The 115,343-nt window shown below is 50.8% G+C and carries 92 protein-coding genes and 4 tRNA genes (1 of these 96 running past the window's edge); 51 read left to right on the top strand and 45 right to left on the bottom strand.

Annotated features, from left to right (window positions below; genetic code table 11):
• Window positions 1-2,407: the 5' portion of a M14 family zinc carboxypeptidase gene (locus AB1757_17180; GenBank protein MEW6128773.1), read on the bottom strand. It extends 590 nt beyond the left edge of the window; 2,407 of the gene's 2,997 nt are visible here — the first part of the coding sequence; the start codon lies at window positions 2,405-2,407; the stop codon falls past the left edge of the window.
• A gap of 366 nt (window positions 2,408-2,773) precedes the next feature.
• Here AB1757_17180 and AB1757_17175 point away from each other — a divergent pair, with 366 nt between their 5' ends.
• Complete coding sequence (locus tag AB1757_17175) at window positions 2,774-5,185, top strand: protein kinase (protein ID MEW6128772.1); 2,412 nt, start codon at window positions 2,774-2,776, stop codon at window positions 5,183-5,185.
• A 314-nt stretch (window positions 5,186-5,499) separates the two neighbouring features.
• Here AB1757_17175 and AB1757_17170 read toward each other — a convergent pair whose 3' ends face one another.
• Window positions 5,500-7,086, bottom strand: coding sequence for an ankyrin repeat domain-containing protein (locus tag AB1757_17170; protein MEW6128771.1), 1,587 nt, complete (start codon window positions 7,084-7,086; stop codon window positions 5,500-5,502).
• A gap of 202 nt (window positions 7,087-7,288) precedes the next feature.
• Between AB1757_17170 and AB1757_17165 the strand changes: the two genes are divergently transcribed.
• A tRNA-Pro gene (locus AB1757_17165) sits at window positions 7,289-7,362 on the top strand.
• A 57-nt stretch (window positions 7,363-7,419) separates the two neighbouring features.
• On the opposite strand, the gene AB1757_17160 is transcribed toward AB1757_17165, so the two are convergent.
• The 4 genes from AB1757_17160 to AB1757_17145 form a co-directional block, all read right to left on the bottom strand.
• Window positions 7,420-7,492: transfer RNA gene (locus tag AB1757_17160), tRNA-Arg, on the bottom strand.
• A gap of 248 nt (window positions 7,493-7,740) precedes the next feature.
• Window positions 7,741-8,262, bottom strand: a complete 522-nt coding sequence (locus AB1757_17155; GenBank protein ID MEW6128770.1) for an adenine phosphoribosyltransferase — start codon at window positions 8,260-8,262, stop codon at window positions 7,741-7,743.
• Between the two features lie 172 nt (window positions 8,263-8,434).
• A complete protein-coding gene (locus tag AB1757_17150) occupies window positions 8,435-8,749 on the bottom strand; it encodes an acylphosphatase (protein ID MEW6128769.1) in 315 nt (104 codons plus the stop codon).
• Window positions 8,750-8,783: 34 nt separating this feature from the next.
• Window positions 8,784-8,857 (bottom strand) — tRNA-Pro (locus AB1757_17145).
• Window positions 8,858-8,989: 132 nt separating this feature from the next.
• Here AB1757_17145 and rpsU point away from each other — a divergent pair.
• The gene (rpsU, locus tag AB1757_17140; protein MEW6128768.1) at window positions 8,990-9,193 is read left to right on the top strand and encodes a 30S ribosomal protein S21; all 204 of its coding nucleotides are present in this window, start codon (window positions 8,990-8,992) and stop codon (window positions 9,191-9,193) included.
• 67 nt (window positions 9,194-9,260) lie between these two features.
• On the opposite strand, the gene AB1757_17135 is transcribed toward rpsU, so the two are convergent.
• Window positions 9,261-10,040: a HEAT repeat domain-containing protein gene (locus tag AB1757_17135; GenBank protein MEW6128767.1), complete on the bottom strand. Its 780-nt coding sequence runs from the start codon at window positions 10,038-10,040 to the stop codon at window positions 9,261-9,263.
• Window positions 10,041-10,166: 126 nt separating this feature from the next.
• Here AB1757_17135 and AB1757_17130 point away from each other — a divergent pair, with 126 nt between their 5' ends.
• Window positions 10,167-12,623 (top strand): hypothetical protein, encoded by a 2,457-nt coding sequence (locus AB1757_17130; GenBank protein MEW6128766.1) that lies wholly within the window; start codon window positions 10,167-10,169, stop codon window positions 12,621-12,623.
• Between the two features lie 13 nt (window positions 12,624-12,636).
• On the opposite strand, the gene AB1757_17125 is transcribed toward AB1757_17130, so the two are convergent.
• The 4 genes from AB1757_17125 to aat form a co-directional block, all read right to left on the bottom strand.
• Window positions 12,637-12,709 (bottom strand) — tRNA-Arg (locus AB1757_17125).
• A 65-nt stretch (window positions 12,710-12,774) separates the two neighbouring features.
• Window positions 12,775-14,073: a DegT/DnrJ/EryC1/StrS family aminotransferase gene (locus AB1757_17120; GenBank protein ID MEW6128765.1), complete on the bottom strand. Its 1,299-nt coding sequence runs from the start codon at window positions 14,071-14,073 to the stop codon at window positions 12,775-12,777.
• A 198-nt stretch (window positions 14,074-14,271) separates the two neighbouring features.
• Window positions 14,272-15,642, bottom strand: coding sequence for an amino acid permease (locus tag AB1757_17115; protein ID MEW6128764.1), 1,371 nt, complete (start codon window positions 15,640-15,642; stop codon window positions 14,272-14,274).
• Window positions 15,643-16,026: 384 nt separating this feature from the next.
• Window positions 16,027-16,641: a leucyl/phenylalanyl-tRNA--protein transferase gene (gene aat, locus AB1757_17110; GenBank protein MEW6128763.1), complete on the bottom strand. Its 615-nt coding sequence runs from the start codon at window positions 16,639-16,641 to the stop codon at window positions 16,027-16,029.
• Between the two features lie 195 nt (window positions 16,642-16,836).
• On the opposite strand from aat, the gene AB1757_17105 reads away from it, so the two are divergent.
• The 6 genes from AB1757_17105 (at window position 16,837) to AB1757_17080 (ending at window position 24,342) form a co-directional block, all read left to right on the top strand.
• Window positions 16,837-19,140, top strand: a complete 2,304-nt coding sequence (locus AB1757_17105) for an oligopeptide transporter, OPT family (GenBank protein ID MEW6128762.1) — start codon at window positions 16,837-16,839, stop codon at window positions 19,138-19,140.
• A gap of 116 nt (window positions 19,141-19,256) precedes the next feature.
• On the top strand, window positions 19,257-19,913 hold the full coding sequence (locus tag AB1757_17100) for a zinc ribbon domain-containing protein (GenBank protein MEW6128761.1): 657 nt from the start codon (window positions 19,257-19,259) through the stop codon (window positions 19,911-19,913).
• Window positions 19,914-20,306: 393 nt separating this feature from the next.
• A complete protein-coding gene (locus tag AB1757_17095; protein MEW6128760.1) occupies window positions 20,307-20,666 on the top strand; it encodes a cytochrome c in 360 nt (119 codons plus the stop codon).
• A gap of 43 nt (window positions 20,667-20,709) precedes the next feature.
• Window positions 20,710-22,503 carry a DUF3373 family protein gene (locus tag AB1757_17090; GenBank protein MEW6128759.1) on the top strand — a complete coding sequence of 598 codons (1,794 nt, stop codon included), beginning with the start codon at window positions 20,710-20,712 and terminating at the stop codon, window positions 22,501-22,503.
• 11 nt (window positions 22,504-22,514) lie between these two features.
• Window positions 22,515-23,933, top strand: a complete 1,419-nt coding sequence (locus AB1757_17085) for a hypothetical protein (protein MEW6128758.1) — start codon at window positions 22,515-22,517, stop codon at window positions 23,931-23,933.
• Window positions 23,934-24,003: 70 nt separating this feature from the next.
• A complete protein-coding gene (locus AB1757_17080) occupies window positions 24,004-24,342 on the top strand; it encodes a metalloregulator ArsR/SmtB family transcription factor (GenBank protein ID MEW6128757.1) in 339 nt (112 codons plus the stop codon).
• 259 nt (window positions 24,343-24,601) lie between these two features.
• On the opposite strand, the gene AB1757_17075 is transcribed toward AB1757_17080, so the two are convergent.
• Window positions 24,602-24,802 (bottom strand): hypothetical protein, encoded by a 201-nt coding sequence (locus AB1757_17075; GenBank protein MEW6128756.1) that lies wholly within the window; start codon window positions 24,800-24,802, stop codon window positions 24,602-24,604.
• Between the two features lie 197 nt (window positions 24,803-24,999).
• Between AB1757_17075 and mtnA the strand changes: the two genes are divergently transcribed.
• The 26 genes from mtnA (at window position 25,000) to AB1757_16945 (ending at window position 52,252) form a co-directional block, all read left to right on the top strand.
• Window positions 25,000-26,073 carry an S-methyl-5-thioribose-1-phosphate isomerase gene (mtnA, locus tag AB1757_17070; GenBank protein ID MEW6128755.1) on the top strand — a complete coding sequence of 358 codons (1,074 nt, stop codon included), beginning with the start codon at window positions 25,000-25,002 and terminating at the stop codon, window positions 26,071-26,073.
• Between the two features lie 29 nt (window positions 26,074-26,102).
• The gene (gene nagZ / locus AB1757_17065) at window positions 26,103-27,182 is read left to right on the top strand and encodes a beta-N-acetylhexosaminidase (protein MEW6128754.1); all 1,080 of its coding nucleotides are present in this window, start codon (window positions 26,103-26,105) and stop codon (window positions 27,180-27,182) included.
• Between the two features lie 45 nt (window positions 27,183-27,227).
• Window positions 27,228-27,626 (top strand): energy transducer TonB, encoded by a 399-nt coding sequence (locus AB1757_17060; GenBank protein MEW6128753.1) that lies wholly within the window; start codon window positions 27,228-27,230, stop codon window positions 27,624-27,626.
• Window positions 27,623-29,437: an ABC transporter substrate-binding protein gene (locus tag AB1757_17055; GenBank protein ID MEW6128752.1), complete on the top strand. Its 1,815-nt coding sequence runs from the start codon at window positions 27,623-27,625 to the stop codon at window positions 29,435-29,437. The genes AB1757_17060 and AB1757_17055 overlap by 4 nt, the downstream gene beginning before the upstream one ends.
• A gap of 73 nt (window positions 29,438-29,510) precedes the next feature.
• Complete coding sequence (locus AB1757_17050) at window positions 29,511-30,239, top strand: Uma2 family endonuclease (protein ID MEW6128751.1); 729 nt, start codon at window positions 29,511-29,513, stop codon at window positions 30,237-30,239.
• 30 nt (window positions 30,240-30,269) lie between these two features.
• Window positions 30,270-31,496, top strand: coding sequence for an MFS transporter (locus AB1757_17045; protein MEW6128750.1), 1,227 nt, complete (start codon window positions 30,270-30,272; stop codon window positions 31,494-31,496).
• A gap of 15 nt (window positions 31,497-31,511) precedes the next feature.
• Window positions 31,512-31,763: a hypothetical protein gene (locus tag AB1757_17040; protein MEW6128749.1), complete on the top strand. Its 252-nt coding sequence runs from the start codon at window positions 31,512-31,514 to the stop codon at window positions 31,761-31,763.
• A 43-nt stretch (window positions 31,764-31,806) separates the two neighbouring features.
• Window positions 31,807-31,986, top strand: coding sequence for a hypothetical protein (locus AB1757_17035; GenBank protein ID MEW6128748.1), 180 nt, complete (start codon window positions 31,807-31,809; stop codon window positions 31,984-31,986).
• Window positions 31,987-32,086: 100 nt separating this feature from the next.
• A complete protein-coding gene (locus AB1757_17030) occupies window positions 32,087-33,697 on the top strand; it encodes a long-chain fatty acid--CoA ligase (protein ID MEW6128747.1) in 1,611 nt (536 codons plus the stop codon).
• Between the two features lie 48 nt (window positions 33,698-33,745).
• Window positions 33,746-34,312, top strand: a complete 567-nt coding sequence (locus tag AB1757_17025; GenBank protein MEW6128746.1) for a hypothetical protein — start codon at window positions 33,746-33,748, stop codon at window positions 34,310-34,312.
• Window positions 34,312-35,382: a DUF1028 domain-containing protein gene (locus AB1757_17020; protein MEW6128745.1), complete on the top strand. Its 1,071-nt coding sequence runs from the start codon at window positions 34,312-34,314 to the stop codon at window positions 35,380-35,382. Before AB1757_17025 ends, AB1757_17020 begins: the two co-directional genes overlap by 1 nt.
• Before the next feature lie 201 nt (window positions 35,383-35,583).
• Window positions 35,584-35,757: a hypothetical protein gene (locus tag AB1757_17015; GenBank protein ID MEW6128744.1), complete on the top strand. Its 174-nt coding sequence runs from the start codon at window positions 35,584-35,586 to the stop codon at window positions 35,755-35,757.
• A 238-nt stretch (window positions 35,758-35,995) separates the two neighbouring features.
• Window positions 35,996-36,469 (top strand): PASTA domain-containing protein, encoded by a 474-nt coding sequence (locus AB1757_17010; GenBank protein ID MEW6128743.1) that lies wholly within the window; start codon window positions 35,996-35,998, stop codon window positions 36,467-36,469.
• A 15-nt stretch (window positions 36,470-36,484) separates the two neighbouring features.
• Window positions 36,485-37,153 (top strand): ribulose-phosphate 3-epimerase, encoded by a 669-nt coding sequence (gene rpe / locus AB1757_17005; protein ID MEW6128742.1) that lies wholly within the window; start codon window positions 36,485-36,487, stop codon window positions 37,151-37,153.
• A gap of 124 nt (window positions 37,154-37,277) precedes the next feature.
• Window positions 37,278-38,477: an outer membrane protein assembly factor BamD gene (gene bamD / locus AB1757_17000; GenBank protein MEW6128741.1), complete on the top strand. Its 1,200-nt coding sequence runs from the start codon at window positions 37,278-37,280 to the stop codon at window positions 38,475-38,477.
• An 84-nt stretch (window positions 38,478-38,561) separates the two neighbouring features.
• Complete coding sequence (locus AB1757_16995) at window positions 38,562-39,611, top strand: NAD-dependent epimerase/dehydratase family protein (GenBank protein ID MEW6128740.1); 1,050 nt, start codon at window positions 38,562-38,564, stop codon at window positions 39,609-39,611.
• Window positions 39,612-39,854: 243 nt separating this feature from the next.
• Window positions 39,855-40,037 carry a hypothetical protein gene (locus AB1757_16990; protein ID MEW6128739.1) on the top strand — a complete coding sequence of 61 codons (183 nt, stop codon included), beginning with the start codon at window positions 39,855-39,857 and terminating at the stop codon, window positions 40,035-40,037.
• 46 nt (window positions 40,038-40,083) lie between these two features.
• Complete coding sequence (locus AB1757_16985; GenBank protein MEW6128738.1) at window positions 40,084-40,545, top strand: hemerythrin domain-containing protein; 462 nt, start codon at window positions 40,084-40,086, stop codon at window positions 40,543-40,545.
• Between the two features lie 63 nt (window positions 40,546-40,608).
• Window positions 40,609-40,818 (top strand): hypothetical protein, encoded by a 210-nt coding sequence (locus AB1757_16980; protein ID MEW6128737.1) that lies wholly within the window; start codon window positions 40,609-40,611, stop codon window positions 40,816-40,818.
• A 29-nt stretch (window positions 40,819-40,847) separates the two neighbouring features.
• Entirely contained in the window at window positions 40,848-41,348 is a 501-nt protein-coding gene (locus tag AB1757_16975) for a hypothetical protein (protein MEW6128736.1), read from the top strand.
• A gap of 303 nt (window positions 41,349-41,651) precedes the next feature.
• Window positions 41,652-42,074 carry a hypothetical protein gene (locus AB1757_16970; protein MEW6128735.1) on the top strand — a complete coding sequence of 141 codons (423 nt, stop codon included), beginning with the start codon at window positions 41,652-41,654 and terminating at the stop codon, window positions 42,072-42,074.
• 370 nt (window positions 42,075-42,444) lie between these two features.
• Window positions 42,445-42,996 (top strand): copper-binding protein, encoded by a 552-nt coding sequence (locus AB1757_16965; protein ID MEW6128734.1) that lies wholly within the window; start codon window positions 42,445-42,447, stop codon window positions 42,994-42,996.
• Window positions 42,997-43,012: 16 nt separating this feature from the next.
• Window positions 43,013-45,385, top strand: a complete 2,373-nt coding sequence (locus AB1757_16960) for an MbnH family di-heme enzyme (GenBank protein MEW6128733.1) — start codon at window positions 43,013-43,015, stop codon at window positions 45,383-45,385.
• Window positions 45,386-45,619: 234 nt separating this feature from the next.
• Window positions 45,620-48,118 carry an ABC transporter permease gene (locus tag AB1757_16955; protein MEW6128732.1) on the top strand — a complete coding sequence of 833 codons (2,499 nt, stop codon included), beginning with the start codon at window positions 45,620-45,622 and terminating at the stop codon, window positions 48,116-48,118.
• Between the two features lie 74 nt (window positions 48,119-48,192).
• Window positions 48,193-50,604 (top strand): ABC transporter permease, encoded by a 2,412-nt coding sequence (locus AB1757_16950; GenBank protein ID MEW6128731.1) that lies wholly within the window; start codon window positions 48,193-48,195, stop codon window positions 50,602-50,604.
• A gap of 10 nt (window positions 50,605-50,614) precedes the next feature.
• The gene (locus AB1757_16945; GenBank protein MEW6128730.1) at window positions 50,615-52,252 is read left to right on the top strand and encodes a PP2C family protein-serine/threonine phosphatase; all 1,638 of its coding nucleotides are present in this window, start codon (window positions 50,615-50,617) and stop codon (window positions 52,250-52,252) included.
• Between the two features lie 199 nt (window positions 52,253-52,451).
• On the opposite strand, the gene AB1757_16940 is transcribed toward AB1757_16945, so the two are convergent.
• From AB1757_16940 to AB1757_16900, 9 genes are all read right to left on the bottom strand, one after another.
• Window positions 52,452-52,907 carry a hypothetical protein gene (locus AB1757_16940; protein MEW6128729.1) on the bottom strand — a complete coding sequence of 152 codons (456 nt, stop codon included), beginning with the start codon at window positions 52,905-52,907 and terminating at the stop codon, window positions 52,452-52,454.
• A gap of 11 nt (window positions 52,908-52,918) precedes the next feature.
• Complete coding sequence (locus tag AB1757_16935) at window positions 52,919-53,407, bottom strand: hypothetical protein (GenBank protein ID MEW6128728.1); 489 nt, start codon at window positions 53,405-53,407, stop codon at window positions 52,919-52,921.
• Window positions 53,408-53,517: 110 nt separating this feature from the next.
• Window positions 53,518-54,306 (bottom strand): 6-phosphogluconolactonase, encoded by a 789-nt coding sequence (gene pgl, locus AB1757_16930; protein ID MEW6128727.1) that lies wholly within the window; start codon window positions 54,304-54,306, stop codon window positions 53,518-53,520.
• Window positions 54,307-54,519: 213 nt separating this feature from the next.
• A complete protein-coding gene (locus tag AB1757_16925; GenBank protein MEW6128726.1) occupies window positions 54,520-55,320 on the bottom strand; it encodes a Cof-type HAD-IIB family hydrolase in 801 nt (266 codons plus the stop codon).
• 71 nt (window positions 55,321-55,391) lie between these two features.
• Window positions 55,392-55,955, bottom strand: a complete 564-nt coding sequence (locus AB1757_16920; protein ID MEW6128725.1) for a hypothetical protein — start codon at window positions 55,953-55,955, stop codon at window positions 55,392-55,394.
• Window positions 55,956-56,017: 62 nt separating this feature from the next.
• A complete protein-coding gene (locus tag AB1757_16915; protein ID MEW6128724.1) occupies window positions 56,018-57,250 on the bottom strand; it encodes a PP2C family serine/threonine-protein phosphatase in 1,233 nt (410 codons plus the stop codon).
• 86 nt (window positions 57,251-57,336) lie between these two features.
• On the bottom strand, window positions 57,337-58,623 hold the full coding sequence (locus tag AB1757_16910; GenBank protein MEW6128723.1) for a zinc ribbon domain-containing protein: 1,287 nt from the start codon (window positions 58,621-58,623) through the stop codon (window positions 57,337-57,339).
• 666 nt (window positions 58,624-59,289) lie between these two features.
• Entirely contained in the window at window positions 59,290-59,610 is a 321-nt protein-coding gene (locus AB1757_16905) for a multidrug efflux SMR transporter (GenBank protein ID MEW6128722.1), read from the bottom strand.
• Between the two features lie 15 nt (window positions 59,611-59,625).
• Window positions 59,626-60,567, bottom strand: coding sequence for a TIGR03560 family F420-dependent LLM class oxidoreductase (locus AB1757_16900; protein ID MEW6128721.1), 942 nt, complete (start codon window positions 60,565-60,567; stop codon window positions 59,626-59,628).
• Between the two features lie 206 nt (window positions 60,568-60,773).
• On the opposite strand from AB1757_16900, the gene AB1757_16895 reads away from it, so the two are divergent.
• From AB1757_16895 to AB1757_16870, 6 genes are all read left to right on the top strand, one after another.
• On the top strand, window positions 60,774-61,985 hold the full coding sequence (locus AB1757_16895) for an MFS transporter (GenBank protein MEW6128720.1): 1,212 nt from the start codon (window positions 60,774-60,776) through the stop codon (window positions 61,983-61,985).
• A gap of 134 nt (window positions 61,986-62,119) precedes the next feature.
• Window positions 62,120-62,797, top strand: a complete 678-nt coding sequence (gene npdG, locus AB1757_16890; protein ID MEW6128719.1) for an NADPH-dependent F420 reductase — start codon at window positions 62,120-62,122, stop codon at window positions 62,795-62,797.
• Between the two features lie 57 nt (window positions 62,798-62,854).
• Entirely contained in the window at window positions 62,855-63,883 is a 1,029-nt protein-coding gene (gene cofD / locus AB1757_16885) for a 2-phospho-L-lactate transferase (GenBank protein MEW6128718.1), read from the top strand.
• Between the two features lie 27 nt (window positions 63,884-63,910).
• On the top strand, window positions 63,911-64,567 hold the full coding sequence (gene cofC / locus AB1757_16880) for a 2-phospho-L-lactate guanylyltransferase (GenBank protein MEW6128717.1): 657 nt from the start codon (window positions 63,911-63,913) through the stop codon (window positions 64,565-64,567).
• 298 nt (window positions 64,568-64,865) lie between these two features.
• Window positions 64,866-65,618 carry a coenzyme F420-0:L-glutamate ligase gene (gene cofE / locus AB1757_16875; protein MEW6128716.1) on the top strand — a complete coding sequence of 251 codons (753 nt, stop codon included), beginning with the start codon at window positions 64,866-64,868 and terminating at the stop codon, window positions 65,616-65,618.
• Window positions 65,615-65,848, top strand: a complete 234-nt coding sequence (locus AB1757_16870) for a hypothetical protein (GenBank protein ID MEW6128715.1) — start codon at window positions 65,615-65,617, stop codon at window positions 65,846-65,848. The genes cofE and AB1757_16870 overlap by 4 nt, the downstream gene beginning before the upstream one ends.
• Here the strand turns inward: AB1757_16870 and AB1757_16865 are convergent.
• On the bottom strand, window positions 65,823-66,677 hold the full coding sequence (locus AB1757_16865; protein ID MEW6128714.1) for a ribonuclease H-like domain-containing protein: 855 nt from the start codon (window positions 66,675-66,677) through the stop codon (window positions 65,823-65,825). The genes AB1757_16870 and AB1757_16865 overlap by 26 nt on opposite strands.
• Window positions 66,678-67,044: 367 nt before the next feature.
• On the opposite strand from AB1757_16865, the gene AB1757_16860 reads away from it, so the two are divergent.
• The 3 genes from AB1757_16860 (at window position 67,045) to thrC (ending at window position 69,432) form a co-directional block, all read left to right on the top strand.
• The gene (locus AB1757_16860; GenBank protein ID MEW6128713.1) at window positions 67,045-67,518 is read left to right on the top strand and encodes a PilZ domain-containing protein; all 474 of its coding nucleotides are present in this window, start codon (window positions 67,045-67,047) and stop codon (window positions 67,516-67,518) included.
• Between the two features lie 184 nt (window positions 67,519-67,702).
• Window positions 67,703-68,071: a hypothetical protein gene (locus AB1757_16855; GenBank protein ID MEW6128712.1), complete on the top strand. Its 369-nt coding sequence runs from the start codon at window positions 67,703-67,705 to the stop codon at window positions 68,069-68,071.
• 35 nt (window positions 68,072-68,106) lie between these two features.
• Entirely contained in the window at window positions 68,107-69,432 is a 1,326-nt protein-coding gene (gene thrC / locus AB1757_16850; protein ID MEW6128711.1) for a threonine synthase, read from the top strand.
• 287 nt (window positions 69,433-69,719) lie between these two features.
• On the opposite strand, the gene AB1757_16845 is transcribed toward thrC, so the two are convergent.
• The 14 genes from AB1757_16845 to pfp all read right to left on the bottom strand — a co-directional run bounded on the left by AB1757_16845 (window position 69,720) and on the right by pfp (window position 87,449).
• Complete coding sequence (locus tag AB1757_16845; protein MEW6128710.1) at window positions 69,720-70,061, bottom strand: copper-binding protein; 342 nt, start codon at window positions 70,059-70,061, stop codon at window positions 69,720-69,722.
• 176 nt (window positions 70,062-70,237) lie between these two features.
• The gene (locus AB1757_16840) at window positions 70,238-71,107 is read right to left on the bottom strand and encodes an SCO family protein (GenBank protein MEW6128709.1); all 870 of its coding nucleotides are present in this window, start codon (window positions 71,105-71,107) and stop codon (window positions 70,238-70,240) included.
• 39 nt (window positions 71,108-71,146) lie between these two features.
• Complete coding sequence (locus AB1757_16835) at window positions 71,147-72,151, bottom strand: WD40 repeat domain-containing protein (protein ID MEW6128708.1); 1,005 nt, start codon at window positions 72,149-72,151, stop codon at window positions 71,147-71,149.
• A 106-nt stretch (window positions 72,152-72,257) separates the two neighbouring features.
• Complete coding sequence (gene acnA, locus AB1757_16830; protein MEW6128707.1) at window positions 72,258-76,688, bottom strand: aconitate hydratase AcnA; 4,431 nt, start codon at window positions 76,686-76,688, stop codon at window positions 72,258-72,260.
• 353 nt (window positions 76,689-77,041) lie between these two features.
• On the bottom strand, window positions 77,042-77,671 hold the full coding sequence (locus AB1757_16825) for a cysteine peptidase family C39 domain-containing protein (protein ID MEW6128706.1): 630 nt from the start codon (window positions 77,669-77,671) through the stop codon (window positions 77,042-77,044).
• A 30-nt stretch (window positions 77,672-77,701) separates the two neighbouring features.
• Window positions 77,702-77,992 (bottom strand): hypothetical protein, encoded by a 291-nt coding sequence (locus tag AB1757_16820; GenBank protein ID MEW6128705.1) that lies wholly within the window; start codon window positions 77,990-77,992, stop codon window positions 77,702-77,704.
• Between the two features lie 91 nt (window positions 77,993-78,083).
• Entirely contained in the window at window positions 78,084-79,190 is a 1,107-nt protein-coding gene (locus tag AB1757_16815) for a DUF3500 domain-containing protein (GenBank protein MEW6128704.1), read from the bottom strand.
• A 223-nt stretch (window positions 79,191-79,413) separates the two neighbouring features.
• A complete protein-coding gene (locus AB1757_16810) occupies window positions 79,414-81,306 on the bottom strand; it encodes a hypothetical protein (GenBank protein ID MEW6128703.1) in 1,893 nt (630 codons plus the stop codon).
• A gap of 318 nt (window positions 81,307-81,624) precedes the next feature.
• Window positions 81,625-82,623 carry a mechanosensitive ion channel domain-containing protein gene (locus AB1757_16805; protein MEW6128702.1) on the bottom strand — a complete coding sequence of 333 codons (999 nt, stop codon included), beginning with the start codon at window positions 82,621-82,623 and terminating at the stop codon, window positions 81,625-81,627.
• Window positions 82,624-82,840: 217 nt separating this feature from the next.
• On the bottom strand, window positions 82,841-83,056 hold the full coding sequence (locus AB1757_16800; protein MEW6128701.1) for a type II toxin-antitoxin system HicB family antitoxin: 216 nt from the start codon (window positions 83,054-83,056) through the stop codon (window positions 82,841-82,843).
• Window positions 83,053-83,241, bottom strand: a complete 189-nt coding sequence (locus AB1757_16795) for a type II toxin-antitoxin system HicA family toxin (GenBank protein MEW6128700.1) — start codon at window positions 83,239-83,241, stop codon at window positions 83,053-83,055. Before AB1757_16795 ends, AB1757_16800 begins: the two co-directional genes overlap by 4 nt.
• A gap of 112 nt (window positions 83,242-83,353) precedes the next feature.
• Window positions 83,354-84,652: an aminotransferase class V-fold PLP-dependent enzyme gene (locus AB1757_16790; protein MEW6128699.1), complete on the bottom strand. Its 1,299-nt coding sequence runs from the start codon at window positions 84,650-84,652 to the stop codon at window positions 83,354-83,356.
• Window positions 84,653-84,863: 211 nt separating this feature from the next.
• Complete coding sequence (locus AB1757_16785; GenBank protein MEW6128698.1) at window positions 84,864-86,108, bottom strand: 6-phosphofructokinase; 1,245 nt, start codon at window positions 86,106-86,108, stop codon at window positions 84,864-84,866.
• Between the two features lie 93 nt (window positions 86,109-86,201).
• The gene (gene pfp, locus AB1757_16780; protein ID MEW6128697.1) at window positions 86,202-87,449 is read right to left on the bottom strand and encodes a diphosphate--fructose-6-phosphate 1-phosphotransferase; all 1,248 of its coding nucleotides are present in this window, start codon (window positions 87,447-87,449) and stop codon (window positions 86,202-86,204) included.
• 135 nt (window positions 87,450-87,584) lie between these two features.
• Here pfp and lpxB point away from each other — a divergent pair, with 135 nt between their 5' ends.
• Window positions 87,585-88,763 carry a lipid-A-disaccharide synthase gene (gene lpxB, locus AB1757_16775; protein MEW6128696.1) on the top strand — a complete coding sequence of 393 codons (1,179 nt, stop codon included), beginning with the start codon at window positions 87,585-87,587 and terminating at the stop codon, window positions 88,761-88,763.
• 4 nt (window positions 88,764-88,767) lie between these two features.
• Here the strand turns inward: lpxB and AB1757_16770 are convergent, their stop codons facing one another.
• From AB1757_16770 to AB1757_16730, 9 genes are all read right to left on the bottom strand, one after another.
• Window positions 88,768-89,565 (bottom strand): PadR family transcriptional regulator, encoded by a 798-nt coding sequence (locus AB1757_16770; protein ID MEW6128695.1) that lies wholly within the window; start codon window positions 89,563-89,565, stop codon window positions 88,768-88,770.
• A 161-nt stretch (window positions 89,566-89,726) separates the two neighbouring features.
• Complete coding sequence (locus tag AB1757_16765) at window positions 89,727-90,470, bottom strand: DUF2470 domain-containing protein (protein MEW6128694.1); 744 nt, start codon at window positions 90,468-90,470, stop codon at window positions 89,727-89,729.
• 139 nt (window positions 90,471-90,609) lie between these two features.
• Window positions 90,610-92,034, bottom strand: coding sequence for a M28 family metallopeptidase (locus tag AB1757_16760; protein ID MEW6128693.1), 1,425 nt, complete (start codon window positions 92,032-92,034; stop codon window positions 90,610-90,612).
• 216 nt (window positions 92,035-92,250) lie between these two features.
• Window positions 92,251-92,463, bottom strand: coding sequence for a hypothetical protein (locus AB1757_16755; protein MEW6128692.1), 213 nt, complete (start codon window positions 92,461-92,463; stop codon window positions 92,251-92,253).
• A gap of 381 nt (window positions 92,464-92,844) precedes the next feature.
• Window positions 92,845-101,646 (bottom strand): C25 family cysteine peptidase, encoded by an 8,802-nt coding sequence (locus AB1757_16750; GenBank protein ID MEW6128691.1) that lies wholly within the window; start codon window positions 101,644-101,646, stop codon window positions 92,845-92,847.
• A 326-nt stretch (window positions 101,647-101,972) separates the two neighbouring features.
• Complete coding sequence (locus AB1757_16745; protein ID MEW6128690.1) at window positions 101,973-102,212, bottom strand: hypothetical protein; 240 nt, start codon at window positions 102,210-102,212, stop codon at window positions 101,973-101,975.
• 47 nt (window positions 102,213-102,259) lie between these two features.
• A complete protein-coding gene (locus AB1757_16740; GenBank protein ID MEW6128689.1) occupies window positions 102,260-102,910 on the bottom strand; it encodes a hypothetical protein in 651 nt (216 codons plus the stop codon).
• 372 nt (window positions 102,911-103,282) lie between these two features.
• Window positions 103,283-105,097, bottom strand: coding sequence for a sigma-54-dependent Fis family transcriptional regulator (locus AB1757_16735; GenBank protein ID MEW6128688.1), 1,815 nt, complete (start codon window positions 105,095-105,097; stop codon window positions 103,283-103,285).
• Between the two features lie 21 nt (window positions 105,098-105,118).
• Complete coding sequence (locus AB1757_16730; GenBank protein MEW6128687.1) at window positions 105,119-109,375, bottom strand: protein kinase; 4,257 nt, start codon at window positions 109,373-109,375, stop codon at window positions 105,119-105,121.
• Between the two features lie 184 nt (window positions 109,376-109,559).
• On the opposite strand from AB1757_16730, the gene AB1757_16725 reads away from it, so the two are divergent.
• From AB1757_16725 to AB1757_16705, 5 genes are all read left to right on the top strand, one after another.
• Entirely contained in the window at window positions 109,560-111,572 is a 2,013-nt protein-coding gene (locus tag AB1757_16725) for an aconitase family protein (protein MEW6128686.1), read from the top strand.
• Between the two features lie 88 nt (window positions 111,573-111,660).
• On the top strand, window positions 111,661-112,227 hold the full coding sequence (locus AB1757_16720; GenBank protein MEW6128685.1) for a DUF5678 domain-containing protein: 567 nt from the start codon (window positions 111,661-111,663) through the stop codon (window positions 112,225-112,227).
• 2 nt (window positions 112,228-112,229) lie between these two features.
• A complete protein-coding gene (locus AB1757_16715; protein ID MEW6128684.1) occupies window positions 112,230-112,637 on the top strand; it encodes a hypothetical protein in 408 nt (135 codons plus the stop codon).
• 15 nt (window positions 112,638-112,652) lie between these two features.
• A complete protein-coding gene (locus tag AB1757_16710; GenBank protein MEW6128683.1) occupies window positions 112,653-114,770 on the top strand; it encodes a dehydrogenase E1 component subunit alpha/beta in 2,118 nt (705 codons plus the stop codon).
• A gap of 21 nt (window positions 114,771-114,791) precedes the next feature.
• The gene (locus AB1757_16705; GenBank protein MEW6128682.1) at window positions 114,792-115,178 is read left to right on the top strand and encodes a four helix bundle protein; all 387 of its coding nucleotides are present in this window, start codon (window positions 114,792-114,794) and stop codon (window positions 115,176-115,178) included.
• The last annotated feature ends 165 nt before the right edge of the window (window positions 115,179-115,343 follow it).

Genomic DNA, 115,343 nt, shown 5'->3' with positions numbered 1-115,343 from the left:
GCGCATTCAATTGCCGCGATTCCTGAATGCTGACGCCTGTGGTGATGCCGTAATCAATCGTCAGACTCGCGGTGTTGGTGATCGGCATAAACAAGCCGCCGTCTTCAATGAACTTCTGCAAGTTCGCCATACCTCGCAGTTCGATGCCGCCGCGCATATCCGCCGTCTGGTCGGGTGAATTGGCAAAATTCGGCGTAATGTCGGATTTCATCCAGGGGATTGGGTCGCCGCGTTTTGGCAGACCATTGACGATGGATTGCGCCGTGCCACCTACGGGCGGAAAGATAATCACATCATATTTGTCGCGCAGATTCAGAGTGTCGCGAATTTCATGCACGGAGATGTATTTGTAAGGAATGCCGAAGCGATCAAATTCGATGCGATACCAGCCATCATTTTGGGTGTTCGTCCAGGTGTGCAAAATCGCTATGCGCGGCACCGCGAGTTCATGGGTTTTGACTTCGGGAACTTTATCAACCGCCAGCGCATTTACGCCATATTCAGCGACGGCGCTTTCGAGTTGTTGCCGCAGATTTGCCGGATTGCCTTCGGATTTAATGATGAATGAACCGGCATTGAATTCCTGATTGCCGACTTTGAAGGCTTCTTCTGCTGCCTGCATCTTCACGTCTTTCAACTTGAAACGTAAAGAGGCAAGGGTGTTGTCGGTGTTGTGATTGATGACGTAGGCGGCGTTTGCTGAGCCAATCATTTTGCCGGTGATTTTGGCATCGCTTGTAAGCATCACCATCGGGGCGCTGAGCACGTTTTTATCGGTGACGCGAACCGTCTTGATGTTGCGCATCGCGCCAAGCGTCCACCCCGTATCGTCATAAGGTCGCGGGTCGTTGACGTTGTAATACTGCGTATCCATCATCATATCCGCCATGCGCGAATAGGGTTGATCCATGCGGATGATGTAGGAACCGGAGGGAAATTTCTGTCCTTTGGCTTCAAAGTCTTTGGTCGCGGTGTGGACTTCAATGCCCATCAAACGCAACAGGTTTACCATGTCTGCGGCTTCAACGGGTCGCGGCGTATCGCCGGGAATCACATAAGCCGCAGGCCCTTCATTCATCGCTTTGGCAATGGCGCGTTTGCTCTTGATATAAAAATTATTGAGAAACCGCTCTTTATCATTGGCAACTTTATTCATCGCCAGCAAGATAGCCGATTGCTGCATATTGTTGTTGTTGCGTATAGACCATTTGACATTGGGCCAGGGCGGATTCGGGCGAAACCAGTCGCGTTGCGATTGCGCGCCGACCACGCGGTCTTGGGTGTCCGCGCCGCCATTGCCGAAAGTTTCATAAAACCTGCCAATCGAGTTATGCCCGTTCGCCACATAAAACATATAATTCGGCGCCCAGCCATCATAAAATCCATGCGTCCACACGCCGGGTACGCCGCGTTTGGTCATCTCTTCGATTTCGTGATAGGCAAGCGCATGCCATTCATCAACCACCAACGGGTCAAGCCAGGCGTTATAAGGTCCTGTGCCTGTAGAGGTATACAAAAACGGCACCGATTCGTGCAGGTCGTGCAGCACCTGCGGGTGATATTCGAGAAAGATTTTCATTTGATTGCGCGACAGGGCAAGCGCCATGCCCAAGCCATCGCGGTTATTGTCATGGGCGACGTACTTGCCCCAGAAGAGCAGCGACGGCGCTTGTTTGCCGGGATTGGCTTTGCGCCAGTTGTACAAATCGACCATGCGGTCGCGCCCGTCAACTTCCAGCGCGGGGGTAATCATCACGATTAAATTTTTGCGAATCGCTTCGATGAACGGCGTCTCCTGCACCGCAAGGCGATAAGCCATCTCCATCAACATTTCAGGCGAGCCGGTTTCCGGCGAATGAATTGAACCCGATGCCCAGTAAAAGGCTTTGCCTTCACTCATTAAGGGTTTGGCTTCGGCATCGGTGAGTTTACGCGGGTCGGCAAGCTTGGCGGTGATTTCTTTGTAACGGTCGAGTTTGGCGAGATTGGCTTCATCGCTTACCAGAATCGTCAATTGTTCTCTGCCCTCTTCAGATTTTTCAGGAGCGACAAAAACCCTGACGCGCGGCGTGGCTTTTTCCAGTTCACGATAATACCGATAAAGGTCTTTGGTGTAAGTGAGTTTATTCGGGGTGCCGGCGATATAGCCGAGAACTTTTTCCGGCGTCGGCACTTTATCCGAAGCTGGCAAATGGTCTACAAATTCGGTTAGGAAGGCTGGATTGGTCGTATATTCTTTGATTTTTGCGGTGTACCCCTCATCAATTTTTTGAGCAGCAGGAGCGGTCGCCGCTTTGGTTTTCTCTTTTTTCTGCTGCGCGAATGTTGAAAAACTCGAAAGCGCCAGAAGTACGACAAGCCACAGCGCACACGCAGACTTGAGCGCAAGCAAGCGTTTAGGGTTCATAAATCCTCCGATGATTTTGGTGTATACAATGAGAACCGTCAGGAAAAGAGAAAAGGGCAGCCCCAGACAATAGGCGAATTCCCTTATTTCGCCCTTTGCTGCTTGCCTCTTGCCTTTTGCCTTAAATAAACGATGATGTTTCGGGAACGCTCGCATCCGCGCCAGTGGAAGCACGTCTACGAACGCGCCCGTCTTGTGCGTATAGACTGAAAAAACCTTTGCCCGGTTACAAAATATTTTTTTTATTGATAAATATTTTTTTCAGGCAGGCAAATCGTCGCAGCCGAAGCCGCTTTTTGCAAGCTCAATTGACAATCGCTTCGGTTCAGCCTTAGCGTATTGGACTCAGAAAATATTTAGGATTTTATGAATCTGAGTGCCGGCAAAAAGTTAGCCCATTACGAAATCATCGCGCCGCTCGGCGCAGGCGGCATGGGGGAAGTGTATCGCGCCGTTGATAAACGCCTGCACCGTGATGTGGCGATTAAAATTCTGCCGCAAAAATTTGTCGAAGACCGCGCTGCCATCGAACGCTTCACCAGAGAAGCGCGCGCCGCTTCAGCCCTGAATCACCCGAATATTTTAACCATTTATGATATTGGCATCATTCAAGGCTTGCATTACATCGCCACCGAATACATTGACGGACGAACGCTTCGCGAACAATTGAAACAGGCGCGATTCAATTTGACCGAGGTTCTCGACATCGGCATACAAATCGCAAATGCCCTCAGCGCGGCGCATCAAGCGGGACTGGTGCATCGCGACATCAAACCGGAAAACATTATGCTGAGAGGCGATGGTTATGTGAAGGTGCTGGATTTCGGCTTGGCGAAGTTGACCGAGCGCGATGCCCTCAATCTCGATGAAAATGTTGCTGCCATCACCGAAACCATGACCAATCCCGGTACGATCATCGGCACGGTGTTTTATATGTCACCGGAACAGGCGCGCGGCATTCAGGTCGATACCCGTAGCGACATTTTCAGTCTCGGTATCGTGCTTTATGAAATGCTCGCGGGCGCACATCCCTTTGCGGGGAAAACCATCAGCGATGTGCTGGCGGCGATTTTAACCGCCCAACCCGCGCCGCTCTCAACCGTTTTATCCGCTGTCCCATCCGAACTCGAATGGAGCATCGGGAAAGCTTTATCGAAAGACCGCGACGAGCGTTATCCGAGCATTAAAAATCTCCTGAATGATTTGAAACGCCTCAAACAACGGTTGGAATTTGAAGCGGAACTGAGGCGCGTCAACGATTCCGGCGCAAGCGCCACAGCCTTTTATCAAAGCAGTCAACTGACCGTACAATTGCCGACCGAAATGGTTTCAAAAACCCAATTGTTCCCGGCTCCTGCGCCACCAAAGCCGCGAACCCGTCGGGCAATTGATTCGCTTGCCATCCTGCCGCTCTTTAACGCTACGGATGATGTCAATGCAGAGTATCTTTCCGACGGCATCACCGAAAGCATCATCAATTCTTTATCGCAACTTCCGAAACTCAAAGTGGTGCCGCGCTCAACCGTCTTTCGTTATAAGTGTAAAGATGTTGACCCGCAGGAGGTCGGACGCGAACTCGGCGTGCGCGCAGTGCTTGCCGGGAGAGTTCTTGTGCGCGGCGATTTTTTAATCATCAAAACCGAACTCGTCGATATTGCCAAAGAGTCGCAACTGTGGGGCGAACAATACCGCCGCAAGATGACCAACATTTTCACCTTGCAGGAAGAGATTGCCGAAGACATCAGCGAAAAATTGCGTTTGAAACTCACCGGCGCAGAAAAGAAACGCCTGACCAAACGTTACACAAAAAATGCGGAGGCTTATCAGTGCTATTTAAAAGGGCGTTATTTCGTCACCAGCAAACGCACAGAGGAGTGGATCAAAAAAGGCATCGAAGCTTTTCAACAAGCGATTGACCTCGACCCCAACTATGCGCTCGCCTATGCGGGGCTTGCCGATGCCTACGCCTTTCTCGCCTCTTCGACCGGCGGCTGGGCGCCGCGCGAGGCTTACCCGAAAGCCAAGGCGGCGGTATTGAAAGCTTTGGAAATTGATGACGCACTCGGCGAAGCCCATACCGCGCTGGGATTTTCCTTTCTGCTTTACGATTGGAATTTAGCCGAAGCCAAACGCGAGTTCAAACGCGGCATCGAACTCAGCCCCAATTATGCCAATGGGCACGACGGGCTGGCGTTTTATTTCAAAGCTCTCGGGCGGCACGCCGATGCCATCAAAGAATGTCTGCAAGCGCAACGGCTTGACCTGCTCTCGCCCTTTGCCTACGTCAGTCTGGGCTGGGCGCACTATTTTGCGAAAGATTACGATTTGACGATTGAGCAATGCCGCAAGGCGCTCGAATTGGACGCCCATTTCACCTTCGCCTACTGGATTATGGGGCTGGCATTTTTACAGCAGAAAAAGATGCAGGAAGCCATCACTGCCTTGAGCAAAGCCTTTACTTTTTCAGGCGGCGGCCTGGCCTATGCGGCGCATCTCGGTTACGCCTACGCGCTACTGGGCAAACAGACCGAAGCCCTGGAAGTATTAAACGAGATGGAAGAGTTGGCGCGCGAGAAATATGTATCGGCATACTATTTCGCGATTATCTATCTGGGGCTTGGCGATAAAAATCTCACCTTTGAATGGTTGGAAAAAGCTTATGAAGAACGGTCAGGATTTTTAGTCTTTCTCAATGTCGAACCGATGTTCGATAGTCTGCGCGACGATGAACGCTTCATCGATTTAATCGACCGCATCGGCATTCCCGCTGGAAAATAAGATTGCAACCTTAACCCGAACGAGTTTAAAAATCCGTCAGCGTAAACAGCTAAGAGCCGATGACGGTTTCAATCATCGTCTCTTGAGCATGGGTTCACAAGCGATTGCCAATGATTACGATCTTCCTTGATTGCTGGCACCGCGTTTACCGCCTTGCTGTAAACCTTCGCGGTTTTCACGGTCGGTTACGGGACTGGCAACGCCCGAAACCGGCGACACAGACGACGACCTCTGAACAGCAGGCTCTACTTTTACTCAATCAATTACTCAACCAAACTAATGAAATAATCCCTTTTTCATCAAATGCTTTCCTTTCACTGATCGATTTTTTTCGCCAGTTCACTCGCAGCATAACCATAGATATAGGCAAGCTTGGCATCCTGAGTTTGCGATTGCAAGGTCTGCAAAATTTCCAGTTGCGCCAAAGCAGATTTTTTATCGCCAACCTCTAGATAGAGTTGCCCCAATTTTAATATCATGAGTGCATCATTACCCAACTCGGTGACGGCTTGCTGGCGAGCAGCAATCGCTTCATGGTTCAGTCCGAGTTTAAGCGCCAACCTGGTGAGCATTTCAAATCCCTGTTCTTTCAGTATCCGTTGCTCGCGGGGGTTCGGCTTCCGGATAGCTGCAACGTATGCCTTGCAAGCGTCAATAGATTCCTGTCCAGCACCGCGCTTGATTAATGCCTCAATTTTAATGAACTGATGCTCCATTACTGCCAGCATCAAGGTGGTCTTCCCTTCATTGTTTTTTAACTTAAAATCCGCACCAGCATTCAATAAAATTTCTACCACTTCGTTGAAATCCCCCGCGAGCATTAACGCAGTGCTGCCGTCTTTATCCCTGGCATCTACCTGCGTGCCATTGTCGAGAAAGAACTGAACGAGTTTTGGGTAGCCCGCCAGCGCTGCAACCATTAAAGCCGATTCGCCATAGCGATTTCGTTCATCAATGTTTGCCCCACGCCGGACAAGCGTGCGAACCGCCGCGTCATAGCCTTTCATCGTTGCCATAATCAGCGGCGTGTCGGCGTTCGTATATTTGCCGTCATCATTGTGCTCATCAATGTTTGCTCCGGCGTCGAGCAACAGTTCAATCATTTCGCTGTCACCCTTTCCGGCTGCACTCATCAAGGAAGTTTCGCCCTCGGTGATATTGACATTCAGGCGATAGTTTACCTTGGCTCCGGCTTTTAACAGCGTTTTTACGATTTCGGTTTGTCCTCTGGATACAGCCATCATCAGAGGGGGCGCACCATACTTGCTGTTCCTATTTACATCCGCACCGGATTCGATAACCGCTTTTACTTTTTCGAGGTCGTTATATTCGATTGCCAGAAGCAAATCGGCTGTTGGTTCACCATTATAGTTTGCAACAGGTTGTTTAAGATTAACGGTGCGAGTAATTCCCTTATTCGGGTCAAGGTTATAGGTAAAGGTTTCGCGCTCATCTAGTCGGTAATACTCAGCCCAACGAAAGCCTTGGCGCGGCGGTTCGGTTCTGAGATACCAGTTTCGTTCTACACGTTTATCAATAAAGAGAATGCAGGAACCGGATTCCTGATAACTGCGCGAATTTTTTAAGGCATCTTTATCACTGTAAACGTAAATCCAAAGTGAAAACGGCACAGGGTATTTTGTGGCAAAACCGCTGAAAACTTTTTTGAGATTTGCTTCGCTAAAATGTTGAGGTGGAATGGAGAGGTAAAGGCGTCGGTCATTGGGTGGATTAACTACCCGATTGGCAGCAACCCACACTTCAACCCCGAAGGTGTCATCAAGTTGCCAGTCATCCGGTTGACGTGGGTCTGTTTGCTGAACCTGCGCAGGAACCCGAATGCCAATCAAAAGCATCAAGACAATGGAACTCAGAAAGTAAATCGCTGTGTGGTGTTTCATAGATTACCTTTCCTCAACAGAGATTAATCGAGCTGAATACTCATAACAGGCTCAGAGGAGACATTACTCAATGAACGTGCGGCTTATGAAGCCGTAGCAAAAATTATTCTGCCTTTACGTTGACCTCTAAGAAACAACTCCATGGTTGGTTGAAAATAATTTTGACCGCCGTAAACCAGTTGTTTACAATGGAAGTTCTTTTCGGGGCGTGGCTCAGCCTGGTAGAGCGCTCGGTTTGGGACCGAGAGGTCGGAGGTTCGAATCCTCTCGCCCCGATTCCTCAAAATAAAAAGGGAGCATTTCAACTTGCTCCCTTTTTTATTTTTGTTTCAATGAGCCTGGTAGGACTTGAACCTACAACCTACGCTTTAGGAGAGCGTCGCTCTATCCCTTGAGCTACAGGCCCGCATCAGTCCTCGCGATTATCGCAAACTGAAACTGACAAAGGCAAGAAATGATTTTTCGCGCCGGTTCACTATCAGCAAAGCAAAAATGGTTTATCCGTTATTGATAAGTCAAGCCACGAACCAAGGTTAAGCGAATGACGCTGAGGTGACCGGCAATCGTGGTCTTTGACTGCTTCTTTAACTTCTCTATAAGTCCTGGTAAAAACCGTTCTGCAACAGCGGTCGGCAAAATCCGTTACACCTTGCGCTATTCGTCATATTGCAACAGCGAAGTGACTTTGTAACCTTTTAACTTTTCGCGACCATTCAGGAAATTTAATTCCACGACGAACGCCAGTCCCGCGACGATGCCACCGAGTTTTTCGACTAAATCGACTACGGCTTTTGCGGTGCCGCCGGTTGCCAGCAAATCATCGGCAATCAAGACGCGATGCCCGTTGCCGATGGCGTCTTTGTGAATCTCTAAAGTATCCGTCCCGTATTCCAAAGCATAAGAGACCGATTCGGTTTCAGCAGGTAATTTGCGCGGTTTGCGAACCGGCACGAATCCCGCCTTTAAACGATAAGCGAGCGCCGGGGCAAAAATAAACCCGCGCGCTTCCATTCCGATGACGACATCAATCTGGTTGTCGTGAATCAATTCGACGAGCCGGTCAATGGTTGTCCTGAGTCCATAAGGGTCTTTGAGCAACGTTGTAATGTCATAAAACTGAATCCCGGGTTTTGGAAAATCGGGAACCGTGCGTATCAATTCTTTTAAGCTGTCCACAATCTATCTCCTCTTTTTTAGTCTGGAGTCCAGAGTCGAGAGTCTGGCGTCCGAATAAGCAAAGTATGAATACTAAACGAAGAAGTAGGAATAGAAGCGCTATCATTCATAATTCATCATTCAGACTTCATGGTTATTCAGAGGACTCCCGACTCCGGACTCCAGACTTTCATTAATAGATAACCTCGAAACTTTTATAATGCCCCATCGCCGGATAATCCTGCTCATCAACCGCTGTCACCCGCGAGAAGCCTGGTCCGCGCCTAAGTTCCAATAAAAATGCCGCAAGGCTTGCAAGCGAGCCTTCGGCAATTGCTTCAACGCTGCCGTCCGGTAAGTTCTTCACCGTGCCGACCACCCTTGCGCGGGTTGCCGCCTGCACCGTGAAATAGCGAAAGCCCACGCCCTGCACCCGACCGCGAATGATGAATCTTCTGGCTGGCATCGTAAACGCTAAGAAACCCAAGCCCTGCGATATTCTCTTCAATGAATCTCGTAAGACTTGGGTTTGACTGAAAGAGTCGGGGCGATTGGATTTGAACCAACGACCTCTCGGTCCCGAACCGAGCGCTCTACCGGGCTGAGCCACGCCCCGAAAAAGAATGGTTATGATAGCCGTCCGTTCGGGCAATTGTCAAAAGCAAAATCGAAAATCGTTGCCGCGTTTGACAGTTTTCCGCTTGGTTCGGTAATCTATGCGTTTACTTTATTTGATTTGGAGGATATTGTGGCTAAGGTACAAGTCGGAGATAACGAAAATATTGAGAGCGCGATTCGCCGCTTTAAACGTTCCGTGGCGCGCGAAGGCATCATTACGGATACTAAAAAACATTCGTTCTATTTGAAACCCGGCGAAAAGAAACGCCTGAAATCTCAGGTCGCGCGCCGTCGCGCCCGCAAGAGCATGAAAAAACGTCCAACCGAAGAGTAGTTCGCGGTTTTCAGTTTTTAGTGCTCAGGCAATTTTACTGAGCACTAAAAACTGAAAACTATCAGGTTCATTTTGCCGCCAGCAATCTCTGCAAAGCTTCTTTCATTTGCGCGCGTGTCTCTTCATCTTTTTCATTGGCGATGGCGTCCTGCAAGGCAGTCGTAGCGCTCTTTTCGCCGATGTCTGCAAGCGACAGCGCCGCAGAGACCCGCACCATCTTATATTCATCTTTGAGCAGTTGGATGAGCGCCTGAACCCCGCCTTTATGGTGTAACCCGCCAAGCGCCGCCGCCACTGCCGCGCGCACATCCGGCGCTTCATCACGGGCTTTCATCAGTAATTTATCGAGGGCGCGCTCATCTTTAATTGCGCCAAGTCCCAAAGCCGCCGCACCACGAACGCTCGAATTTTCATCAAACAGCGCCGCCATTAACGAATCAACGGCGCGCGTATCTGTAAGCTGTCCGAGTACACGCGCCGCCGCCGCGCGCACAAACGCGATTTCATCTTTGAGTAAGCCAATTAAAGGTTCAACCGCGCGTTTGTCTTCATAAAAACTGAGCGCATTTGCAGCGGCGGCACGCACATCCGGCGAGGTGTCTTTGAGCGCGGCAATCAACGGCTCAACCGCGCGTTTGTCTTCTAACGCGCCTAAAGCCTCGACCGCATCGCGTCGTTCATCAACCGACTGGCTCTTCAACTTCTCGACGGCTTTCGCAAATTCATCCTGATGCGCATAAACCACGGACGTTGCGCCTGCGGGCAAGCCCGATAAAACGATAAACAGAATTGAGCAGAATAGGCGCATCACCTTTACACGTTTGAAAATTTCGCTCTCGTAACCCATCAAAGTTTACCGAACTTTCGTGTGTCATTTAAAGATGCAAGCGGCTGCGATGATATATCATCGCTATCTTCGTCTCAAGCGCTTTCAATACCCGATAAGCCATTATCATTGACAGGATATTGTAAAATGGGTTGGAAAATGGCAATCCTTTTAGGGCAAAGACGAAAAGCACAGGCAGCACTGGAACGACTCGATGCGGCGCTCGCCGAGGCACATGGTGTTGGGCTTCTGGGCAATCATCAGGAAGCGCTTTCGCTTTACGAAGCGATTATCAAAACGTTGCAATCCGACGCCTACAGACAATGGCGCACCAATAATTATCTGCCGCAAAAAGAATGGACTGACCGCATGGCTTCGGCAATGCTCGGCAAAATTAAAATGTCTGCCGGAATCGATACCCGCGCGACATTTTTTGAGCAGGCTGAAAAGCTGATCTTCGATGTCTTCGCGCTCAAGCCCAACTGGATTGAAGCCAGTGAATTTATGGCGGATTTGGCGCTTGCTCGCGGTTATGTGAAACTCGCTCCGTATTACATCAAAAGCATTCTTGCCCTCAGTCCCAAACATCCGCATGCGCGGGTTATGCAAGCCGCGTTGGATTTTGCGGACAGCAAATATGATGAAGTCATCCGCAATCTTTCGGAAATAAAAGACTCCCCGGCTTCGCTCACCTATCTCGCCCGTTGCCATTTGCGAAAAGGCAATCCCGATGAAGCCATCCGCATACTCAATCGCGCGTTGCTGCATTTTGGCTCATCCTACGAACTGCACTATTATCTCGGTTGTGCTTTGGGGCACAACCATGAATTTGCCGAAGCCCAGGTTCAATTTGAAAAAGCCATCACCCTTGACACACAACACGCCGAAGCGTTGATTCAACTCGGTCACCTCGCTTATTTAAGCGGACAATGCAAAGAAGCTGAAAAATATTATATGGCGAGCATCAATCTCGGCGGACGCCTTGCACAAGATGCGCGCTATGCGCTGGCGTTGATGTCAATCAACAATAGCGAAAAGTTCAATAGCTTTCTGGAAAACCTTTTGCTCTTCGATAAGCAATCCGAGTTGCTTCATTGTGCGAAAGGCAATCAGTTGGAGCGCACAGGCAAAACCGAAGAAGCGATTAACGAATACAACCTGGTTTCACCAGACAGTAAATGGGTTCCTGCCCTGCTCACCCGCATCGGATTTATGAAGTTCCGCGATAGAGATTATCTGAACGCTCTGCCTTTGCTTCGTAAAGCCGCAGAGTTTCGCCCGCAGGATGCGAAGCTTTTAGATTTGCTCGGCATTACCGCGCTTCTGAATGGCGATTACAGGTTGGCAACGGCATCGTGGAAAAAACTGGCGACAAAAAATCAGGCAAGCGAAAATACCTTGCAGGCGCTCAAGCAAACCGAACTCTGGAGTATTGTTGAAGGCGTTCACCACGGAAAAACCGTTGAGTTAATCGAACCGCTCGAAGATTTTTATCAGGCATCGGGGGAAGACCTGAAAATCGGCAATGCGCTCGCCGATTTATATTTCATCAGCGCCATCGCCCTGCTTGAGCAGCAACCGTCGGATACGGCAAAAGCCAAAGAATGTTTGTTGCATGGCAAACATCTCAACGACAATATCAAGTTCGATTACCTGCTCGCGCTTGCCGATTTAATCGCCGGGCAAACCGCGACGGCTAGTCAACGATGCAACGCCTTGCTGGCTAAAAATTCGATCAACCCCGGCGTCAGCTATCATCTTGGAATTGCTCTACAACGAAGCGAGCAACCCGGCGCGGCAGAAGAAGCCTGGCAAAAAGGCATTGCGGCGTTGCCGCCGGATAGTTCAAAAGCTCTGCGGATGAAATGGGCGCTCGCGGTACTGCTCGCCAATCAACAACGCTGGTCGGAAACCAAGGTTATCCTCGAAGGCTTTGAAGAAACTGCCGAACTTGAAACTATCGCTGCGCCTGCACAATTTCGCGAATTAAAAATCACAACGCTTGCCATGACCGACAGTTGGGAAGAGGCTGAACGCATGGCAATCGGCGCTAACCGTCAGCAACAGACATTGATTGGTTGTGTGATTTTGACGCGAAGAAATTTAAAAACCGAACGCTTCGAGGCGGCGCTTACCCACGCCGGAAATTATTTCAGTTTGAGTAAAAATACCCCTGATGCCAACCTGTCCTTAAATCGCAAAATGGAACATCTGACCGCGCAAATCGCTTTGAAATCCGCCGCCCTTTACGTTCGCAACGGGCGGCTCACGCTTGCCGAAGATGTCTTGCGTCATGCCCTGTCGACGCTGGCAGAAGCCAACGGCTCGCCGGAAAATCAATCAAAATTAAATGGATTTTTAATCGCTATTACGCAATCGGGCGAAACTGACAGAAAAGCCAAAACCCTGGCAGAAAATTATGCGACTCTGGGGGTAGAAGTGAATTTAGACAAAGATGATTTAAAAATTCCTCGCATCGACATTCCCATCATCTTGCCAGCCAAAACCCACAAGGCGTTTGATTCACTTGAAAAGCCCAAGGTCAATGCCGAGAGGTGGGACGCATCAATTCATCCTGACCCATTGATTGTCTTTGATAGTTAAACGAGTTAATTGACGACCCTGGTAGGAATCGAACCTACGGCCTCCAGTTCCGGAGACTGGCGCTCTATCCACTGAGCTACAGGGCCATCTTGCAGCGTTTGCATTATAAACAGAATTTCATTACACGGTCTATAGGGCTTTCATAATAAGCTCAAGAATCCTCAAACTTCGGGCGTTCAGCGCGATTCATCGCTTTAATATCAATCAACCGATGCTCAGCTTTCCGTAATTCATCCGGGTTGTTTTGAATTTTCACAATCGCTTCGACAATATCATCAACCTCCGTTTCATCGCCAAGCAACAGTTGATGCGGCAGCCAGACCGCTTCTTCGTAAGCGGCGCGTTCCGCCACCGGGCAATGGGCGTGCTGCCATGCTAATTTTTTAGCATTCAGTTGCAAAAAATCCGCCGCGTCAACTTTAAACAAGGCGCTGCGATACATCGGCTCGTAAAAAATTCCATCACAGGGCACGCCTTCGGCTTCAAGCGCCGCCACAAAACGGTTGCGCGATGCGCCGCCAAAAGCCTCCGCATTGTATTTGAAAACGTACTGGTAAATTGCCTGCGTGGTTTGTCGCTCATCACGCTTTAAAATTTCAATGCCATCAATCTGCGCTAAGGCTTGAGCGAGTCGCGCGGCGCGTTCGGCTCTCACATCAGTTTGCGCATCAAGTCTTTCAAGTTGCGCAAGCAACATCGCAGCTTGAAACTCGGTCATTCGATAATTGTAACCAAGCAGGCGATGCTTGAAGCGGTCGGTAGAACTTGCGCGACCGCAATTCACATAAGACTCGCAGCGTTCAAATAGCTCATCATCATTGGTCGTGACCACGCCGCCTTCGCCTGCGGTTAAAAGTTTCGAGGTCTGCATACTGAATGACCCGGCATCGCCAAGCGACCCCGCGCCCTGCCCCCGCCACCGCGCGCCGTGGGCGTGGGCGCAATCTTCAACGACACGTAAATCATGCTGATGCGCGAGGTCTTTAATGGCATCCATATCTGCCATGTTCATTGCCAGATGCACAGGAATGATTGCCCGCGTGCGCTCAGTAATAGCAGCGCGCGCCGCTTCAACATCGAGGCAATAATTTGCACTCGTCACATCAACAAAAACCGGAATCGCGCCGAGTTTCAAAACCGGCACAGCCGTCGCTTCAAAAGTGTACGCGGGGACGATGACTTCATCGCCGGGGCGAATGCCGCAAGCTTTCAAAGCGATTTCAATAGTCACCGTGCCATTTGCCGCACATAAGGCATAACGCGCCGTATGCCGCTCGGCAAAGCGTTCGGCAAAAGCTTTCGCATATTTATTCGGGAACGGATAGCCGCCCCAGTTGCGGCTTTCGAGAACCGCGAGCAAGCCCTGCTGTTCGCGTTCATCGAATAAGGGCCAAGCGGTAAACGGTTTGGTGCGTACCGGCGTGCCACCGGCAATTGCAAGTTGTGCCATCTCTTACTCTCGAATTTTTTGAATCGTCAAGATGCCAAATCCTTGAATCTGTCAACCATCATTTTTCAGAAGCAAATTGGTTTGCAACACGAAGAGCACGAAAGACACGAAGCGTAAAAAATATTATGAACTTCTTGTGCCCTTTGTGTTCAAAATTATCTTAAAAATTAAGATGTCTGTTTAATGCTCAAAATGCAGTTAGTTTTCTACAGCCTCAACAAACGGCCACTTTTTCTGCTGCCACGACCAGACGAAGAAAAAGAGGATACCCAATGCAAGACTGCCTAACCCGAAAAGAATGACTTTCACATCGGTGGTTGCAAAAATAAAAATCCAGCCGACGAGCGCCACAAAATTCGGCAACGGGTACAACCAGATTTTATAAGGTCTCGGCATATCGGGTTGATGTTTCCTGAGCAGCATCACCGCGAAAATCTGCCCGATGAATTGAATCAAAATGCGTGTAGTGATTAACGCATCAATCACCAGTCCGAGCGAAAAGAAACTACAGATAATCGAAATCACCCCGATAACGATTAACGAAATGTGCGGGAAATTTTTCGTCGGGTGCAGTCGCGCAAAAACTTTGAAGAAATACCCATCCTGCGCCGCCGCATAAGGAATGCGCGAATAACCGAGCAATAAGGCGAAGACCGAACCGAAGGCTGTCCATAACACCATCGCCGTAAAAATCGTGGCGATTTGTGAACCATAAATTTTTTCCATGAAAATCGAGACTACATAATTTGCCGATTCGTGCGTATCCGCGGGCACGAATTCGCGCCACGGCACAATGCCGATAATCGAAAGGTTCACTGCAAAATAGATAAACGCCACAGCAATGACGCTGATGATAATCGAACGCGGAATGTTGCGCCCGGGATTGCGCACCTCTTCGCCGATATAACAGATGTCGTAATAACCTAGATAATCGTAGATGCCGACACGTGAAGCTGCGCCGAGACCAAGCAGAAACCCAAGTGAAAATTTGAACGCGCCGGGCGGGAAATCAAAAGCGATGTTGGCATTGAAATTCACTGCGCCGGTGGCAATCACTGCGCCGGTCGTGAGCATCGTGCCTATCCACAAACTCACGGTGATTTTGCCAATCGAAGTAATTTGCCGATAGAGCAAAACAATATTGATAATCCCGATAACTGCGCAGACCATCATCATCTGTTCTTTGGTGATGCCGCGCCAGATATAACCGAGATAGGTTGAAAAGCCGATGTAGCCTGAGGCAATTTCGAGCGGGCCGCTGATAATGAATTGCCAGATGAAGAGAAATGCCATGAGCCTGCCGAAAGTTTCGCGCCCGTAACCTTCGCGCAAATAAAGGTAGGTGCCGCCCGAACCCGGCATCGCCGCGCCGAGTTCGCTCCAGATCATGCCGTCAGGGATGGCAATCAACAGGGCGATGAACCAGCCGAGTATCGCCTGCGGGCCATTCATTGCCGACATTAACAGCGGAATGGTGATGAACGGGCCGATGCCAATCATATTGGACATATTGAGGGCAGTCGCCTGCAACAGCCCGAATTTGCGTAGCAGATGAGTCTCTTCTTTCATAAGCGTGAGGTTGCGAAGATTATGTTACCGGGCAGGGTCTTGGCAACCTGTATATCGACTAACAAGGTTGCAGAAAAGATGCGGGCAATTTGCTGAGGGAGGCAACAATAAAAAAACAGCCGGGTTGACTAACCGGATAAGTTCACTTGCTGGCATCAGCCTTTCTCTTTGAAACGATGCCCACAATGTTTACAGGTATGGAATTGTCCGATTTGTTTCGGCGGATAATGTGCGACCTTTTTGCAGTGCGGACACTTGCGCGTGAGGCGCTTTACGGCTTCGACAATCACTTGTGACCAGATGGGATTCATCAATCCATTGTACCTATTGATGATTGAAGTGAGCAGCCGGTTTCGAGAAATAAGAGTATAGACAAGAATTTCGCTAAGTGAATTGGCAATCGTGGTCGAGCGCATCAGCAAGCCGATGCAGGTATTCGATGTGCGACAGATCAACGGCTCCGAAATGGGCGATATGCGGGGTGCGCATCTGCGCGTCAAGCAGACGAAATTGGCGTTCACGCAACCGCTTGACCAGTTCAACCAGAGCGATTTGTGAAGCGTAAGGTCGGCGCATAAACATCGATTCGCCGAAAAATGCCGATTTAATGGCAACCCCGTAAAGGCCGCCGATGAGTTCACCATCCGCCCGGATTTCCACTGAATGCGCAACCCCGCGCCGGTGGAGTTCGATATACAGCTCAATCATTTCATCGCTCAACCAGATTTCGTATTCACTGAGTTCGGTTTGTCTCGAACAGGCGCGAATGACTTCGGCAAAACAGGTATTAAAACGAACCTCGTAATTCATTTTTCGCAGGGCTTGTCTCAGCGAACGACGCACACGAAAACCTTCATCAAGCGGAATGATGGTGCGCGGGTCGGCGATAAACCAATCGATTTCGCCGTAAAGCCCGGTCGCCATCGGAAAGCAGCCGCGCGTGTAGGCTGCGAGAATCATTTCCGGGGTGATGTTTGATAGCCGCCTGGGGGTTCGCATACTTTAAGGATTAACACGCCGCGTGCGGGTTAGGCAACGCCGACAAAATCGCCGTCTTCAAACCTGTGGTGGAACGAACGCGATTGTCACTTGCAGGCAGTTTTTCCCGATTCGTTTGACAGGGCTTCAAACTCGCAGACAAAATAGCGTCCACTTAATCATCGCATCACTTAATCGTCGCTTCGGAGGGTTTTTATGAATAAAGAGATTACCAATGTTGCAGTGCAGGACACGCCGCCAACGTCCCATTTTAAGCCGTATATTCCGGCATCCGCGAAATTGCGCGAACTGACGCCGCTGCCGCTCATCGTCGGCACCTTGCTTGGCATGGTATTCGGCGCTTCTTCGCTTTACCTGGTTTTGAAAGTCGGATTAACTGTCAGCGCCTCAATCCCAGTCGCCGTCATTTCCATTAGTTTATTTACGATGCTTTCAAAACTGGGATTGAAAAATGCCACTATTCTTGAAAATAACATTGTGCAAACCGCAGGTTCGGCGGGCGAGTCCATCGCTTTCGGCGTCGGGGTTACGATGCCGGCGATTTTAATTTTAGGATTTGACCTGGAAATCACCCGCGTGATGCTGGTGGCAATTCTTGGCGGTTTGATTGGTATCCTGATGATGATTCCGCTGCGCCGCGCGCTCATTGTGCAACAGCACGGTTTGTTGAAATACCCTGAAGGCACAGCCTGCGCTGAAGTCTTGAAAGCCGGAGCTTCACAGGAATCGCGCCAAGCAGCATCCTTAGGCGATGAAAAAGTCGTCGAAGCGACTGGCGCCAAAACTATCTTCACAGGTTTTGGTATCGGACTGCTTTATAAAGTGGCGATGGTAGCATTCAAAGGCTGGAAAGATGTGCCCGAAAAAATCTTCGGCGCGCCATTCAAAGCCGGTTCGATCTCTGCGGAAATTTCTCCTGAACTCTTAGGCGTTGGGTATATCATCGGGCCACGCATCGCTTCGATTATGTGCGCGGGCGGCGTCCTGGCTTATCTGGTATTGATTCCCGCAATCAAATTTTTTGGCGAAGGCATGACTACGGTGTTGCCGCCAGGCACTGAACCCATCAGCGATATGTCACCCAACGGAATTCGCGGTGCTTATATTTTATACATTGGCGCGGGCGCAGTCGCGGCAGGCGGCATCGTCAGCCTGGCGCGGTCATTACCGACCATCTGGCACGGCATCAAAGGTGGCATCGCTGACTTCAAAGGCGGACAAGCCGCAGCAGCTTCGACCTTGCGCACAGACAAAGACCTTTCCATGAAAGTCGTGCTTGGCGGCATCATCGTGTTGATTGCGATGATTATGATTTTTCCGCAACTCAACCTGCAATGGAATCTGCTCGGCGCAATTCTGATTATTGCGTTCGGCTTTTTATTTGTGACTGTGTCTTCAAGACTCACGGGTGAAATCGGGTCGTCATCAAATCCGATTTCGGGGATGACGGTTGCAACCTTATTGTTTACTTGTTTGATTTTTTTAATCGTCGGCTGGACGGGAAATGTTTATTACGTGACGGCGCTTTCCATCGGCGGCATCGTTTGCATAGCGGCATCCAACGGCGGCACCACATCACAGGATTTGAAGACCGGCTATCTGGTTGGCGCGACACCAAGCAATCAGCAAATCGCCATCTTGATTGGCGCGCTGGCGTCGGCGTTGATTCTGGGACCGATTCTTTTGAAGCTGAACGATTCCTCAACTATTTATGTGCCGGTTGGCGAAAAAGTATCGGCAGATTTTCGTGTCGATAATGCCTCAGCCTTACCACAGGAAAAACTCCAGGGCGTCCAGGCATCATCCGATACCAATACCTATCGGGTCTATTTCAAACTCGATGAAGCAAGCGGCAACCATCACAAATACCTGGTTAGAGATGATGGCACCCCTGCCTATCTGGTTGACCCAGGCATTAATGGCACCTTCAGAGAACGACCTGATGGTTCAACCGTACAAAAATTTGATGCGCCGAAAGCCACCTTAATGTCTTACATCATTAAAGGCATTCTCGATAGAAAACTCCCTTGGGGGTTGGTGCTTCTGGGTGTGATGATTGCGCTGGTGTTAGAGATGAGCGGCATTCCCTCACTGGCATTTGCGGTAGGTGTCTATCTGCCACTTTCATCTTCAAGCCCGATTTTCATTGGTGGCATGATTCGCTGGTTGGTTGATAAATATTTGGCGCGCAAATTCGCTCACAAAAAACTCACCGAAGAGGAACTTACTGCCGAAGGCGATAAGAGTGGCGGTGTCTTGATGGCTTCCGGCTACATCGCAGGCGGCGCGTTGGCAGGTATTGTCATCGCGTTCCTTGCCGGTATCCCGGCTTTTGAAAGTTTCAACAAAGGGGTTGAAGAAAGCGCCGCGCATAACCCGTTTTTCAGCGGCGTAAGTGCTGACCTGCTTTCGTTGATTCCTTTTGCGGTTCTCATTGTTTTGCTTTACCTGACCGGGCGTGAGTTGATTTTACGAAGCAAACGACAGGCTGAAGAGTAAAACAATTCTTCCGTTGCTTAGAAATTGGCGAACCGCCGGTAAATTGAGAACGTAAGACCTGGCAAAGTCTGGTTTCGGCTCTCGATTTACCGGCGGTTTCAATTTTGGAGGAAGCGATGGAATCACCCGAATGTTGGGATTTACTCACGTCCAGTCTGGCGGTTTGCGATTTACAAAAACCCGCGGCAGTCTGGGCGTTTTTAACACTGCAAGGGCTAATCAGCGACCGGGCAAGCGACCGCATCGCTTTCTTTAAAATCGTCGAAAAGGTTCGCAGCCAATCTCCCTCAACCGGTTCCAGCCGCGCCTATCGCATCGCCCGCCGCCTGCGTACCCGAAAAATCGCCCTGCCGGCAAGCGAAACGTCTGACCCGCATGCCAAAATCGCTTTAGCGCGTCGTCAACTGATGGACATCTGGGTGAAAGCCAATATGCCGGAACCAACAAATACCAGCGCCAATTCTGCCGAGGGGTTGCGTATCACGACGTCCCCCTCGTCGGCATTAGAACTTAAATTACCAGCGCAAACTGCAACAGTTGAATTTCAGGAATTCCATTCCCTTAAACACCGAACTCCCGAAAATTATTGTTCAAGGTGCGGCAACGACAATCTCGCTAACGCCGTCTTTTGTAAACATTGCGGCATCCGCTTGAACCGGCTTGAAGCACCTTTACCTGCTTCAGAGAAAAAGCCGGGTTGGTTCAACCTCCTTGATACTGTCCGGGAGATGAAAATCACTAAGGTCTTATCCGGGAAAACGCACCGCCTGTAATCTTTTCCCCCGTTACTCCGGCGCTTCCGGTTGGATAAAACCACTTTCAGGTTCGGACTTTTGCGGTTAGATTAATCAGAATCATCCGCTCACTGCTCATCTCCACGAACCTATAATCCCTCAATCCTAAAATCTAACATATGCGAAATTCCGCAACTGTTGAATTACACCCAGAGGACTTTCGCGCAGATTCCGGGAACGAAAGGGTGGTCAATTCCCCTTATTTTCCCGCCGCTTGCTTTCTAAGTTTCGTCTTTGCACCATCAAGAAGCGGAATGAAAACGCGGCGACGGCGATTCAATTTCTTAACCCCTCATCTGGTATGCCCGTTGCCTTAGATGGTTGATGGCAAAAGAAAGTTAGCCAACCAACACCAATCAAGAGGAGACCGTTATGCAGCTTGCGAAACGTATCATCGCGCTTGCCCTGTTCAGCCTGTTAGCCCTCGTACTGGTGACGCCCGCCGATGACAAACCTGCCGCCACTAGTGGCAAAGACCTGTTTAAACAGAATTGTCGCGTCTGTCACGCCAAGGATTCGCCAAACGGGGAATACAGCCCCATGACATTGATTCAGGATCAATGGAAAAAATTTTTCACCGTAAAATTTGCCGCTACACATAAAGATGTCATGCTGCCGGGTCAGAATAAAAAACTGCTCGAAGCTTTGACTCCCGAACAGATAAAACTCATTCAAAAATACTGCGTCGATCACGCAGCCGATTCCGAACAGCCGCAAACCTGTAGCAGTTAGCTTGCGGCGCTTGCTCTTACAACCCAATTAAGGAGGTGGGATAATGCGCAAGTTTATTAATCTTTTTATCGCACTTATATTGCTTCCAGGTCCTTTGGTTTGGGCGCAAAACCCGACTCCGGTCAACCAACCGACCACTTCCGCTCAGAAAGAAACCGCTCCTACAGACCAACTCCGTCAGGAAATCGAACTCTTAAAAAAGACCATCTCGGCGCTTGAAGAGAGGCTTGCCGCACAGGAAAAAAAACAAACTGAAGTTCAAGCCACAACCCCTGACCAAAAAACCAATGAACAACTGAAAGACCTCGACCGCCGGGTCACCAAAACCGAACGCGACACCGCCTTGCAACGGGTGAAATTCGGCGGCGATTATCGCTTTGAAGCGCACTCGATTCAAGGCACCATCCCGGCACATTTCGATGGCATGAAATTGCAGAACCTGGTGGTCAAAAGTATGTTCGCCATGAACGTACTCGGACGCCCGCCCGCGAGCGTCAACGAAATCAATCAAGCGGTCGCCGGGCATTACAGCGATTATCAATACTTCACCAGCAGTTTGACTTTTGACCAACTCAAACAGGCGATGGGGCAATTCCCTGCCGAGTTGCAACAACAATTATTCGGCATGTTGATGCCCGCAACCTTCGTTCCCGAATACAAAGCCGACAACAAAATCCTCTACACCAATCGCCTGCGCATTCGCATGGATTCGCAACTGGCGGATAACCTGACGGTCTCTGCGCGACTCAGTATGTACAAAGTTTTCGGCGATTCCACAGGCGTGCAGGTCTTTAATGGCGCGCCGAACACCTTGAACATAGACGGAACCACCGCAGGGGTTCCCAATTCCGACATTCTGCGCGTTGAACGCGCCTACTTCACCTGGAATAACATCGGCAATTCGCCGTTCTTCCTCTCAATCGGTCGTCGTCCGTCAACCGAAGGACCGCCGCTCAATCTGCGTCAAGACGAACTGCGCGGCGGCACGCCATCGGGCGCATTGATTGATTATCAATTCGACGGTATGACGTTCGGTTTCCGCGCCAGCGACCACACGATTTTGCGACTCTGTTACGGCGTCGGTTATGAATCGGGATTCGGCAACGGTGAAGTGTTGAAACTCCCGCAAGACCGTTTGAAAGATGTGCATTTCCTGGGCGGCAATGTTGACCTGTGGACTTCCGAAAATATGTTGATTCAAGCCACGGTCGCGCGCGCTTTCGATGTCACGGACGGCTTCAACGGCACGATGGTTTTACCGAATAATCCCTTGACCGGCGACCCTGTCGGAGCGCCCGTGGTAATGCGCTTTACGCCGTCAACGAATCTCGGCAACATCAATCTCTATGGCTTGAATGTCACGCGCAAGTTCAATCATCTGGATACCTTTGTGAGCGCCAATTTCGTCGGGCTTCGTCCGAACGACAAGACCACGCCGTTTGGCGGGCTTGGGGTTGATCCGTTCGAGGTTCCGAAAAATCAAAACGGCAGCATGATTTATCTCGGCGCGCGTTATGGTTTCGGCAACGATGACCGCAGCAAGATTGGTTTTGAATTCAACAAAGGCTCGAAATACTGGTTCAATTTCGCGCAAGCCGAAGACGATATTATTTCGCCCAAAACCAACACGCGCGGCGAAGTTTATGAAACCTACTTCACCCATCGCATCACCAGCCGGTTCATCTTCAAAGCCGACTTCATGCGTTACAACTACAAGTATTCAGGCTCCGGCTGGCATCTCGGAGCGCCAAAGAAACTGACCGATTCGCCGATTCTGGGATTCCCGACCTACAGCAAAGCGTCGAAATTCTCTGTCGGTTTAGTGGCGCGTTTTTAGGGAGGTGGGTGATGAAATACCTTGTAACCATCGGATTCCTGTTGTTGATGCTGGTCGTGGGTTTCGCGCGTGACCAGGAAAAGCAGTACACGCACGCCGATTACTTCGAGCATTACGAAGGAACCCAGACCTGTTTACAGTGTCACCGGAAAGATGCGGAGAATTTTTTTCATTCGCAGCATTATCAATGGCGCGGCAATGCGCCACAGATTGTCAACGCCAGAAAACGCCAGCTTGGCAAATTGAATACGATTAACGATTTTTGCACCAGTCCTGCCAATAACTGGATAGGCTTGGTCAAAAACTCGCGCGGCGACATCATCAGCAGAGGGTGTTCAGCCTGTCACGCGGGGCTTGGCAAAATGCCATCCGACAAAATGAGCGACGCGCAGTTGCAAAACATCGATTGTCTGATTTGTCACGCCAGCGGCTATCGGCGCGAACTTTTTGAAACGCCGGAAGGGGCTTTTGAATGGAAACCGTTGCTTTGGAAAAACCGCGAAGGGTTGGATTCGGTATCCAAGCGCATTTCGCTTCCCACAAGGGCAATGTGTCTGCGGTGTCATAACGCCTCGGGCGGCGGCGCAAACTTCAAGCGCGGGGATTTGGAGTACAAGCTTGCCGATTGCGACCGCGACTATGATGTGCATATGGCAACCGACGGCAAGAATATGCAATGCGTCACCTGTCACGCGGGCGAGGATCACCGGGTGCGCGGACGCGGCGCAGACCTTGCGGGAAGCGATATGCCCTCGAAACCGCTCACCTGTGACGCGAGCGGTTGTCACAGCGCCACGCCTCACAAAGCCGAGGCGCTCAATCATCACACGAAGCGGATCAATTGCACGGTCTGTCATATTCCGAGTTTCGCGCGCGACGAAGCGACAGACATGATGCGCGATTGGTCTAAACCTGCTTACATAGAAGCCAGCGACCGCTACAGTGCCAGCATCACTTTGCAAAAAGATGTGAAGCCGGTGTTTGCCTGGTTTAACGGTTTAACCAGAGCCTACTTGCCGGGAGAACCGGTGACGCGGCTCAAAGACGGCTCGGTCGGGATGATGGTGCCGCAAGGTTCACGCCTCGACCCGAAAGCCAAATTGTTCGCATTTAAACTTCATAAAGGAAGGATGCCTCTCCTGGCTCAGAAGAACTGGTTGATTCCGATTATGGTCGAGCAATTTTTCCCCAACGGCAAGATTGACCCGGCAGTAAAGGAAGCAGCTAAAGCAATGTACAAAATCGAAGACGCTCAATTTACCTGGACGGACACTTCAAGATATATGGGAATCTTTCACGGCGTACAGCCCGCTAAGAAAGCTTTGACCTGTCTTGATTGTCACAGCGCCAATGGGCGCGTGGATTGGAAAGCATTGGGGTATAAAGGAGACCCGCTCAATGTCTTGCTCAAATCCAATTCAAGAAAGTAGAATGAGCGCTGATTTCAAAGGAGAAGCAGACGACCTATCGTCTGCTTCTCCGCCAATCAGCGATTTCTACATGAAAAAAGCAGCCCCAAAAAACGCCACCGACCAGATTCTCTACGAGATGCAGGCAAATATTTGTAAAGCCTTCGCGCATCCGACGCGCATACAGATATTGGATTTGCTCGGCAACGGCGAGATGGGCGTTTCCGAATTGATTGAAAAACTGAACGCCTCGAAGACCAATGTCTCGCAACATCTGGCGATTTTGAAATCCGCGGGAGTTTTGAAAACCCGCCGCGTCGGCAAACAGATTTATTGCTCGCTCGCCATCCCCGAAGTCAAACAAGCCTGTCAACTAATCGGCAAAGTCTTAAAAGCGCAAATCGAAAAGACCCGCGCATTGGTAAGCTAAAAGCTAAAAGCTAAAATCAGCCTCACCAATCCGCTTGAGGAATAGTTGAGGGAGCGGTCTTTGACCGCGACTCACAAAAAAAAGAAAAGGAGCCGCGCAATACTTCACGCGGCTCTTTAGGAGGCTCATGGAGGAAACCAATCAGGGGGCTTTGCTCAAAAATTCCGGTTTAAAACGTGGCTATTGGGCACATCCTTAAATCTCTCACTTACGCTCAAAAATACTCATTCTTACAATCTGTTCAACGACTATACGCAGGTTATGCGGCAACGGTTTTCAAGTTAGCGACCGGGCGCACAGAATTATGTTCACTCAGACGAATGTGCGGGTGCAGTTCGAGTTTCACGAGGCGTTCTTTGCTGCACCCGTAACAGGTCATCACCATCCGGTTATCGGTTTCTCTTATGTGCGGCACGCCCCAGTAATGCGCGTGCCCGCCAAGCAGTTCATAAAGTTTCATCGTGGTTCTCCTTCGCGCAGGATTCTTTGTTGTCCTGCTACCTATTGAATACACCGGGCAATATAATTTATTCCAAAAATTTTCAGCAGCGCATATTTATGCGTTTTTTAATTTGCATTGCCCGTTCGCTCCGGCAAGCGGTACTAACTTATGCTCTGTTGTCAATTGGCATCGCGGTTCGCTATCATCCTCGCGCTATGATTAAAACGATTGAATGGACTGATGAAGGCGTGGTGATGATTGACCAGCGCCTGTTGCCTGCCGAAGAAGTTTATCCGGTTTTCAAAAATTACGAAGAAGTTGCCGTTGCCATCGAAGAGATGGTGATTCGCGGCGCTCCGGCTATTGGCGTTGCGGCGGCGATGGGTATTGCGCTTGGCACACGACAATCCGCAGCCATCACCGTTGAAGAGTTGGAACGCGATTTTCAAGTCGCCAGCGACCGCATCGCCCGCACCCGCCCGACTGCCGTCAACCTCTTCTGGGCAGTCGAACGCATGCGCCGCCTGTTCGACAAAGTTAAAAGCGAAGGCGCATCCGTCGAAGCCATCAAATTCAAACTCGTCAATGAATCGCTCGATATTCACGAAGAAGATGTTGAAAGCAATAAACAGATGGGCAGGTTCGGCGCGGAGTTGATTCCACAACAGGCAACCGTCTTGACGCATTGCAACGCCGGCGCACTCGCGACCGCAGGTTACGGCACGGCGCTTGGCGTCATTCGCGCCGCCGTCGAAGCCGGCAAAGATGTCAACGTCATCGCCGACGAAACCCGCCCCTTCCTGCAAGGCGCAAGACTCACAGCCTGGGAACTGGCAAAAGACAACATCCCCGTAACCCTCATCACAGACAATATGGCTGGGCATTTCATGAAAGCCGGTAAGGTGAGTTGCGTGGTCGTAGGCGCTGACCGCATCGCCGCAAACGGCGATACCGCCAATAAAATCGGCACTTATATGGTGGCGCTTGCGGCACAAGCCAATAATCTGCCGTTTTATGTCGCCGCGCCGCTTTCAACCATCGATATGAATTTGCAATCCGGCGATGAAATCCCGATTGAAAACCGCGTCATCACCGAAGTCACGCACATTCGCGGCAATCAAATCACCCCCGATGGCATAAACATTGCAAACCCTGCATTCGATGTCACCCCTAATCAATACATCGCCGCGATCATCACCGACGCCGGCGTCGCGCGTCCGCCGTTTAAAGAGAGTCTCAAAGCGTTGTTTGAGGCGCACAAAGCCAAAAATGCCGGGGGCGGACAATAAATTTTTTCGCGCAATCACAGAAAGCATTTATGCAACTGGAACACAAAATCGGACAACTACTCATCATCGGGCTTCCGGGCACGCAGGTTGACGCGGCAACTCGTGAACTATTGCAAACCATTCAACCGGGCGGCGTGTTATTGGATAAAGCCAACATCGAAAGCGCCGACCAATTGATTGAACTCACCTCGACGATTCGCTCGCTTTCACAGGTGCCGCCGCTCATTGCGATTGACCAGGAAGGCGGGCGGGTTGACCGTTTGAAACATATTCTCGCGCCGATGCCTTCTGCTGAAATGCTCGCTTCGTGCGGCGAAGCGGCAACCGCTACACGGATGGGTGAAATCACTGCCGATGCGTTGCGCGCGTTCGGATTCAACATCAACTTTGCGCCGGTACTGGATGTGCCGACCGACACCCAGGCGGAAAATGGCTTGCGTGGTCGTTATCTGGGCAACACGCCCGGTGAAGTCATTTGTCTGGCGGGCGCTTATCTTGAAGGCTTGCATCGCAATGGCGTGATTGGCGTCGGCAAACATTTTCCGGGACTCGGTTCAACAGCAGTCGATTCCCATGCAGTATTGCCGCAAGTCGCGCTATCACGCGATGAATTAAAAAAGCGCGATTTGCTGCCTTACATTGAAATGTTTACGAAAATCAATTCGCGACTGGTTGCGGTGATGGTGTCGCACGCCAATTACACGGCTTACGATAATCAACCGCCGCTTCCGGCATCGCTTTCCAAAAATATCGTCAACGGATTGCTGCGCGACGAATTGAATTTCAAAGGACTTTCCATCACCGACGATTTAGGTATGGGGGCAATCATTTCATCCTATAACATCGGCGAAGCCGCAGTGATGGCAATCGATGCCGGTAACGACATGGTTCTGGTTTGCGATTCGACAGAGCGAGCCATTGAGGCATGGCAAAAAATGGTTGATGCGGCGAGTATGGGACGCATTACCAAGACTCACATCAACCGCGCCTTCGATCACATCGCCCGCGTCAAATCGCGAGTGTCGCCGCCACATCCGATGCACGAAGGCGACATCGACCGATTGCGCGACCAGATTGCTGATTTGCATCAATCGTTGCAGGAACAGTAGACAGTGAAGCAGTAGGCAGCAGGCAGTAGGCGGTAGGCAGTTCAGATGAAGATGAAATTCAGGCTTTCAGTTTTTCTTGTCGTGTTTTCTTGCGCTTTGGTGAGTCTTGCGCAAGATAAAGAACGAGACTGCGGCTTTTCTAAATATAAAGCAACAAGAAGAAGTCATGAAAAAGAGAAAATGAGAGTTGCGCCTGAATATCCGCAATTTGCCAAAGAAGCACGTATTCAAGGCTCAATTATTGTTAAAGTGTTGCTGGATGAAAAAGGCGATGTTATTAAAGCCTGTGGATTAACGGGTCATCCGTTACTCTGGGATGTAGCGCAAAAAGCGGCAATGGAATGGAAGTTCGGCACATACACAAGTTCATCTTTAAATAACAAAAACGCACAGGTGTATCGTGTCACCGTCATCACTTTCAACTTCAACTTAAATCAACAATGAACCTTCATAAACACCGCGCGCGCGCCAAGAAAAACTGCCTACTGCCTACTGCCTACTGCCTACTACGTGTCGCCTACTGCCTACTGCTCATCGCTTTCCTGATTCCGCTATCGAGTTGCAAGCCAAGACGCGATGCGGGGACGCTGGTGATTGCCATTGAAATTTTGCCGCGTGGATTTGACCCGCGCTTTTCGACGAATAACACCTATTCGGCGCGCATCATGCAACTTATCTATGACACCTTGCTGGTCAAAGATGATAACTTTGAACTCATTCCGTCGCTTGCCGAAAAGTTTGAAGAATCCGAAGACCATCAAATCTTCACCTTTCATCTGCGCCCGAACGTCAGGTTTCATAATGACAAACCGCTCACCGCAGCCGATGTAAAATACACGTTTCAATCCTTGCTTTCGCCGGAACTCAAATCACCGATTCGCGGATTGCTTGATAAAATCTCCTCGATTGAAACGCCTGATGCGATGACCGTTGTCTTTCGCGCCCGCGAACCGTACTACACTTTTCTTGCAAATCTTCCGGCAATCGGCATCATCCCGGATGGCGCAGGCGTTGAAATGAGCACCGCGCCAATCGGTTCGGGACCTTATAAATTCGTCTCCTACACCGAAGGCGACGCGGTGAAACTCGCGGCAAACCCGAACTACTGGGGAGGCGCGCCGCACATCCCCCGCGTCGAAGTCAAATTCGTTGCCGATAACAGCACGCGACAAGCCGAAGTCATGAGCGGCGATATTGACCTGGCTTACAACACCGGCTTTGACCCCGAAACGGTTCGCGCCTTGCGCGGGCGACGCGGCACACAGGTCATCGAAGTCAAAGGCGTCAATGTCGATTATATGGGCGTCAATCTCGCGCCTTCGTCGCCAATGTCGAATGCGAAAGTGCGCCAGGCGGTAGCTTACGCGATTGACCGTGATGTGATTATCAAACGATTGTTGCGCGATCAGGCGACCCGCGCCGAAGCCATTCTGCCGACTTCGCATTGGGCTTACGAAAAAAATGTCCGCGTGTATGACCACGACCCGGAACGCGCCAAACAACTTTTGGATGAAGCCGGGTTTAAAGACCCGGATGGCGACGGCGCAGAGATGCGGTTGACGATTAAAATCATGACCAACACCACGCAGATTACCCGCAACATCGCCTCGGTGATGAAAGAGCAACTGCGACAAGTTGGCATCAACCTTGAACTGGAATCCTTCGAGTTTGCAACCCTGCTGGATAAAGTGACCAAAGGGCAATTCGATATGTATTACCTGCGGGTCATCGGCGCAAATCACAACACTGACGTCTTTCAATTCATCTATCACAGCCGCTATCAAAACACGGAATTCAACGACGCGATTGCTCGGCTTCGCGCCGAAACCGACACAACGAAAATGCAACCATTGTTGAATACGCTTGCCGCCAATCTTGCGAAAAAACAATTCTGTCCGAATGCCAGAGTGCAGGCGCTGGCTGGCAAAGCTGAGTCAACCAATGAGGCGAGTGAGAAGAAACAGATTTATTTAGACATCGCGCGGCTACTGACCGACAGAGGCGGGCAAAATCGCATGCGTTATTGCAATCCGCAACTCGATCAGTGGATTGTTGAAGCCGAACGCGCCAATGACCGCGCCGCCAAGTTGGATTTGTATGCAAAAATTCAAAAACAGGTTGCCGAAGATTTGCCGCAGATTTATCTGTGGTATCAATCGAATGTCCTGGTTGCAAGCTCGCGCGTCGCCAACATCGAACTCGACCAATACGGCTCGTGGTATTTCATTGCGAAACTGACGCTCGCAGAAAAATAAAGCGGTAGCCGCGCGCTTTGTTCAGGTTGTATAATCCGCGCAGAGCTTATATCGCAAAACCAATGGAGGGCGAATGTCTCAACCGCTAATCATCTATGCGCCAAATGTTGACCATTTAATCACGGAGGATGATGAACCGGTAGACAACATCTTATCGGAGAAACAACAGCGACTGCTTACGGAACCGCTTTACAGTTCCTGGCAAGGTCCCGGCGATGAACGAACTTTTGTGGCGATGGCAAACGTCGGCATTTTTTACATCGCCAAAAATCCGCCCATCGTGCCGGATATGTTTTTGAGTCTCGATGTTGAACTGCCCGATGATTTGTGGGCGAAAGAACATCGGTGCTATTTCGTCTGGGAATACGGCAAGCCGCCCGATGTCGTCGTCGAAGTGGTATCGAATACGATTGGCGAAGAACTCGGCGAGAAATTGAAAAAATATGCGACCATGCGCGTGGTCTATTACATCGTCTTCGACCCGGAAAAACAACTCGGCAAAGATGTTTTAAAGATTTATAAATTGCACGGTTTCAAGTATCGTCGCCAGCTCTCAAGAAAGTTGGATGATGTAGGCTTGGGGTTGGCTTTGTGGGAAGGCGAATACGAAGGCTGGAAAGCGACCTGGTTACGCTGGACGGATATGCAAGGCAATCTCATTGCTACAGGCAGAGAGAGCATTCAACAAGCACGCGCTGAAAAAGAGAAAGAACGCGCTGAAAAAGAAGCCGCTCTGGAGCGCGCCGAAAAACTGGCGGCGAAGTTGCGCGAACTGGGTCACGAACCGGATAAAATCCGCTGAACTTTTGTTGCGTCATCGCCAATCGCTAACATGCTGGCAACTCAAACCTCAACTAAAGAAAAACTATCGCGTAGCGCCATCATCATTGGGCTGGTGAGTTTTTTGTCGGATTCATCGAGCGAAATGATCTATCCGGTGATTCCGATTTTTCTCACACAGGTTTTACATGCGCCCGCAACCGTCATCGGTTTAATCGAAGGCATCACCAACGGCTTTGCCAATATTATTCCGGTCATCGCCGGTTGGCTCTCTGACCGTTCGGGAAAACGTAAACCCATCGCCTTTGTCGGGTTTGTGCTGTCGGCGATTTCAAGACCGGTTGTCGGGCTGGCGAATTTCTGGAGTGTGGTTTTAGCGGCGCGCTTTGCCGACCGCATCGGCAAAGGCATACGTTCCGCGCCAAAACAGGCATTGCTTTCGGAAGCGGCGTCGGCATCTGCACGCGGCAAAGTGTTTGGTTACGACCGGGCGATGGATTATCTAGGCTCGGTTGTGGGACCGCTGCTTTGTATTCTCTTTCTCAACAGCTTTGGTTTAACCGAACGCCACATCTTTTTTATCGCCAGCGTTCCGGCATTCTTAGCTGCCTTGATGATTCTCGCCGTTCGTGAAACCGGCGAGGCGGTAGCGCATCAATCAACCGTTGGTAAAGGCGCAACTGAAACTCCGCAAATAAAGCCTTCGGTCTTTAAAAATTTCACGCCCGCTTATAAACGCTTTTTAATCGTCACCACGATTTTTGGCTTGGCGAACTCGGCAAACTCCTTTCTGATTTTACGCGGCAAACAGTTGGGGCTTTCAACGACCGCAGCGATTCTCGCTTATGCGCTGTTTAACGCAGTTTCATCTTTGGGTTCAATGCCTGCGGGAAGCGCCAGCGACCGTTTTGGACGCCGCAATATTCTCGTCATCGGTTACGCCATGTATGCGCTGGTTTATGTCGGTTTCGGCGCGGCAAGTCAGGCGTGGATGATTTGGCCGCTGTTTGCCCTCTATGGACTCTTCCCGGCGCTCACCGATGGCGTTGCCAAAGCCTTAGCGATAGACACCGCCGGAAAGATGGGACGCGCCACGGCAATCGGCATTTTTTCTGCGGTCAACGGCGTCACACAAATTGTCGCAAGCTACGTTGCCGGGGTGCTGTGGGATAAAATCAATCCAAGCGCGACCTTTTATTTCGGAGCCGCGCTGGCAACCGTTTCCGTCGGTTTACTCTTTTTACTTTTACCTTCGCGCTTGCAAAGCAAATCAGTATAATTTGCCGAGAGGTAAATGCTCATGACCACAATTGCGATATTGCCTGAACAGGTTGACGAAAAAATCAAGTCTTATCGCGCCATTGCCGGACACAAACAGTCCGTAGGTAAAACCGCAGGAGAGGCGCTTGATGAACTCACAAAACAGTTGAGCGAAGAAGAAGCGAATATGTTGGTGGTCATTCAAAATTTACGCGCTGACCAATTTTTCACTGCCGCGCAACAATCCCGTTTAAGCGAACTCATGGCGCGCTTGCAATCTCCATAAATCAAATAGCACGGGCGCAGTTGATGCACTCACGCAAGAGGAAGTGCGATTTTTTAACCCACGCATTGATGATTGGAATATGCATTTTCAATTCGATGTTGAGACCGGACAGATTCAAAGCTTAACAGCGATTGGCACAGTAACGGTAAACCGTTTAAGAATGAACCGCGAAGCGCAAATCGTCGCCCGTCTCAGTTGGGTTCGTTTAGGGTTATATCCTTAAATTTCCCAACAATAAATCTCAGGTCAGGTTGCTCAATACGCCGCCGTTTAAGATAATGTCTCGCCGCTCTCTATATTCATTTACAGGAGAAAATAAGATGATGCTCAGCACCATGCAGGATAGACCTTTGACGATTACTGAAATTTTTAAACACGGAAGAAAGATTTATCCCGACAGCGAAGTCATCACTTTTATGGGCGATGAGTCGCGCCGCGCCGCTTACGCGGAAGTCGCCCGGCGGGTCGGGAAACTTGCCCACGCGCTTACCAAACTCGGTGTTAAATCCAGTGACCGCGTCGCGACCTTTTGCTGGAACAATCAGGAACACCTCGAAGCCTATTTTGCCGTGCCCTGCATGGGCGCTGTGATGCACACCCTGAATCTGCGCCTGTTTCCTGACCAACTCACTTACATCGCCAATCATGCCGAAGACAAAATCATCATCGTTGATGATTCGCTGGTGCCCTTGCTTGCCCGCGTGGTCAAGGATTTAAAGACCGTTGAAAAATATATCGTCGTCGGCAACGGCGATGCGTCGGCGCTTGGCGTTGAAGTTTTGCGTTACGAAGAGTTAATCGAAAATGAAGACAGTGATTTCGCTTTTCCTGAAATTGATGAACGACAGGCGGCAGCGATGTGTTATACCAGCGGCACTACAGGCCATCCGAAAGGCGTGGTCTATTCGCATCGCTCCAATTATCTGCATTCGTTTGCCGCGACCTCTTCGATGCTGCTGGCGCTCAATCAAAGCGACCGCGTCTTGCCAATTGTGCCGATGTTTCATGCGAATGCCTGGGGTTTGCCGTATGCCTGCTGGATGGCGGGCGCGGATTTCCTGATGCCGAATCGGTTTTTGCAAGCCGAGCCGCTTTGCAAATTCATCGCTGCGGAACGCCCAACCTTTTCCGGCGCGGTGCCGACCATCTGGAACGACATTCTACGTTATGCGGAAAACAACCCTGTGGATTTGTCTTCGGTGAAAAGAATCATCTGTGGCGGTTCGGCGGTGCCGCGCGTGTTGATGGAAAAATTTGAACAACGTTATGGCATACCCATTATTCAAGCGTGGGGCATGACGGAAACTTCACCGATTGGCGCAATGGCGATTCCGCCGAAAGGCATCGACCCGGAAGAAGAGATCGAATGGCGGGTCAAAACCGGGCGCGTGGCGATGGGCGTTGAATTGCGTTTAATGGATGACGAAACCGAATTGCCCTGGGATGGCGAATCGGTCGGTGAAATCGAAGTGCGCGGACCCTGGATTACCGGCTCTTATTATGGCGATGATGCGCCGGAAAAATTCCATGACGGCTGGTTGCGTACCGGCGATGTCGGAACCGTCAATGACAAAGGCTTCATTCAAATCACCGACCGCGCCAAAGACGTCATCAAATCGGGCGGCGAATGGATTTCCACCGTTGAATTGGAAAACACGATTATGGGTCACCCGGAGGTTATCGAAGCCGCAGTGATTTCCGTACCCGACGAGAAATGGGATGAACGTCCGCTCGCCTGTGTCGTACTCAAAGAGGGTTCAATGACAACCGCCACTGAGTTGCGCGATTATTTAAGCAAAAAAGTCGCCAAGTGGTGGATACCGGAACGCTGGTCTTTTATTAGCGAAGTACCCAAGACCAGTGTCGGTAAATTCGATAAAAAGGTGCTTCGCGCGCGTCGCGAAAAAGGCGAACTCGAAATTATCAGCGAGTAACCCGGTAAAGCGACCGCTACCCAGACTAAATTAAGGAGACCATATTAATTGAAATTATTTTATTCGATAGCTGGCTGGCTTGTGTTTAGCGCAGTCTTTATGTCATTTGCCGAACACGTCGTCCATCGTTATATGATGCATCGCAAAGGGCTTCCCCGATTCATCTACAAATTGATTGCCTATTGGGGCGCGATTTATGAAGAACATGCTTTGCTGCATCACGGCAAATATTACAAAACCTTTAATGACGAACCCGACCCCGAAGGCAAACATTTGAATCTCAAGCTCAATGTTCTGTTGGGCTTCCTTTTCTCTTTGCCGTTTGCCGGAATCATTTACTTTTTTTCGGCAGTCGGCAGCATTATTTTTGTGGCAGTGGTTATCTTCCATCACTTTGCCTGGAACATCATCCACACCGAGATGCACGTTCCCAAACCGAGATTTTTCTCGCGTCTGGCGATTTACAAATTCCTGGCGCGTTACCACTACATGCACCATATCTACCCCGGCAGAAATTTCAATGTCGTGTTGCCGTTTGCCGATTTCCTGCTCGGCGCGGTTCGCCGTCCGAGCGAAAAAGACCGGCTCGGTATGGAAGCTATAGGATTAGCCTGATGCGTTTGCCAAGCTTTTTTGTTCTAGTTTTCATTTCATGTGCGGCGCTCAAAATCGCCGCACAAACCAATCCCTCCATTAACGATACAAAAAAATCGTTAGCCCATCACCATACGCAGATTGCACAAGACGGATTCGCAACCTCTCGCAAACCGTTGCGCCCGGTGCATACCTATTCCATCGTGGCGCGGGATGCGGAAACCGGACAAATCGGCGTAGCTGTACAATCGCACTGGTTCAATGTCGGCTCAACCGTCCCGTGGGCGGAAGCCGGTGTTGGCGCGGTCGCTACGCAATCCTTCGTTGACCCAAGCTACGGCAAACTCGGACTCGAACTCATGCGCACAGGCAAAAGCGCGCCCGATGCTTTAAAAGCTCTGCTGGCGGGTGACGAAGGGCGCGAGGTGCGCCAGGTCGCGATGATTGACGCTGAGGGGCGGGTCGCGGCGCATACCGGCGCAAAAGACATTCCCGAAGCCGGTCATATTGTCGGCAAAAATTTTTCCGTGCAAGCCAACCTCATGCTCAGCAATAAAGTGTGGGGCGCGATGGCTGAGGCTTTCGAGAAAACCAAAGGCGATCTGGCTGAACGCATGATGGCGGCACTTGAAGCTGCGCAAGCGGTCGGCGGCGATATTCGCGGCAAACAATCTGCCGCCTTGATTGTCGTCGCGGGTAAATCAACCGGCAAGCCCTGGGCGGATAAAATCTTTGATATTCGTGTGGATGATAGTCCCGAACCGCTCAAAGAATTGCGCCGCTTATTGCTGGTGCATCGCGCTTACAATCACATGAATGCAGGCGACCTTGCGGTTGAAAAGAACGATAACGAAGCGGCGCTCCGCGAATACAGCGCCGCCGCGCGGCTCGTCCCCGACAATGCCGAGATGGTTTACTGGCACGCCGTGGCGCTGGTGAATATGAAACGTGTGGATGAATCATTGCCGCTTTTTAAAAAGGTTTTTGCAATGGATAAAAACTGGATGACGCTGACGCCACGACTCGCGAAGGTGGGACTCTTGCCCGACGACGCCAAACTCATCGAACGCATTCTCAAAGCCGGAAGTTAAAGGCTCTCTAAAGGGTTTTTATTTTCTCAATCGCCAATCGTTTTCCAAGCTTCTCACGCGAAATCATCTCCCAACGCAAGCCGCAAAATCATCGAATGTTTTGCGGCTCATTTATTTTTTAAAACCTGAAATCCGACCGCATCCAGCCTCGCGTAATTGCAAACGTAGTTCAAAACAACAAAAAACATTTGGAGGAGAGCAATGAATTCGTTATCGGAAGAATTTATTGAAGAGCGGTCATTAAGCGTCGTAGCGGTGGTTTATTATTTGATTATGCTGGCGGCATTCGGCATCGGTTTATATGGACTCTACAATTTAATCTGGCTTGCCGGTTTAGCCGCCGAACAACATGCGCGCGTCGTCGGCATCGGTTAATCAATCAATAAAATTTCGTTTATCCAGTTGCGTATTTAAATTTTCATTCACTCAAGTTTTGAGAAAACCCCAATAAACATCGGTTATTTCAAATATCGTGTTCCCTTTCCAGAATTTCTCGCAAAGGAGGACGGCAAAGAATCAAGTTAGCCTCTTCGCGTTTCGCCTCCTTTGCGAGAACTATCCTACCGCGCAAAAGTTGAAAGCCGTATCAAGCGAGTGCTAGACTTTTGCCGATATGAATCCCGAATCAAAATCCGAACGCGCCAGCACCGGCAGCATCATCTGGACAATCTCGCGCAGGCTTGCAATGGTTGTGGTTCTGACGCTCGCCTTTATTCTGAGCGCCGCCGTCACCATCTATGTCGTCTTTCGCGGCGGCAACACCCGGGTTCCCGATGTCGTGGGCAAATCCGAAATTGATGCCAAGCGGTTGATTGAATCGGCGCAACTCGAATTTCGCGTACAACACCGCAACGATGACGCGGCGGCGATGAATACGGTGATCGAAACCCGACCGGCGGCAAATTCCGCGGTCAAGAAAAACTCTGTGGTTACGGTCGTCATCAGCAATGGCCCGGCGCAAACCAAAAGCGCAAACCGCATTGACGCTGAGGAGTTTCTGGTTTCCGGTTTTTGGTCAACAGCCGCTCGTCATCATTGCTTATCCAAAAATTTCGCCAACTCAACGTTAGACAACCTGAAACTATAAACCAGAAACCGACTTATGATTGAAATCGCCCCGTCAATTCTATCCGCAGATTTTTCCAGGCTTGGTGAAGAGGTGCGCGCCGCAGAACGCGGTGGCGCGGGAATCATTCATATCGATGTGATGGATGGTCATTTTGTTCCCAACATCACTATCGGACCACTCGTCGTGAAAGCGGTTCGTCAAGTAACCGCGCTGCCGCTCGATTGTCATTTAATGATTACCGACCCGGACAACTATATCGAAGATTTCGCCCGCGCCGGAGCCAATCTCATCTCTGTACATGTCGAAGCGGTTGCGCATCTGCATCGCACCGTGACAGCGATTCGCAAACTCGGTTGTCGCCCCGGCGTGGTCTTAAACCCTGCGACGCCGCTTGCCACCCTTGAAGAGATTTTGCCGTTCATTGATTATGTGTTGCTGATGTCTGTCAATCCCGGTTTCGGCGGGCAATCGTTCATAGAGACCGCGCTTGACAAGGTCAGTCGGCTACGCGCTATGATTCAAAATCGCGGACTGAATATTCATATTGAAATTGACGGAGGCATTGACCTCCCGAATATTGCAGAAGTTGCACGACGCGGCGCGGAATGGTTTGTCGCCGGTTCTGCGGTATTTGGCAAAGGCAATGCGGAAGCGGCAACCCGCGCTTTGCGTCAAAAAGCTTTAGAATCACTGGCAATTTAACCCGTGTTTCCTGAGTTGAAGCGGTGAAGAAGTGATAAGATGAAGCGGCGATTTTCCCGCTACTTCACCTTATCATCTCTTCACCTGCTCATCTCTTCATCCTTTGAATAAGGGTAGTTTTTCTATGAGATTTATCAAAATTTTAATTATCGCCATCGCCGTGTCGCTCGCGTTTGCAGCCTGCGGCGGAAAATCCAAAAACAAAATCACTCTCGAAGAAGCCAAAGGGCCGGGGCGTGATAAAGAACTCACGCGCGAAGCCATCACGGCGATTCGTAAGGGCAACTTTGATACCGGCAGAATCTTACTGAGCACCTTGATTAACACCTACCCCGAAAGCCCTATGGTGAAGATTGCCAAACTCGCCGCTGCCGATTCGTTTTACCTTGAAGGCGGCACCAAAAATCTCGCGCAAGCCGAAGTCAATTACCGCGAGTTCGTCGAATTTTTCCCCGATGACCCGCTCGCCATTGAGTCGATGATGAAGATGGCGGAAATTCATCTGAAACAGGTGCAAGCGCCTGACCGCGACACCACGCACGCCAAACTTGCCGAGCGCCAGTTGAAAGAAACCCTGCGTCGTTATCCCAACATGGATAAAGAGAAAAAAGACCGGCTTGAAGGCTTGATGACCGATGTGCAGGAAATTCTCGCCATGCATGAATTGAAAGTGGCGAAGTTTTATTACGATTTGCGCCAATCAATGACCGCCGCGCAGATGCGCACCGAAGAAATTCTCAACAAATATCCGAATTTCTCGCGCTTTGATGAAGCCCTGTGGTTACACGCGCAATCGATGGCATTGCAGGAAGACACTGAAACTGCAAGCGCAGACCTTGCGCGACTGGTCGCCAATTATCCGCACTCGAAATATACCGAAGAAGCGAAAAAGATGCTGGAGAAATTCGGCAAAGCGGTTCCCGAACCCGACCCTGCAAAATTACAGGATAAACCCGAAAGCAAAGGCATCCTCGCGCGCATGGCTGGGGTGTTGTCCGGCCCTTCGATTGATACATCGAACAAAGGGGTCATCATTGACCGCGACCTCAAAACCGATGAAATCATTGCCCGCGCCGTTGAACTCGCGGGCGCGCCAAAAGAGTTCGGGCCGACCACGCCCGGCTCCACCACCACAACCAATCAGATAGATAATCGTCCGCGTCGCGCCACCGATTCAAGCCAGGATGTCGAGGTCAAACCCGGCTCTTCTGCGCCAACAACCAAAGAAGCGACGCCTTCTTCGACCAAGAAAGACAAGGATAAGAAGAAGAAAGAGGATGAAAAGAAGAAGGACAATAAATCCTCGGTTCTCAGAAATCCTTAATTATCAGGTGACAGGTGACAGGGAACAGGTGATAGGGAAAGATTCCATGCTGTTTCCTGTCGCCTGCCACCTGTCACCCAAACCATGAAAGTTCTTGTCATAGGTGGAAGCGGATATATCGGCAGCCACACAGTAGAAGAACTGTTGCGGCGCGGTTATGAAGTTTGCATACTGGTTCGCGGCATCACCACCCACCAACTCCCTACCAATACCCGAATCATCAAAGGCGACCGGCACAGCCCGGACGATTTAATCCGACTGCGCGCCGAGCATTTCGATGCCATCATTGACATCAACGCCTACACACGCGAAGCAACCCAACTCATCATTAAAACTTTCGATGGTTTCATCTCGCGCTTCGTCCATTTAAGCACTCTGGCGGTTTGTCAACGTTCAAGCATTCCGGTTACCGAAGACGATGCAATGGTGACCAACCCGAATGCCGGTTACGCCTATGATAAAGCCGAATGCGAACGCGCCTTGCGCTGGGCTTATGCCAAAAGCCGCTTCCCCTATGTCTGCATTCGTCCGAGCGCGGTGTATGGCGAACGCGACCGCCTGTCACGCGAAAATTATTATCTGAAACGCATGATTTCAGATGATGCGATTATCGTCCCCGATAGTGGGGCGGTTCCCATCTGGGCAGTTTATGTGAAGGATTTGGCAAAGGTATTAGCCAATGCGGTAAGCGCCAAAAATGTTGAGGGCAGGTGTTATAACCTGTCGCAACCGGAAGTCGTCACCATCAATCAACACATCGCCAACATTGCGCGCCTCATCCAGACGCCGGTTAAAATCCTGCACATTCCATCGCGCCTGCTTGAACGTCTGGGCTTCAATCTGGCGCATTTTCCCTATGCCTTACCCAATGATGAATTGATTTTAATCGACACGCGCGCGGTTCGCGCCGATTTACAATTTGCTGCAACCCCTTATGCGCAAGCCTTGCGCGACACCATCGAATGGTTTCTCGAACGCGGCGTTGACAGCGAACCCTCAATCGAAGAAGCCTTCCCGCCGGTCATTCCGCGTTCAAGAGAGCGCGTACTGGTCGAACGCTACCACAAAGCCACTCAGGAACTTGAAGACCGTTTGACCGATGAATGGTTAAACGAAGCCTTGCCGGAACTTTAATTGCAATTGACGAACAAAATCTATACAGCCGCAGTGTATGAATTAATCCCATTGTGTATGTTTAGAGAATAGCTTTAGAAATTGGCGTTTCCATTTTCTTCGCTTAAAGCGCGGCTTTGTGAACCGCAAAATAAAAGCAACCTCCTTCCTTATTCGGATTTCCGGCATTTTTCCGTGAAAAAATTGGCACAGGGCTTGCCCCTGAAATTCAGGGTTTCACCATACTACGCAAGGAGTTTTTTTATGTCTGAAAAGCAGCGTTTGAAAAAAGATAGCAGCGATAAAAATAAAGAAAATCAAGCCCGCAGAGAGGCTGAAGCCTATGCCGAGATAAAACGCGATTTATCTGCGTCCGATGAAAAAGGCAGACCTAAAGTCGGCGGTTCGGATGCCCGCAGTCCCCAAAACCGCAAAGCAAATGCTTAACCCATTCAACCCACCTCTTTTATGAAGAGGAGCGAAAGGAGAACTTATGAATGCTTTGGAGCTATTAACAGAAGACCACGAAAAAGTAGCAGAACTATTCTCGCAACTCGAAGACAGCGAAAGCGAGAGTGCCCGATTGAATCTTTTCGGGAAAATTAAAACCGAGTTGGAAACCCACACCCATATTGAAGAAACCTTGTTCTACCCCATGCTGGAAGACTATGAAGAATTGCAAGACCTGATTACGCAAGCCTATGAAGAACATAAACAGGTTAAAACCTTACTTCGCGAAATTGAGCAACTCGCCAGAGGCAGCGTATTGCTGGATGCCAAGTTAAACGTGTTACAGGAAAATGTTGAGCATCACGTCGAGGAAGAAGAGGGTGAGTTGTTTCCTCAAGTCGAAGATATTATCGAAGAGGAGGAATTGGAAAATCTCGGCAACGAGATGATGACGGCAAAACAGGAATTTCAAAAAGCCTACAAAGCAACGTCAGGTAGAAAATAACCGGACATTGAGGGCAACGCAATCAAATGCATTGCCCTCATCGCTTTTGAGAAAACCGCGCTAATGCCAGAGCGTAAGAAAAATGTTATCGGCTGGATTAGTTCTTTGATATTCACTCTCAGGTTATTTAAGCAGGTTTATAAACAATGGCAGGACGGCATCAGTGAAGAGGTTTACAAATGGTTATTCATCACCAATCCGGTTGTTTTCATCGGCGCGATTGTTGGCATAGGGGGTAGGTTTTGGCATAGACGCTATAAATATAAAAACTGATTTTCGTTTTTTTTATTAAAGGAGTGGTTATGAAACAGGAACATTCAAATCAAGCATCGCAGGCTTCACCAAAAGTCGGAAAAGTAGATGATGAAGGTGACCCGCGATTAAACGCATCGTCATCAAGTGATCATCCAAGTAAAAAGGAGCAGATTCTACAACTCCATCAAGACGGCATCACCGATGTTGCCGAGGTCGCTTATCTGGTTGATGCATCGCCTTCATATGTTGCCGAGGTCTTGCGTCAGGCGGGATTACTCACCGGTTATTTTGACCTCTATACGACGACCGCAAGCGAGCAGAATATTTATTCACGTTATTTTCGCAACATTCTCGCTTTTAAAAATGTCGAAGCCGCGCAGCAATCCATCGAGAAGATTGACCGGCTTTATTCCTACTTCGAGCGCATCGGTGACCGCGCGGGCCAACATCACGCCATGCTATTGGCTTTAACCGGCAAGAACCGCGCGCGCTGGAGCAACAAACTGGAAGAGGCGAAAATTTTCAGCGACTGGCTGGCGGCGCATTGATGCGGTTTATGGATTCATCCGTTGAATGACAACGAGGTGGAAGCAAACAATGATTTATAAACTTTAAAAATTCCGGCAGGTCAATAGAGCCGTTGGCGCTTGAATGTCGTTGAGTATCAGCTTCAGGTCGTCACGTTTTGTCAGGTGGCAAGCCATCCGCCTCAGTTTGAAGAACCGGACTATTTGACAGCACTTGTCCTTACACGCATTTGCACATCGCTATACCCTGCAAGCGAATTGGCAGGCACACTTTCTCTAAAATTATTTTACGCAAGAAAAGCTTCGTGCTAGATTTACCACGTCGTGACCTCCCAAGCACTCAACTGGTTAATCAAAATCCGCGCAGCCACCGGCGTACTGGCAATTGTGCTGAGTGCGCTCAGCCCAGCCGTCGCGCTCGCTTTGCAACCGGCAGAGAACGTTTGCGCGATGGCGTGCTGTATAAGCGAAGGCAATTGCTGTTGCACCATCAAAAAAGCCTTTGTTAAAGGGCAACCTCACGACGGTAAAACCAGTTTAACGCAAACAGAAATCGCCAAGCCCTGTTCGGAAAACTGCGCTGCATCAACATCGACGGTAAAAACGGTTTCGCGCAACGTCATCCACAAAGCAGTCACGCATGCCGTTTTATTCACCACCCTCATCACCTATTCACAACCGCCGCCAAATGCAAAAGAGACTTTTGATTTAACCGCTTTATCGCCGCGCGCGCCTCCGCTTTGCTGAATTCACTAATCTACCGACTTGGTTGTTTCAACCGAAACTCGCTGTTCGTGTGATGGCAGAGGTTTGGGGTCTTGAACAACTCATACCGTGTTGCAAAACAAAATTCGCGGCATACCTTCTGAAGTAGTCAATGACTGCGTCGGTCGTCAGTCAAAGGCTAACGCTCAACTTACGCCGTTTATTTTGCAACTCGATATCCGTTCACATCCATCGGGTCATCCACCATCCGTTACAAGCGTTGCGAAGGGCATCGGCTTGCAACGCTGACCAACTCAAAACTCAGCCTGGGTTATGTGGTGTGGATGGAACCGCTGGAAAAGGCGTGAAGATAATCTCTGTCACGCGAAAGGAAAAGGTATTGAACCAGCAAATGCAACATAATATTTTGCAACTCAAAAATCCCCTATGGCAGCTTTTTCATTGGATAACCACAGGCACAAAAGGTTTTCTGGTGATCGGTTTTCTTTTGTGTCTGACCGCCTGTCGCCCGTCAACCGTCGCCGAAACCCGGCGCTATTCATTGAGTGGTGAAATCAAATCCATCAATGCGCCAAGCCATCGCCTCACGATTACTCATGAAGCGGTTGCCGGTTATATGGAAGCCATGACGATGGATTATGCGGTCAACAAAGAAACTGATTTTAAGCCATTGAAACCCGGCGACCGGATTCAGGCGACGCTCATTCTACGCAACGATGAGTCCTGGCTTGAAGATGTCGTCATCAATCCAACAGCGGTTGACGCGCCTGGCGAAAAACCTGATGAACAAATGGCTGTAGAAAAAAATGCCGGCGCGTCGAAGAAAGCTTTATCTACGCGCGCAACCAAACCGCCCGGTAAACCGGCGGCAAGCAAACCGACATCAACGGGCGACGCTGCGTCAAGCAATCGTCATGAAGATCACACGGCTCACAGCCATTAACCGTAAGGAATAAATTATGAAAATCAAAAATATCAAAATCATCGCTCTTCTTATTATCATCACGCTGGCAATCTTCGCCGCGTTGATCAAGTTTGAAACCAACGTTGCGGCGCACGATGGCAAAGCCCACGCCCCTGCCGCCGCCAAAAAATTGCAAAACCCCTTGAACCTTACGGAAGCCGATTTAATCAACGGGCGCGCGCTTTACAACCAGCATTGCGCTTCGTGTCACGGCGCGGACGGCAAAGCACAAACCGCCGCCGCTAAAGCACTGAAGAAAAAACCGACGGATTTAACCGACCATCACACACACTTTCTCAAAGACGGCGAAATTTACTGGGTCATCGCCAATGGCATACGCACAAGCGGAATGCCTGCCTATAAAACCAAAATGAGCGAACGCGAACGCTGGCAGGTGGTCTCGTATGTCCGCCAGTTCTACCCTTACAAAGATGACGAACCGCAAAACCCTAAAACCTCTGCAACCTCGTCATCACAAACCCAAGACCTCGCCATCAATTTTCGCGCGATGGTCGGCGACCAGAATTTCACTTGTTCATCAAGCTACGAGGGGATTGGCACGACGGGTTCAACCATCACGGTTTCGGATTTTCGCCTCTATGTTCATAACCTGCGGTTGATTGACAGTCGAGGCAATGAAGTTCCTTTGCAACTCGCACAAGACGGCAAATGGCAATATGACAATGTCGCTTTGTTGGATTTTGAAAACGGCGAAGGCAATTGCGCCAACGGCACCAAAGAGATAAACGACACGATTCGCGGCAAAGCGCCCGTCGGCAATTATGTCGGCTTGCGCTTTATTGTCGGCTTGCCTTTCGATAAAAATCACAATGACCCGACCACGCAACCTTCGCCATTGAATCTCAGTCGTATGTTTTGGAACTGGAATGCCGGTTATAAATTCGCCCGCATCGACATGAAAACCACAGGTCAGCCGAAAGGCTTCGTGTTGCATCTCGGCAGCACCAGTTGTATGCCGAACACTTCGCCCAACACCGTGCCGACCGCCTGCGCCAACGGCAATCGCCCGGAAATCACTTTGAAAAATTTCAATCCGCAAGGCGATGTGGTGATTGCCGATTTGAAGGCGCTGCTCAAAGACACCAACGTCGATGTCAATCAACCGAATACTGCGGTCGGTTGTATGTCGGCGTCACAGGACGCGGATTGCGCGGGAATATTTAAGAATTTAGGCTTGCCGTTTGCCGGCGTCGCCGCCACCGGACAGAGCTTTTTTCATCTTGAAAAATCTACGAAAACGGCGAGCGCGACTACAGAAGGTGAAGTGATGAAAGCGCGCGCCGCAGCCTATGAGTGGAATTTGCCGAAAGGGTTTCCGACCCCAAGGGTTCCCGAAGACAATCCGATGACCGCCGAAAAAGTCGAACTCGGACGTTACCTGTTTTATGACAAACAACTCTCCATCACCGGCAAATTCGCCTGCGCTTCGTGTCATAAACAGGAGCGCGCTTTTGCCGATGAAAATCCGTTGGCAGTGGGCGCGACCGGCGAACATCATCCGCGCAACAGCATGGGATTGACCAACATCGCCTATAGCCCCGTGCTCACCTGGTCAAATCCCAATATGCGACAGTTGGAAAAACAAGCCCTGGTGCCGATGTTCGGCGAACATCCCATCGAACTCGGACTTTCAGGAAAAGATGTGGAAGTGTTGCAGAGGTTGAAAGGCGAACCAATTTATCAAAAACTTTTTGCCGCAGCCTTCCCCGAAGACCGCGACCCGTTTACACTCGGCAATCTCACCAAAGCGCTCGCTTCGTTTGAACGCACATTGATTTCCGGCAATTCGCCTTATGACCGTTACCGTTATAGTGGCGACAAAAATGCGATTTCGGCTTCGGCAAAACGCGGCGAGAACCTGTTTTTCAGCGAACGCCTGGAATGCTTTCACTGTCACGGCGGTTTCAATTTCACCGAAACCGTTGACCACGTTGGCAAAGCTTTTGCCGAGATCGAATTTCATAACACCGGTCTCTACAACATCGACAGCAAAGGCGCGTACCCTGCGACTAACACCGGCATCTTTGATTTCAGCAAAAATGCCGAAGATATGGGCAAATTCAAAGCGCCGACGCTGCGCAACATCGCGTTGACCGCGCCGTTTATGCACGATGGCAGCATTCAAACTCTGGAAGAAGCGATTGACCATTATGCAGCGGGCGGACGGACAATTAAATCAGGCGAGTATGCGGGGGTCGGACGCGACAATCCCTTCAAGAGCAGTTTCGTGAAAGGTTTCAAGCTGACCGCGCAGGAGAAAACGGATTTGGTGAATTTTTTAAAGAGCCTGACCGATGAACTGTTCATCACCGATGCACGCCTTAGCGACCCCTGGAAAAAAGATTGACCGCAATTGAAAAATGACCGAACCACCCGCGCCATTTAAAAGCCATTACGCGACTTTCTCCTGGTTGGCGCGGGAATGCGGTCTGCCGGAGCGCCAGGGTTGCAATCGCTTGCGCTCCGGCTTTTTCGTGATGATAGATTTTTAACCCGCCGGTTAAAATTTATTTATTCATCAGATTGGTTCAATACCCTTTTCAACCAATCCTGCCAGCCTCTTTATGGCAATTGTAAAAAGTTGCAAAAACATTCCGGTAGCGAAACGCAAGTCTATTTATTGCCACTTACTGCCAACAAAATCTTTTGGGAGGAACTCAAAATCGTGCTGCAAGACCTGCGATTCGCATTCAGAATGTTTGTTAAACAACCGGCTTTCACCTTTATTGCCATCCTGACGTTGGCGCTTGGCATCGGCGCAACCAGCGCCATCTTCAGCGTCGTTTATGGCGTGTTGTTGCGCCCGCTTTCACTGCCTGACCCTGACAAGGTCGTCAATCTCTGGGAAGCGCGATTCGAGAGCAGCCAGGGCATAACCTTTCAAGGTTCGGTCTCTGCGCCAAATTACTTTGATTGGCGCGAACAAAACGAAGTCTTCACAGGACTTTCTGCCTATCAGTTCACCAACCTGAGTCTGCAAACCGCAGAGCAACCCGAACGCATTCGCGGCGCGATGGTTTCAAGCGAATTTTTCGATGTGCTCGGTGTGCAACCCCTCAAAGGTCGCATATTTTTGCAGGGCGAAGACCAGCAGGGCAAAAACCATGTCGCGATTTTGAGTTATCAACTCTGGCAACGCAATTTTGCGGCTGACCCCGACATCGTCAATAAAGAGATTATTCTCGGCGGCGAAACCCATACCATCATCGGCGTGATGCCTGCAACCTTCGGTTTCCCTTCACGGTTCACGGAAATCTGGATACCGTTAATCATTCCGCCAGACCTTGCCGCCAATCGCGGCTATCATTACTTGCTGACTATCGCCAGACTCAAAGACGGCGTGATGCTTGAACAGGCGCAAGACCACCTGAAAGCCATCGCGCGCGGCATCGAAGAAAAATATCCCAATGAACAGACCGGCAGAAGCATTCTGGTGATTCAGGCGCAGGAACAGTTGGTGCAAAACATTCGTCCGGCGCTATTGATGCTCCTGGGCGCGGTCGGTCTGGTGCTCTTGATTGCCTGCACCAATGTTGCCAATCTCCTGCTGGCGCGCGCCACCGCAAGAACCAGAGAAATCGCTATTCGCACGGCGCTTGGCGCAAGCCGTTTTCGATTGATTGCGCAATTTTTAACCGAAAGCGTTTTGCTTTCGTTGATGGGCGGCGCGCTCGGTTTACTGCTGGCTTACTGGGGCGTCGATGTGTTGTTAAACCTGGCGACCAATTTCCTGCCGCGTGTCAATGAAGTCTCGCTTGATTGGCGGGTCATCGTTTTCACACTGGGAATTTCCATCGTCACCGGCATACTTTTCGGACTGGCTCCGGCTCTGCAAATTTCCAAACCGAATATTCAAAGCTTTTTGAAAGAAGGTGGCAGTTCCGGTCACAGTCCGCATCGCAACTGGTTGCGCAGCACTTTTGTGGTTTCGGAAATCGCGCTTTCGCTGATGCTGCTGGTTGGTGCGGGACTGTTGATAAAAAGCTTTTCGTATCTGCTTGAAATTGATTCCGGCATGAAACCCGACAATGTTTTAACTATGGGCATTGCGCTGCCACAGGCGAAATATTCAACCCAGCAAACGGCGGCGGCTTTTCATCGCCAGATTCTTGAACGGCTTGCGGCGTTGCCGACCGTCAATTCCGTAGGAATCATTAATATGCTTCCCATTCAACAGACCGGCAATAACGGGTCATTTGAAATCGAAGGCAAACCGCCTTACCCCGTCGGTCAGGAACCCATCGCTGAAAAACGTTCGATAATCGGCGATTATTTTAAAGCATTAGGAATCGCCGTGGCGGAAGGCAGAACTTTCACTTCACAAGACCAGGAAAAGTCTACGCCGGTGGTCATGGTCAACAAAACATTCGTCAAGAAATTCATGGATAGCGACAGCGTTGTCGGCAAACGCATCAATGTCGGAGATAATGTTGATTGGCGCGTCATCGTTGGCGTTGTTGAAGACATCAGACAAAACGGCATCACCAGAGAACCGATGCCGGAAATTTATGTGCCCATCAACCAATCCGGTTTTCCCATCAACAGCATCAGTCTGGTGGTGCAGACAACGACGAATCCCACCGCTTTAACTTCAGCCATTCGTCACGAAATTCAAGCGATTGACCCGATGCAACCGATTCACAATGTCAAAACTATGGAAGAGGTCATTAGTGATTCGGTCGCCGGCAATCGTTTGAACATGACGCTGCTGACGATTTTCGCGGGGCTTGCCATCATCCTTGCGGTAATCGGAATCTACAGCGTGATGTCTTACACCGTCACCCAATCCACCAAAGAAATCGGCATTCGACTGGCGCTTGGCGCGGACACCTTGAATGTTTTGAAACTCGTTCTCGGACAGGGTTTCGTGCTGACGCTTATCGGTATTGCAATCGGCATTGCCGGAGCATACGCTTTAACGGGCTTGATGTCCGGTCTATTGTTTGGCGTGAAGGCAACCGACCCGGTGGTTTTCATTGCCGTGTCGGTGATTTTGATTATCGTAGCGTTGGCTGCCTGTCTGGTTCCTGCCAGACGCGCAATCAAAGTTGACCCGATCATTGCCCTCAGATACGAATGAGCCGAAAACCGCGTAAGCTGATGATGCAGTTTTTGGCTTAAAGAGAATCGGCATTTGAAAAAGGAGATTTGATTATGGCAAACCTGTTGCAAGATATTCGCTATTCTCTTCGCGGGGTAAAACACAATCCTCTATTTGCGTTCATCATCATAATTATTCTTGCGCTCGGCATCGGCGCGAATACCGCAATCTTCAGTTTCGTCAACGGCGTATTATTAAAGCCGCTGCCTTTCGATGAGCCTGAACAATTGATGGTCATTGGCGAAAATAATCCTGAAAAAGGTTCTTCGATAAGCGTCGCTTCGCCTCGCAATCTGGAAGATTGGGAAAAGCAGAGTCAAACCATAGAACAATTCGGAGCCTGGCGCGATTGGCGATTCGGCATTTCTACTGCCGAAGGAAAGCGGCTGATTGCAAGCGGCATCGCCTCTCCGGGTTTGTTTCTGGCGCTCAAAGTTAAGCCCGTTTTGGGTCGCGTGTTCTTAACCGAAGAAAACCAGAAAGGACGCGACCATGTGATTTTGATTAGTCATAGTTTTTGGAAAAGCCAATTCGGCGGCGACACCAACATCGTCGGTCAATCAATGATTTTGGACAAAGAGAGTTTCACAATCGTGGGAGTTTTGCCGCCGGAAATGGAATCGCTCGATTTAGGTTCTTTCAAAATCTGGGCACCGCTCACCGTTGACCCCGATCAATTCCTTGACCGCTCTTTGAGAAACCGCAGAGTTTATGGGCGATTGAAAGACGGCGTTTCTATCAATGAAGCGCAAGCCGAAATGAGCCTCATCGCTCAACAACTCACGCAACAATACCCAAAGGACAATGCGGGTTGGGAGGTTTCCCTTACTCCCTTAATGGAAAATGTGGTTGGCGAATATCGTTCAACGCTTTTCATCTTTTTGGGCGCAGTCGGATTGGTGTTGTTAATTGCCTGCGCCAACATCGCCAATCTGATGCTTGCTAAAGCGGCAACGCGGCGAAAAGAGTTTGCGATTCGCAGCGCGCTTGGCGCAGGTCAATGGCAAATGATTCGGCAATTGCTGACGGAAAGCGTGCTGCTATCGGCAATGGGCGGGTTAATGGGTTTCTTCCTCGCCTTCTGGTTGGTTGATTTGTTCATCGCCATCAGTCCCGACAACATACCGCGAGTTGCTCAGGTCAAAGTAGACGGCGCGGTCTTGGCTTTTACTTCCGCGCTTTCGATTTTAACGGGAATGATTTTAGGGTTGGTTCCGGCGCTGCAATCATCAAAGCTCAATTTGGTTGAAGAGTTGAAAGAAGGACAGAGCCGTTACGCAAAGTGGTCGGGGTTCAGGTTTCGCAGTTTCCTGGTAATCTCACAAATAGCCATAGCTTTGGTTTTGTTAATCGGCGCAGCTTTGTTAGGGCAAACTTTTTTCAGGTTGATGAATATTCAAACGGGCTTTAATCCTGAAAACCTGCACACCGTCAGTCTGTTTCTGCCTATGGACAAATACAAAACCCGGCAGCAGATTTCCGACACCTATCAAAAAATTGCAGAAGAGTTGAAATCCATACCCGGCGTTCAATCGGTCGGCGCGACTTCTGCGGGACCGCAATTCGGCGGCTTTGAGCCTGTTGATTTTCTTGTTGAAGGACAAGCCGCTCCCGCTTCCGGCATTTATCCACAAGCCAGATATTTCAACATTGGCGCGGATTATTTTCACACGCTCGAGGTTCCTGTAATGATGGGACGCGAATTTAACGCTCAAGACAATGCATCATCAGTTCCCGTCGCCATTATCAACGAGACCATGGCTAAACAGTTTTTCAAAAACCAAAACCCGATAGGCAAGCGTGTGCAGTTGGTAAGAGAGAACGGCGCGGTTGAAGTGGTGGGCGTGGTCGGCGATATGAGGCGTTACGGATTGGGAGCAAAAGTCGAGCCTGAAATCTATTACCCTTTTATGCAAAAGCCCAGAGGGGCGACCTTCTTTGCCGTGCGAACCGACGCAACTTCGCCAAATATTGAATCCGCCGCGCGCGCCCGCCTGGCGAATCTCGACCCTGAAATCATCGTCACCAATGTAAGAACTTTTGATTACTTCGTTACTTCAACGCTCAGGCGTCCGCAATTCAATATGCTGTTGCTTATCGTTTTTGCGGGGCTTGCCGTCTTGCTGGCAACAGTCGGTATTTACGCGGTGATGTCTTACACCGTGACGCAATCCACCAGGGAAATCGGCATTCGCATCGCGCTTGGCGCGCAACAAAGCGACATTCTTAAAATGGTTATGAGACGCGGACTCGTATTGACGCTTACGGGAATTGCTTTGGGCATCTTCGGCTCTTTTGCCTTAACGCGGGTGATGTCCAGCGCATTGTTCAATATATCGCCAACCGACCCGGCAACCTTCGTTCTGGTGTCTGTCATTTTAATTTCGGTTGCCATGCTGGCATGTTTTTTGCCTGCGCGACGCGCCACGAAAGTTGACCCGATGATGGCGCTCAGAAATGAATGAAGGCATGAAGATGAGAATCATTCCGCGTTTCGTGATGCCAAAGATTAACCCGATGATTCGCCACCTTAAACGCTTGCGGCGTTATTTCACCGTGCCCGTCATCGCCTTGCTCATTGAAATGCTGCTGCTTGCTGCCGCTTTAATCTTTATTTTCACGGGCAGTCGCGCCAGTTGGCTTGACCGGCACGGCGCGCGATACGATTTGCTGGTTTTAAGCGCCATATTGATAGTCTTCTTTCTCTTGCATCTGGTGACGACGCGCAAAATCATTCCGTGGATCAATCAAAAATTATCGCCGCCGGTTTATGATGAACGCCGCATTCTCTTTGATTTCGGACAGGAAGCCCATAAGGCAAAAAATATTTCTCAACTCTATCAATCGCTGGTCAGGCAAATCGGCGAAGCCTTGAAAAGCGAAAACGTTTCCATTTTTGTGCGCGATGATGCGACCGGCAATTTCCTCTGTCGCATTTCGTCGGATACGTTAAGCGATAGTGAAACTTCGCAATCAGGCGACCTCAAAGAGAATTCCTTCAATCCCGATCTGACCATTGCAAAAGAGGCGTTCGTCATCAAGCGATTGCAATATCTTACAAAACCGATGCCCGTCACCACGGCTGAATATGAAGCCTGGGAAAAAGCCCTTACTACTTTTGCTTCCGAAACACGCGAAGCCCGAATGCGCGAAAGCGCCATCTTAAAACGCATCCGAACGCGATTGCTCATTAAGCTCACGCTGAAAGAGCAAATCATCGGCTTGATTTCACTGGGACCCCGGCGCGGCGAACATCAATATTCGGAACGCGACCAGGAGATGCTGATGTCCATCGCCAGTCAGGTCGCTTTGGTTATCGAAAACTCGAAACTCATCGAACGCATCGTTGCCGAAGAAAAATTGCGCCGCGAAATTATGCTGGCGGCGGATGTGCAGAAACGCCTTTTCCCTGAAAAAGCGCCGGTTTCATCGGTCGTTGATCTGACGGGATTTTGCCAACCGGCACGCGGCATTGGCGGCGATTATTATGATTTTCTGCCATTTGAAAATGACAAAATCGGTTTCGCGATTGCCGATGTTTCGGGCAAAGGAATTTCCGCAGCCTTGGTCATGTCAAATGTGCAGGCATCGCTGAGAAGTCAGACGATGGCGCATCCGAGCAACGGGCACAAACGCAGTTCAATCGTTGAAATGGTTTCAACCCTCAATAAACTGCTCTGCCAATCGACCGGGTCTTCGACCTATGTGACGTTTTTCTATGCGCAGATTGATGGCGCGAGTCGCATGATGACCTATGTCAACGCCGGACATAATCCGCCGTTCATTTTACGCAAAGCGCCCGACGGCGAAGACTATTTGAAGATGACCACCGGCGGCTCAGTAATCGGCATGTTCGATTCCTGCCTTTATGAAGAAGAGACTATCCCGTTGCAAAGCGGCGATATTTTAATCGCTTTCACGGATGGCGTGAGCGAAGCGTTGAGCGCAATAGGCGAAGAGTTCAGCGAAGAACGCTTGATTGAAGCGGTGTCGCGGGTGGCGCATCTTCCGGTCGAAGAAATCCGCGAAGCGATTGTGCGCGAAGTGCAGATGTGGTGCGAAGGCGCGCCGCAACACGATGATTTGACCTTCGTGGTTGTGAAGGTCAAATGAGCCTGAGGAGAAGACTGGTCGAGCAACTTGAAATTCTCAAGATAGAACACCAATGCCGCGAAGAACACGAAATTAAACCAGACCAATCGGTTTGCTCAGCCTGGTGTCCTCTTCGCAATCCTGGTGTTTAATTCGCTTTCCAATTTATCGACTTGCCTGTTGGAATATTTTTCAACGAACAACCGCATAGGCGAACTGCCTACGGCAAACGCACCGCCGAGAAGGTTCCGTTAGAGGTATCATATTGCGCGTGATTGTTCGGATTAAGCGTATCCCACATCACAATCACATCGCCTTTTTTAATCACCTCGCCTTTGATTTTTCCAATCATCACCAGTGAGGCGCACGGCACATCGGGCGAACACGGCAATTCAGTGGTAATCGACACGCGCTTGGCAACCTGTCGCCAGACGCCGCCGACCGTGCGACTGGCTTCATCGGTCAAGGTCATACGCCCATGCAGACTTTCGATGCGAGGGCTGGCGTCAACCATAAAAACCATTGTGCGCGTCACGTTGCTGCCCGGCGCCTCGGGTAGGTTGACGGTGAGTCGCCATTTGCCTTGAAATTTCGGAGCCGCCAAAACCGGAAAGACCAACAGCAGGCAAAGTGAAATCGTAGTTAAAGCAAGCAGGGGTCGTCTATTGTTCATCATCGCTTGTCTCCTTATTCGATACGGTCGCCGGTAAACGCGAAGGGCCAGGTGTCATAACCGGTCGGGCGCGTCGTATCCGTCACATCAAAAAAAGCCGTCATCGTTCCTCTGACGCGATTGTCATTGACGAATTCGCCGCGCATCACCACCGACCCGCAGGGGAAATTGTCATCCGGGCACCACAGTTGAAAGGTGGCGCTGAAGCGATTGCCATCCATACGCCAGACACCAAGCGGGTGAACGCTGGTGCCGACATCTTCGCGGTCAACGAATCCTGTGCGAATGCCGCCATCTTCGCTGAAATGCATATCGCGGTCGGGAAAGCCAAGGGTGTTGCCTTTGTTGGAAACTTTTTCGTCGTTAATCGGTGTCGAACGAATCTGCCACCTGCCGGCAAGCGTCGGCTGAGTTTGCATGGTGGCTTTCGGAACAAACACTGAACCGATGAAAAATAAAAAAGAAATGGTTAAAAGAACTGTAAAAATGGGTCTTTTTCGCATATTGATTCTCTCGAATGGGAGATAGGGTTTTGAGCGCTTGTCCTATTAAAGCTAAATCATTGAGATAAAAATTGTCCAGCAAAGTTTGATGCGCAATGGGTGAAACGGCTTTACAACCGCGCAGCCGCCGCTTCGTCCACCATCCAGAGCAACGCGCCTTTCGTCGGCTTGATGAGTTGGCTCGGATACAACGCCGGTTGCGGTTCGCCTTCGAGAACGCTTTTCAAAGTCTCGGCTTTATCGGCTCCAGCAACCAGAAAGGTGATGTTGCGCGCATGATTGATGGTCTTTGCCGTGAGGGTGATGCGATAGGTATTGAACTTTTCAACGAAGTTGGCAACCACAATGTCGCTATCATTTTTTAGAGCCTCGGAATACGGAAAGAGCGAGGCGGTGTGTCCGTCGGCTCCCATGCCGAGAAAAATCAAATCGAAGCGCGGGACGTTCGTGAGCGGCGTAGTGGTTTTATGGGGATTGGTCATTTTGAGAAAAAAATCGCTGAGCGTTTCACTGTACTGACGCGCCGCTTGATGGGGGTCAGGCATTTCTGCCGGGATGCGAAAAATATTTTGTTCGGGAACCGGCACTTTTGAAAGCAAAGTCTCGCGGGTCATGCGGAAATTACTGTCGGCGTGGTCGGGCGGCACCGAGCGTTCATCGCCCCAGAAAAAATAGATGGAAGACCACGGCACGGTTTCAACAAAAGGTGACTCAGCGAGCAACGCAAACATGGCTTTCGGCGTAGACCCGCCCGCAAGCGCCACCGTGAAATGCCCATTGCCGATGACGTATTGATCGGCAAGTCGCGCAAACCGACGCGCCGCTTTCAATGCGAGTTCCTCGCTGTCACCATAAATGCGAATCTGCACACCCGATTTTTCAAGCATCCTGCACGCCATAATTCCTCCAATAATGTTTCGTCATAGAGATTTTAAAAGAAGAAGGGGAGAAAGGGAGAGAGGGAGAAAGGGAGAGCAACGTTTAGCATCTTTCTTTGCTGATTCGTTAAGGATTTAAATTTACCAAAAAAATAGAGGTCTAATGTCTCCCCTTCTCCCTTTCTCCCCTTCTCCCTTTCTCCCTTTCTTCTCTTACTCCCCTTCTTTTCTTACTCATGCTTGCAACACATACTTATCAATGCCGCGCGCCCAGCCTTCGTTGTCATTTGAACTGGTGATATAAGTCGCGGCGTCAACCACTTCGTCAACCGCCTGCCCCATCGCGATGCTCACTCCAGCTTGCTCGAACATCACGACATCGTTGGGTCCATCGCCGATGACCGCGATTTGGGTTTTCGGGACATTAAAGACCGTTGCCAGATGTTCGACCACCGAACCTTTGTGAAAGCCGCGCGCCGTCACATCTAAAAATCGCGGCTTGGATTTTGACGCGGAAACTTCGTTGCCGAGTTCTGCAAGCACGCGCTGTTCGGCAACGGCTACGAGTTCAGGTTTGCCGACGACAGTGAGCTTTACCAGAGAGTCTTTCAGCTTGTCGTCATAACCCGCGAAATCAGGTTCAAATCCCGAGGTGTGAATTTCGCGTTCCGTGAAAGCGTCGCGGCTCTTTGCCCACCAGCCTGTTTCATCGTAAAGCCAGACGCCGATGCCCACTTCATCGGCGATTGCTTTGATGTGCGCGGTGATTTCCGCGGGCAAGGCGCTGCGCAATTTGATTTCGCCATCCATGGTTAGAATCAGCGCGCCGTTAAATGACGCAAACGGCAAATGGAGATTCAATTCTCTGGCGAGCGGAAACATGCTGCGTGGCGGGCGCGAACTGGCAAGCGACAGACTGATGCCCGCTCCGTACAATTTATTAGCGGTGGCTTTCGTCGCCTCGGTGATTTCGTGATTGGAAGTAATCAACGTCCCATCAATATCAGAGATGACTAATTTGATTGGTTGAGGCATGAGTTTTCATTCGAGAATTAGCTTAACTTGCAACAAAGAGAAGCGCGATGCACATACCACATAACTGATCTTTAAGAACCTTTGGGAATACTCGCTGCCAGTTTAGCTATTGCTTCAACAGCTTTCTTCTTTAATTCAATCTTTGAATTACCTATATGAATTGCTGATTTCTTTGCTGTGGTCATTCTCTCAGCCAATTGTATAAAGGTCTTCAACGGTATAGGAAGAATCCACATTTCAATAGCTATTTCTTTTCCTACCCTGGAGGTTTGTAACCGCATTGATCCCAAGTGCCAGATATTTTCATCAGCAGTAAAACCAATACCTTTTCCCTTAATCAGATCAGAAGTTCCATCCGGTTTTATGAATGTATCCAAAACCAATGTAATAAATGCCGGTTGAGAAAGCTGCATTCCAACCCCACTATAAAACATTGACAGTTTAATCTCTGGCAGTTCCCACAAGTGACCATGAATTATCATTGGTCCAACTTGCATTATCGTCTTATCCTTACCCTTATCATACTGACTCCTCACCTTATAGTTTTCATTTTGGGTAAAAAATTCCTGGCAAGGGATGGGACAAACAATAATTAATTCACAGAAAAATGCCATAAGAATTATCTTTAATCTCATTGTCGTACCACCATATGCCTGTCGTTTGTTAGACAGTAGTTTCTCTCACATAAAATACTGAATCAACTATGCAATAAAGAATGGCTTGGGCTGCGGTTGAGGTTTTCGGTCGGGCGTTCGCTGTCGTTGTGTTTTTCAAATCGGGGTTTGACGAAAAAGTAACCGGCGACGGCAAGCAACAATAATAACACCAGAGCGATAATCCACATGGTCAGGTTGCGGCGTTCGTTTGCTGTGCGTTGGCGTTCAAAAAATTCTCTCGCCTGCGTGGCATCCGTAATATATTCGCCCTGTCCATCGGCGTTTTCGGCTTCGGCAGCGAGACTTGCGGGCATCCTGAGAACACCGGTTACCGGCGCGCGATGCTCTTCGTCGCTTGCCTCGTCATCCTGACCGTTGGGCGGCACATAACGGCTGGCAATGAATGCCGCTTCTTCGTAAGAGATGGTCTTTTCAAAGGCGTTATAACTTCCGGTGATGCGTTTGGTCTGCGTCGTCGCTTTCAAATCCGCGCCGCTAAACGCCGCGACAATCACCGTGATGTTGTCTTCGCCGCCGCGTTCGTTGGCGACTTCGATAAAGCGTGTGCCTGCGGCTTTCAGATTATCGGTTTCGCCAATCACCCGTGGCATCTCTTCATCGCGGATTTTATTCGACAGCCCGTCGCTGCAAACCAATAACAGATCGCCCTGACAAAGTTCCATTTCGGTCATCACCACGCTTACAGCGGGTTGCGTGCCGAGCGCCTGAAGAATGACGTTTTGCGGAATCAAATGCGCCTGGTCGGGTTGAATCATGTCCGAATCCAACAAGGCTTGCACCAGGGACTGGTCGCGTGTGAGTTGTTCGGCATTGCCATTGCGGATGAGATAGGCGCGCGAATCGCCGACCTGTGCGATGTGCGCGATGTTGTCTTTGACCAGCACGGCGGTCAAGGTCGCGCCCATACCTAAAAGTTCGGGATTTTGTTGGGCATAATTCCAGATGCGCTCGTTGGCGATTTCCGTAGCGATTTGCAAATGTTCGGCGAGCGACTCACAGGCAAGGGGTTTGGTGAGTTCTTCAAAAAGGGTACGGACGGCGAGTTCGCTGGCGACTTCACCGGCGGCGGCTCCCCCCATGCCATCGGAGACTGCCATCAGATAACCGTTGTCGCCAAGCGAATGGGCGATGAGTTCAGCGCCGTTGTCATTTTCGCTGCGGGTTAAATCGGCGATTAAAAATGAATCTTCATTTGCCGCACGGCGCATGCCAACGTGTGTATCAGCAAACAGTGAAATCGAAACATCGCTCATCCGGTAGCCTCTAACCTCAGTATCCGGCAAGCCATCCGAAAATGCCCAAAAGGATTTCGGCTGCTTGTCGCAGTCGCGCCTGGCAACTATTTTTCAAAACGAAATAGCTGTTTGCCAACTAAAATCATGTCGCCCGGCTCAAGTTTGACTTCGCCTTTGATACGCACGAAGGTGCCATTGCGACTGCCTTCATCAACCAAAAAGAAATCGCTACCGCGTTGAATAATTTTTGAATGACGACCCGACATATAACCATCGTGCGGGAAGGTAATTTGACCTGTGGTGCGACCAATGCCGGTCTCTTCTTGTAAATCATAGACCTCGCCGGTCTGCCCGCCTTCCATCACCAGATGCAATCTGCCTTGCACGGCAGGCGGCGCCGGCATGGATGAAATCACCAGAGTGTGCCCTGCACCAGAACTGGCGGGCGCGGTCGGCACATTGGTCGGCGCAGTCGGCACAACCGGCGTCGGCGCAACTGGCGTTGGCGCAACTGGCGTCGGCGTCGTGGCAACCGGCGTCGGCACCGTTTGTGGAACCGGCGGTGGAATCGGTATGGATGGCGTCAGTGCTGATGGCGTCAGTGCCGATGGCGTCAGCGCCGCGCCGCAATTGGCGCAGAACAGGCTTCCGGCGGCGCTTTTATGCACACATTTCGGGCACACCACTTCATTACCGCTTTTCACAGGCGCGTAGTTCTGACTCTCTTCAACGATGGTCGTAGCTTCATCCGATGCGGTATTGAAAAAGGTTGGCGCGGTCGTCAGTTCCGGCGAACCCGTAACCGCAGGTTTCGGTTCGGTCATTTTATTTTCGACTTGCACATCAGTTGGCGCTGTGTGCACAACCGTAGGCGGCACCGGTGCAGTTGATGGCGAATTGGTCACAACCGTCGGCGCTTGATGCACAACCGTCGGTGGCACAGGCGGCAAAGTCGATTCGGTTTTGGGCGGCGTTGGCGGTTGCGAAACCGGCGCAGTGGGAATGCGTTCAACCGGTGGCGGATTGACCGCAGCCTCCACCGGAGGAATTTGCATATCCACGACGGTCGCCGCCGGGTCAAACACCGGTTTATTAATCGGAGCGGTTCCGGTATCGCGCATGATGACGGTTTCGCGGTCAAACGATGAAGGAGGGGTTGGCGGAGGTTGAACCGGTTCGGTTTTCGGTTTTTCGGCGCTCAGTTTGTACCCGCATTCCTGACAAAACGCCCAGTCGGCATCATTGGTGGTTTTGCAAACCGGACAGGTGATTTGCAAAGGCGGTGCCGGCATCTGCATCGAAGCGCCTGCCGCTTCAAGCGATGCCGCACACATACGACAAAATGGCGCGCCATCGCGATTTTCCGCGCCACAATTCGGACAGGTTATCATAGTTCTAAGCTCGCTCCTTACTCTGATGACTTCCGCGACATTATACGAAAAGGCTGATTTGTTTGAAAGCGTTGTGCGAGAAAAGGCTTATTGGCAGGTAAAGCGGCGCGCAGTCGATTGACTGAAAAAATGTATCAGAGTCCAGGATGAGACTCGGCGACTGCATCCTGAACTCTGACGTGAAGAAGCCAATGAATACCAAGGGAGGTACCTATTCACCCATCAGCTTCAAGAGAGTAGTGGCAAACCGTTATTGATTTGTTCGGAACCTATGTATTGAAGCCCTTTTAAAAACCATATGAATCGTCAGTTTAAAACATTTATGAATTTGGATGCCTGTGCGGCTGGCCTCCTCTTAATCCAGCCGCACAGGTGAAGACATTCCGCTACAAGAATTGTCGCCCGTATGGAAGGCAAGCCCTGTGCCAGCCGCGCCATTCAAGAAAACTTGCGGATTTACGGGGCTTTTTTAATCGGTCGCCGGTTCGGGCATATGCCGCTTACTACAAATTCGTGCCTCGCTTCCCCCTATCATACAAAATTGTAATATCGATAGATTCGCCATCAATGCCCGTCAAAGATAGCCCAAAATCAAAAACGACAAATTTGTCAGCTTCGTCAGACGAATCAACATATTTGTAGATTCACATTCTCATCCCGAATCGCTCAATGCGCGCCGCTTAAATTAATGCCGATGACGCCGATGATAATGAGCGCCAGCGAAACCAGTTTCAAAGCGTTCAGCGGTTCTTCAAACCAGAGGATGCCGATGGTCGCAATCAATGCCGTGCCCATCCCCGACCACACCGCATAAGCCAGGCTCACATCAATCTTTTTCAATGCCAGCGTCAGCGCGCCGAGGCTGGTGACGTAAAAGATGAACATCAAAATCGAAGGCACCAGTTTCGTAAACCCCTGGGATAGTTTCATACAGGTAGTGCCGGAAACTTCCAGGACAATCGCGACAATCAAAAATAGCCAGTGCATCGCTTACCTCATCGTTTATTTGCGAAATTGCGGAATCACCTCTTCGGCAAACCGTCGTAAATTGTCTGCGCGAAACGGTGGCATCAATAGCATGATGAAATGGGTCACGCCGACTTCGATAAATTCATTGATGCGGTCGCCAATCTCTTGAGCCGAACCCGCGAGCACCCGCCGTTCGGCTTCTGCATATGGCTCGCCCCAGAGTTTGGTCATCATCTGCGCCACCGCCGCTTTTTCTTCCGGCGAATCGGTCACTAAAGTTGCCCCGCCCCAGGCAATTTCAATTTCATCCGGGTTGCGCCCAATCGTGGCGCAGTGTTCTCGCAGAATAGCTATCTTGTGTTTGAAGAGTTCAGGCGAACCGAAGGTGTTCCATTGATCAGCGTGTTGGGCGATAACCTTGAGCATGAGTTTTTCACCCGCGCCACCAATCATCAACGGCGGATGCGGACGACGCACAGGTTTCGGTTCGCAATAAGCGTCTTTGATTTGATAATACTTGCCATCGAAAGTCGTCTGTTTTTCTGTCCACAACGATTTAATAATCCGGCAGGCTTCATCGAATCGTCGTATACGTTCACCGACCGTGTAAAACGGGATGCCATAGGCGTTATGTTCGAGTTCAAACCACGCTGCGCCGACCCCCATAATCAAACGCCCGCCGGTTATGTGGTCAAGCGTCGCGCCCATTTTCGCAAGCACAGCGGGATTGCGATAGGTATTGCCGGTAACCAGGGTGCCGACTTCGAGATTTTGGGTTGCCGCGGCAAGCGCCGTGAGCGCAATCCAGCCTTCCAGACAAGTCCCCGATGGGTCTGTAAAAATCGGAAAGAAATGATCGAACGTCCAGGCGGTGTCATAGCCCAGTTCGTCAATCAATTTCCAGGTGTCCAGGAGTTCCTGCCAGGTTACATTTTGCGGTGGCGTCTGCACGCCGAAGCGAATTGGCTTGGTCATTAACTTTTTCTCCTTTACCGAAATTTCATGGCTCTTTGTTCACGTTAAAGAGGGAAAGCACCGAAGTCAAATCCGCGCGGGTTGTCAATTCTTAGTCGAAAATGCCGAAATCGTTTGGGGAATTCGCTCAAAAATCAGTTAGCCAGCAACCCTGTTTGTTGAAGCCCGTAATATAGTGTTAGCCTTCCTCTTCAACCTGAAAAACCATGAACAAATTATCCGCTGCATCGGTATCGGCTCACGGTCGGCAACTCGCCGATTATCTGGCGCTTGAGCGCAATGTCATTGCCGCATCGACATCGGCTTTTCTGCTGGGGCTGGGTGAAGAGTTATGGAAAAAATTTCTCCCGAAATATCTTGAGGCGCTTGGCGCAAGCGTTTTTGCCATTGGCATGTTTGGCACCGCCAAAGATTTTTTCGACGCCATTTATCAATATCCCGGCGGCTGGCTTGCTGACCATCTCGGACGACGCAAAGCCTTTCTGATGTTTATCGCGCTCGCCTGTCTCGGTTACGCGATTTACCTGTTCAGCTTTTCCTGGTTATGGATTTTCGTCGGGCTGGCTTTCGCGATGGCTTGGAGCAGCATGGCAAGCCCGGCGATTTTTTCTGTGATTGGCGACGCTTTGCCGAAAAATCGGCGCGCGATGGGATTCACGATTCAATCGCTGTTAAAGCGCGTGCCAATGGCTATCGCGCCGTTAATCGGCGGCATCTTCATTGCCCGCATGGGTACGCTTGCGGGCGTGCGACTTGGACTAATCATTACACTGGGGCTGGCATTCATTACCATACTGATTGCCATGCGCATCAATCTGCCGATTCATCAAGGCGAATCGACCAACATCAAAGGCGTCTGGCAATCGTTTCATTTCGCTTTGAAGCGATTGCTCATTTCAGACATCATCATTCGCCTGTGCGAAGGGCTGGCGGATGTGCTGATTGTGCTTTATGTGACCAACGTTTCGGGAATCACTCTGGCACAATATGGTGGACTGGTTGCCTTGCAGATGACGACTTCCATGTTGGTGTACATTCCGGCAGGTAAAATCGCTGACCGCATCGGACGCAAACCATTCGTGATTGCAACCTTTTGTTGTTTCGCATTGTTTCCACTGGCAATCATCCTGGCAAACAATTTAGGGTTGCGGGTCGTGGCATTTATTATCGGTGGCCTGCGAGAAATCGGTGAACCGTCGCGTAAAGCCATGATTATGGATTTTGCCGCGCCACACCTGCGCGCCCGCACCGTCGGTTTGTATTATCTGGTTCGCAGCCTGAGCATTACTCCGGCGGCAGCCATCGGCGGGTTGCTCTGGAAATTGACGCCGCAAACGCCCTTCATTGCGGCATGCGTCATTGGCATCCTGGGCGTCCTGGTGTTTGCTTTTACCGTAGAAGAGCGCTTTGCCAGTTAAGCAACTCAACCTTCATCGCGCCTTGCGCTTTGGAATCATAAAATGCCCGAACATTGACACTGCCTTTTGCAGATGGCAACCTTGAGGTTCATTTTGCAAACTCTACGTATCGAACCAAAGGACAGCCACTCATCATGGACATCAACGAACTAAAAATCGGCATCATCGGCGGCACAGGTGAAGAAGGTCGCGGCTTGGCGCTACGCTGGGCAATGGCGGGCGCGCAAGTCACCATCGGGTCACGCGCCATTGAAAAAGCCCAGGAAGCCACAGACGAATTAAATAAAATTCTCGGAAGCCGGAAGATTCATCACGCCACCAATCAAGATGCCGTCAAAGAAGCCGATTTCATTCTGCTCACCGTGCCTTTCGATTATGCCGCGTCAACTATCGAATCACTCAAAGAACATTTTCGCGCCGATGCGATTTTGATAGACATCACCGTACCGGTCGTTTTCGAGCAGGGGCGCGTGCGTTACCATGAACCCGCCGAAGGGTCAGCAAGCGAACATCTGAAAACCAAACTCCCGGAAAACATTCCGCTGGTTGCCGCATTTAAAACCGAACCCGCGCATATGCTGGCGGATGCGAGCGCCCAGCTTGATTGCGATACCTTTGTCGCCAGCGACCATAAAGAAGCCAAAGCCCGCGTCATTGAAGCCATCAAATATATCGAAGGGTTGCGCCCGGTCGATGCCGGAGTGTTGTACAGCGCGCGTTGTCTGGAGCGCATGACGATTCTGCTCATCGGCATCAATCGCCGCCATAAAATCAAAAATGGACGCTTTCGATTGTTGGGACTAGCGGAATGAGAGGAAAGGCAAAAGGCAAAAGTTAAAAGGTGAAGGTAAAAATCACTCAAAAATAAAATGATTTCTGACAATCAAGCATCAACAACCGACGACCGGCTGCCGACGACCGGCTACCAACGACCGGCTACCGACAACCGGTCACCGAAAATCACTGCGCTTGCGGGCGGCATCGGGGCGGCGAAATTTCTGTTAGGTTTGATTCACCTCTTGCCGCCGGAAAATCTCACCATCATTGCCAACACCGGCGATGACATAGAACTTTTCGGATTGCGCGTCTGTCCCGATATTGACACGGTGACCTATACGCTTGCAGGCGTCATCAATGAAACGATGGGATGGGGACTCGCAAACGACACCTTTGAATCATTGAAATGGATGGCGCGTTACGGCGAAGCCGATTGGTTCAATCTAGGAGATAAAGATTTAGCCACGCATATCTATCGCGCGAATTTGCTCCACCAGGGCGTAACGCTTACAGAAATCACTTCGCGCATTGCCGCGTCGCTTGGCGTCGGCGCAAAAATTTTACCGATGACCGATTCTTACACGCCGACGCGCGTGGTGACCGATGAAGGCGAGATGCACTTTCAGGAATATTTCGTGCGGCGGCGTTGTCAGCCACAGGTGAAGGAATTGCATTTTCAAAATATCGAATCGACGCAACCGGCTGAAGGCGTCATTGCAGCGATACAAACCAGCGATGCGGTGATTATTTGTCCGAGCAATCCGTTTATCAGCATCGGTCCCATTCTGGCGGTGCCCGGTGTGCGCCAGGCGCTGAAACAGACGCGAGCCGAAGTCATTGCGATTACACCGATCATTGCAGGGCAGGCGTTGAAAGGTCCCGCCGCCGATATGCTCCGCGATTTAGGACACGAAGTCTCGGCGCGTGGGGTTGCGGCGCTTTACAAAGATTTCGTGAATACCTTTGTGCTCGATGAATCTGATGCCGATTTAAAAACCTCAATCGAACAATTCGGTTTGCAGGTTGTGGCGATGAACACTGTCATGCAGACGCTTGCAGACAAACAGCGATTGGCTGTAGAAGTCCTAAAAATGCTTACTTGCGACAGCCATAAAGAATAAGAGCGTCCTGGCGGTTCAATTTTTTTAATGACCAAAGCGATTTTAATTCCCATTAAAGAACCGGCGCGCGTAAAAACGCGGCTTGCGAATCTACTCACGCTCGCAGAGCGGCAGCAGTTGGTTTGGGCGATGTTTGAAGATGTCTGTGAAGCGGTGGCACAAACTACCGGAGCCGACCGTATTTTCATTGTCACGAGTTTTGCAAAAGCTGCGGCGCGCGCCCGGTCACTTGGCTTTGAGGTGCTGGGTGAAGAGAGGCAGGAATCCGAGAGCGCTTCGATTGACTGGGCTTCGCAAATTTTGCGCGACAGAGGGTTCGATGCGGCGCTTCGTCTTCCGGCGGATATTCCGCTGGTTGAAGCCGCTGACATTGACGCTTTGCTTGCCGTCGAACTCACTAAACCTATGGTGTTAATGGTTCCGTCATTTGAAGAGACCGGCACCAATGCCATCCTGCGCGCGCCGCCCAATCTCTTCCCTTCGCGTTTTGGTACAGGGTCGCTGGCGCTTCATCAAGCCGAAGCCGCGCGGATTGACGCGCAATGTTTAATCGTTAAAAACGAACGTATCGCTTTAGACATTGATGAACCGCACGACATCAAAATGTTTTTAGCCAAAGGCAAAGCGACCAAAAGTTTGCGTTTGCTTGAAGCGATGCAGATTGCCAAACGCTTCATCGAATAATCCAAGTTGGCAATCTGAAAATGCCCTGAAGGGGCAAAGGAAATTAGCCTGTGGTAACGCCACAGGAAAGTTGGCAACCGCAAATTTTTTCGCTCTGAAAGAGCGATGGATGAAAAACCGTTTCCTGCGCCCCGTCAGGGCGCGATAGTTGTTTGATGCACAACTTCCAGTGGCTTCACCACTGACTAATTTCCCAAGCGCCTCCGGCGCATTTTGAACAGTTGGCAATTTGGTTTGAGTAGATACTTTTTACAGTTGACAACTCCTTGCCGCAACCTGCTACCGTACACACTTGAATATGCTTCCTCAATTCACGGTCATCGGTTTAACCGGCATTCCTGAAATTCAAACGGGCGATGATTTGCCGTCGCTGATTGTCAAAGCGGCGGGCGATGCCAATTTGCAGATTCAAGAAGGCGATGTATTTGTCATTGCCCAAAAAGTGGTCTCAAAAGCCGAAGGTCAGGTCATGAATCTCGATTCCATCACGCCTTCCACCGAAGCTATCGAATGGGCGACGCAATACCATAAAGACGCGCGAATGGTTCAGGTCGTACTTAGCGAATCGCGGCGCATCGTGCGCAAAGAGCGCGGAGTGATGATTTCGGAAACCCATCACGGCTTCATTTGCGCCAATGCCGGGGTTGATCATTCCAACGTCGCGCCGGGCTTTGTGGTATTGCTGCCGGTTGACCCGGACGCCTCGGCAAAAAATATTCAAGCGGCTCTCGAACAGGCATTCGATGCCAAACTCGCAGTGATTATCTCGGACACTTTCGGAAGACCCTGGCGTGAAGGACTCACGAATGTGGCGCTCGGCGTAGCGGGCATCGCGCCGCTGATTGATTATCGCGGCACTACGGATTCATTCGGACAACTGTTGCGCGTCACCATGATTGCGATTGCCGATGAAATCGCTGCGGCGGCAGAGTTGGTGATGGGCAAAACCGATGGTGTGCCGGTCGTCGTGGTGCGCGGACTCAATTATGAGTCGCGCGAAGTCAGCGGCAAAGAATTGATTCGCGCGGCGGAGAATGATTTGTTCAGGTGAACATTGGCATCGCGGTCAGAGGTTCAGGCAACGGTCGCGGGCAAAAACCGCTCGTTCAACCCCGGTATATTTTCTTCGCGGTCAAAGACCGCTCGCTCAACATCCTCGTATTTTTAGTTTTCGTGGTCAAAGACATCTCGCTCGTTTATTTTTGCCGTTTGCCTTTTGCCTTTTTACTTTTGCCTTTTACTTTTGCTTTCCCGCTCACCGCCAGCCGTAACTCCAACTGAAAGCTTTTTGATGTTGCAGACGTTTGATGGTAGCTTCGTCGGCGTGAAAAGGCACTTGCGGGTCTTGCGGACGAGGCAAAAGATTGCGCTCGGCAAACGGCGTTTCACTGATTTTTTTGTTATAGGCGATGGTAAGCAAAGTTTCGAGATTGACGACATCCTGAATGTTATAGGCAAGCAAGGTTTCAAGCGATTTCGGGTTTTTATTTTTTTGATAATCTTTCCATAACAGCACAGCGAAAAATCCATCGACGCCATCAAGTTCGCCGCGCTGGAGTCCTAGCTGGCGTTCACAACCTTTGAGTCCGCCGCGGTAGCCGAGGCTTCTGAGCACATACATCAAATCAATGTGGGCGTGGGGGATTTTAATTTTGAAGTAACGTTCAATAAACGGCACATCAAAACATTTACCGTTGTAAGTAACGATTAATGAATAGCGTTCGATGTCGCGCATGAAATCATTGAGGTTTTCGCCTTTGATGTAGTAAAAAATCCGGCTGCCGTCATAGAGCGCAATGGTGGTGATGGTGTCGCCGTAATTCAACCCGGTAGTTTCAATGTCGAGATAGGCGATGGAGTGGCGAAAATCCGGGAAAAACCGCCAGTGTTCTTTCGATGACAAGAGGTCTGCAAAATAATTCGGATTATTGTATTCCAGTTGTTTGAACGATTCTTCGATGCTTTGGGCATAGAGCGTCCCGTGTTGCCGCGACAGTTTTTGCGGGTCGCTTTGCAGCAACGCTTCCCAGGAAGTGATACCGGCTGCCCAGAGTTTCTGTTCTTTGGCGGCGCTGCAATTGGGTAAATGGCGGAACGTGTTCTTCAGCATTACAGAAGCTTTCTAAAAAAATCGCTGATGGGCAAAGACTCTAAAGTGCCGGGTCGCGCTTGTCAATCAATCGGGGAAAGCCGGCATTGATTGACTTGATGAGTTGCTATCACTGAGACCCCGGGAAATACCTGGAGATTTAGTGAACCTTCGTGTGCTTCGTGCCGCGTGGCAGAAGTTTTCAGGCTGTATTACGCCAACATCGGGAAAGCGCAAAAAAATCAAATTTAAGTTGAGTCAAAAAGAAAATCTGTCTATACTGGGCGCATCTCCAGTACAAACAGTATGGTTTATACTTCAACAACAAATAAAAAACACACCCAAATGTTTCGACAGGTCTCCTGGCCTTGAAGGAGCGAATTTTGTTATGTCTGGCGTATGCGAACGTTGTAACGAACGAACCAGCTACATCATAAACATTTCCGGCGCGAAAGAACTCGCAGTAATGGCGCATCTCGGCTATCGTCTGGTTTGCGATGCCTGCTATGACGATTTGCTTGCCGAAGCCAATGACGTGCGCGAAGACGATGAAGACCGCCGCGCAGAAGATCGCATCGCGGTTTCCATTAAAGCTCTGGTCGAAGGCAACACTTCGCAACTCGAAGCTTTCGCCGAAGAGATGCTGGTCAAGGAAATCAGCCCATCGGGTTTGCGTTTGCAAACCGCGCGTGACATCGAACCGGGAAGCATTGTCAAAATCAAAGTCCATTCGCACAACATCGAAGCGACCGCCATTGCCGAATCGGTCTGGCGCGATGGCGGACAACGCCATGTCGGATTGAAGCTGGTCGAACCGAGCGATAGCTGGGAAGATTTGTATGACCAGCACGCGCCCGAATAAGTAAAAAGGCAAAAGTAAAAAGGCAAAAATAAACGAGCGAGATGTCTTTGACCACGAAAACTAAAAATACGAGGACGTTGAGCGAGCGGTCTTTGACCGCGAGGTCTTCGATTGCGACGGAAAAGCCAGCTTTCAAGCAAACCGTTTCTTAACACCGTTGTCGGGCACATGCCTTCACTACACGATGAATCAAGAAATCGCCGCATTACCAAAGAGTTATGCCGTTTTAATCATCGATATGGCGCATTATCGGGAAACAGAAAGTGAATTGCTGATTAGCGGTTTCCCGTCGCGTGAAGAGGCTATCGAGTATGCCCGTCGTCGCCTGCGTTCATCTGTCGAAGAACTCCGCGCTATGAATCAATCCGCCGCAGAACTTCGCCGGTTGTGGTCTATTTATGGTGAAGACGCGATGGTGATTGAAGAAGCCGGTTATAAAGGTTCAAGCGAATTGGATTTTTTTATCGCCCACCCGGCGAGCGCCGAAGAACAGGATTGGCAGGCGATTGAAAAACGCTTGGGCAAACAGTTGATTAAACGCATTGCCGATTGATTATTCTGCCCGCAATCATTTAACCTACCTCGATTATGAATCAGTCAAAAGCCTTTCTGCGTTGCATTGACGCAACCTGCAATTCTACATTTGCAATCACCGAACGCCTTTATACCTGTAGCGCCTGCGGCGGATTGCTCGATGTCGCCTATGAATTCTATCTGCCGGCGGCAGACGAACTGAAAAATTTATTTCAATCGCGCAAACTTTCAAATCAAGCGATTGACCTGAGCGGCGTCTGGCGTTTTCGCGAACTCCTGCCATTCGTCACAAATGAAGCGAACATCGTCACCATTTACGAAGGCAACACGCCGCTTTACGACGCGCCGCGATGCGCCGAATATGCAGGTCTGAATGAAGTCCGTTTCAAACATCAGGGCTTAAATCCCACAGGCTCATTCAAAGATAACGGCATGACGACGGGCGTCACGCAAGCTCAAGTTCTGGGGGCGCGCGCCGTCGCCTGCGCTTCGACCGGCAACACCTCGGCTTCGATGGCGGCATATGCGGCGCGCGCCGGGATGCGCGGCGTGGTGTTTATCCCTGCGGGTCAGGTGGCTTACGGCAAACTTTCGCAATCGCTCGAATACGGTTCGCTGGTCGTGGAAATCGAAGGCAATTTCGATGACGCCATGCGACTGGTGCGCGAACTTGCCAATGAAAGCGATTTGTATTTGCTGAATTCCATCAACCCGTTTCGCCTCGAAGGACAAAAAGCCATCGCCATTGAACTGATGGAACAGGTGAATTGGAAGGCTCCCGATTGGCTGGTGGTGCCGGGCGGCAATCTCGGCAATTCATCGGCAATCGGCAAAGGCTTAAAAGAGATGTTCGACGCGGGATTGATTGCCGACTTACCGCGCCTTGCCATCATTCAGGCAGAAGGCGCATCGCCACTGTATGAATATTTTATCGCCGAAGACCGCAGCCGCTTTCGTCCGTTTGAATACCCTGTGACGCTGGCGACCGCCATCAAAATCGGCAAGCCGGTGTCGTGGCAAAAATCCATGCGCGCTTTGAATTGGACAAACGGCATTGTCGAGCGCGTCAGCGAACAGGAGATTGCCGACGCCAAAGCGATGATTGGCTTTGACGGCATCGGTTGCGAACCGGCTTCGGCGACGACACTGGCGGGAATAAAAAAACTGGTGGCGACTGCGGTCATCAAACCGTCTGAAACGGTGGTGGCGATACTCACCGGCAACGTGATGAAAGACCCGACCTATTCCATCAACTATCACACCGATAAATTAACCATTGAAGCGGACGGCATCTCCCATCCCATCAAAGGAACGTTTGCCAATAAATCGGTGCAGATTGCCGCCGATAAAGATGCGATTCGCCATCTGCTTGATTTGTGATTGGTGAGGTCGTTGAAGATGAACACTGATAAGGACACGGATAATTTCACGCAAAGCGAGCCAGGACAGCAAAACGCACTGCTTTTTTAAAACCGCATTCACCCACGGGCGTACCGCCGGACGTTCAAGCGTCACGACTATAGCAGTTTGCAAAACGATTTACTCAAGTTGAGGAAGCGGTCGTTGACCGCGTTTCCCGTCATACGCGATCAAAGACCGCTTTCTCAACAGCGACTGAGTAAATTCAATCGCAAGCCGCTCTAGCGAACCAGGTAGGATTTTCAAGTTTATGGTTTGGGTGGCGGTGCGGCGTTTTTATTGGCATTAGTTGATGAACCCGAAGGCTCAGATTTCTTGTCCGCACCCGTTGCGTCGGCTTTTTTGAGGTCGATTAAAACGGTTCCCGAGGTACTGTCTTCAACCGTAAAATTGACCCGATCACCGACTTTTAAGGCGTCGAGCATGGTCTTATCTTTAACGTGATAGGGCATACTCATCGCCGGCATGAACCCTTTAATCTCTTCGTGATTGATTTGCACGGTAGCGGTATCCGGGTGAACCTCTTCGACCAAGCCCTGACCTTGATAAACCACCGTCGGTTTGCGACAGGCAGTTAGCATTAAAAGCATAAATAATAAAATTGCGAATTGTTTTCTTTCCTTGAACAAATTCAATACCTCAATAATCAAAGATGCCGGAGGTCAGAGGTTAGCCGCACACGCTTTATTGAGCTTTCAAGAAATATCAGCCTGATCAGTTGCCCCCCGATTTCAGGTAGATAAGTTTTTAGAGCATCCACCTGTTTTCACTCTTTGGCAAGCTTTTGCAAATCACTCACGACATCGGCAGGTTTCCATTCGTTGCCGCGATAAATCTTAACAAATTTGCCATCCGGCGCAATGAGCGCGGTTTGCAAATTGTGAACGATCTGGTCTTCTTGCGTCGAGTAATAGAGTCCGAAATGGCTGGCGATTTTTTTGATTTCATCGCTTGAACCGGTCGCGTATTCCCAATTTTCAAAACTTTGATTCGGATTATGCTGCACCCCATAAGCGCGAAGCACCGCAGGTTTATCATATTCGGGGTCAACCGTGATGCTCATCAGATGCGCGCGTTTTTGCAATTCCGGTTGCGAGGTTATCGCTTTGTTAATCTCCGCGAAATTACTGGTCATCAACGGGCAATAATCCGGCAACGGGCAACGGGTATAGATAAACGTCAACAGCAAAGCTTTGCCTTTGTACTGGTTAATCGAGATTTTTTTGCCGTCCTGATTGATCAAGGTGAAATCGGGAATCTGTTCGCCGGGTTGTGGCTCTGTAACTTGAGCGGTTGGCGGCAAGGCTTCGCGGCTTTCCTGAGTGACAATGAGATTTTCAATCCACGAACGCGAACCGGCAACCACGAGCGTCGCCTGCACCCGGTCACCGGCGTTCATCTTGTCGAGATAAAATTCATCTTTTCCCAACACCCGAAACGGCATGGTCATGGGTTCCATATAACCTTTGATTTCTTCGTGAGAGATGGTAACGGTTTTCCCGCGCAGATCAACCGCTACGACCTTACCCGCCAGTTCATAACGTTTTTCTTCTTCTCTGGTGCAGGCTTGAGAAGATAGTGTTATTAGTATTAGACCGAACAACAGAGTAAGGCGAACTGATTTGTGATTATTCATGAAACGATTTGTAAAGGTAATTATAAAACTCATAAAAAATCATTTAATTGCCCATAACCTTATAGTCCTGTCAGACGCACCGCTAACCAACCATTTACCATCGGGAGAAAAGGCACAGGACTGAACATAGCTTTTATGCCCTTTAAGAACACGTACTAATTTACCCGTTTGTCTATGCCAGATCATTACCTGATTCAAAATTGCTGAGGCTATCATTTTGCCATTTGGCGAAATAACGGTTGAAAAAACTTCTCCTCTCAACCCACTAATTTGATTTTTTAATTTGCCTGTTTTCACATCCCAAAATTTAATTGTTTTATCGCTACTGCCGCTCAAAAGCGTTTTGCCATCTGGCGAAAACGCAACTGAATTAACTTGCTCTTCGTGTCCGGTCAAAGTTTTGAGGAGCGTTCCTGTTTCGACATCCCATATTGTAATGGTCTGGTTATGATTCGCGCTGGCCAGTAGCACATCATCAGGCGAAAAAGCAGTTGACCAAACATCCGTATGAACTTTCAAAGTTTGGCTGAGAGTTCCTGTGTACATATCCCAAAGACTGATTTCACCATCACTGGCTTCCAAGTTTAAACAGGTGCTCGCCAAAATTTTACTGTCATGGGAAAAAGCCAAGGAAGAAATTCTATACACCTGCGCTTGCAAGGAGAACTTCACTGCCAAAGTTTGCAAATCCCAAATGATGAGCATACCTCCAGAAGCAGCCGCCAGCATTTTGTTATCGAGAGAAAAAGCAACCGAATCTATTGGCATTGTCGAATCGGTATTAAGTTCTGACAGTACCTTTATCAATTTTCCAGTTCGTGCGTCCCAAATCATCACATCTTCATCATTACCGCCGGTAGCAATCAACTTACCATCGGGAGAAAACTTTACCGTTAAAACAACATCGTTGTGTTTTCCAAGAATCTTTTGTAAAGGTTTAGCATTGACTATCGGATTTGTGATTAATGCAACAATCACAAAGACCAAACCAAGAAATTTAAGAAAGGTTTTTAGGAGGGTGTTATAAAAAGTCGCGTCAATCATCTGTATCCCCCATTGATAAAAACACGAAGAACACAAAGAACACGAAGCATAAATTATTTTCTGTTTCGTGTTCTTTGTGTTCTTCGTGTTAAAATCATCTTCACGTTTAATTGCTCTTGGCAATCAATTGCCGCAAAACGTAGGGCAGAATGCCGCCGTGACGATAGTATTCGACTTCAATCGGCGTATCGACGCGCAGTTTCAACGCCACCTCTTCAGTTGAACCATCGGCGCGCGAAATCCTGAGCGTTACGTCCTGTTGCGGTTTGATGTCGCCTTCAAAGCCGACTAAATCGAAGGTCTCGGTGCCGTCAAGATTCAAGCTCTGCGCGTTCACGCCTTCTTTGAACTGGCAAGGCAAAACGCCCATTCCCACAAGATTGCTGCGATGAATGCGCTCGAAACTCTGCGCGACGACCGCCTTGACGCCAAGCAATCGCGTGCCTTTCGCAGCCCAGTCACGGGAACTACCCGTACCATATTCCTGACCGGCAAACACCACCAACGGCACATGCGATGCCTGATACTTAATCGCCGCATCGTAAATGCTCATCGGCTCGCCGTGCGGTTGATGAATGGTCACGCCGCCTTCTGTGCCCGGCGCCATCAGATTTTTAATCCGCACATTGGCAAACGTGCCGCGCGTCATCACCCGGTCATTGCCGCGACGTGAACCGTAGCTGTTGAAATCCGCAACATCGACGCCGCGCTCCTGCAAATAAAGTCCCGCAGGCGAAGTCGCCTTAATCGCCCCCGCAGGGCTGATGTGGTCTGTGGTCACCGAATCGCCGAAAATCGCCAGCGCCCGCGCCTGTTTGATTTCGCAAATCGCCTCAGGTTCCATGCCGAACTTTTCAAAATACGGCGGGTCTTGAATGTAAGTCGATGTCGCATCCCATTCATAAACATCCCCGACGGTCGAAGGAATATCATTCCACATGGGATTTTGTTCAACGAAATTGCTGTAAAGCTTGCGATAGGTTTCCGGGTCAAACGCTGCATACATCAAGGCGCTGACCTCTTCCTGCGTGGGCCAGAGGTCTTTCAAATAAACCGCCTGTCCTTCATCGCTGAGGCCAATCGGGTCTTTGGTCAAATTGACATTGACGGTTCCCGCGAGCGCAAAGGCGACGACCAGCGGCGGACTCATCAGGAAGTTGGCTTTGATGCTTTGATGAACGCGGGCTTCAAAATTGCGATTGCCGCTCAGGACGCTCGCCGCAATCACATCATTGTGGTTGACGACCTCTTCGATGCGCGGGTCAAGTGGCCCGGAATTGCCTATACAATTATGAACCGCAACTGTTCCGGCGATGAAAGAATGGATTTCATTGACCGATAAATCAAAAACCTTTCGCCGTCCCGCCGGTCGGCGATCAATGACTGTCAGCGAAAAAGTCGGCAAGGTCAGCGATTCCTTTTCCAAACAGTAACGTTTCGCGGTATTTTTCGCCCGTTCTTCCAAAGGCGCAAACCAATCACGTACCCCAAGCCAGCGAAACAATTCAACGGGCGACGGAAACCCGCGCGAATCGCGATGCAACGGTTGAAACTTGCGGCTTGTCAGTTTTGGTAATCGCGTAAAACGGTCGTGCCCTTCCAATAACGAATAATGCGGAAACACCACGGTTTCGGTTTGCCATAATTCCGAAGCCGCGATGCTGCGCACCTCAGCGAAGGACAAGGACGGCGCGGCAAGATGCTTTTCCTGTAAACGCTCTGACATCCATAGGCGTTGTTGATTGATTTTATTGATCATGCGCCAATAAACCGCCGCCGCGCTCGAACGCATCGTTTTATCAACGCAATAACGAAAACCGACGTGCTCAATAAACGAAAGTCCGTCGGCAAGTTGCAGCCGCACTTCGATGCGTGGCGAGCCGTCCATTCCTGCCGGATAAGAAGAGGCGGAACGGCGTGTCGGATATTCATAAATTTTCGCGGCGGTGGTATTCACGCCGCAACGATGCAAAAGCTTGAGCATCTGATTCAGCATTTCGCGCAAATCCGCAACGTATTCCGGTTTGGTACTTTGCGAAAAAGCAGGCGGCTTCAAAACTGCATCATTTTCGTTTTTTCCTTGACGATGCAACACAGGCGACCAGCCATCTGCGCCAAACATTCCGCCCAAGTATTCGCGCACCACCGCCAGCGGGCAGGATTCATCCAACACAAATGCCGGAAGTTGGGCAGGCTGATGAATGCGCCTGCCGCAACGCACACCTGATAAAGCGATAATCGCTGTAGTCAATTCTTTGGGCAGAATAATTGTCCATTTGCGCTCGTCGTATTGATTGGCGACCAGGCGTTTGCCGGTTATAAGCTCAATATCATTTAGCACGATTTCACGATCAATCGCCTGTCCGACGTGCATTCGACCTTGCGCCTGTGAGCTGATGGAACCGTCGCTCAAAAGATGGCCAACAAGACGGGCAAACGCCAAAGTTTTTGCCCGTTCCTGCTCATTGGTCATAGTGAAGCGCAGCTCACCGGCTTGCAGTTCATATCTGTTCTCATCCGCATTCGGCTCATCAAGCGGGGACTCCAACCCGACAACGACGCGGTCTTGCCCTAAAATCAGTTGGTCAGCGCGAATCCAATACCCATCCGCGCATAAAATTTTATGGTCGGCAGTACAAACCAATTCGCGCCCGTCTTGCAAAACCAGAGCGATACACTCACGAACGCCTTGGTTCATTCGTTCATTTTGTTTGGCTATGGCTAATTGCCCCTCGGTTGTCGGTGCGAAAATCGCTGCGCCGCCGGTTTCGGAAAAAAGTTCAATCGGACGCGCTGTACCGTCGGCTTGCAAAACCGGCGTTCCTTCGGCAATGCATGTGGTACAACCATAACCCGCGAGATTAAAGCCGATTTGATTGAGGTAAGGCATCAGGTTGGTTTTTTCCAGATACTCCGTCACCACACGCGAACCCGGCGCAAGCGAAGTCTTCACATAAGGTTTCACTCTCAAGCCTTTTTCCGCCGCTTTTTTCGCCACCAGTCCCGCGCCCAGCATCACGCTCGGATTCGAGGTATTGGTGCAGGAAGTAATCGCGGCAATCAATACATCGCCGTGACCGAGATCGACTTTGGCTTTCGGGAATTCGCTTTCCGGGACTTCGCCGAGAACATCGGGCGTCGGGCGATTGTTGACCATTTCGGTCTCTGTCCACACGCTGGTCTCTTTGTCGCTGTCGCCATCGACCTGAACCAGTGGTCCCGTATCTTCGTTTTGCTTACCGCCACCGGCAATCGTCACCAGTTCAGGTTTGAACGCGCCCATCGTCGTCGGAAAGCGGTCATTGAGGTCATCCTCAACTTTATTGTAGCCGCCTTCGCTTGCTTTCTTGAGCATCAACTCGCGGAAGCGGTCTTTGACATCGGTTAAATTGATGCGGTCTTGCGGGCGTTTTGGCCCGGCAATGCCCGGCTGTACCTCTTCAAGATTGAGTTCAAGCACAGTGGTATAGTTGACTTCGCCGCTGCGCGGAATGCCGAACATGCCCTGCGCGGTGTAATACCGGCGCACCGCATCAATCTGCGCCTCGCTTCTGCCGGTAGCTTTCAAATACTGGCAGGTCTGTTCATCAACCGGAAAAAAGCCCATGGTTGCGCCGTATTCGGGAGACATGTTGGCAATCGTCGCCCGGTCTGTGACCGAAAGCGAAGCCGCGCCTTCACCGTGATACTCAACAAATTTGCCAACCACTTTGGCTTTACGCAGCATCTCGGTGCAATGCAACACCAGGTCGGTTGCGGTTACGCCTTCTTTGAGTTTCCCGCTCATATGCACACCGACAACATCGGGCGTCAGGAAATAGACCGGTTGTCCGAGCATCCCGGCTTCTGCTTCAATGCCGCCAACCCCCCAGCCGACAATGCCGAGTCCGTTAATCATCGTGGTATGCGAATCTGTGCCAACCAGGGTGTCGGGGTAATAAACGCCATCGCGTTCCTGAACGCCTTTGGCAAGGTATTCGAGATTGACCTGATGACAGATGCCGATGCCGGGCGGGACAACACCAAAACTATTGAAGGCTTGCATGCCCCATTTCAAAAACTGGTAGCGTTCGCGGTTGCGCTGAAATTCCATTTCCATGTTCAGACGAAAAGCATCGGCGGTTCCCGAATAATCGACTTGAACAGAATGGTCAATCACCAGATCAACCGGAACCAGAGGTTCAATCAGCTTAGGGTCGCGCCCCAAACGCGCGACGGTTGAACGCATGGCGGCAAGGTCTACGAGTAGCGGCACGCCTGTGAAGTCTTGCAACAGGACGCGGGCAATCACGAACGGAATTTCGGCGGTGCGTTCCTCAGTGGCTTGCCAGTTTGCCAGTTCACGCACGTTGTTTTCGGTGATGGTCTTGCCGTCAAAGTTGCGAAGCACCGATTCGAGAACAATGCGAATGCTCACGGGAAGTTTCGAGATTGGCCCAATGCCCGCTTTTTCAAGCTGTGGCAATGAGTAATATTTGCCCGATTGGTTGTCAGCGAAAGTGAAGGTTTGCAGAGTATCGAAGAGATTATGTGTCATATCGTTTAGCCTTATAAATTGCGCTCAAAGAGCCGTTATTGGGTTTTGCAGATGCTGCGTGAATAGTGAATTCCAGTTTACGGGTTGAGGTTATGAAGGTCAAGTTATGGGCTGATTTGCTAAGGAATTTACAGGATTTTCGCAACTTGAGATTGCCGAAAAACCCAAACAACAAATTGCATAATAGGCTCGAAAAAACCGCCGAGGTCGGCACAGAGAACGTAGCGGGTTGTTAATCAACTCTGCGCTCTCTCAGTGCATCCTCGGCGTCCTCTGCGGTTTAAAATAGCGAGCCTTTGGATTCAAGTTCGCGGCATATTTGAAATTTCATATTAAGGACAACCGGTTCCGGTTTAAGCGTTGTTTTTTGCAACGACCCGGATGGCGAAAATATCGCTGCCGAATTTTGATAAGGGTTCTAGTGACCGGCCATCGCCCAACGGGTCTTTGATTAAATATTCCTGCCCCGATTTGCCGACGATTAACACCCAGTGTTGAATGCTGCCGTTCAATAAAATTTTTGCGATGACCGGTTGTTGCGATTTTAAAGCATGGTCGATGGCTTCATGTGAAAGTGTGGGAATATCGACGCGGATTTTCTGTTCGGTGACGCTGGCGATTTTATTCCATTTCAACCACCCCTGTTCGGTGAAACCTTCCTGAGCCTTGAGCTTTTCATTGAGCGCATCGGGCGTCATTTCAATATCGTAATGCGCCAGCGCCATGCTCAATGAACAGATGGTGCAACCAACGGCGCGAAGCGGTTCGCGACTGCCACCGATTTCCTGTGTCGCCCAGCGTGAATCGGTTTGTAGAAAAATCGGCGATTCGGCGAAGTGAAATCGCGCTTCCACTCTGCCGCCAACCGCAGGGATAGATAACACTTCAGGGGATTTTCGTTTGTAGAAAAAATACAAAGTCGAAAGCAGCGCGATTAAAACGATTGATGCAGTGATCAGAAGGTATTTTTTATGAATCATCATAGCTAATTTTTTCTGTCACAAGCACGCAATTCACAAACCAGCTTCACCTTGTTTTGTTTTGATAATGGTGCCAACCGGAAAGACGCGCTCTAAAAATTCAAGCGTCGGTTTTTCGCGGAAAATTAAAGCCTGCTTATAGATTTGTTTGGACGGGTTGCAAAGCGCCTCAATGCCGGAAATCGTCAAGAATGGCGGTTCATCATGAGTCGGAATTTGCATACCGACTTTGATACCGTCACCGAGAATATGACCGATCAGCAAAACACCGCGCCTCGGCAAATCATAATGCCCGGTGACTTCAAATTGGGCGACCGCTTCCATAGTTTATAGGTTGTTGACCACCTTTACTGCTTTTTAATCACAACAAGACCCCGCCGCTACCGTAACGGGTACTGACCACTATCAACTACGCTCAATGATTATGCGGGTGCGGGTGTTGTTGGTAATGTTGCCGGAGTAAATCTTTGCCGTAATCGTTGCCGTTCGGCGTGCGCATTACCGTATGAATGTGTTCGCGATTGGGAACCCGCGGGTCAGCGGCGAGGTGGCGCAGGTTCGCGGGCAATTGATGGTCGAATTCAATGAGCACCACCGGGCTATGAATGCGGTAATAGAAAACGCTTGTCGCATCCGTCCCGCCTACCCACGCAAACCGGGTTTCATCCAAATGCGCCCGCACTTCATGCATTTTCACTTTGGCATGACCGTCGCGCATATTCGAGACATATTGATTGATGAGGTCGAGGAGTTGTCTTTTTTGTTGTGCAGAAAACTCCGCTGCGCGAACCCCTGCATAGTCCAACACCACATTATCTTTATAGGCTTCGCCGACGTTGTTATTGCCGGTCTTGGAAACCTGAATGATGGCTTTCTGGCGTTGCCCATCGGTAAGCGCGTTGATCATCGCCAAGCCCATGCGTTGCTCGTCCTGCAAAATCGTCGTGCCTTTGAATTTTCCTTCACGAGCCGTAACCGGTTCCGAACCGAAAAATGCCGGACTCATTACCACTTGGTCGCCCATCACAAAATAGTTGATGATGGCGTGATGCCCGTCGAGTTGCCATCCCCAGGGTTCTTTATCCGATGGCTTGCCCATCAAGGTAATCCAGTAAAGCCATTCGCCATATTGGAAAAAATCATTGTTGTTGAGTTCACCCAAAGTATGATTGAGTCGCATGATGTCGCGCGTAAGTTTCAAGCCCCTGGCGCTCAGTGATGCCCGCAACAAACCGATAGCGGCTTGGCGTTGCGCATCGGTCATCTCTTTGAAACTGACACCCTGGCGAACGTAAAAATGCTGATTCATCCATTTGCGCCATTCGTCGTCATCAATAGCGAACATGGATTTGCCGCGTTGTTCGTCGCTAAGCGTTGCGATGTAGATTTCGGCGGCTTTACGCACCGGCGCTATGGAAACGCCTGTCGAGCGAATCGGAAAGAGGTTAGGGATAACTGTGCCGTTGGTGGTGATGCCTTTGAAAGGCTCAGCAAGCCCACGGGTCTCGGCGGCTTTCGACATCTGCTTGAAACGCTCTAAAAGTTCGCTCTGCGAAGGCGGTTGTTGAAGTGACTCAGGACTTGCGCCAAAGGCTGCAAAGAGCAGAAAAAAACAGGGCAAAAAACTGACAGTGAGGTTTAAATGTTTATTGATTGACAAACAGAGCGCGCGCATTTTTCTCTACCCTCCTGGATTGATGTGTGCGCGCAATCTCTATCACAATTGCGCCCGTTTCAACAAACGGTTAAGGTCTGCCGGGTCTTCCTCCTCCAATACTGATGCCGCCGCGCCCGCCGAACCGGTTAAAGTTATTTTGCGATCTGCCGCCAAGCACCTGACGGGCGATGGTGAGTCGCGCCATGAGTCGCGCTTCGGAAATCTGGAATTTATCGGCGGTGGTCAAGGCGCGGTCAAAATCTTTTTGCGCAAGCTGAGCAATCTGTTCGGCGTATTGATTGACCATCGAAGCGAGCCGGTTGCCGCCCTGGATCAACAACATTTCGCCGTCTTTGAAAATATTTACTTCAAATCCGCTCAACTGGCTTGCCGCCGGAAACAACTGGTTGAGTTGGTTGATGCCCGGGTCTAAGGCTTCAAAACTTCGCCCGGTGTCGAGTTCGATATAGGCGCGCGCAATCGCCAACTGGTCTTCGAGTTGATCATAACTCGACAGGCGTATGCCGATTAATTTCTGCGCCTCTTCAAGAATTTGGCTAGCCAGTTTCGGATTATTTTTCTGCTGTTGCCTGGATAAATCAATGAGAAAACCGACGCGCTCGTCATCGGAATTAAAGCGCGACAACGCCTGACGAACGCTATCCATTGTCAGTTCTTTCTCTTTCGCAGACATCTGTTTGCTTTCAATGGTCTTGAGCAGTTCGCCGCGCATGGCAGGGTCTACATGGTCATTGACGATTTGACGGGCGCGGTCAAAATTGCCTTCATTGATGGCTTTCGATGCCGCTTGATAATAAAGCTGGCGCTGCATATATTCGGGCGCGCTGGCGGCAGCCGCAACCAGATTTTCAGAAGTCCCCTTTTGCATCATCTCTCGGTATTCCGCGCCGCGATTAAAATCCATGCCCGCCTGACCGGTGCGCTGTCGCACGGCAGCCGCCCGTGTCGGCGCATATTTTTCGATTTGCGACATCAGTGAGCCGAGTTGCATCAGCAGCATCCGCGCATTCTCCTGTTCGCTTGCGCCCTGTCCCGTATTGAATCCGCGAGATTGCCCGCCAGCGCGTTGCCCGCCCTGGGTTGCCGAGGTATCTTTGAGCGCGGCAGTGATGAGTTGTTCAAGCAAACTTCGATAGGTAGCTTCATCGAGCACCGGTTGACTGCTATATTGAACGATTTGTACGCGCGCAGCCGAATTTTCGGCATTGGCATTTTCTACAGGACGCGGTCCCGACATCAATAACATCGAAACCATTCTGGCGGCTTCGGGTTTGGCAAGCAGATTTTCGGCTTGCAGTTGTTTGACCACTCTTTCGGTGAGCCTCGCGGCAGCGTCTTTATCTTTGCTTTGCAGGTCATAGATGACCTGGGTCAGTGAATACGGGTACTGGCCTTTGTCCAACCATTCTTCGGCGTTCTTGAGCGCCATCTGCGGGTCGATGCGGGCAATCTGCGCCATCAACGTCTGTTCCATATTACTTTCAAGGTTCGCTTGCTGGCGGTTAAATGGCGAATCACTGGTCGCGGGCAGGCGCGTCAAACTCAACAATTGATAAGCCAGCGTGGCGTTATGTTGGGCGGCGGTCATCACCAATTCCTGCCTGAGTTGCATCACCATATTGAAGCCCGGATCAAAGCCGCGACGATTATTGACGCGATTGGCAGACGCCACGCGCTGCAATTCCTGCAAGGCTGCGCCCGCTGCATCGAACATCGCCCGCGCCTGTCCCTCGTTACGCATCCACAACAAATCGCCAAGTTGAATCTGCAATCGTATGCGGTTTTCAGGAAGTCTGAGGCTGCTGCTTTCGACAACCACCTGTTCGAGCAACGCCACAGCCTTTTTCTCAGGCGCGGCTTTTTCGTCTTCGGTGGCAGATTCCTGTGCCTGCGCGGTTAAGGTGAGGCAAATGAATAATCCGAAAATCAACGTCAGGGCTTGCAATTGTTTGTTTATCATCTCAGTACCTCTTAAAGTGGCTTGTAAATTTGTAGCGACGATTTATTCCACTACGGGTTAATACCGCCGCTTTGGAGATTCGGCTTCAAAATTCTGAAAACCTTTGTTGATTCCGGTCTTTTGAAGCTGTGCTGTTTTATGGATGCCCAAACAGTGCGCTTTGTTGCAGCGCGGCGCAGCGTTTAACGCTGCCGAACCAATCGTGATGATGTTGTAAAAAATAAAAAATTCATTGCCTGTAGAAATCAATGATTTGGAAATACCTGAAAGTTTACCCGTCACTCTCTAAGCTTTTATCGCTTAACTTGGGAAAAAGTTTCATTCTTCGCTTTTGACTTTGGCTTCGAGGCTCGACAACCTGATGCCTTCGACGATTTCGCCTCCCTGTGCCGCTTTGTGATTCTTCGATTTTCGCTTATTCAATTTCACCACACCGCCGCGAATATGGAAATCGCGTTGCAAAACCGGAATGGCAATGCCCGTTTCATTGAATAGTTGATGAATATGGCGATTGATGTCGCTACGAATGCGTTGATGGTCGTGCGGCGCATCCGTCCAGATTAACAACTCAAATTTCAAAGACGAATCACCATGCCCTATAAACCGCACTATCGGTTTCGGCTCCGTCAGCACGTGAGCAATGTCCGATGCCGCTCTGATTAAGGTTTCGGTCACGGCATCAAGGTCGCTTTTTTCCGAAGTTTCAACGGGAACTTTAATTCTCACTTTTGAACTATATGACCAGTTGATGACGCGATTTTTCACGAGTTCGGAATTGGGCACGATAATCGTCACCTGATCATTGGTTATAAGCATCGTTGAACGCAGATTGATTTGCGCGACGCGACCTTCCATTTCACCGAGTTTCAAATAATCGCCGACCCGCAAGGGTCTTTCAAAAAGCAAGATGAACCCGGCAATCACATCGCCGGTGATGGCTTGCAATCCAAAGCCGATGCCAACCGATAAAAAGCCGATGACCACGGCAATCCCTGTGAGGTCTGCGCCAAAGCCCGCTTTCAAAGCGTAAATGATGCCGAAGAAAATGATGAGATAATGCACCATTCTGAGCATGGTGTATTGCAGCCCCCGGTCGATGTTTGAAAACCTTGGCAACACCCGTTTATCGAGTATGCTTCTGATGAAGCGCGAAACCAGCAGGGTGATAAAAATAACCGCTGCAAAAATCACCAGGCTGAGAATCGAAATTTTAAAATTGTTGTAGTTGATAAACGGATACTGTAAATAGTCTTGAATTTTATTAATGACGGCTTTGCCGGAAAGCGGTGGTGCAGGTTCCTGAAAAATCAATCTCATCCCTCCAATACTTTAATCAGTTCGTGAGGTGACATGGTAATCATAAAAAAAAATCTGTTGATTGCCTAACCGGAGTAACTGAGCAATCAACAGATTTTTGAATCTTGAAAAATTTAATCTATTTGCAAGCGGGTAAGCCCGAACGCATCACTTTTTCAACAGCATCACAGAAAATATCAATTTCGCCAATCGTCGTGTAGACATTCGCGAGGTAATTTTAAGCAGCTACTTCAACGTAGGAAGAATAACTGCTCGGCTCGGGAATTTCGCAACCTTCAAGTCGCAATCCCTCCAAATGAAATTCAATGGCTTCGCGAATATTTTTTTCGACCGCTTTTTTGGTTTTGCCGGTTGAGCCGCAACCCGGCACATCAGGCGAATATGCCGAATAGCCGGTAGCGGTTTTTTCAATGACGATAAGATATTTTTTCATGCTTTCAATCCCGCTTGTTTCAAAATATTGTTGAGCGTTCCGGGCGCAATGTCGTCGTTTTTATTGCCTGGAATCGTGACCACGCCGGCTTTTGTCGGATGCTTGAATTGATGGTGGCTGCCTTTGGTTCGCGCTAAATACCAGCCATCAGCTTCAAGCAGTTTGACGACTTCACGAACTTTCATCACTCAACCATAGGTCGCTTATGCGAAAGCGGTCAATCTCATAGTAATTTCAATCCGGTTTCACATTTGGCTCTTTCGCTACATTGGCAAAATCGCAACGCGACTGTGAGCTTTACGTCGGCAGTCCCGAACGAATCACCTTTTCAACAGCATCGCAGAAAATATCGATTTCGCGAATCGTCGTGTAGACATTCGGGGTGATGCGAATGCCGCTGTATTCGGCATGCACAATCGGCGTGCAGTTAATCCGGTATTTATCCCACAAATGACCGCCGAGTTTGACCGGGTCAACACCTTCAACCGAAAAATTCGCCAGCGCGCAGGATTGTGCAGGGTCATATGGTGTCAAAATTTTCACCCGTCCGGTTTTCTCCAAGCGACGCGCCCAACGGTTTTTCAAATAACGCAAACGCGCGGCTTTGCGTTCTGAACCAATGCCTTCATGAAAATTCAATGCCTCGGCAATGGCGTTATGATTTGCCGCCGGGTGGGTGCCAATCTCTTCAAATTTGCGAATGTCATCATCCTGCTTTTTATCGGCAGGCATCAATGGCCACAGATTTTTAATCTTCGCTTTGCGCACATAAAGCATCCCGGTGCCGACCGGCGCAAGCAGCCATTTGTGCAAACTGGTGCCGTAATAATCGCAATCGAGGTCAGCCTGTTTGAAGGGGAAATGGGCAAATGCATGCGCGCCGTCAACGATGACTTCGATTCCCTTTGCCCGCGCCATCTGGCAAATGCGTTTAATCGGAAAAATCTGTCCGGTTAGATTGGTGATGTGACAAACGTGTATGACACGGGTTTGCGGGGTGATGGCTTTTTCAAAAATCTCGAACAGATAATCCTGCGAAGGCGGCGGCACCGGAAAGGAAATCTGTTTGAGTTTAATGCCGTCGCGGCGTTCGCGCTGCATCCAGGTGTTAATCATACGCCCGTAATCCTGATTGGTGGTGAGCACTTCATCACCGCGTTTGAGGTCTAAACCGAGTTGGCAAATTTCCAGCGCCTCACTGGCGTTGCGGGTGATGGCAATCTCTTCCATATCGCATCCGAAAGCGTTCGCCAGCCCGCGTCTTACGCTTTCGATGTTGGGTTCAAGTAAGCGCCACATCGAATAACTCGGCGCTTCGTTGGAAATGTCCAGGTAACGTTTCAGGGTTTCGTGAACGATGCGCGGCGACGGGCAGACCCCGCCGTTATTCAAATTGATAATCGTGCGGTCGAGCGTAAAAGCATTCTGGATTTCGCGCCAGAAATCTTCATCCAAAGCCAGTTCTTCTGCCGGAACTTTATCAACGTGTTTAGTAGCGGCAAAGATGCGCTCAAGGCTGTCATCGCGAAACGAAGCGACCACGCTCAGGCTTGCGGCAGTGCCAAAGGTTCTTAAAAAATTTCTTCGAGTAAACATCGCTCCCCCTGAAATCGAAATGGTGTGGCGACAGTTTAAAGCTTTTTGATTTTGAATGCGAATGGATTAGGGTCATTGGGCAGTTGTCACTTGTCATTGGTCATTTGTCCGAAAGTGTTTTGCAAATGACCAATGATTGAACGTGTCAGTAGCCCGACCGTAAGGGAGGGCGCAAGACGCAAACGCCCTCCCTTACGGTCGGGCTACTGATTCAATGAGCGAATTTGCCGAAACGCGCTATAAAATCGTCCTTCGACAGACCACCGGCTTCGGCGAGTTTCGCAAGCCAGGCTTCGTCCTCAAAATCCTTTTTGCCGATGCGCACCATGTAATCACTCGCCACCTGATAACTTTCGGTGTCGACATCCACGAAACGCAAACGCCCACGTCCGGTCTGCGGGTCAATCACCTGATCAAATGGCACCGCTTCAAACTCGCCGCCCTGAATGGTCATCATGGCGTTTGAACCGCCGCCCAGCAGATAATTGACCGCCGCGTAACCGAGTTCACGCGCATACTCGGCATCGTAAGGAATCGGCGGCGCGCATCTCAATTCATAACCAATCGTCTTATCGACAATCGTTGCTTTGATGCCGCGCTGTTCCAGTCGTATCTGTACTTCGTTTTTCACTTTGCGACCGAGGTCAATTTCGGTGACGCGAATGTTGCCTTGCGCATCGCGGTCAACGTCCTGCAATTCGGCAACCTCTGCGGGGTCGAAATGTTCAACCAGGGCTTCGGCAAGCAGGACAACGCCATGCGCGCGACCAAGCGCCCGCCGTTTGATAATCGTGCCTTCAACGATGTCGCAGATTTCCGCAAGCGAGATGGTCTGTTTATGAAATTCTTCGGGAATGATGGTGCAGGTCGCGCCCGCGGCTTTGCCGATGCCAAGCGTCAAATGCCCTGTGGGTCTTCCCATAGTCACGCCGAAATACCAGCGTCCGGTGGTCTTGGCATCTTCCATCAAGGTATGCACCAGACCTACGCCGACGTGCCGCGCGGTTTCGTAACCGAGCGTTGAAACCGGCAACGGCAACCATAAATCGTTATCAATACTTTTCGGCACCTGCACGACTTTAATCGCGCCTGCGGTTTCACGTTCAATCGCCATCGAACTGCGAACCAAATCATCCCCGCCGATGGTCACCAAGCCTTCAATCTCCAATTTTTTCAACGCCGCGATGGCATTTTCCAAACTCCTCGCGTCGCGTGTGATGTCTGTGCGTGAAGCGCCAAGGATGGCACCGCCATCAAGGTGTATGCGCGACACTTCATTGATTGAAAGTTCATGCTGCTCATCCGTATAGCGTTCGACTAACCACTCGAAGCCATCGTGAAAACCGATAGGCGTGCAACGCATGTTGATTGCTTCGATAGTCACCGCAGAGATGACGCCATTCGTACCCGGCGCAGGACCGCCGCCAACTAAAACTCCAATTCTTTTTATTGCCATATGAATTAGTCAGGAGTCAGGAGTCAGGAGTCAGGAGTCAGTTACAGGAGTAAATTGCAAATGATCAATGACTGATGACCAATGACAAAATTATTATTTACCCAAATAATCAAATTTGTTGTGAAACTCTTCGACACTTAAATGTCCGGCTTTTGCCATTTTTTCCACCCAATCGGCGTCGGCAAAATCGGATGCCTGCAAACGAATCATGTATTCGCGAGCCACGCGGAACCCTTCGCTATCGACATTGACCTGACGCACACGGGTTTTACCGGTTGCCGGGTCGCGCAATTCATCGAAGGAAATCGGCGTCAATCGCCCGCCTTGAATGCTCACCATCGCGCCGCTTGCGCCGCCGAGCAAAAAGCGAATGGCGCTGTAACCCAGGTCGCGACAGTAAGCCGCATCGAATGGAATGGGGTCGGCGCATCTCAGTTCATAACCGATATTTTTATTGGTGATGGTGACGCGAATGCCGCGCATAGATAACCTTCCCTGCACTTCGGCTTTGACCTTGCGCGCCAAATCGACTTCGGCAAAGCGTATGTGCCCGTGTTCATCGCGTTCGACGTCCTGCAAGTCTGCAAGTTCCTGCGGGTCGAGTTTTTCAATCAACCCTTCGGCAAGAATCACCACGCCGAAATGTCTACGCATGGCGCGGCGTTTGATAATCGAGCCTTCAACGATGTCGCAGATTTCTTTAAACGACACAACGTCGCGGCGGAACTCTTCGCCAATCAAGGTAAGCGTTGCGCCTGCGGCTTTGCCGATGCCCAGTGCGAGGTATCCGGCTTTTCTGCCCATCGCCACGACAACGTACCAACGTTTGGTCGAGCGCGCATCTTCCATGAGATTGTGAACCAGTTCGACGCCAACATGCCGCGCGGTTTGATAACCGAATGTCGGGATGTGCGCCGGTAGTGGCAAATCGTTATCAATGGTTTTGGGAACATGGACGACACGAATCTGCCCGTCGGAATTTTCCGAAACGTACCTTGAAGAGAGCGCCGTGTCATCGCCGCCAATAGTGACCAGATGGGTGACACTTTTCGAGCGCAAAGTTTTGACGACCGCTTGAATCGCGGCGGCGGATTTCGTCGGGTTATCGCGCGCCGTGCCGAGCACCGAGCCGCCATCGAGATGAATGCGCGATACATCATCAATGGTAAGCGGACGAATCTTTGAAGCATCTTCGCGCATCAGAAATTTGAATCCGTCCTGTACGCCGACTACCTCAAAGCCTTCGTTGATGGCTTCGATGGCGGCAGCCGAAATCACCGCATTGATACCGGGCGCGGGACCGCCGCCTACGACAATTGCTAAAACAGGTTTTGCTGACATAGCGCCATTGTACCCTCAAACTCATCACTCTTCATAACCCCGCGAGATTCGTTTTATTTATTTTGAAATAAGTTTTAATTTTGAAGGGCGACTTGCATGAATTTATAATCGTGCTCACGCTGGTTAAGGCAACTCATGACTCAGGCTGAAACGATTTCGACACCACCGATAAAAACCCATCAACGAACTATCATGATTGTCGCAGGCGAAGCTTCAGGCGATAAACATGGCGCGGCTTTGGCGCGCGCGCTCGTCAAACTTTTTCCCGAAACCGAGTTCACTTTTTTCGGGTCAGGCGGCGAAGAGATGCGCGCCGCAGGCGTTGAAACTTTAGTCGATGCGCGTGAGGTCGCCATCATCGGCATTCCTGAAATCATTGGCGCGCTTGGCAAACTCTACGGCGCATTTCGCAAGTTGATTCACGCGGCAAGGATACGAAAACCCGATGCCGTCGTACTGGTTGATTGGCCCGATTTCAATATGCGAGTCGCCAAAAAGTTACATCGCGAAGGTTGCAAAATCATTTATTACATCAGCCCGCAGGTCTGGGCATGGCGGCGGTATCGCGTCAACGCCTTGAAACGCGATGTCGATAAAATGCTCGTCATCCTGCCGTTTGAAGAGGCGTTTTATAAAAATCAAAACATTGATGTTGAATACATCGGTCATCCGTTGGTTGAAGCCGTGCGCCTCACCCTTACACGCGAAGCCTTTGCCAGCCAACATGGACTCGATGCTTCGCGCCCGTTTATCGCTCTGCTTCCGGGCAGCCGTCACAAAGAGATTCATTACCATTTGCCGGAAATGCTCAAAGCAGCCCGTCAATTGAATGCTCCGCAATTTATTTTGCCGCTGGCGTCAACGGTTTCCCGCGAAACCATTGAAAAAGCGATTAAAGATTCCGGTGTTGAAGTAACGATAATCGAACGCGACACCTATAATGCCCTGGGGCACGCGGCGTTTGCGGTCGTCGCAAGCGGCACGGCAACCGTCGAGACGGCGCTTGCCGGAACCCCTATGGTGATTGTCTATCGCGGGTCGGAAATCAATTGGCGACTGATTCGCCCGCTCATTCAACTCGATACCTTTGGCATGGTCAACTTGATTGCCGGGCGTCGCATTATGCCTGAACTCATACAACATGACTGCACAGGCGAACGTATTGCCGAAACTGTTCAAGAAGTGTCAGGCGATTCAAGGCGACTGATGCAGATGCGCGAAGACCTCGCAGAAGTTCGCAGAAAGCTGGAAACCGGCGAGGGGTCGGTTCCCGAACGCGCCGCCCGCGCAGTGATGCGCCTCATCGATAAATAAAAAGTTATAAAAGATGGTCGGGTAAGGTTTCTTCAAGAGATGAATTTGTCTCTTCGGCAAATTTTTCGGTTGTCGCTTTTTCAAAGTCTTCAACGAACGATTCAACCTCCGGCTCACCAAAAATTTGCGCCTTGTGGGGTTGCGCCTCTACCGATTTGTCCGCTTCACCGATTGGCACACGATTGCGCGCTTTTGCGCTTGGTAATTGACTCGCGCGGTTCTTCGCGACCTTTGTAAACTCACTTGCCGGTTGCAGCCGTTTACCTGCGCCTGGCGGGTCGTTGATAATGGTTTGCCAGAACGCCAGGGCGGCGCGCTCAAAAAGCATTCCCATATCGAGAACCGCTAAAGGAAATCTCGCCCCGGCTTCGTCAAGTTGCCGCGTCTGACGAAGCGCTTCATATTCGGCGAGCCGCGCTTGATGCAAGTTGAGTTGTTGCGCGGCGAGCGTTTGAACATCGGCAGCGGTTGCGAGTTCGCCGAAATAGAGTTTCAAAAGCGCCAGGTCGCGAATTTCGATGGGTTCCTCGGTCGGTTCGCGCAGCCAATTTGCGAGCGCCGCGCGACCGCTTTCGGTAATCGTAAAGGTTCTGCGCCGCCGCCCGCTGCGTTCTCGCGACTCTTTCAGATATCCGGCTTTTTTCAGACGGTCAGGTTCGGCATAAAGTTGCGAATGCGGAAACGCCCAGAAATATTCGACCGTGTGATAGACCGCGCGCTTCAAATCATAAGGCGTCGCTGCGCCGAGTCGCGCCACCAAACCTAAGACCAGATAAGAAGTCGTCGTGAGATTATTCTGCATAAACAGCATCATAACATACTTTTCAAATCATCCGAAACAGATTATCTATAATTAATATTCAACCGCTACATTCAACTTCAAGATAAGACTTCAAGCCAAAAGCTCTGAAACAGACTATTGATTATTTTCTATAAATAAGCCGGTTAGCTATCAGGTTGTAATTAACCAATGATTTGTTGCGCCTGTCGAACCATTGCCACCGTGGCTTGGCGTAACTCTTCGGTAGTCGTAACCGGCGCGGGGAAATTCAAACGAAGGGGTTTGTGCATGCCTTTTTCGATGGCAATCAGGTCGAAACCATAACTATCAACGCGCAGCATCCTGGCGCTTTCGGCTTGGGTTGCGGCAAAAGCTTTGGCGTAAGCAATCATTGCGGCTTCGTGGTCTTCGTTCATGTGTTTACAGATGCCTTCGGCGTGCGGCGCTATCGCATCGAATTTTGCGTCGCCCGAACGATCAAACATCTCTTTGCCGTCAATCCAGTAGATGTTGCCAAACCCGCCAATGAAGCGCACCTGCAAGGTGTGAATGCGAAAGAGTGAAAAATCATGCATCGCAAAATAGCTGGCGGCACCGGGCACGGCGCTCAGATAACGATTGCGCGCATCTTCGATGAACGGTTCCGACACCGGCAACGCATAACCGACAAGCGTGGCGCGGGCGGCGGCTTGCTGGTCTACGGCTTTTGAATCCTGAATGAGAAAACTGACGCGGGCATCGGCGCGAACATTGCGCGTATGTTCGGCAATGTCGCTGATTAAAATCAACGGCTCGCCCGCATCAGTGAGCGCAAAGGGCGCAATTGAACCGAACGGAAAACCTTCCAAACGGCGTGACAAGGTGCAAAGCATGCCGTCACGTTCCGATTGAATAAACGCCTGCGCTTCTTTGATGTATTCCTGCATTACTGTCCTTATATTGATAAATCCATGACTTTACGACGGTCAGAGACCGGCGCTCAACGGGTTGTGGTATTTATAATCTGCAATAAAAGTGAACCAAGCTTGAATCGCCCCTTCTCGCTTGCTCCCTTTCTCCCCTTTTTCACTGTCTTCGTTGCGGACGATAGGGCGTCGGGTAAACCGCCATGCTCACATTGCCGTCTTTATCAACCGCCTGCACGCCGAAAAAGTAATTGTCCTTTGACATATTCTTAACCGTATAGCGCGTGACATTGCCGACCATCACCGCATTCGTCCAAAACGGCGCGGTGGTATCGCGCCAGACGATTCGGTAGCCGGCAAGGTCAGGCTCACGATTAGCTTCCCAGCGAATGGTCGTGTCGTTTTCAAGCCGCGCGGTTTCCATCTCGACCTTCTTTGGCGCAGCCGGAGCGAGCGCCAGGCTTGCCAGCGCCGCAGCATTGACGCGGGCGACCTGGGCGACATAATTGAAATCCACAAACTCCGGCAAATCGCCATATTTTACGCCGTTGTCTTCGCGAATTTTCTGATGCTGGTGTTTGTAATCTTCGTTCGGCTCGGTCATCCGCACTGCCGCAAAGCCGCGCTCTAAAAACGGCGAATGGTCGCCGCCGCGCAGGTAACGGTCTTTGCGATAAATCACATTGACTTTGAAACCTCTCAGATAACGCTCGCCGGTTTCTTTGATGTAGCGCGCCAGTTGGCGGGTCGGCAAATCGTTTTCGCCGCCGGTTTGCAACTGGGTGCGCAGTTCCGGCGTAAGTTGCGCAAGCGGCGGCACCCCTTCGGCAAACAAGCGCACCTGTTTATCGTCAATATGTCCGTCTTCGGCGCGTGAACTGCCGATGATGTCGTTGGTAATCATGCCTGCGACGTTCCAGCCTTTCTGCTTAGCCATCTCCGCCCAGTGCCCTGCGCCAAGCAAACCTTGTTCTTCGGCGGCAACCGTCATAAACACCAGCGTCGCATCGAATTCATATTTTGACATGACGCGCGCCATCTCCATCACCGCAGCGGTTCCCGACGCATCATCGTTTGCGCCCGGCGCGTCGCTTGTCGCATCCATTGTATCCTGCGCGCACACACACGAATCGTAATGCCCGCTGACGACATAAATGCGGTCTTGCGATTCAGGCTGTTTGCCGGGCAAGGTCGCGACCACATTGACAAGTTCCGTCGGTTTATTGACGCGCCCGCCGGCCGGTTGAATGAAGGAATCGAATTCGACCTGAAGCCTGCCGCCCGCGTCTTTCGCGTAGCCTTCCATTTCGGCTTTAATCCAACGCCGGGCAGCGCCGATGCCGCGCGTCTCGCTCTGCGTGTCCGAAAGCGAATGACGAGTGCCGAAACTGACCAGTTTGCGAATCGTCGCTTCGATATTTTTGGCAGAAATTTCACTGAGGATTTTTTGAATCTGCGGGTTGAGTTTGGCGCTTGCCGGTTTCGTTGATGATGCTTTCTTAGCTGAAAGCTTCTGCTGGGCGTTCAGCGTCACCGAAAACAAGAGCGATAAAACCACAACGATTAAAGAGACTTTTTTTGTCATAAAGGAAATCCTGAATCGAAGAATGAGTTTCCACTGAGCGATTTGAAAAGCTTATTTACCGGGTTGCTTCACCAGACAGGCGGCGTGTCCCATCACCACATCGCCGTCATTGGTCATAGTCGGCGTAGGTGTCCACCCCCTGGCTAACCGCTGTTCTAAAATTTCATCGGCGGTCGGTTGATGTTCCCACAGGGCAACTGCCCGAATCGCGCCAAGTCAGGTGGTATCAAACACCAGAAAAGTTTTTTCTTCAATGCGGATAATCACATCGTGGGTGAATTCGTCCTGGGCAATCAGGTTCACCAGTTTCGCCGCCGGGGTGCGGGTGAGCATCCACTTCATCACCTGTTCAAGTGAAAGCAAGGCACTGACTTCTTTAAGAATCGCAACGGACATCATCAACAGACCCGCCTTTGCAATATTTCTCAAACTGGATTTTCTTTGCAGTTTCGGTTTTAGGCAAGGGATTTTGAGGGTGCAAAAACTTTCTTTGGAGCGCAGTGACCGGTCACCGCTTTGGCATTAATCGCAAAATGGCGGAATTACTCATCAAACCTGAAAGGGTTTTATCTCAACGCTAAAGCTGCATCGCAGAGTATGACGCTACTGTCGCAGCACGCCAAATTCCGGCGTCGCGCATGCCTGCTCCAACACGAAGCCAACCATCGCTCAAACCTAGCCATCATCCGCGACCCGTTTGTTTGTATTTCTTGCGTAAAGGTATGTGGAGCGACGGACTCGTAAGTTGACAAGCACCTCTACCGACTTGCCCATACGAAAACCATCACTCCACAAAGGCGGCTTGGCTGACTACTTCCATCTGGTCATCGGGTCGCCAAGCAAAATCCAGGTGCGGCGAATATCGCTATCGGTTGTCAGGCTTTTGGCTTTTTGAATGACTTCGCCAAGCGTCAACGTTTGATTGGCAAACCATAACCGATAGAGGTCTTGATTTACCGAAGCCTGGGGCGACGGGTGCGTCATGCCGCTTGATGTCCATACCGCAAGCGCGCCGCCACGCTCGGCTTTCATTAACGCTTCACCCAGGGAATCGGTTGTCGGGTGGAGGAAATAACCATTCAAACAATTCATGATGACGAATACCGGTAATTTTTGATTCGTGAGCGCGCGCGCCTGGGTTGCCGAAAGCAAGTTGCCGCGCCAGAGATTTGCCGAACCGTGCCCGATGTAATTGACCAGTTTCTGCCCGCGATTGAGCGCTTCGAGAAGTTTGTTCTTTGCCGTCAGGTCATCAAATTGACTGCGGCGAAGTTCATCTATGCGAATTCCGGCTGGAAGAAGCGGACGCAAACCGGCGCTCGCCTGTTCAAAAGCAAACCCATCATTGCGGTCACTGACGAGCAACGCCGATTGAGTTAAGCCGGTCTGCGGCGCGACCAGCAGTTTGGCAATGACCGCAGCGACCTCTTCAGCATTGCGAACCGGCAATCGCCCGATGGCAATTTCGCCAATGCCATCGTCATTCAAATCGACCAGCCATTCATCGCTGGCGGTTTCCATAAATCGCGTATCCACCAGTCCCGTGGGCACGAAATCGAAATCACCGAAGCCCAGATAATTCCTGGCATCGTAAGAAGCATCGCCAACCAAAAGGACAAAGCGCGGCGCAATTTTCCAATTGGTTTTGGCGAAGGCGAAAAAGTCTTTCACGGCGCGCAACGATTTATGCCCGAAATTGAATTCGTCATAGAGGTCTTCGACATCTATAACCGCGACCTTGTAACCGGCTTTTTCGCGCGCCAGGCGCAAAGGTTCGATGGCATTAAAGAATTCGCGCGTGGTGAGAACGACCAAATCCGCCGTTTGCGCGCTATCACGCCATTTCGACGGTTGGTTGGCGCGTATCAATGCAGGGTGTTGAATTCGCGAATCAGCAAGCGCCAGTAATCTTCGTTCGCCTTTTTCCAGGGGAACAGCGGTCACCAGATAGCTGCCATCTTTTTGGGCTTCGATATTGCCAAGCAACTCCACAATCAAATCGGGATTGGTCACATCGAACACCCGAATAGCTTTCGTTGAAAAACCGTCGATGGTGATGGGCTGCTCGCCTTTGGCGATTAACGTCAGCGCATCATTATCTGCGGTGAAGGTGTGTTGATAGGTCAGGCGCAGCGCCTCAACCAGACTGACGTCGCTGCTGTTTTGTTGCGCCAGCAACCGAACGGTATTTGCGCCTTCGCGTAGCAAGGCATGCGGCAAGGTAAAGTTCGTAGCGCCCGATTGTTGTCCGTTGAAATCCACATAGCCGAGGTTATTGCCGTTCAGTTGCACCAGTACGCGATGCGCTTGCAGGGTGACGCCTTGCAGGTTGACTTCAAGAATCGTTTGCCCTTTTGATGGCGCAACGTGGTTGAGGTTAAGCGGCTGATCGACGCCTTCGGTGGTGACAACCGCGCCGAAAAAGTTTTCGCGTTCACCATTGAGTAACGCCGAAAAATAGAGCAACCGCTCGCGCCGCTCAACCGTGCAGGTGAAGGAATCTAAAAACGTAGACACGCCTTCACCTCTTGACAGTGTGATGCGCTTACCCGCCTGTTTTCCTTCCACCAGCCAGTAAGTGCGTGAAGCTGTCGAAGGCGTGTCTAACCCGATACCATAAAATTCAATGAACGAATGTTTATCAAAAAGCCCGTCTTTATTGGTTGAAACCTGGATAGGAATCTCCACCCCATCCACGAACATCTGCAAGCGCGCGGGGTTGGCGTCCTTTGAGAGTCCTGCGGCAATGAGTTCCGCCTGCGTTACGCGATACCAGCCTTCACGGTTAATAGAAAGTTTAACCGCCGTTTGTGCAGCCAGCGGATTGGGTGAAGGCGGTAAAGTCCTGCGCGAAACTGTCGCCGTCACTTCAGAGGTTTTCGACGCCTCGGACGATAACGGTGTGAACTGGCTCAACAATGCCGCCTGTGAACGCGCAGGCGGCATGCCGCCAACCCATTTGGCATAGAAGGGACCGTGCAATGTTTTGCGCCCTGCCAGGTCTACGTCTTCCAGCCAATACGCGGCATTCTGACAATCCGCAATCCGCGATCCGCAATCCGCAATCGAAGCGTCCCACCAGGCATAAGCGTCACCGGCGTTCAACACCTGATAGGCAGTGAGCGCCGAACCGGCGATGAGTTGTGTATTAACCAAGGCGCGTTTGCCTGCTGCTTCGCGATAGATATTGAATCCCAGATTATCGGCTTCGCTCGCGGTTTGCCATTCAATCAATGCGCCTTTGTCATAGGCGTTGATCGTGACATTCGCCAGACTCGCCAGCGTGGGATTGTCCGATTGGTAAACCGTAAAGGTCTGCCCGCCTACGGTAATGGTTCCCGAACGCGCGCCGCTCGGATTGGCTTGAACTACGTAAGTGATGGTGGTGTTGCCGGTGCCGCTTGCCGGGCTGACATTGGTAATCCAACCGGCGTTGCTCACCGCCGTCCACGCGCAGCCCGTCGCTTTAATGACATCGAAAGCGCCGTTACCTCCGGCATTAAAAAATGAATCGCTGGTCGGCAACAGTTCCAAGGTGGCGCAGGCGCTCGAATCGGCGACGGCGACCGCAAGCGAAAATTCCGAAGTGTTATTGTTTTCCGTTGCGGTTGCGGTAATCAATCTGCCGATAGCCACAGCGGGCGTAAACGTCGCGCTGAATGTCGTATTGCCGGTGTCATCGGTAATCACGGTGCGCGAGCCGAGATAGATTTGACCTTCGCCATAGCCCGATGAATCAGCCGTCGCGTTGTGATAAAAATCAACTGTGAAAATAGTGTTTGGGGTGCTCGCGAGCGCTGCTTGAATTACGGTGTTGCTGCCGCCACTGATTGCCGAAGTGATGACCGGAAAATTTTGCAAATTGTTTGCGCCGGTATCGCTGTCGTCCACGTCGTTCGCCGTCACGCCATCTGCGCCGAGGTCAATTCCTAATTGAGTATTGGAATGAATTGAATTACCGCGAACGCTGTTGCCGGTGCCGGAACCGACAAAGACGCCGTCCCAACCGTTAAAGGCGATGACATTGCCCGCACCGGCGGCAGTTCCACCTATTGTATTGTTGCTTGCCGAATCGTGAATCCATACGCCGGGCGAACCGTTGCCAAGCGCGCTGCTGCCGTCTGCCTGTGTGCCGATGAAATTGCCCTGCACCAGATTTCCGCTCGTGCCGCTGGCTTCAATCAAAATTCCTTGTGTGGTGTTGCCCGAAATGAGGTTGCCCGCGCCTGCCACCGTTCCGCCAATGAGGTTGTTGGATGAGCCGCCTTGTATATGAACGCCCCGTAAAGTATTGGCAATGGCGCTTGCGCCTGTGACATCTGTACCGATGTAGTTGCCCTGAACCTGATTATTGGTTGCGCCGCTTGTCAGTTCGACACCGACGATATTGCCTGAAATGAGATTGCGCGCTCCGGCTACTGCGCCGCCAACCGTATTCATAGACGCAGCACTAATCCAAACCCCATAATTTCCGCCAAGCGCGCCCGCGCCCGCGGCATTCGTGCCAATATAGTTACCTTGCACGAGGTTATTGATTGCCGCTGCGCCGTTGATGTAGAGGTTGCGGAAATCATTACCCGCAATCACATTGCGGGCGGCGTTCGTGATGCCGCCAATGGTGTTGTTGGGCGCGTTGTTGATAAACACGCCGCTATCGGCATTGCCCAAATCGGCGCTGCCATTCACATCTGTGCCGATGTAATTACATTGAATGACATTGCTGCCATTGGTTTCAAGGAGTATGCCATGAAGACTGAAGCGATTGATGACCAACCCCTGCATCGTGCTGTTGCCGGCGGTGATGTGTAATCCGTTTGCGCCTGCACCGGCGCTCGCGCCGTTCAATTCGATAATTGGCGAACTCACAAAACCGGATTGGGTTTTGCCATCAATGATTACCGGGTCAGTAATCGTCGGCAGCGCCGCCAGCAGATTGATGGTGTAGGGAGCCGCGCCGGGAATGCAAAAATCAATGGTGTCGGTTCCCGCATTACTATTGGCATCGAGGATGGCTTGCCTGAGCGAGCCTGTGCCGCTGTCATTGAGGTTGCCGACTGCCGCGACATGGAGCATGGTGTTGCCACTCACTGCAACAGAGGTTGACGTAGCCGTAATCGTAGTATCGCCGCGCGCCATGCCGGTTGCCACGCCTGTTTGACTGATGGTTGCCGCCGTTGTGTTGCTGCTTGACCAAAGAACTTCGAGAGGTGTGTAGGCTTCGTTCGCTGAGAGGGCATTGCTGGCAGCGTCCCCGCCACCCACGACATAGATTTTGCCATCAGCTACGACGGCTTGCGTTTGCCAGCGCGCGCTTGGCATGGGGGCTTTTGTCGTCCAGTTGTTGCTCGTCGGGTCATACTCATAAACCGTGTTGAAGGCGGTAAAGCAACAGGTGAACCCGCCACAGACGTAGATTTTACCGTTTACAGCCACGCCTGCTGAGACCTGCAATGCGGTGGGCAACGGTGCTTTCGTCGTCCAACTGTTCATTATCGGATCGTATTCTTCGACGACGTTGACTTGACTGCCACCACAACAATCGGGTGCGCCACCAATGGCATAGATTTTACCGTTCACCGCTGCCGCTGCCAGAGTGCGTCGAGCCGTAGGCATTGGCGCTTTCGTCGTCCAGGTATCGGTCGCGGGGTCATACTCCTGTACAACATTGGTTGCATTGCTCCCATCCTGACCACCGATAGCATATACCTTGCCATTCAGGGCAACTGCCGCAAGAGCGTAACGACCGGTGGGCATCGGTGATTTCATTGCCCAGGTGTTATTTACCGGGTCGTATTCCTGCACCAGGTTGATAGTGGTGAAGCCTCCGAACACATACAGCTTGCCGTTGCCCGGCGCTGCTGCTGCCGCAACGAAAGTCGCATTCGGCATATTGGCTTTATCTGTCCAGGTATTGGTTGAAGGATTATAGGCGCGCGTTTCAGCACGGGCGCCATTAAATTCTCCGCCAAAAATATAAATCTGCCCATTAAATTCCGCAGCCGAGAGCAAACGACGCGGCGAAGGTAAAGCGGCTAAAGACTGCCAACTGTCACCCGCAAGTGTTTGCATGGAACTGTCGCTAAAGGTTCCTGTAGCCGTAAACGCCTGCGTATTGCCAGCTCCAAGGCAAGCAGTTGTGGGAGTCACATTGATGGCGGTCAGAGTTTTTACGGTTAGTGTGGTATTGCCGCTGATACTGCCGGAGGTCGCAGTGATGGTCGTCGCGCCGTTGGCGAGCGCCTGGGCGACACCGTTGGCATTGATGCTTGCGACTGCCGGAGTGCCGCTTGTCCAGATTGCGCCAAGCTTATCAATTTTTTTAACCGTGCCGTTGGGCGCGGCGGTTCGTTCAGTGCAATAAATGAATGCGGCATCTTCGGCTATTCCCCAGGGGGCGTTCAAATTGGTCGCCAGATTGATTGCTGTTCCACCCGCTTTCGGCACTTTCTTCACCAAACTTGACCCGCTCGCCGTGACATAAACATACGCCGCGTCAATGGCTACCTGCACCGGACTTTCAACGCCGCCAGCCAGCGCGATGGTTGCGCCGCCGCTTTTGGCAATTTTATTGACCGATGAATTACCCGGGACGTTGCCGGCTTCCGCCCAGTAAACAAAATCCTCGTCAACCGCCAGATTGGTCGGACCGCAAAGCAGTCCGGTTCCCAATGCAGTGACTGCGCCACCCGCCTTGGATACGCGATGAATGCCGCCGCTGCAACAACACCCCCAGTCGACGAAATAGACAAAGCTTTCATCCAATGCCAGTCCTTTGGGGTTGCCGCCCTGCACGCCTTGCGCGAGCAAAGTGGCAGCACCGCCGCCAACCGGTATTTTTCTCACTTTGCCGCTGCCGCAACAACCTTCCGTCCAATAAACATAAGTGCCATCAACCGCCAACCCCTTCGCGCCAAGACTATCCTGTAAATCAGGCGGCACATTGATAAGCGTAGTGATGGAGCCGCCGGAAATTGCAATTTTGCCGATGCGATAAGGGCTGGTGTCTTCCGTAAAATAGAGAAAATCGCCATTCACGACCAGCAGACGCGGATTGCTTAACCCGCTTGCCAAGGTCGTCATTGCGCCGCCCATTTTCGGCATCTTCTTCAACTCGCCGCTCGATTGTTCAAGCCAGTAAATATTGGTCGCGTCCACAGCAACCCCCATCGGGTTTTGGTTGCCGCTCGTCAAATTTTGCGCATTGAGCACTCTCAACGAACCATCGTCAAACGTGCCGGTGGCTATAAAGTGACGATTTTGCCCAACCGCAATCGTCGGATTCGCCGGCGTGACGGTTACTAAAACCAAGGGGCGCGAAGTGACCAGCACACAAGCGGAAAATTCTGAGGTGTTGTTTGCCGGGTCAGTCGCCGTGGCTGTGATGAAAGAGCCGACGCTAACCACTACAGGAAAAGTAATGTCAATGGTTGCGTTGCAACTGCCATCTGTGGAAACCGTCGTTGACCCCAGATAGGTTTTGCCTTCGCCGTTGCCTGAAGCATCGCAGACGGTGTTCGAGAAAAATTCGATGGTGAATGTGGTATTCGCTGCGCTGTTGAGCGAGCCGGTGATTCTGGTGCTGGTGGTGTTGGAATTGGCGGCGTTCAATACCGGGAAATTCTGCAAGAGGTTGCCGCCGGTGTCCGCGTCACAAGCATCGTTTGGCGTCACGCCATCAATCGTGCCAAATGGCGGCGGCAACAGATTGATGCCCAATCCACCGTTGGCAAACATTGAATTGCTGGTGAATTTATTGCCCGTCATGCCGGTTGCCAGAAATCTGTAATCAGGCTCCAGGCGAATGCCATCCGATGCGTTAAAGGCAATGGTATTGCTGTCGAACAGATTATTGGGCGCGCCCGCGCAACTCAGATTGATGCCCTGCATGCCGTTGCCGAGATTGCAGACGCCCGCCTTATCAGTTCCGATTTTGTTATTGAGAATTTGGGTGGTCGCTGCATCGCAAAGCGAAATGCCGGATGAGGTGTTGCCGGAGATGACATTATTTTGAATCGTATTGTTGGTCGCCTGCACCGAAGGCGACCCGAATCCATGAACCGAGACTCCGCCGGCATTAGCGACAGCGGCGGTTGCAGAAGCATTGGTGCCAATATAATTGTCGAGGATTTGATTGTCTGAGGGTGTGTTATCTGTGCCATAAACGATGGCGACGCCCGATCCGTTTGTCCAGCCATTGATGACTAATCCTTTCACTATATTGCCATCGCCGCTGATTTGAATGCCATTCCCGCTGGACGACGCGCCGCCATTTAGCACAACTTCGGGTCCAAACAGATTGGTGTCGCCGGTAAAGGCGGTCTGCGTCGTCGCGTCAATCGTCGTGTTGTTTCGCAAAACCGGCAACGCCGAAGTCGGCGCGATGGTGAAAACTCCGTCGCTAAAATTCGGGTCGGTGTTGGGAATATTAAAAATAATGGTGTCTGCGGTATTGACATCCGCGTTGGCGTCGAGCATCGCTTGTCTGAGCGAACCCGCGCCGCTGTCATTGGTGTTGGTCACTACCAAAGTCGTCGGTCCAACGGTTCGTTTCAAAATCGTGCCGGTTGCCCCGGCGGCATACCCGGTGTTGGCATCAACGAAAAAGACGCGACGCAATTCGGTGGTAACACCGCTCGCTTCCGGCGTCCAACTCGCGCCGCCATCTGTGCTCATCAATATGAGACCGGAAGCGCCAACTGCCCAGCCGTTATTGGCATCCGCAAAATGCACGCTGCGTAAATTGGTGGTCGTGCCGCTGGTCTGCGCGTTCCAGTTCGTGCCGCCGTTGGTGGTCTTCAAAATGACGCCGCCGTTACCGACTGTCCAGCCGGTGTTGGCATCGAGCATAAAGATGCCGTTGAGTGTATTGGTCGTACCGCTGGTCTGCGCCGTGAAGGTTACAGTGCCGGTGCTCGCATTAGTAATCCGCCGGATGAATCCGGGAAAGCCGACCGCCCAGCCATTATCCGGGTCTGTAAAATACATATCAAAGAATTGTGATGAGCCGCTTAGATCATCGAAAATCTCTTCAACCACAGAGGTTCCATTGAATGTATAACGCCCGAAAAACCTGCCGCCGCTGCGATTGACCGGCGACCAGGCTTGTGTCGCCGAAGTCGCAAAGAGATTGTTGCGAAAGTTGGTAGCCGTCACATCAACCAATGCCTGCCAGTTTGCTCCGGCGTCGGATGTGTGCATCACAACCGAGCCGCCGCCAACCCATCCGGTATTTGAATCAATAAAGCGCACGCCGAGATAGCTCGACACCGGGACGCCGCCCGGAGATGACACGCTTGTCCAGTTTGTGCCGCCGTCTGTGGTGTGAACAATGGTGTTGGCAAAACCCACCGCCCAGCCTTGACTGGCACTGGTGAAATGGACTGAAAACAGATTGTTGGTGGTATTGCTGGTCTGTTGGCTCCAGCCGGCAGTCTGCGGGTCGGCTTTGTTCTTTTGCGGTTCAGGGTTCGTATAGGTTTCCGATTCTGCCGGGTGTGAAAATGGCGCAATCACTCCCAGCATCAGAACCAAAATTGCTGCAAATCGCCACCGATTAGTTAGAACGAATATTTTATGTAGCGTCGAAGAGGTGTTGATGAGGGCTTTCAGCATAGTTATGTTCTCCAAGAAGACTGCAAGTCGCATAGAAGGTTTCCGACCAGTGCCGCTGTTGCAGATAGATTTGCACAGCCACAACCAATGACCTGGGCAACGCCTACCCTGAAGAGAGTAGTCACCTGCCGCCTGTAGCGAACGAGGTATCGAGCAAACCGTCCAAATTGGAGCGCGTCAGGACAAAATGAAATGCCACCAAGCCGTATCGGTTGAATCCGTTGCTTTGTAACCTATTGTCCAACAGCAAACCCTCCTTGGAAATAATTCGCTTAATTCATCGCCCGATTCAGCGCGGCAATCAGCGCAACGATTCGGCAGGCGCGTCAGGGCTTGGGGCAAAGCCCACAGTTGGATATGCGGCTGACCTTTGCAGGGTTGGCGCAAAATTTATTCACTCCCTGAGCGCAGTTCACGTTGCCGTTAATCTGCGAAGTTTGCAGCAGTGAACCGTTTGAGAAATTGCATAAATTAAAGCCTGGCAGGGCGGAAGCAATGCCTGGCGAATTGCCCGATGCCGGCGACGCATCGCCGATTCTAAGGCACAATCCCAGTTGAACGCTCATAGCCTCCTCCTCTGTAATTTTTCTCAAATCAATCAGCGTTTTTAGCTCTATCTGATTTGCGATATATCAATCGCGCGGTTGGAATCGAGCGACCCAAATGAATTGATCGTATTGACATTCATCCCGTCATTGCCATCATCCACCGCGCCTGTAACCGTGCATTCTGCGTGAGGTCCATTCTGGTGGAAAGTTTCGCGGAACCCTTGATTAGAACCAACCGGGTTTACATTAAAGACAAAGGTATCAACAACCGTGCCAATGGCATCGGCATTCCAAGCCAGGTTGATTGCCAGATTACTGACGGCTCCGACTTCCAGATTATTAAAGTTGTTGCCGGAGGTGCTGATGATGGTGTTTAGGGTGGCAGATGACAAATCCGCAGCCAAGACAAAATCGCTGTTTGCAATCGCGCCGCTGAGATTATGTCGGGTCGCATTGCCTGCCAGATTGCCGTCAAACACTTGGAGTAGCAATCGCGTCGTCCCGCTATTGCTATCATGTGTGACCGTGAGATTGACCCGTGGATAGGTCGTTCCATTGATTTCGATGTTCTGCAACACGGCAAATGCCGATTGTCCTTTTGCCTTGAAAATCTGCGCGGCATTGGGCGATTGCGCCTGTAAACCCGTGGTCAAACTTATCCAGGCGAAAACAATGAAAAACCCTTTAACCAGGAGTCGGGGGCAAAATTTATTCATTGAAATTTCTCCTTTATGCAAATTGGTAAATTGATAAAACAGAATCGAAGTCTCTACTCTCTTTCAGAGGTAATGGTGTGTCGTGCGCATCCTTCAGAAAGTCGCTTTCCGTAGGTGCACGTTTGAATCCGTACAACCATTGTGCCACCAGACGGGTTTGTGATGGGTTGCCGATTTAGTTGCTCAATTGAAGCGGGTTAGAGAAAAATCATTGGAGGCATGACGAATCGTCATCTGTAACCCATCAGGCTACACTTGTTGAAAAGCGGTTTTGCAGGCAAGGTTTGAATAAAAAAAGGTTGTTCAGTTTTTTCCTTGGCAAACCGGTCTGAATCATCCGGTCTGGTTGTAGCCTGTCAGGTTACATTGGAATCACTTTTTCACTGGCGAGTCATTTTGAGCATTACGGAGAATTTTGTGTAGGGTGACCCGATTAACGCCCAGTCGGTTTGCCGCTTCGGTCAGGTTGCCGTTTGCCTCGGCAATCGCTTGGTCAATCAACTGGTGTTTCTGCTCGGCAAATAATCGTTGCACCTCTTTACGTCTGCGCCGCAACTCTTCAAGAGTGGCGGGCAGTGTATGCAGGCATTGATACAGCGGGTCGCCTTCAAGGTTGATGCGTTGCGGTTTGACGTCGAGAATTTCTTTCGGCAAATCGCCCGGATAGATAGCCGGTTCTTTACTGAGCAACACCAGACGATGAATGAGGTTTTCCAATTCGCGCACATTGCCGGGCCAATCATAAGCGGCGAGCATTTCATAAACTTCGCGTGAGGCGGAGATTTCTCTTGCGTAGATGGTTGCAAATTTGTCGAAAAAATAATCCGCCAACATAGGAATATCACCGCGTCTTTCGCGCAGGGCGGGCAATTTGACGGGCACCACATTGAGGCGATAATACAACGCTTCCTGAAATTTTCTTTCTGCCATCATCGCCTTCAAATCCTTGCTGGTTGCAGCAATGATGCGAGTGTCCACATTCAATATCTCTTTGCCGCCCAACCTGCGAAATTCCTGAGATTGCAAAAACCGCAGCAATTTCGCCTGCAACGGATAAGCCAGTTCACTCACTTCATCAAGAAACAGCGTCCCCCCATCGGACTGTTCAATGTGCCCGATGTGACGCTCTGTAGCGCCGGTAAACGCGCCCTTTTCATGACCGAAGAGTTCCGATTCCAGCAACTCATCGGGAATTGCCGCGCAGTTGATGGCAATGAAGGCTTTTTCCCGGCGATTGCTCTGATAGTGCAGGGCGCGCGCCACCAGTTCCTTGCCGGTTCCCGATTCGCCTTCAATCAACACCGATGCCCGCGAGTCGGCAATGCGTTCGATGATTTCCAGCAAAGTGAGCATCGCCGGGTCTGCGCCGATGATTTCCCGCGACGCTTTACTGGCGTCTAAAAATACGCTGCTCTTTCGGTGAAAGGCTTCCGGCAACAATCGGCACTGTTCCAGGTAAAAGAGCGCCAATCGCGTCACGCTTTCCAAAACCTGCAAATCCTGCTCGTCAAAGGCGCAGGGGCGCGAATTGTTTTCCAGATAAATCGCCCCCACGGTTCTCGTCAGATGCTTTAACGGAGCCGCCACCACCGATTTAATGCCGAATCGGATGATGCTGGCTTCCGCCGAATAATGGCGGTCTTGCGAAGCATCATCAATCAACAGTGAAGACTGACATTGAAAGATTTCTCTGAGCAGCGTGCGGCTGAAATGATATTCGCCGACCGAAAGATTCATGGTCGAGTAATTGCGCGCTGCAATAATGTCGGCTTCGGTGGATTCGGGGACATAAAAAAGCAGGAAGCCGCGCTCTGCCTGCGTCGCATCGATTAACGCATCGAGCAACTGCGCGCAAAAGGCGTTCAAGGAGACGGCGCGCGGCTCAAACAGGGTCTCTAAAATTTTTGCGATGCGGCGGTCAGCAAGTCCCAGCGACAGGTCGTCGCTTGCCTGCATCAGCTTTTTCAAATAATCGTCGCGACCGATTTCGGCGAGCGCCTTCAAGCGATTTTGCAAGGCTCTCAATTGATTGATGATTTGTTGAAAGCGGCGGTCTGCGGTGTCTCCCTGAATCAGTTTGATGGATTCGAGCAGTTCCTGGATTTGCAAATCACCAAGTCGGTGCTCGGTTTCAAGCAACCGGGCAAAATTATCTGCCAGATTTTTAATCAAGCCCACTTTATTCATGATTCGTTTTTTAGCACCTCGTCACTCTAACGTATATCCCCAAAGTTTTCTGTGGCGCGTATAAACGCGAACCGATTTATCGTGTCCACCGGAGACGATATGTTTGCCATCGGGAGAAAAGGCGACGGCTCGAATCGGAGCCGCAGGCGCACCAATGCGCCTCTCAAGGCTACGGCTGCCGACATTCCAGAGCGCGATGGTTTTATCATCGCTTGCCGAAACAATCTCTTTTCCGTCAGGGGAAAAATCTACGGATTTGACGCGCGCCGCGTGGCGACCCAATACCGCCAGGCGTTTGAGCGGGGTGACGCTCCATAATTCGACTTTGCCGAAATCATCGCCGCTTGCCAGAAATTTTCCATCCGGCGAAAAACTCAGACTGATGAAGGGCGTTTCAGGCGCTTGAATATGCTCAATCACTTGCCAATTGGCGGTGTCGAGCAATCCCAAATTGCCATTGATTACCCCGCTACATGCCAGCAAGCGACCATCTTTGGAAAAATCCAAGCCGTAGAGTTGCGACGGTTGAGCCAACCACTGATTGTCGGTATCGTGGTTGAACTTTTCATCGAAGGCGCATCGCAATTGCCCATCTTGAATATCGAACACTCCATGCGAACTTGCCAACCAGCGTCCGTCGGCAGAGACCGCAAAACCGTTGCTGCCGCTCATGGGGACTGGCGAAGCAAAAGTGCGCGTGACCGCGCCTTGCTTGATATCCCATAAAAAACACGGTTCTTGAAAACCACAGGAGATCACCTGTTGGTTATCCGGTAAAAAAGCGACGCCGTTGATTTTGCTTTGATAGCCCATCAATACGGCATCTTTTTGCCCGGTCTCGGCGTTCCAGATAATGATTGAGCTGTCTTCACCTGTAGACGCGATGCGTTCGCCATCCGGTGAATAAGCGACACTGTAAATCGTGGCGCTGTGTTCATTGAGATTGGCGATGCGTTGGCGTTCAGCGACATCCCAAACCACGATGGCGCCATCGCCATGAGTTGACACCAGAAAGCGTCCATCGGGGGAAAATGTCACACTCCACACCAGCGAATCATATTCGAGGGTGGCGATTTTCGTTTGTCTGAGAGCATCCCATAAAACCACATTCTCGGAAGCGCTGGCAGCGAGTTTGCTATCCGGGGAAAATGCCACCGAACGTCCGTTGTCTTTGTGGGCGACAAAGGTGTTGAACGCCTTCCCCTGCTCTATATCGGCAAACTGCACCTGCCCCTCTCCATCAATGATGATTCTCAGCTTGCCATCAGGAGAAATGGCAGCCACTCCCTGGCGCAATCCGGCGATTTGCCGGGTTGTAGTTTTGCCGGTTGAGGCATCCACAAAAATCAGTTTGCCATTCTCAGTTGTCAGATTGAATCTGCTGCTATGGGGTAAGAATGCCGGGGTTCCACTCAAACCGGCGGCGATTTCACCGACCTTTTCAAAATCACCCACTTTCCAGGAGATGATTTCATTGCCAGCAGAAACTAAATATCTGCCATCGGATGAAAACGCCAGACTATGGACGCCTCCCGTGTGCCCGCTTAACACGAACGCCCGGTTCAAGCTTTTGGTATCCCGCACCACAACGCGGTTATCAAGGCTTGCGGTGGCAATCCATTTTCCATCACTTGAAAAAGCCACCGCCGTGATGAAGCTTTGATGGTCTGCAAAAGCAGCAAGCCGCTGACGTTTGGCAAAATCCCAGACGATGACCTGCTGGTCTTCGCTGCACGATACCAGCCACCTGCCATCCGGCGAAAATGTCGCTTGTCGCACCGCCGCCGTGTGCCCGTCGGCGAGGCGTCGGCTCTGCCAGTCTTCACTGATGGAAAACATCGCTGCCACGAAAACGGCTGTGGTAGCCATTATCAAGACAACCAGGCTTAATTGCATCACCCCGCGCCAGAGACTTTTGCTGAGCAATTCATTCATCCGTCCGCCGGTGGTTTGTTCGGCGTAGCGGCGAATGAAAAGCAGATTGCGCAGCGGAATGCGGGTGCTTTTATCGACCGTGTAGCTTGCCAGGTATTGTCGAAGCAGGCGATTGGCGCGCTGTGTGGCGTCCATAACTTTGCCGGTCACCTGATTGATCTTTTCAATCAGATACTCATGCATCAGTTCATAACGCCAGGGAACATCGTCTTGCAATTCACGAATCAATCGGGACTCGGCAAATAGATTTAACAACTGCCTCACGGTCTCTTTGCTGCGTTGCAGGCGATGGCTAATTTCATCAAGCGTGAGCGTCAGCCGGGTATTCTCATCAGAGATTAAACACCTGAGCAATAATTGCGCGGCTTCTTTATCACCCGAGGCTTGAATCACATCTTCGAGAAAGCTGTAAACCAGGGTCTCTTTGCCGCCCACCTGCCGGTAAGCGCCGAGCGAAAAAATCCGTTTGGTTTGCAATTGCTCGCCGACGATTTGCAACTCCGACGGCAACACCGCGCCGGCATCAGTTAAATCGTGCGCCACCTGTTTGATCAGGCTTTTTTCAAAAGGCAGATTGGCGATTGCCGCGCTGCGTTCGATAACCGTTGCCGCCTGCTCTTCATTGAAGGTTCGCAGGTGATAGAGTTTGGCGCTCAGTAGCGGCTCAGCAATAAACCGGGCAAATTCCGCATTGATGAAGTAGAGAAAATCCGAACGCATCGAAATCAGAACTTTGACCGGCAACCGCTTGCGGTTATGACATTCGCTGATGAAGCGAATAAACGGTTCACGTTCTTCGGGAGTTTTGAAATTGACGAAAAACTCTTCAAACTGATCGCAGATTAAAATCAAACAACCATTCATTTCACGGGCAACCCGCTGGACATAATCGGTGGGCGTTTCACTGTCGCCAATTGCCAGACGACTGCGTTTTTTACATTCATCGAGAATTGCCGCAAGTGGCTCTTTATAAGCGCGCGAATAAATCGGCACATAGCCGGTGTCCCAGAGTTTGCGTACGACTCCGGCTTGCAGCAAAGAAGTTTTGCCGCAACCCGATTCGCCAAACAACACGCCGAAGCGAAAATCCCGGTGCGCGACCATCTCAAACAGCGCCAGAGTTTCGATTTCGCGTCCGTAAAATCGCTGACTGTCGGCTTCCTGAAATGGCAACAGTCCGCGAAAGGCTGCGCCTTTTGGCAAAGCGGTAAATCGAGTTCGCGCTTTTTCACGGGCGATAAAATAAATCGCAAAACAGCCAAGCGAAATCAACAACAGCGCAGCTTGCGTGAACCTTGAATAACTTTGCGGACGCGCCAGCAACATCAGGCACAGAAAGAGCAACGCCGTGATCACTCCCGAAGCTAAAAAAATTTTTCGATAGCGCCGCGAAAAATTTTGCAGGTTAGTTAATTTTTTAGCGGCGACCTGCGCATCGCTTTCGTTGGTTGCTGCCGGGAGTTGAAAACCGTGAGCATGGTTGTCTTGCAGCAGGTCAGCTTGAACCTGTTGCAAGTCATCAATCATCCGGGCGATTGCCGGATAACGGTCATCGGCTTTTTTCTCCAAGGCTCGGCGAATAATCGCTTCGAGTTGCAGCGGAATCGTCTTTTGCAAACTTGAAAGTGGCGGCGGGTCTTGTTGCAAAACCGCTTTGAGGACACCGGCAAAATTTGCGCCCTCGAAAGGTTTCCGACCCGAAAGCATTTCATAAAGCACAACCCCGAAACTGAAAATATCGCTTCGCGCATCAAGGGGTTTCCCTTGCGCCTGTTCGGGCGACATATAATTAGCGGTTCCCGCAAGCATTCGGATTTCCGTTTCGCCTTCAGGTGAATTGGTGAACCGGGCATCAGCGGTTGCCGCCTGCATTTCAAAAAGTCCTGCCAACCCGAAATCGAGAATTTTAACCAACCCGTCACTACGCAGCATGACATTATCGGGTTTGAGGTCACGATGAACGATGCCGGCGGCGTGTGCCGCTGACAGCGCCCGACCGATCTGTCGCGCTACATCAAGCGTCCGGGTCAGGGATAACTGTCCCGCATCCATCACGGTTCTGAGCGTTTGCCCTTCGATCAACTCGGCGGCAATAAAGAGATTTTCCTGTTCTTGCCCGATGTCATAAATCGTCAGGATGTTGGGATGCGAAAGCGCAGAAGCGGTGCGGGCTTCCTGCTGGAATTGATGCAGGCGAAATTCATCATGAATAAATTCGGCGCGAAAAATTTTGAGCGCGACTTTGCGCAGCAAACGTGTGTCTTCGGCAAGGTAGACCTCGCCCATACTGCCCACACCCAATTGTGAGGTAATGCGATAGTGGGAGATCACCCGTCCAATCATGGTTTACTTCCCTGCGCGCAAAGGTGCCGCAACTTTAATCCCACTCACCCGATTTTTCAATCACCCGACAACCGATTGCCGATTTTGTAAAAATGTTTTTTGCAAGGTAAGATGTTACTTAATTAATAAGCGGTTTCGTTTCATCTACCGCTGCTCTATTTTAGTCTATCTGAGGTGTTCCGACATGATTGAAAGTTTACTTGCTCGCCAGGTTGAAAAGCGCCCTGCTCAGGTGCAATTTACCGGCAGAATTCTTTTTTTAACCGAAGACGCCAGTTTGATGCGCCGCCAACTCGAAGGCGAAAATCTCGAAGTAAAAAATTCATATCCCTTGCGCAATGATATTTCTACGGATGAAATCACCCCCGCTTATATCTGTTATCACTTCGACGAACAGCTTGGCGAATTCGTCTATCTGGGACTCAAATGCGGCGATGAATTTCCCATCAAACGCAACGATGTAAAAAACGGCGGCTTTGTGGTCGCGGTGTCCGGCAAACGGCGCGGCAAAGGCTCAAGCCGCGAACAGTCACCATACGCCGAAATTGCCGCAGGCATTCGCCTGGTGGTTGCCGAAAATATCGAGCGCATCTACAAACAGAACTGCCAGAATTTAGGCTTGCTCACCTCAACCGATTTCTCACTGCTGGAACGGGTCGCGGCGGGCGAAGAAATTCCGCTTGAAGCCTTCACCGTAGGCGAAGATGAAATCACCCGCCAAATCATCGAATACGGCGGTCTCTTCCCATTCAACATCGCCAGGCTGCAAGGCAAAGCCACAGTGCCGCAAATCACCACTGCAAGCCGTCCGATGACGCTTGCCGAAAAAATCTTTGCGCGCCATTTCGTCACCGACCTCTCGAAAAATCAAATCGGGGTTGCCGCCGTCAAACCCGGCGACGCGGGGTTCGTCCGTACCGACATTCGCTTCAGCCATGAATACGTCACCCCGATGGCGGCGATTTTTTATGAACAACTGGTTGGCGAAGAACCGGTGAACGACCCGTCTTCGATTTACTTTTTCCGCGATCACCTGACCTTTCTCGATGACGTGATGCCGCCTGAACGCCGCGCGATGGGCTTGCTGGATTTGGCTTTTATGCTGGCGAAAAAGCAGAACGAGTTTGCCGAAAAACAGGGCATCAGGCTTCATGGCGAACTCAAAGACCGCAAAGGGTCGGAAGCCATTTGCCACAGTCTGATTTTGCAAAACTACGCCTTGCCGGGACAGATTATCATCGGCAGTGATTCGCATACGCCGCACGCGGGCGCGGTCGGATGCGTAGCGTTTGGTGTCGGCACCACAGACATTTTCAATTCGTGGATTACCAAAGATGTGCGCGTGCGCGTGCCCGAACAGGTGCGCATTCGCGTAAGCGGCAAAAAACCCGACAACGTCACCGCCAAAGATTTCATGCTGGCGATTCTCAAAACCAGTTTCGTGCGCAACGGCGAGGCGATTGGCAAAATCATCGAATACTGCGGTGAAGCGGTTGAAGATTTGAATATCGATGAACGCGCTACGATGACCAACATGGCAGCCGAAGTCGGCGCGTTCACGGGACTGGTCGCACCCGATGCCAAGACCGTTGAATTTTTAGTGGCAAGAGGAATCCCGCGAGCGGAGGCAGAGCGTAGGTGCGAAGGCATGCAAAGCGACGCCGATGCCGAATACGCTTTAACGATTGATATTGACGCGAGCGCCTTGCGTCCGATGATTGCGACACCGGGCGACCCCGGCAATGGCCGGTTCGTTGATGAACTCAAGGAAGAGGTCAAAGTTGATATAGCTTACGGCGGGTCGTGCACCGCCGGAAAAATCGAAGACATGGATATGTACGCGCGTGTCTTCAAAGAAGCCCTCGCGCAAGGCAAGCGCGTGCATCCCGAAACCGAGTGCTTCATTCAATTCGGTTCACAGGAGGTGCGCGAACATTGCAAAGCGCGCGGCTATCTGGAAATTTTTGCAGCCGTCGGCGCGACGGTGATCGAACCGAGTTGCGGCGCTTGTATCAATGCGGGACCGGGCGTCAGTCGCGCGAAAGAGCAGGTGGTTATCAGCGCCCAGAATCGCAACTTTCCCGGTCGCAGCGGTCCAGGGCAGATGTACCTGGCTTCGCCCTTGACGGTCGCCGCTTCGGCGATTGCCGGTCATATTGTCGAATACACGCCGGTTGCAACAGCGGGCGCGAAATAAAATCGCTGACCATAATGTTTGCTGTATGAAAATGAAAGCAAGCGGCGAAGCGCTCGAAGTTTTTTTTCGATAATGAATGAGGTGTGTTATGTCGAGGGATTTATTGGATAGATTGACTGAAGAAGCCAATGCGCTCACCGCGCAAGAACAGCAGATTTTGGCAGAAAGGTTGTTGAAAAAAGTTGCCGCCGATACACCTGAGAAAGCTACAGCTACCAACTCCCCTGCCATATCTCAACGCCGAAAGAATCCGCACAATTGGATAAAAGAACACTTTGACGAATACCAAGGTCAATGGGTGGCGCTTGATGGTGACCGCTTGCTCGCGCACGGCGAAAACGCCCGCGAAGTCCTGGAAGCCGCTATGCAGATAAGCAGCGGAAAATATCCGTTTTTAACCAAAGTGGATGCCAAACAAGGAACCAAATGGCTCGACATCCCCGACGAAGTGCGCTACCGACAGCGCGAATACCAATGGTTGAAAGCCCATCGTCATGAATACCCCGGCGAGCATCTGGCGCTGGAAGGCGACAAGTTAATCGCGCATGGCAAAGAAGGTCGTCACGTATTGGAAGAGGCAAAACGATTAGGAGCAAAACATCCGTTGATGGTCTATGTCGAGTCACCCGACGAATTGCCATTTGGAGGATGGTAACGATGGCGATTGCCCTGACGTTTGAGGTGGTGCGGCTTTATAATTCAGGTGAAGTCGGCATTACTGTACCTGTCAGTTTACAACTGGGTTCGCATATTGCAGAGGTGGACGCCAAACTTGATACGGGTTCAACCTACTGTATCTTTCAACGCTATCACGGAGAAGCCTTGAATCTTGATATTGAAAGCGGGTATCAGCAACAGATATATACCGTCAACAGTTCTTTTGCAGTTTATGGACACTACCTGACCTTATCGGTATTTGGTTTTGATTTTGATGGAATGATCTATTTCGCCAAAGATGACGATTTCAAACGCGATGTACTGGGGCGACATGGATTTCTTGACCGTGTGCAAATCGGGGTTCGCGATTATCAGGGCGAACTCTATTTAAGTCGCAACGATTCATAAAAACGGAGTGATGACATGGCATTTCAACCACAATTGGAAACCACCAAACAACTCGACCGCGAGACCATGCTCAAGATTTATCGCATTATGCTCACGGCGCGGCGCATTGATGACAAAGAGATTCAACTCAAACGTCAAAACCGCATCTTCTTTCAACTGTCGGGCGCGGGACACGAAGCCGTACTGGTTGCCGCAGGGCTGGCGCTCAAACCCGGCTACGACTGGTTCTATCCGTACTATCGCGACCGCGCCCTGTGTTTAACGCTTGGCGTGACGCCGCGCGATATGTTCATGCAGGCGACCGGCGCTGCCGCAGACATCGCTTCGGGCGGACGTCAGATGCCCAATCACTGGGCAAGCGCCAAACTCAATATCGTTTCGCAATCGTCGTGTACCGGCACGCAATTTCTGCAAGCCGTGGGCTGCGCCGAAGCCAACCACCGCGCCAAACTGCTGAACCAGCCTGAACTGGTCACCAGTTTCCAAGCCGACGCCGTCACCTATGTTTCATCGGGCGACGGGACGACCAGCGAAGGCGAATTTTTTGAATCCCTGAACACTGCCTGCAATCTGAAATTGCCGATGCTCTATTTAATCGAAGACAACGGCTATGCGATTTCGGTTCCCGTTGAAGTGCAAACCGCAGGCGGCAACATCGCCAAACTGGTGAGCAGTTTTCCCAACCTCTACATCGAAGAGGTTGACGGTTGCGACCCCGTAGCAAGTTACACAACCTTGCAACGCGCCGTCGCTTACTGTCGCGAAGGCAAAGGACCTGCACTGGTTCACGCCAGCGTCGTGCGTCCCTATTCGCATTCGCTCTCTGATGATGAGGTTTTATACAGACCCGAAAGCGAACGTCAGGCGGAAGCCGAACGCGACCCCATCAAAACTTTCCCGGCGCGACTCGTTGCCGAGGGCTTCGCTACCGAAGAAGACATTGCGCGCATCGTCGCCGCAGTTGATGATGAAGTGAATGCCGCAGCCGATGAAGCGGTTGCTGCCGCAAAGCCGACGATTGATTCCATCTATCTGCATGTCTATTCGGAAACCGTTGACCCGACCTCGAAGGCTTTCGATACCGAAGACCAGAACGCCAACCAGGGCACGCCGACCACCATGATTGATTTAATCAATGCCTGTCTGCACGACGAGATGGAACGCGACCCTCGCATCGTGGTGTTTGGCGAAGACGTTGCCGATTGCAGCCGCGAACAATACCTGGAACAGGTCAAAGGCAAAGGTGGCGTCTTCAAAGCCACGGCAAATTTGCAACGCCGCTTCGGTGGCGCGCGGGTTTTCAATTCGCCGCTTGCCGAAGCCAACATCGTCGGTCGCGCCATCGGCATGGCGACGCGCGGCTTGAAGCCGGTTGCCGAAATTCAATTTTTCGATTACATCTGGCCCGCCATGATGCAACTGCGCGATGAAATGGCAACCATGCGCTGGCGCTCGAATGGCACCTTTAAATGCCCTGCGGTGGTGCGCGTGGCAATCGGCGGATACTTGACCGGTGGCGCGATTTATCACAGCCAATCGGGCGAAGTGTTATTCACCCACACGCCCGGTATTCGCGTGGTGATGCCCTCGAACGCGACCGATGCAATCGGGCTACTGAGAACCGCGCTTCGCGCCGATGACCCGGTGATGTTTTTAGAACATAAGCATCTCTATCGTCAGACGCATAACAAAGGCGCATATCCGGGCAAGGAATTTATGATTCCGTTCGGCAAAGCCCAAGTCGCGCGCGAAGGCACGGACGTGACGATTATCACTTACGGAGCGACGGTCTTTCGCTCGATGGTCGCAGCGAAAAAAGTCGAAGAAGAACAAGGCATCAACGTCGAAGTCATAGACCTGCGCTCGCTCAGTCCTTACGACTGGAATGCGATTGCCGAGTCGGTGAAAAAGACCAGCAAGGCAATCGTGGTTCATGAAGACATGAAGAGTTGGGGATACGGCGCGGAGATTGCCGCGCGCATCGCCGATGAACTATTTGATTATCTTGACGCGCCGGTGCGCCGGGTCGCCGCGACTGATACGTTTGTGGCTTATTGCCCTGAACTCGAAGATGAAATCCTGCCGCAGGTGGACGACATCGCCGCGAGCATTATCGAACTTGCGAGGTATTAGGAAAACGATGAAGTATGAACGATGAACGATGAACTGAAAGAACATCATCTGGATTTGGAAAAACGTGATTTGCGTAAACGTACAAAATCCTTTGCGCTTCGCATTGTTCGATTATATTCATCTCTTCCTAAAACTACTGAGGCACAAGTGTTGGGAAAGCAAATTTTGCGAAGCGGGACATCGGTTGGCGCACACTATCATGAAGCAAGGCGTGCTCGTTCAGCAGCAGAATTCATCAGTAAAATTGAAGGTGGACTTCAGGAATTGGAAGAGACAGTCTACTGGATGGAACTTTTAGTCGAAGCCGAGATAGTTAAAGAAATTCGCTTGAATAATTTATTAAAAGAGGCAGAAGAATTGACTTCTATATTCGTCGCCTCAGTAAAAAAGGTGAAAAAATCACGGTGATTTTTAACCGTTCATCGTTCATCGTTCATACTTCATCGTGGCTTTGTTGCATAAAGCAGGGAGACGATAGTGCTGGTATTCTTGATTTGTGAAGAAAAAAAACACCAAACGCACTTATCGCCTCCGCAACTGGAAACAATATAACGCGGCTCTCGTGCGACGCGG

The organism is Acidobacteriota bacterium, assembly GCA_040754075.1.
Classification (GTDB): Bacteria; Acidobacteriota; Blastocatellia; order UBA7656; family UBA7656; genus JBFMDH01.
Note: the sequence above shows the minus strand (reverse complement) of the source record. Positions and strands in the feature narration are given on the sequence as shown.

Excerpts from the sequence above, each read along its gene's own strand:
- AB1757_16855 (MEW6128712.1), top strand. The coding sequence starts at position 67,703 with ATGAATCAAGAAATCGCCGCATTACCAAAGAGTTATGCCGTTTTAATC.
- AB1757_16805 (MEW6128702.1), bottom strand. The coding sequence starts at position 82,623 with ATGAGATTGATTTTTCAGGAACCTGCACCACCGCTTTCCGGCAAAGCC.
- pgl (MEW6128727.1), bottom strand. The coding sequence starts at position 54,306 with ATGGCGTGCAGGATGCTTGAAAAATCGGGTGTGCAGATTCGCATTTAT.
- AB1757_17120 (MEW6128765.1), bottom strand. The coding sequence starts at position 14,073 with ATGGCACAACTTGCAATTGCCGGTGGCACGCCGGTACGCACCAAACCG.
- AB1757_16985 (MEW6128738.1), top strand. The coding sequence starts at position 40,084 with ATGAATGCTTTGGAGCTATTAACAGAAGACCACGAAAAAGTAGCAGAA.
- AB1757_16785 (MEW6128698.1), bottom strand. The coding sequence starts at position 86,108 with ATGGCAATAAAAAGAATTGGAGTTTTAGTTGGCGGCGGTCCTGCGCCG.
- AB1757_16865 (MEW6128714.1), bottom strand. The coding sequence starts at position 66,677 with ATGCTGAAGAACACGTTCCGCCATTTACCCAATTGCAGCGCCGCCAAA.
- AB1757_17075 (MEW6128756.1), bottom strand. The coding sequence starts at position 24,802 with ATGAAACTTTATGAACTGCTTGGCGGGCACGCGCATTACTGGGGCGTG.
- AB1757_17080 (MEW6128757.1), top strand. The coding sequence starts at position 24,004 with ATGAAAAAAGCAGCCCCAAAAAACGCCACCGACCAGATTCTCTACGAG.
- AB1757_17105 (MEW6128762.1), top strand. The coding sequence starts at position 16,837 with ATGAATAAAGAGATTACCAATGTTGCAGTGCAGGACACGCCGCCAACG.
- AB1757_16730 (MEW6128687.1), bottom strand. The coding sequence starts at position 109,375 with ATGATTGGACGGGTGATCTCCCACTATCGCATTACCTCACAATTGGGT.
- AB1757_16935 (MEW6128728.1), bottom strand. The coding sequence starts at position 53,407 with ATGCGAAAAAGACCCATTTTTACAGTTCTTTTAACCATTTCTTTTTTA.
- AB1757_17050 (MEW6128751.1), top strand. The coding sequence starts at position 29,511 with ATGTCTCAACCGCTAATCATCTATGCGCCAAATGTTGACCATTTAATC.
- cofE (MEW6128716.1), top strand. The coding sequence starts at position 64,866 with ATGCTTCCTCAATTCACGGTCATCGGTTTAACCGGCATTCCTGAAATT.
- AB1757_16720 (MEW6128685.1), top strand. The coding sequence starts at position 111,661 with ATGTCGAGGGATTTATTGGATAGATTGACTGAAGAAGCCAATGCGCTC.
- AB1757_17090 (MEW6128759.1), top strand. The coding sequence starts at position 20,710 with ATGCGCAAGTTTATTAATCTTTTTATCGCACTTATATTGCTTCCAGGT.
- AB1757_17060 (MEW6128753.1), top strand. The coding sequence starts at position 27,228 with ATGAAGATGAAATTCAGGCTTTCAGTTTTTCTTGTCGTGTTTTCTTGC.
- AB1757_16760 (MEW6128693.1), bottom strand. The coding sequence starts at position 92,034 with ATGACAAAAAAAGTCTCTTTAATCGTTGTGGTTTTATCGCTCTTGTTT.
- AB1757_17115 (MEW6128764.1), bottom strand. The coding sequence starts at position 15,642 with ATGAAAGAAGAGACTCATCTGCTACGCAAATTCGGGCTGTTGCAGGCG.
- AB1757_16940 (MEW6128729.1), bottom strand. The coding sequence starts at position 52,907 with ATGATGAACAATAGACGACCCCTGCTTGCTTTAACTACGATTTCACTT.
- AB1757_16980 (MEW6128737.1), top strand. The coding sequence starts at position 40,609 with ATGCCAGAGCGTAAGAAAAATGTTATCGGCTGGATTAGTTCTTTGATA.
- AB1757_17085 (MEW6128758.1), top strand. The coding sequence starts at position 22,515 with ATGAAATACCTTGTAACCATCGGATTCCTGTTGTTGATGCTGGTCGTG.
- AB1757_17045 (MEW6128750.1), top strand. The coding sequence starts at position 30,270 with ATGCTGGCAACTCAAACCTCAACTAAAGAAAAACTATCGCGTAGCGCC.
- acnA (MEW6128707.1), bottom strand. The coding sequence starts at position 76,688 with ATGACACATAATCTCTTCGATACTCTGCAAACCTTCACTTTCGCTGAC.
- cofD (MEW6128718.1), top strand. The coding sequence starts at position 62,855 with ATGATTTCTGACAATCAAGCATCAACAACCGACGACCGGCTGCCGACG.
- AB1757_16825 (MEW6128706.1), bottom strand. The coding sequence starts at position 77,671 with ATGATGATTCATAAAAAATACCTTCTGATCACTGCATCAATCGTTTTA.
- nagZ (MEW6128754.1), top strand. The coding sequence starts at position 26,103 with ATGCAACTGGAACACAAAATCGGACAACTACTCATCATCGGGCTTCCG.
- AB1757_16795 (MEW6128700.1), bottom strand. The coding sequence starts at position 83,241 with ATGAAAGTTCGTGAAGTCGTCAAACTGCTTGAAGCTGATGGCTGGTAT.
- AB1757_16820 (MEW6128705.1), bottom strand. The coding sequence starts at position 77,992 with ATGGAAGCGGTCGCCCAATTTGAAGTCACCGGGCATTATGATTTGCCG.
- AB1757_16860 (MEW6128713.1), top strand. The coding sequence starts at position 67,045 with ATGTCTGGCGTATGCGAACGTTGTAACGAACGAACCAGCTACATCATA.
- AB1757_16920 (MEW6128725.1), bottom strand. The coding sequence starts at position 55,955 with ATGAGATTAAAGATAATTCTTATGGCATTTTTCTGTGAATTAATTATT.
- mtnA (MEW6128755.1), top strand. The coding sequence starts at position 25,000 with ATGATTAAAACGATTGAATGGACTGATGAAGGCGTGGTGATGATTGAC.
- AB1757_16990 (MEW6128739.1), top strand. The coding sequence starts at position 39,855 with ATGTCTGAAAAGCAGCGTTTGAAAAAAGATAGCAGCGATAAAAATAAA.
- AB1757_16705 (MEW6128682.1), top strand. The coding sequence starts at position 114,792 with ATGAACGATGAACTGAAAGAACATCATCTGGATTTGGAAAAACGTGAT.
- AB1757_16770 (MEW6128695.1), bottom strand. The coding sequence starts at position 89,565 with ATGCAGAATAATCTCACGACGACTTCTTATCTGGTCTTAGGTTTGGTG.
- AB1757_17100 (MEW6128761.1), top strand. The coding sequence starts at position 19,257 with ATGGAATCACCCGAATGTTGGGATTTACTCACGTCCAGTCTGGCGGTT.
- AB1757_16925 (MEW6128726.1), bottom strand. The coding sequence starts at position 55,320 with ATGCCTCAACCAATCAAATTAGTCATCTCTGATATTGATGGGACGTTG.
- AB1757_16710 (MEW6128683.1), top strand. The coding sequence starts at position 112,653 with ATGGCATTTCAACCACAATTGGAAACCACCAAACAACTCGACCGCGAG.
- thrC (MEW6128711.1), top strand. The coding sequence starts at position 68,107 with ATGAATCAGTCAAAAGCCTTTCTGCGTTGCATTGACGCAACCTGCAAT.
- AB1757_17130 (MEW6128766.1), top strand. The coding sequence starts at position 10,167 with ATGGGTTGGAAAATGGCAATCCTTTTAGGGCAAAGACGAAAAGCACAG.
- AB1757_16975 (MEW6128736.1), top strand. The coding sequence starts at position 40,848 with ATGAAACAGGAACATTCAAATCAAGCATCGCAGGCTTCACCAAAAGTC.
- AB1757_16725 (MEW6128686.1), top strand. The coding sequence starts at position 109,560 with ATGATTGAAAGTTTACTTGCTCGCCAGGTTGAAAAGCGCCCTGCTCAG.
- AB1757_16815 (MEW6128704.1), bottom strand. The coding sequence starts at position 79,190 with ATGTCGAAAGCCGCCGAGACCCGTGGGCTTGCTGAGCCTTTCAAAGGC.
- AB1757_17175 (MEW6128772.1), top strand. The coding sequence starts at position 2,774 with ATGAATCTGAGTGCCGGCAAAAAGTTAGCCCATTACGAAATCATCGCG.
- AB1757_17055 (MEW6128752.1), top strand. The coding sequence starts at position 27,623 with ATGAACCTTCATAAACACCGCGCGCGCGCCAAGAAAAACTGCCTACTG.
- AB1757_16995 (MEW6128740.1), top strand. The coding sequence starts at position 38,562 with ATGAAAGTTCTTGTCATAGGTGGAAGCGGATATATCGGCAGCCACACA.
- AB1757_16810 (MEW6128703.1), bottom strand. The coding sequence starts at position 81,306 with ATGATAAACAAACAATTGCAAGCCCTGACGTTGATTTTCGGATTATTC.
- aat (MEW6128763.1), bottom strand. The coding sequence starts at position 16,641 with ATGCGAACCCCCAGGCGGCTATCAAACATCACCCCGGAAATGATTCTC.
- AB1757_16965 (MEW6128734.1), top strand. The coding sequence starts at position 42,445 with ATGCAACATAATATTTTGCAACTCAAAAATCCCCTATGGCAGCTTTTT.
- AB1757_16905 (MEW6128722.1), bottom strand. The coding sequence starts at position 59,610 with ATGCACTGGCTATTTTTGATTGTCGCGATTGTCCTGGAAGTTTCCGGC.
- AB1757_17015 (MEW6128744.1), top strand. The coding sequence starts at position 35,584 with ATGAATTCGTTATCGGAAGAATTTATTGAAGAGCGGTCATTAAGCGTC.
- AB1757_17020 (MEW6128745.1), top strand. The coding sequence starts at position 34,312 with ATGCGTTTGCCAAGCTTTTTTGTTCTAGTTTTCATTTCATGTGCGGCG.
- AB1757_16840 (MEW6128709.1), bottom strand. The coding sequence starts at position 71,107 with ATGAATAATCACAAATCAGTTCGCCTTACTCTGTTGTTCGGTCTAATA.
- npdG (MEW6128719.1), top strand. The coding sequence starts at position 62,120 with ATGGACATCAACGAACTAAAAATCGGCATCATCGGCGGCACAGGTGAA.
- AB1757_16765 (MEW6128694.1), bottom strand. The coding sequence starts at position 90,470 with ATGCAGGAATACATCAAAGAAGCGCAGGCGTTTATTCAATCGGAACGT.
- AB1757_16740 (MEW6128689.1), bottom strand. The coding sequence starts at position 102,910 with ATGAATAAATTTTGCCCCCGACTCCTGGTTAAAGGGTTTTTCATTGTT.
- AB1757_17030 (MEW6128747.1), top strand. The coding sequence starts at position 32,087 with ATGCTCAGCACCATGCAGGATAGACCTTTGACGATTACTGAAATTTTT.
- pfp (MEW6128697.1), bottom strand. The coding sequence starts at position 87,449 with ATGTCAGCAAAACCTGTTTTAGCAATTGTCGTAGGCGGCGGTCCCGCG.
- AB1757_17170 (MEW6128771.1), bottom strand. The coding sequence starts at position 7,086 with ATGAAACACCACACAGCGATTTACTTTCTGAGTTCCATTGTCTTGATG.
- cofC (MEW6128717.1), top strand. The coding sequence starts at position 63,911 with ATGACCAAAGCGATTTTAATTCCCATTAAAGAACCGGCGCGCGTAAAA.
- lpxB (MEW6128696.1), top strand. The coding sequence starts at position 87,585 with ATGACTCAGGCTGAAACGATTTCGACACCACCGATAAAAACCCATCAA.
- AB1757_17135 (MEW6128767.1), bottom strand. The coding sequence starts at position 10,040 with ATGGGTTACGAGAGCGAAATTTTCAAACGTGTAAAGGTGATGCGCCTA.
- AB1757_16750 (MEW6128691.1), bottom strand. The coding sequence starts at position 101,646 with ATGCTGAAAGCCCTCATCAACACCTCTTCGACGCTACATAAAATATTC.
- AB1757_16790 (MEW6128699.1), bottom strand. The coding sequence starts at position 84,652 with ATGTTTACTCGAAGAAATTTTTTAAGAACCTTTGGCACTGCCGCAAGC.
- AB1757_16895 (MEW6128720.1), top strand. The coding sequence starts at position 60,774 with ATGAACAAATTATCCGCTGCATCGGTATCGGCTCACGGTCGGCAACTC.
- AB1757_16835 (MEW6128708.1), bottom strand. The coding sequence starts at position 72,151 with ATGATTGACGCGACTTTTTATAACACCCTCCTAAAAACCTTTCTTAAA.
- AB1757_16800 (MEW6128701.1), bottom strand. The coding sequence starts at position 83,056 with ATGAAAAAATATCTTATCGTCATTGAAAAAACCGCTACCGGCTATTCG.
- AB1757_16845 (MEW6128710.1), bottom strand. The coding sequence starts at position 70,061 with ATGCTTTTAATGCTAACTGCCTGTCGCAAACCGACGGTGGTTTATCAA.
- AB1757_17095 (MEW6128760.1), top strand. The coding sequence starts at position 20,307 with ATGCAGCTTGCGAAACGTATCATCGCGCTTGCCCTGTTCAGCCTGTTA.
- AB1757_17010 (MEW6128743.1), top strand. The coding sequence starts at position 35,996 with ATGAATCCCGAATCAAAATCCGAACGCGCCAGCACCGGCAGCATCATC.
- AB1757_16910 (MEW6128723.1), bottom strand. The coding sequence starts at position 58,623 with ATGATAACCTGTCCGAATTGTGGCGCGGAAAATCGCGATGGCGCGCCA.
- AB1757_16945 (MEW6128730.1), top strand. The coding sequence starts at position 50,615 with ATGAGAATCATTCCGCGTTTCGTGATGCCAAAGATTAACCCGATGATT.
- rpe (MEW6128742.1), top strand. The coding sequence starts at position 36,485 with ATGATTGAAATCGCCCCGTCAATTCTATCCGCAGATTTTTCCAGGCTT.
- AB1757_17040 (MEW6128749.1), top strand. The coding sequence starts at position 31,512 with ATGCTCATGACCACAATTGCGATATTGCCTGAACAGGTTGACGAAAAA.
- AB1757_16715 (MEW6128684.1), top strand. The coding sequence starts at position 112,230 with ATGGCGATTGCCCTGACGTTTGAGGTGGTGCGGCTTTATAATTCAGGT.
- AB1757_16735 (MEW6128688.1), bottom strand. The coding sequence starts at position 105,097 with ATGAATAAAGTGGGCTTGATTAAAAATCTGGCAGATAATTTTGCCCGG.
- AB1757_16900 (MEW6128721.1), bottom strand. The coding sequence starts at position 60,567 with ATGACCAAGCCAATTCGCTTCGGCGTGCAGACGCCACCGCAAAATGTA.
- AB1757_16915 (MEW6128724.1), bottom strand. The coding sequence starts at position 57,250 with ATGAGCGATGTTTCGATTTCACTGTTTGCTGATACACACGTTGGCATG.
- bamD (MEW6128741.1), top strand. The coding sequence starts at position 37,278 with ATGAGATTTATCAAAATTTTAATTATCGCCATCGCCGTGTCGCTCGCG.
- AB1757_16960 (MEW6128733.1), top strand. The coding sequence starts at position 43,013 with ATGAAAATCAAAAATATCAAAATCATCGCTCTTCTTATTATCATCACG.
- AB1757_16950 (MEW6128731.1), top strand. The coding sequence starts at position 48,193 with ATGGCAAACCTGTTGCAAGATATTCGCTATTCTCTTCGCGGGGTAAAA.
- AB1757_16745 (MEW6128690.1), bottom strand. The coding sequence starts at position 102,212 with ATGAGCGTTCAACTGGGATTGTGCCTTAGAATCGGCGATGCGTCGCCG.